Below are 114244 nucleotides of genomic sequence, written 5' to 3'. Positions count from 1 at the left end.
ACGGACTGGCTGATGGCGAGGTTGCCGGCGCTGGCGATCGCCATGATGCGTTCGCCGGGCTTTGAGAAGATGTGCAGCTTGCGGAAGGTCGAGACGTTGTCGAGGCCGGCATTGGTGCGGGTGTCGGCGATCATCACCAAACCGTCCCGAACCAGGATTCCGCAACAATAGGTCATTTCCAGTCCCCGAACGCGTTTGCGCGGAATTACTAGCGAATTTCGGGAGCCGGTCCAACCCCCGATTCCCGGGGGAAGGTCGTCATTCCGAGGCGTGGCAGCCAGCTCTGCCGCTCAATCCGCGGCATCGACGAGAAACGCCTCGTCGACCGGCACGCCGAGCGCCGTGACCAGCCGGTTGGTCTCCGCGGCCATGCCGACGATGGCGAGCAGCTCGGCATATTCGGCCTCGGTCATGCCCTTGGCCCGCGCGGCGGCGGTGTGGGAGTGAATGCAGTAGCTGCAGCCATGCGCGATCGAAACCGCGACATAAAGCATTTCCTTGACCTTGGGATCGAGCGCGCCGGGAGCCATCACCTCCTTGATGCTTTCCCAGGTCCGCCGCAGCGTCTTCGGATCATGCGCCAGCGCGCGCCAGAAATTGTTGACGAAGTCCGACTTTCGCACCTTGCGGATATCGTCGAAGACGGCGCGCGCTTCGGTGGAGAGTTCATCGTCCGAAAGCAGTTTTACGGTGGCCATGGGTACCTCGCGGGGGGGCAGCTTCGATCCCCGCGAGTGTAGCACGACCGATGCGCTCGAACGGCTGCGCCTAGCTCTGCCGTTGGGATTGCGATTGCGACGGACCGCCGCGGCCGGCCTGCTCGACCTTCACGGCCACGGCCAGCGTCTCGGCGCCGCCGCCATAGCGGGTGCCGCGCACCGGGGCCGCGCCGAGATAGTCGAGCCCGATCGCGACGCGGACATGGGCGTCGGTGGCGCAGATGCTGTTGGCGGGATCGAAGCCGACCCAGCCGAGATCGGGCACAAAGGCTTCCGCCCAGGCGTGCCCGGCGTCCTGATGCACCGTGCCGTCCGCGCGCAGGAAGTGGCCGGAGACGAAGCGCGCCGGCACGCCGCCGGAGCGGGCGCAGGCAATGAAGATGTGCGCGTAGTCCTGGCAGACCCCGCGCTTGAGCGTGAACGCCTCCGCCGCCGAGGTGCCGCTGTTGGTCGGGTCCTCGTCGAACGTCATGTGATCGGCGATCTCGGTCATCAGCGTATGCAGGAAGCCGAGCGTGTCGCTCTCGGCCTCGCTGCGCAACTGGCGCGCGACCGCCATCATCGCGGGATTGACGGAGGTGAGGTCGGTGGCACGCAAGAACATGCCGGCCGGAAAGCGCTCGTCGGTCCCGCGCAGCACGCCGCCGGTGTCGTGGGTCTCGATCAGGCCTTCGGCGGTGATCTTGATATCGCCGACGGGCCCGCAGGACAGCACATGGGTGACGTTGCCGAAGGCGTCCTCGTGGGTGTCGAGCTTGGTGTCCGTCGAGACGTCGATCTGCCATTCCGCCACATATTGGCCGTCATGGCTGCCGGGCGTCATGCGCAGGATCTGGATTACGCTGCTGGCCGCCGGCTCGTAGCGATAGGTCGTGGTGTGCAGGATTCGCAGGCGCATGGTGGTTTTGATCCATTCCGGGCGATGCGTCAGCATCGAACTCTAGTGCGTAATTGCGCACTTGAGAATCTCGAGATTCCGGGTCTGGTCCTTCGGACCATCCCGGAATGACGGCGTTCATCAGATCAAATACTGCTTCGTGATAATTTCGCCCAGCCTGGAATTGTCGGTGATGAATTCCTGAATGAATTCATGCACGCCATGCTGGAAAATGTCGTTCATATTGCTGTGTTCCAGCCGGTTACGGATGCCGCGGGCGTGGCGCTGGGCCGGGCCCTGGCGGCCATAGGCGACGCCGATCTGGTCGAGGTTGCGCACGAGATTGCCGTAGCAACTGGCGAGCGAGCGCGGCAGCGTGTCGTTGAGGATGAGCAGATCCGCGATCAGCCACGGCTTCAGCGTCTCGCGATAGACCCAGTGATAGGCCGTCAGCGCCGAGACCGAGCGCAGGATCGAGCTCCACTGGTAGAAGTCCAGGGGACCACCGACATGCTCCTCCTCGGGCAACAGCACGTGATACTTCACGTCGAGAATGCGCGCGGTGTTGTCGGCGCGCTCCAAATGCACGCCCATCCGCGAAAACCAGTAGGCGTCGTTGCGCAGCATGGTCCGGTAGGCCGAACCGTCGAAGCGCAGCGAGGTCTCCTGGACAAAGCGCAGGAATTTTGCGAGGTCCTCGCGCGTCGAGGTGCCCTTGCTCCAGACCGCCTGAAGCTCGATCCAGGCCGAGTTGATGGTGTCCCACATCTCGCTGGTCAGCGCTGTGCGCACCGAGCGCGAGTTCAGCCGCGCCGCCTCGATGCAGTTCCTGATCGAGGATGGATTGTCCACGGAGAACGAGAGGTAGTCGACGACGTTGTGCTCGTTGGCTTCCTCGTAGGTCTGATAGAAGCTGGCGGCGACGCCGGCGGTGAGCAGCGCCGAGTCCCATTCATTGGTCTTGCCGACATAGGCGGCGGGAAGCGCGGTGACGCGCAGCGTCGCATCGATGGTGCGCGCGAGATATTCGGCCCGTTCGACGTAGCGGGCGAGCCAGTAGAGGTTTTCGGCGGTACGCGACAGCATCTGACTACTCGTCCAGGATCCAGGTGTCTTTGGTGCCGCCGCCCTGGCTCGAATTCACCACCAGGGAGCCTTCCTTCAGCGCGACGCGTGTCAGGCCGCCCGGCACGATAGTGGTGCTTTTGCTGCCGGTGAGCACGAAGGGCCGCAAATCGACATGGCGCGGGGCGAGGCCGGTTGCGGTGCAAGTCGGGCAGGTCGAGAGCGCGAGCGTCGGCTGGGCGATGAAGCCTTCGGGCTCGCGCTTGAGCTTCTCGCGGAACGCTTCGATCGTGGCCTTCGTCGCGGCGGGCCCGATCAGCATGCCGTAGCCGCCGGAGCCGTGCACTTCCTTGACGACGAGCTCGCTCAGATTGTCCAGCACATAGGCGAGATCCTTCGGCTCGCGGCAGCGCCAGGTCGGCACGTTCTTCAGGATCGGCTCCTCGCCGAGATAGAATTTCACGATATCCGGCATGTAGGAGTAGATTGCCTTGTCGTCGGCAATCCCGGTGCCGACGGCGTTGGCGAGCGTGATGTTGCCGGCCGCATAGGCCGACATCAGCCCGGGCACGCCGAGCACGGAATCGGGACGGAAGGTGAGCGGATCGAGGAAGTCGTCGTCGACGCGGCGATAGATTACGTCGACCCGCTTCACGCCTTCGGTCGTCCGCATGAACACTTCGTTGTTCTTGACGATGAGATCGCGGCCCTCGACCAGCTCGATGCCGAGCTTGTCGGCGAGGAAGGAGTGCTCGTAATAGGCCGAGTTGTAGACGCCGGGGGTGAGCAGGGCGACGGTCGGCTCGCCCGAGGCGCTCAGCGGCGCGACGGAGCGGAGCGCCGAGAGCAGCTCGTCCGGATAGCGCTCGACCGGCGCCACCTTGTGGCGGGCGAACAGATCCGGAAACAACCGCATCATGATCTCGCGGTTTTCCAGCATGTAGGACACGCCGGAGGGCGTGCGCGCATTGTCCTCGAGCACGATGAAGTCGTTGGCATCGACCCGGACGATGTCGATGCCGGCGATGTGCACGTAGACGTCGTGCGGCACCTGCTGGCCGTTCATCTCGGGCCGGAAGACCGGGTTCTGGAAGATCAGATCGTCGGGCACGATCTCGGCGCGCAGGACGTCGCGGCCGTGATAGATGTCGCGCAGGAACATGTTGAGCGCGCGCACGCGCTGCTTCAGGCCCTTCTCCAGCAGTGCCCATTCCTTGCCCGACATGATCCGCGGGATCACGTCGAAGGGGATCAGGCGCTCGGTGGACTCGGCCTCGCCATAGACCGCGAAGGTGATGCCGATGCGGCGGAACAGGAGCTCGGCCTCCTGGCGGCGATATTCGAGCGCCTCGGGAGGAGTCTCCTTGAGCCAGCGCGCCAGCTCCTGATAGGCGGGGCGAAGGTCCCCGCCGGGAATATTCATTTCATCAAACGCGACTGCCATAGATGCCGACTGTTCTCCGCAAGGCGTTGCGCCAATGGACAGGTCGCCAGGCCCTGGTGAAGCCGCAACGTCCTGACCATGCGGCAAGAGTGCATGACTTTCATGTGGTAGCAAGGGCCGGGCCAGCGCGATAAGCAGGGACTGGCAGCATTTGTCGGGGATGGCCGGCGGCTTGCCTGAAAAAATGGCTGAGGACTGCTTATTTCGACAGCAAAACCGCGTGACTTCAACGCGTTACCTCGGCAAAGTCGGCGCCACAGGTGAGGGACTTAAGTTATGAGCGAGATCGTCACGGCGGGCATTCTGGTCATTGGGGACGAAATCCTGTCCGGCCGGACCAAGGACAAGAATATCGGCTTCATCGCCGAATACCTGACCAATATCGGCATCGACCTGAAGGAGGTTCGGGTCGTCTCCGATGACGAGCCCGACATCATCGCTGCCTTGGATGCACTGCGGCATCGCTACACCTACGTCTTCACCACAGGCGGCATCGGGCCGACCCATGACGACATCACCGCCGACAGCGTCGCTAAGGCGTTCGGAGTCGGCATCGACCACCATCCGGAGGTGGTCGCCCGTTTCAAGGAGCGCTGGAGCGAGCAGGACCTCAACGAGGCTCGCTTGCGGATGGCCCGCATCCCCGACGGTGCCGAGCTGATCCAGAGCGCCACCATCCTCGCGCCCGGCTTCAAGATCGGCAATGTCATCGTGATGGCCGGCGTGCCCTCGATCATGCAGGCGATGATGGACATCGTCTCGCCCAAGCTGAAATCGGGCGTGCGCATGCTCTCCGAATCGGTCCGCGCCAATGCGCGGGAGGGCGACATCGGCAGCCCCTTACGCGCGATCGCCACCGCCCATCCCGACACCATCATCGGCAGCTACCCCTTCATGGACGAGGAGCAAAAGCCGAATACGAACCTCGTGGTGCGCTCGCGCGATGCGGACAAGCTCGCGGCAGCAATGGCCGCGGTGAAGGAAATGCTGGCAGGATTGAACATCACCCGTTAGCAGAGAATTGCCGGCAGGCGAAGCAGGAGACGACAATGGCTGGTGAAGCACCGGAACTGAGTGCGCAGGAGCGGGCGGGCAAGGCCTTCCCGGTCTCGTGGGACCAGTTCCACCGCGACTGCCGGGCGCTCACCTGGCGGCTCAACGAAGTCGGCCCGTTCCACGCCGTCATCGCGATCACCCGCGGCGGCCTGGTGCCGGCCGCCATCGTGGCGCGCGAGCTTGGCGTGCGCATCATCGATACGGTCTGCGTCGCCAGCTACGACCACGACAAGCAGGGCGACCTCCAGGTCCTCAAGGGTATTTCGGAACAGGCCATGAAGCTTGGTGGTGGCACCGGCAAGGGGCTGTTGATCGTCGACGATCTCGTCGACACCGGCAAGACCGGCAAGCTGGTGCGCGAGATGTTGCCCGACGCACATTTCGCTACCGTCTATGCCAAGCCGAAGGGGCGCCCGCTCGTCGACACCTTCATCACGGAAGTTTCGCAGGACACCTGGATCTTCTTCCCCTGGGACACCGCGCTGTCCTACCACCCGCCGCTGCGCGACGGCGCGGCGTGATCAAAGGCGAATGGCGAATGGCGAATGGCAGCCCCTCCACTCGCAATTCGCCATTCGCTACTCGCCCTCTCCAAAACCGTGTCACACCGACCGGCGACATTATCGCCACCCCGCGTCGCGGCTTGTTCACCGGCAATCGCGGCATCATCCATGATCCCGCAACGAAGACGCTGCTGAACAAGCGCTGGTCGTCGCCGGCGTGGATTACGTGCTTGTGCGAATTCCGCGGCTGGCGGCGGCCGGTGATGGCGCGGCGCAGCTGGACCGAGCTATTCTTCCTCGACGAGGCCACCGCGTTTGCCGCGGGCCATCGTCCCTGCTTCTTCTGCCGCCGCGAGGATGCCAACCGCTTTCGCGCGGCGTGGGAGGTGGGGAATGGCGTGAGCAAGGTGAGCGCGAAGGCGATGGACGCCGAGCTGCACCTGGAGCGTCTGGATCATGGCCGCAAGCGCCTGCACGCGCCGCCGGTGCCGCTGGCAGAATTGCCCGACGGCGCGATGGTTCAACGGGGCGAAGACAGCTTTCTGGTGGTGCAGGGAAGGGCGCTGCTTTGGTCGCCAGCCGGCTATGCCCGCGCCGAGCACGAGCTGGAGAGCCCAATGCTGCTGACGCCCCCGTCTACACTGCGTGCACTGAGCGCCGGATATCAACCGGCGCTGCATCCGACCGCTCTGGACTAGCAGAGCGGCCTGCGGATCCCGGCCCTCACCCCAGCTTCTCGCGCGCCAGCGCGGCACCCGCGCCGAGCGCCATCAGCTTGGCTTCGGCGATCTCGCGCCGCATCGGCGCCATGCCGCAATTGGTGGTGGCGATGATGTTGCTCTTCGGCACGAATTTCGACACCGCGTCGATCACCTTCACGACATCCTCTGCGGTCTCCACGGTGTCGCTGGCAACGTCGATCACGCCGGCCTGCACGATCTTGTTCTTCAAGAGCGCGAGCAGATCGAGCGGCACTTTCGAATTGCGGCATTCGATTGCGACCTGCTGGATCGGGCTGGCGTCGATCGCCGGAAAGATCTGCTCATACTGCCGCCATTGGCTGCCCAACGTTTCCTTCCAGTCGGTGTTGGCCTTGATGCCGTAGCCGTAGCAGATGTGCACGGCGGTGGCGCAGGTGAGGCCCTGCGCAGCGCGCTCCAGCGCCTTGATGCCCCAATCGTTGACCTCGTCCATGTAGACGTTGAAGGCGGGCTCGTCGAACTGCACGAGATCGACGCCGTCGGCCTGCAATGCCTTGGCCTCCTCATTCAAAAGCTCGGCGAAGGCAAACGCCATCTTGACGCGGTCGCCATAGTAGCGATCGGCAATGGTGTCGATGATGGTCATCGGGCCGGGCAGGGTGAACTTCAGCTTCCTCTTCGTGTGCGTGCGCGCCGCGCGCGCCTCGAAGGCATGGACGCGCCCCTTGAGCCGAAGCGGGGCGACCACCTGCGGCACCATCGCCTTGTAGCGGTCCTTGCGGATGCCCATCTCGACCTTGTGCGCGAAATCGATGCCTTCGATCTTCTCCAAAAAACCGTGCACGAAATGCTGCCGGGCCTGCTCGCCCTCGGTGAGGATGTCGATTCCGGCGTCCTCCTGGATCTTCAGCCAGATCAACGTCGCGTCGCGCTTGGCGCGGAGCAACTCGTCGCCCTGCGACTTCCAGGGCGCCCAGAGCATATTGGGTTCGGCAAGCCATTCCGGCTTCGGCAAGGAGCCGGCAATCGTGGTTGGAAACAGCATGGCGGCCCTCCGGCGGGTTGTGTTGCGCCCCTTCCTGCCATGTCCTAACGTCAAGGTACAGAACAACAAAAGTCGTTATTTTAGCTGGCGGCATCGGCAGGGAAGGCCAAAGGATGCCGAGGGAAACGTCATGATCGATCTCCATTACGCGCCGACGCCGAATGGCTGGAAAATCTCGATCATGCTGGAAGAGCTCCGACTTCCCTATGTCGTGAAGCCCGTCGACATCCGCGCCGGCGAGCAGTTCAGCCCCGAGTTTCTGGCGATCTCCCCAAACAACCGCATCCCCGCGATCGTCGATCACGCACCCGCCGACGGCGGCGGGCCGTTCTCGGTGTTCGAGACCGGCGCAATTCTGATTTATCTCGCGGAGAAGACCGGCCGCTTCCTGGCCGCTGACTTGCGCGGCCGTTCCACTACAATTCAATGGGTGATGTGGCAGATGGCCGGTCTTGGGCCGATGCTCGGCCAGCACGGGCATTTTGCGCTCTATGCGGCGGAGAAGATCCCCTATGCGATCGAGCGCTATCGCGACGAGGCGGCCCGGCTCTACGGCGTGCTCGACCGGCAGCTGGAGAAGACCGGCGCCTATGTCGCCGGCGACTATTCCATTGCCGACATCGCCTGCTTCCCCTGGACCATGACCCACAAGGCGCAGGGCTTTACGCTCGACGACTATCCGAATGTCAAACGCTGGTATGCCGACGTCCGCGCCAGGCCGCAGGTGCAGGCGGGGCTTGCGATCGGAAAATTCGTGAAAGAGCCGTTCGACGAGGAATCACGCAAGATCATGTTCGGCCAGCGTGCGAAGGAAGTGTTGGGAAGGAAGTAGTGCCTGTCCCTCATGGTGAGGAGCGCCATAGGCGCGTCTCGAACCATGAAGGCCCGACTGTCACCCGTGGCCATCCTTCGAGACGGCCGCTACGCGGCCTCCTCAGGACGAGGTCCGTTACAAAGGAAACGCCATGATCGAATTCTTCTTCGACTGTTCCAGCCCCTGGACCTATCTCGCCTTCCACAACATCCAGCCGCTCGCCAGGGAACTCGGCGCCGAGATTGTCTGGAGACCGATCCTGGTCGGCGGCATCTTCAATACGGTCAATCCGAGCGTCTATGCGCAGCGCGAGACGCCGGTGCCGTTGAAGGCGCGCTACATGAAGAAGGATCTTCAGGACTGGGCGCGCTCGGCGGGCCTTGCGATCAAGATGCCGCCGACGGTGTTTCCGGTGAACAGCGTCAAGGCGATGCGCGGATGCATCTGGCTGGGTAAGGACATGGTGTCGTTCGCCACCGCAGTGTTCGAGGCCTATTGGGGCGGCGACAAGGACATCTCGCAGGACGCGGTGCTCGCGGAGATTTGCAAACGGGTCGGCATCGACGAGCCAAAATTCTTCGCCGGCATCGCCGAGCAGAGGATCAAGGATCAGCTCAAGGCGAATACGGAAGAGGTCGTCGCCCGCGGCGGCTTCGGCTCGCCGACGATCTTTGTCAACAAGACCGACATGTATTTCGGCAATGACCGCCTGCCGCTGATCCGCGAAGCGCTCAAGCGCAGCAAGGCGAGCGCGGCCTGATGGTGCGCGCCGTCGTCTGCCATGCGCTCGGCGCGCCCGAAACCTTGCGGCTGGAAGAGTTTCCGCCGCGCGCCCTGAACCCGGGCGAAGTGCGGGTCGCGATCCGTGCCGCCGGGCTGAATTTTCCTGATGTGCTGATGGCCGCCGGCCAATATCAGCTCAAGCCGGAGCTGCCGTTCACGCCCGGCATGGAAGCTGCCGGCGACGTGACCGAAGTGGGTGCGGAGGCGAAGGGCGCTGCCGTCGGCGACAAGGTCATCGTGAAGATGCGGCACGGCGCATTCACCGACGAGGCCATCGTCACGCCGTCGCAGCTCACCCCGATGCCGTCGACATTCGACTACGCCGAGGCTGCGACCTATCTTGCCGGCCATGGCACGGCCTATCACGCGCTGATCGATCGCGGCCGGGTCGAGCCGGGAGAGGTGCTGCTGGTGCATGGCGCCGGTGGCGGCACGGGATTGGCCGCCGTCGAGATCGGCAAGATGCTGGGCGCCACCGTGATCGCGACGGCGTCCAGCGACGAGAAGCTCGCCATCGCCAAGGCGCGCGGCGCCGATCATCTTATCCGCTATGACCGCGAGCCGTTTCGCGACGCCGTCAAGCGCATCACCGATGGTCGCGGCGCGGACATCGTGTTCGATCCCGTCGGCGGCCAGGTTTTCGAAGACTCGATGCGCTGTATCGCCTGGGGCGCGCGGCTCCTCGTAATCGGCTTCACCGGCGGCATCGGTTCGGCCAAGACCAACCTGCTGCTGATCAAGGGCGCCAGCGTGCTCGGCGTGCGTGCCGGCGAAGCGGTACGAAAGAATCCCGCACTTGGCGAGGTGCGCCTGAAAGCGCTCTTGCAATGGGCGGAGGAGGGCAAGCTGCGCCCTAACGTCTCACACCGCCTGCCACTGGAAGATTACGCGAAGGCCATGCGGCTCTTGATCGACCGCAAGGCGATCGGGCGTGTCGCGCTGATGATGGAGTGACGGTGCCGTAGGGTGGGCAAAGGCGCTCTTGCGCCGTGCCCACCATCTCTCTCGATTGCGAAAAGTGCGTGGGCACGCTTCCGCCGTCGCTCTTCGAGCTATGGCGGACAAGTCGCTTTGCCCACCCTACGAGAGCTACGAAGCTACTTGTATTCCCGCTCCGTCCACCACGGGAAATAGTCCGGCATGTCGCTGGACACCTTGTTCTTGAACTGCGCGGGGCGCTTCTCGAGGAACGACACCACGCCTTCCTTCACGTCGTCGGAGCGGCCGCGGGCGTAGATGCCGCGGCTGTCGACCTTGTGGGCTTCCATGGGATCGTCGGCGCCCATCATACGCCACATCATCTGCCGGATCAGCGCCACCGAGACCGGCGCGGTCTTCGCCGCGAACTCTTTTGCCAGAGCGCGGGCGGTGGGGAGGAGATCATCAGGGGGCACCACTCTGCTGACCAGGCGCCCCGCCAGCGCTTCCTGGGCCGGGAAGACGCGGCCCGAATAGCACCATTCCAGCGCCTGCGAGATGCCGACAATGCGTGGCAGGAACCAGCTCGACGCCGCCTCCGGCACGATGCCACGCTGGGAGAACACGAAGCCGAAGCGCGCGGCGTCCGAGGCAATGCGGATGTCCATCGCGAGCTGCATGGTGACGCCGATCCCGACCGCAGGACCGTTCACGGCGGCGATGACGGGCTTCAGGCACTTGAAAATGCGCAAGGTCACCTGGCCGCCGCCGTCGCGCACCTGCGGATCGCTGTAGTCGACCTTGCCGTCGGCGAAGCGCTTCACTGGCCCGCGTCGCGCATCGCGGTCGAACGTGTCGGCGCCCGACGACAGATCTGCGCCCGCGCAAAAGCCGCGGCCGGCGCCCGTCACGATGATGGCGCGGACGTTGTCGTCCTTGTCGGCGGCCTCGAACGCGTCGATCAGCTCTGCCTGCATCTGCGCGTTGAAGGCGTTGAGCTTGTCGGGCCGGTTCAGCGTGATGGTGAGGATCTGCTCGGCGACCTCGTATTTGATCGTCTCATACGCCATGGTGGTGGTTTCCTTCCTTTGTTCTTTCGCTGCGCAGATGGCACAGGGCTTGAGTTTTCTTTACCCTCCCCTGGAGGGGGAGGGTCGATCGCGCGCAGCGCGAGCGGGGTGGGGTGATCTCTCTTCTCGGGCACTGCTGGACGCGCAGAGACCGTCACCCCACCCCGTCTCACATTTCGCTGCGCTCAACGTGAGCCGACCCTCCCCCTCCAGGGAGGGTAAGCAAGAGGCTCCGCATGCTGCCTGTCCAAAGACTTCCGGGCTTGCGCTTAAAGGGCGCGCTTCCCGGAATGACGAGAACGTCTTACTTCGCCGGCGGCCTCGGCCAGGGCTTCTGCGGCCCGCGCAAACCTTCAAAAGCCTTGGCCATGCCGAGCACGCCGATATCGTCGAAGCGGCGGCCGACGATCTGCACGCCGATGGGAAAGCCCTTGGCGTCGAAGCCGCCGTTGATCGAGATGGCAGGGTTCTCCTACATATTCCATGGCACGGTATAGGCGATGTGCTCGAACGGTTTCATGGGGTCGTTGGTCGGCGAGGCCCAGTCCGCCGGATAGTTCACGTTCGGCGCGGTCGGCGAGATCACATAGTCGAGCTCGCAGAACAGCTTTGACGCCGCAGCCCGGATCGCCATGGTCTGATTGAAGCCGCGGATGACATCGAGGCCAGACAGCTTCGCGCCGGACTCGCCCCATTTGAAGATATAGGGCAGCACCTTGGCCTGTTCGGCCGGCGTCAGCTTGGCCAGATCATCCCACATCCGCGCGCGCCAGAAATTGTCGAGGCCGTCGAGCATCTCGCGCGTCAGGATGCCGTCGACCTCGGTCACGACGCTACCTGCGGATTCGAACGCTTTCGCCGCCTTCACCGCGACCTCGCGCACCGGCTTCTCCAGCGCCAGGCCGCAGCCGGGATCGAGCATCAGGCCGATGCGCAGTTTGCGCGGAGACTTCTCTGCTCCCTTCCAGTTCAGCGGCTCAGCGGGCAGGCTCATGCCGTCGCGCCGGTCGGGCTTTGCGATCACGCTCATCATCAGCGCGCAATCGTCGACCGTGCGGGTCATGGGGCCGGCGACGCGCCCGACATAGGTGGGGTCGATCGGCACGCGGCCGAAGCTCGGCTTCAGGCCGACGAGGCCGCACCAGCCCGCAGGCAGGCGAACCGAGCCGCCGATATCGGTGCCGAGATGCAGCGGACCATAGCCGGCCGCAGCAGCCGCGCCTGCGCCCGCGCTGGAGCCGCCAGGATTCTTCGAGAGGTCCCAGGGATTGCGCGCGAGTGCGTGGAAACTGGAGAGTCCGGACGACAGCATGCCGTAATCGGGCATCGTGGTCTTGGCGAAGATGACCGCGCCGGCCTCGCGCAGGCGGGCGGCGGGCGGGGCATCCTTCTCGGCCGGCACGAGCTTGACGCTGGCAGCCCCCAGCGGCACCGGTACGCCCTTGGTCGCGATGTTGTCCTTCACCGTGACCGGCACGCCGTCGAGCGCGCCGGATGGCTCACCGCCGGACCACCGCGCGGTCGAGGCCTTCGCGGCCTCGCGCGCGCCGTCGGGATCGAATGCATAGAGCGCCTTCAGATGCGGCTCCCACGCAGCGACATGCGCGAGCAAATCCTCCAGCACCTCGCTCGGCGAGAATTGCTTGGCGCGGTAGCCCGCGATCAGATCGACCCCGGACAGATCGTGCAGTGAGGTGACCGCTTCCTCAGGGCTCTTCTTATGCATTGCTAACCTACCGGCATACGGGTCTCGATGATGCGGGCGAACATGCTGGCGCCGATCGGCAGGATCTTGTCGTCGAGCACGAAGCCGGGATTGTGCACGGGCACGTTGCCATCATGGCCGACCCAGAAATAGGCGCCGGGAATCGTCTCCAGCATGTCGGCGAAATCCTCGCTGCCCATCTTGGGCTGGGCGCGGGTGATCACGTTGGCGGGGTCGACGATGGTGCGCGCGACCTCCTCGACCACCTTGGACTGCTCGACCTGGTTGACCAGCACGCCAAAGGTGTCGCGGATGTCGACGTCGATCACGCAACTATAGGCGCTTGCGATGCCGGCGCAGATGGTGCGGATGCGTTCGCTGACCAGGGTGCGAACTTCCTTCGAGAAGGTGCGGATGGTGCCGCAAAGATGCGCGTCGCCGGGAATGACGTTGTAGGCGGAGCCCGCGTGGATCTGGGTGATCGACACCACCGCGGCCTGCAGCGGCTCGACGTTGCGGCTGACGATGGTCTGGATCGCCTGCGCCAGCGTGGTCGCGATGATCACCGCGTCCTTGGAGCGCTCGGGCATCGCGCCATGCGCGCCATAGCCGGTGATCCGCAGGTCGAAGAAGTCGGCGCTGGCCATCGCCGGGCCGGGCAGGATCGCGATCTCGCCGTGGTTGAGGTCGGGCGCGTTGTGCAGGCCGTACAGCTCGTCGCAGGGGAATTTCTCGAACAGGCCGTCCTTGATCATCGCGCGGGCGCCGCCGAGGCCTTCCTCGGCCGGCTGGAAGATCAAATGCACGGTGCCGTCGAAGTTCTTGGTCTCGGCGAGATAGCGCGCGGTGCCGAGCAGCATGGTGGTGTGGCCGTCATGGCCGCAGCCGTGGAAGCGGCCGGGGATTTTCGAGCTCCATTTCAGATTGGTGTTCTCTTCCATCGGCAGCGCGTCCATGTCGGCGCGGAGGCCAATGCGCTTGCTGCCCGAACCCTTACCCTTGATCACGCCGATCACGCCGGTGCCGCCGAGACCGCGATGCACCTCGATGCCCCAGCTCTTCAGCTTGTCGGCGACGATGCCGGAGGTGCGCACTTCCTCGAATCCGATCTCGGGATGGGCGTGCAGGTCGCGGCGGATGGCGGTGAGCTCGTCGGCGTAACCGTCGATGCGGTCGATCGTGGGCATGGGCTTTGTCCAGTTAGCGTGAGGGAGGCGAGAAAACGGGGCCGTTCGGCTTGATGCGAATGCCCGGACGCAGGCGCGTCCAGGGCAGGGTGGCGGTGTCGGCCGGCATCGCGCCCGGTGCGGCGCAGATCATCAGCTTTTCCGCGATCGGCTCGAAATCGGCGCGGAAGTGCACCGAGCTCTTGTTGACCAGAATCTTCTGTTCGGTCGGCTCGATGCCGACATAGCGGTACATCGCCTGGTCGGCGAGCTGCGCCTTGTGCGAGGAGACGACGACGCGGACGTCGCCGATGCGCAAGCAAGCGGAGGGGCCCATCTCCATCTCGCGGCCGCCATAGTAAGGGCCGGGCGCGATGAAGCGGCCGTCGGAGAGCTTTTCGACCACGAAGGTCTCACGATAGGGCTCGTCGCCGGGGATGCCGGACTTGCCGCCGAGCGACAGAGTCACGGTGGCACCGACGCCGGCAACATGCGCGGCCTTGGCCGAGACCGGATCGTAGATCGCGCCGGTCGCGGCGCTCGCTCTGTTGCGCACCAGCGCACGCAGCATGCCCGTCGTATCGGAATCGCCGCCGGCGCCGGGATTGTCCTGGGTGTCGGCAATGATGATCGGCCTGCTCGCGCTCTTCGAAAGTTCCATCGCGTGGCGCACGCCGTCATCGGGCGACCAGATCTTGCCGTCGAAATCGTCCTCGTGGCTTTCGATCAGCTTGACGACCGCATCGGCGGCACGATCGGCATCGGCTTGCGTCCTGCCATAGGCGAACACGCTCGGCCCGCAATCGCGGAAATCGGCGGCGGGAAATCCGGGTGCGAAGGAAAGCGTCGGAACCGCATCGCTCTCCAGCCCGGCGAGCTGTTCGTAGATGCCTTTGGTCGGCTGGTCGTTGGTGCATTGCCAGCTGATCGGGATCAGGAACGGCAATTGCCGGAACGATTTGGCAAAGCGCTGCTTCGTGTTCAGCAGCAGCGCCAGATGCCGCGCGGAGGCGCGGCCGGTCTCGGCCATGTCGACATGCGGATAGGTGCGGTAGGCGATCAACGCGTCGGCATGTTCCATCATCTCGGGCGTGACGTTGGCATGGAGGTCGAGGCTGGTGACCAGCGGAACGTCCTTGCCGATGACGCGGCGCACGCGCGCCAGAATCTCGCCTTCGCCGTCGTCGAGATGCTCGGTCACCATGGCGCCGTGCAAATCGAGATAGACCGCATCGATCGGGCCGGCGGCTGCGATGCCGTCGACCATCACCTTCACGATGCGCTCGAAGGCATCCTTGGTGACATGCGCCGACGGGCTCGCACCGCAGGCGATCGTCGGAACAAGTTCCCAGCCATTCGCTTCGGCGCTGTCGACGAAGCCGGCAAGGCCGACATTGATGCGCCGCATCACCTTCAGCACATCCGCGCCTTCAGTCATCGCCGGCCAGCCGCCGCCATGCTGGAAGTCGGCGAAGGTCGCCTTGGTTGGGGCGAAGGTATTGGTCTCGTGCAGGAAGCCGCCGACGGCGATGCGTGTCATCAAATCAAGTCCAACATTGGAAGGTGCGCGACGTTAGCCTTGGCTCCGAGGAGAGGGCAAGGTGAGAGGCCATCGCGCCGCGCATAGGGTCAAGCTGTTTTGGGAATGCTGCGGAGGCGGTGCATGTTGTGAGCCGCTCTGCCAGCCAGACTCTCGCTGTCGTCCCTGCGAAAGCAGGGACCCATAACCCCAGGGAGGAGTTTGACGAAGGCCGGTCGTTCGGGACGAGCACCACCGGCAATCGACCGATCACGCGGTATGGGTCCCTGCTTTCGCAGGGACGACAGCGGAATTACAACGTCGCCCCCACGCCCTCTGCGACCGGCCGGAAGTTCGCAAAGTCCCAGTCGCGGCCGGGAGCGGCATCCAGCAGCGCCCTGGTGTAGGCCTCCTTCGGATGCGTCAGCACCTCGGCGGCCGGGCCTTGTTCGACGACACGGCCGCGCTGCATCACCACGACCTCGTCGCAGATCTGCGCTGCGACGCGCAAATCGTGGGTGATGAACAGGATCGCGATGCCGAGGCGCTTCTGGATCTCGTCGAAGAGTTCCAGCACCTGCGCCTGCACCGAGACGTCGAGCGCGGAGACGGCTTCGTCAGCGACCAGCACGTCCGGATCGAGCGCGAGCGCGCGGGCAATGGCGATGCGCTGGCGCTGGCCGCCGGAGAACTGATGCGGATAGCGTGAGACTGCATCGGCGGGCAGGCCGACCAGCTCGAGCAGCTCGCGGGCGCGCTTCATCGCATCCGGATGCGCGATGCCGTAATTGATCGGGCCCTCTGCAATGCTTTCGCCGACCGTGACGCGCGGGTTGAGCGAGCGGTAGGGATCCTGGAACACGATCTGGATCTTCTGCCGGTGCGGTTGCAGCAGGCGGCGCGAGATGCCAGCAATCTCTCGGCCGGCGAGGCGCACGCCGCCGGAGGTCGGATCGATCAGGCGGACGATGCAGCGCGCCACGGTCGACTTGCCCGAGCCGCTTTCGCCGACGATGCCGAGCGTGCGGCCCTTGCGCAGCGTCAGCGTCACCTTGTCGGCGGCGACGACCTCGCGGCCTTTGCCGAAGAAGGCACGCTCCTTGTAGACCTTGCTGAGGTCGTTGGCCTCGAGCACGACCGGCTCGCGGCTCTCCTCGCGCGGCGGCCGCGGCACCAGGCTCGGCACCGAGGAGAGCAGATTGCGGGTGTATTCCATGGTCGGATTGCGCAGCACGGCCTCGAGCGGGCCGGTCTCGACCAGCCGGCCCTGCCGCATCACGGCGACGCGGTCGGCGATCTCGGCGACCACGCCCATGTCGTGGGTGATGAACAGCACGGCCGTGCCGTGATCGCGCTGGAGCTCGCGGATCAGGGACAAAATCTGCTTCTGCGTGGTGACGTCGAGCGCGGTGGTCGGCTCGTCCGCGATCAAGAGCTTCGGCTCCAGCACCAGCGCCATCGCGATCATGATGCGCTGGCGCTGGCCGCCGGAGAGGCGGTGCGGGTAGGAGGCGAAGATGCGCTCGACCTGGGGCAGGTGGACCTGCTCCATCATGTCGAGGATGCGCTTCTTTCGCGCCTTGGCATCGAGATTGGTGTGGGCGCGCAGCACCTCGTCGATCTGGCGGCCGACCGGCACCACCGGATTGAGCGCGGTCATCGGCTCCTGGAAGATCATCGCCATCTGCGTGGCGCGGAGCTGGCGCAGGCGGCGGTCGGTCGCGGTGAGCAGCTCTTCGCCGACCAGCTTGATGCTGCCGGCGGTGGGAACCAGCGTGCCCTTCGGCAGCAGGCCCATCGTGGTCAGCGAGGTCACCGACTTGCCCGAGCCGCTTTCCCCGACGAGGCACAGCGTCTCGCGCTCGCGGACCTGGATCGAGATGCCGTCGATGATCTTTGGCCCGCCCGGCTTCTTGCCGACGGAGACGACGAGGTTGTTGATGTCGAGAACGGTGTTGGTCATCACTTGATCGGTCATCACTTGCCTTCCCGCTGCTTCATGCGCGGATCGAGTGCGTCGCGGGCGGCGTCGCCGATCAGATTGATGCTGAGGATGGCGATCGAGAGCAGCAGGCCCGGCCAGAAGATCAGCGATGGCTTGATCTGGAAGTACTGCCGGCCCTCGGCCATGATGTTGCCCCAGGTCGGCGTCTCCGGCGAGATGCCGGCGCCGAGGAAGGAGAGGATGGCCTCGGTGAGGATCGCGCTGGCGCAGATATAGGTGCCCTGGACGATCAGCGGCGCCACCGTGTTCGGCATCAGATGCCGCCACATGATCTTGGGCAGCGACGAGCCAACCGAGATCGCGGCTTCTACATAAGGCTCCTCGCGCGCCGACAGCACGACCGAGCGGACCAGGCGCGCCACGCGCGGAATCTCGGGGATGGTGATCGCGATCAGCACGGTCCAGAGGCTGGCGCCGGACAGTGACACCACGGCGATCGCAAGCAGGATGCTCGGCATCGCCATCAGGCCGTCCATGACCCGCATCAGCACGGCATCGACCAGCTTGAAGAAGCCGGAGACGAGGCCGATCGCAAGGCCGATGACGATCGACAGGATCGCCGAGCCGATGCCGATCAGCAGCGAGATGCGGCCGCCATAGACGACGCGCGACAACAGGTCACGACCATAGGCATCGGTGCCGAGCAGGAATTGCGCGGACGACGGCTTGAGCCGTTGCGACGGCGCGAGCTGGATCGGATCATGCGGCGCGATCAGCGGCGCCAGGATCGAGACCAGGATGATCAGCGCGAGCAGGACCGTCGCCGTGGCGATGATCGGCGTCGAGGTGAGGAAGCCGAAGCGCGGCCGCAGCGGCGACGTGATCGGAATGGAGGACTGGGGAAGGGTATCGACCGACATTCTATTCTTGTCCTTGCCTCAGTACCGGATCCGGGGATCGAGCAGGGTGTAGGCGACGTCGATGAGAAGATTGACGACGACATAGATCAGCGACGTCAGCAGGATCATCGCCTGGATCACCGGATAGTCGCGCGCTAGCACCGCATCCACGGTGAGGCGGCCGATGCCGGGGATGTTGAACACGCTCTCGGTGACGACGACGCCGGAGATCAGCAGCGCAAAGCCGGTGCCGATCACGGTGATGACGGGCACGGCGGCGTTGCGCAGCGCGTGGCGCATCATCACGGCGACCTCGTTGATGCCCTTGGCGCGCGCGGTGCGCACATAGTCCTCGCCGAGCACATCCAGCATCGCCGCGCGGGTCATGCGCGCGATCAGCGCGATGTAGATGAAGGAGAGCGCGCAGGTCGGCAGGATCATGCGCTCGAAGAACGGTCCGAAGCCGTTAAAGATGCTGCGGAAGCCCTGCACCGGCACCCACCGCAGTTCGATCGCGAAGACCTGGATCAGAATATAGCCGACCACGAACACCGGCACCGAGAAGCCGAGCACGGAAAGCCCCATCACGAAACGGTCGATCCAGGTGCCGTGCTTCCACGCGGCGATCACGCCGAGGGGAACCGCCACGATCACGGCGAGGATGATGGTGCACAGCGCGATCGAGATCGACGGCTCGACGCGCTGGCCGATCATCTTCATCACAGGCAGATTGGAGATCAGCGAGGTCCCGAGATCGCCGTGCAGCAGCTTGTTCACCCAGGTGACGAACTGCACGATCAAGGGCTCGTTGAGGCCGAGCGAGGTGCGGATGCGCTCGAGCCGTTCCGGCGTTGCATTGTCGCCGGCGAGGATCGCGGCGGGATCGCCGGGGGTGAGGCGGAGCAGGAGGAAGACGAACAGCGCGACGACGCCCATCACGGGCACGGCGGCGAAGATTCGGCGAAGGAGATATCCGAGCAAGTTGGATCCGTCAGATTAGAGTAAATCGGCGGCAGCGGTCGTAGTCTGTTCTGCCACCAGCCTAACATTTCAGCAATTCCCGTGCCATCAGGGCCACAGTTTTTGCAGTGCGGTCAGCTGTTTTGGCGACCCCTCTTCAAGGGGGCCAGCGGAGCGTGCCCGCCAGACGAAATATCTGCGGCGCGCCAGGCGCGCCCATCCAATCCGGTCACTCCAGCGTCGCAAGCAGCCCGGCCATCAGCCGGCCGCGCTCAACGAGACTCTCGACTTCGATATACTCCTCTAACGTGTGGCCATTGGCTCCGCGCACGCCCAGGCCGTCGAGCGTCGGGATTCCCATCGCACCGGTGAAGTTGCCATCGGAGCCGCCGCCGGAGCTCGCATGCGGCAGTTCGGCGCCAAGCGACTTGGCGATGCCGCGCGCCTTCTCATACAACGCCATCGTGCCGGCATCCGGCTCCCACACCGGACGCGTCACCCCGCGCGTCACCTTGAAGGAAACATCGTTGGTCGTGCCCGACAGCGCCAGCATCCGCTCGACGCCGCGATCGAGATCGGCCTGCCGCTTGGCCATGGAGAGCGCTTCGCCGGTGGCGGTCGTGGCAACGCAATTGACCCATTGCCCGCCATGCACGACGCCGACCGAGAAGGTGCAGTCCTCCGTCGTCATCGCGTCGATGGCGAGAATCTGCCGCGCCATCTCGCGGATCGCCGAGCGTCCCGCCGACAGCGTCGCGCCGGCGTGGCTCGGCCGGCCCGTCGCCTCGAGATTGAAGCGCGCGATGGCGTAACGTCCGGTGGTGACGCCGTTGTCGGCGCGGCCGGGCTCGGGCACCAGCACGTATTTGTTGCGGGCGGCTTCCGCCTCGATGATGTCGCGCGTCGAGGGCGTGCCCACTTCCTCGTCCGGCGTGAACAGCACGGTGATCGGCAGCGGCGTGGTGAACGATGCACGCGCCAGTTGCCGGATCGCTTCCAGCGAGAGGTAGTTGCCGCCCTTCATGTCATAGATGCCGGGGCCGTAGCACCGATTGCCCTCGCGCCGCCATTTCAGCTTCTCGATGGTACCGACCGGGTGGACGGTATCCATATGGCCGGCGATCAGGATGCCCGGCTCGCCCTGTTTCGGATGCGGAAAGCGCGCGCGGATCACGCCGCCGAACCCCTGGCGGCCGGCGATGCGCTCGATCGTCGCACCCATGATCGCCATATCCCGCGCTGCGATATCGAGCATGCGATTCACCGCATCAGCGTCCCAGGTCGGGCTTTCGCATTCGACCCAGCCGCGCAGACCCTGGAGCATCGCCTCGGAATCGAAAGGAAGATTGGCTGGATTCATCTCAATGTCTCTCAAGCTTCGAAAGATGGAATGCGCATTGCATTGGTGCGGGGCAGGACGAGTGGAGAGTGTTGTAGAGCCAAACCGATCCTTGTGGAGCCCGTGCCCGCGCCGCCAGGGCTTGCAGCGAAACCGGATTGACGCGCTCGGCACTGTCTGCAAGTCTCGAAAGATAAAGGCATTGCATGAGGTTAGTTCGCCCAAGGAACGAGCCCCATGCTTAACCAATAACCTGCCTTTGAACAGTTTCACGTCAGGAGAAACTTTTTATGTTCCACTTCATGCGCCGGGGGCCTCGCGCGTTTGCCTCCAAACTTGCGCTGTCTGTCGTTGCGCTTTCGACGGCGCTTGCCTCGCCAGTGCTTGCAGCCGGCAAGACCATTACGGCGGTGATGCATTCGGATCTGCGCATCATCGATCCGATCTTCACCACGGCCTACATCACGCGTGACCATGGCTACATGGTCTACGACACGCTGGTGGCTCCCGATTCGAGCTTCAAGATTCAGCCGCAGATGGCGGACTGGAAGATCTCCGACGACAAGCTCACCTACACCTTCACGCTGCGCGACGGCCTCAAATGGCATGACGGTGCGCCGGTGACGGCGGAAGATTGCGTCGCCTCGCTGAAGCGCTGGGCCGCGGTCGACGGCATGGGCCAGAAGCTCCTGGACTTCACCGCGAGCATCGAGGCGACCGACGCCAAGACCATCACGCTGAAGCTGAAGGAGCCCTACGGCCTCGTGCTCGATTCCATCGGCAAGCCGTCCTCGCGCGTCGCCTTCATGATGCCGAAGCGCCTCGCCGAGACGCCGCCGGACAAGCAGATCCCCGAGCAGATCGGCTCGGGCCCCTTCAAGTTCGTGGCGTCGGAATTCCAGCCCGGCGTCAAGGCGGTCTACGTCAAGAACACCGATTACGTGCCGCGCAAGGAGCCGGCGAGCTGGACCTCCGGCGGCAAGGTGGCGAAGGTCGACCGCGTCGAATGGATCACCATGCCGGACTCGCAGACCGCGGTGAACGCGCTGCAGTCGGGCGACATCGACTTCATGGAAAACCTGCCCTACGACATGCTGCCGGTGCTGGAGGCGAACAAGGAGATCACGATCGAGGTCTCGAACAAGTTCGGCTTTCAGACGCTCGGCCGGATGAACTTCCTCTATCCGCCGTTCGACAACGTGAAGGTGCGACGTGCAGCTCTTCTGGCGATGAACCAGAAGGACGTTCTCGACGCGCTGGTCGGCAATGCCAAGTACCAGAAGATCTGCGGCGCGTTCTTCGTTTGCGATACGCCGTTCGCGACCGAGGTCGGCGCCGAGACCCTGGTGAAGGGCAATGGCATGGCGGAGGCCAAGAAGGCGCTCGCCGAGTCGGGCTATGACGGCACCCCGGTCGTCATCATGGCGCCCGGCGACGTCACCACGCTCAAGGCCCAGCCCATCGTCGCGGCCCAGCTGCTGCGCGAAGCCGGCTTCAAGGTCGATCTGCAAGCGACCGATTGGCAGACGGTGGTGAGCCGCCGTGCCAGTCAGAAGCCGCCGAAGGAGGGTGGCTGGAACATGTTCTTCACCAACTGGGTCGCGGCCGACGTCTCCAACCCGATCGCCAATCTCTCGATCGGCGGCCAGGGCAAGAAGGGCGGCTGGTTCGGCTGGGCGGAAAGCGCCAAGATCGAGCAGCTCAAGGACGCGTTCGTCCGCGCGCCGTCGATCGACGAGCAGAAGAAGATCGCCGCCGACATCCAGAAGGAAGCCTATGAGCAGGTGATCTACATCCCGCTGGGGCAATATCTGCTCCCGAGCGGCTGGCGCAAATCGCTGACCGGCGTGCTCGACGGCCCGGCGACGCCGCTGTTCTGGAACGTCGACAAGTCGGAGTAAGGGGAGCCGAATTCACGTAGCCTTCGTCGTCTTCACCACGCGGCGCCGCTGTCATCAGCGGCGCCGTTGTCTTTTGTGGTCTTGCGTCGGCGGAAAAGCGTTGCGGCTTTTAACCTTTCCAGTTTCCGGTCATTGCTATTTGTTTCAATCTTGAAATAGATGCGTCGTCCTTACGCGTCATTTTCCCTCCTCAACCTGATTCCCGTGCCGATCGATTTTGCATTCCAGGCGATGGCCGAACGGTCCGATCGCGCGCCGGCGCGTTGGCGGCGGCCTTTCCTGCATTGGCTCGATGGCGTCGAGGCGGGCTGGGCCGTTCCGCTCCTCATCGGCTGTTTCGTCGCGATCTGGACGCTCTATCTGGCGATCGCCTATGCCGGCGGCGGCCTGCACCCTGATACGCTCGAGGCCTGGATGCTGGGGCAGCATTTCGCCTGGGGCTATCACAAGCATCCGCCCTTGACCGGCTGGATCGCCGCCAGCTGGACCTCTGTCTTCCCGCTCAGCGATTGGTCGTTGCAATTGATGGCGATGGCCAATGCCGGGCTTGCGCTGATCTTCGTCGACCGGATCGCGCGGCAATTCGTGTCCGGGCACAAGCGCATCCTGGTGCTTTTGCTGCTGATGCTGACGCCGGTCTATCAATTCCATGCCCAGCGCTTCAATGCCAATTCGGTGCTGCTGGCGGTCTGGCCGCTGGCGACCTGGTGCTTCCTGCGCGCATTCGAGACGCGCGCCCCGCTGTGGGCGGTCGCAATGGGATGCACGACGGCGCTGGCGATGGTCGGCAAATATTATTCGGTCTTTCTCGTCACGAGCTTCGCGTTTGCCGCGCTGGCGCACCCGGCGCGGCGCGCTTATTTCACCTCCGCTTCGCCCTGGATCTCGGTCGTCGTCGGGCTCGCGGCGCTGTCACCTCACGTCTATTGGCTCGCGACAACGGGCGCGTCGACCTTCACCTACGCACTGGCGCACACAGGCGGCAACGCTGCGACCTCACTCGGCGAGGCGAGAAACTTTCTCCTTGGGCTGGCGGCGGCGATGAGCATGTCGGCCGTGTTCTGGGTGCTCGTTGCAGGAACGCGCTTGAAGCAGTTTTCGGCGGACTTCGCCGCAATGAGCCCGGGCCTGCGGCTTTTGTTCTACGTCACGATGGGTACGATCGTGCTGCCGGTGGGGACGTCGCTCGCGATGGGCACCGATCTGCCGTCGCTATGGGCGTTGCAGGGGCTGTTCCTGTTCACCGTTCTCGTGGTCTGCGGGACGAGCTACCCGATCGAGCGCTTCTACACGGTCAACATCACCGTGATCGTGGCCGGCGTCGCGCTCGCGGCCGTCCTGATCGCCGCGCCGATCCATGCCGTCTATCGCAACGATCACGGGTATGAGGAGGGCCGGAATCTTTACGCCCAGGCGGCCAGTGAATTGACGCGCGAGTGGCGCGAGCAGACCGGTGTGCCGCTGAGCGCGGTGAGTGGTGATGGTTCGCTGGCCTTCGCCACCGCTTTCTACAGCCCGGACCATCCACGTCATGCGGCGCCCTTCGAGTACGACCAGACATTGGGCTTGCCGCGCAAGACGTCGCTCGACCGCGGCTGGGCCGCGCTGTGTTTCCGCGACCAGGATACTTGCACCCGGTGGATGGCGTGGGCGTCCTCGCAGACCGGACACTTCGTCAGGCGCGAGTTCACCGTGCGGGCCACCCTGAGGGGGCGGCCCGGTCTCTCGCGGGAGGTAGTCGCTCTGATCGTGCGGCCCCGGGGAATGCGGATGATACCCAAGAGCGCTGCGGATGATTTCAGCGCCAGCAGGCGCGGTTCGGAATAGGCTCTGCGCTCAACAATGACTGTCGCGGACCTGCTCAAGACCCTCGCTCGCCAAAGGCGTCGTCAACGTGGCGTGCTCTGCGCTCGGCTCCGAATGTTCCGTCTTCCGCCGTTCGACGTCGCGGCGATCTTCCCGGTGTTCCGGTTCCATTGAATGTGACCTCTCGAATTGCTGCAGGACAACATCGAGCGGATCGGGAAGTTCCTTAAGTGATGGGACGATGATGCGGCTTGAATAGCCGGCCCTTTTCCACCACCAGCACGATCGCGAGCGCAGCGAGCGTCGACAGGAAGAAGCCGATCGAGAACGGCAGCAGCGTGCCGTCGAAACTCTGTCCGATCGCCATGCCGACCACGATTCCGATCAGCGTCGTGATCGAGCCGTAGAGCGAGGAGGCGGTGCCGGCGATGTGGCCCTGCGGCTCCATCGCGAGCGCGGTGAAGTTGGCAACCATCATGCCGAACGAGAACATCATCAGAGCCGAGAGCACCATGAACAGGGTGAGCGGCAGGACGCCGAGTATTTCCGTCAGCAGCATCACGGCAGCGACGATTGTGTAGAGCGTCAGCGCGCCATGCGAGATCACGCGCATGCCGAGCCGCCCGACCAGCCTCGCATTGAGGAAGCCGGCGACGGCCGTGCCGGCTGCAATCGCGGCGAAGGCGAGTGGGAAGTAATGGCCGAGGTGATAGATGCCGGTGAAGACCTGCTGGGCGCAGAAGACAAAGGCAAAGAGCGCGCCGATGACGCTGCCGGCGGCCGTGGCATAGCCGATGGTCTGGCGATTGGTCACGGTCTGCCGAAACGCCGAGAGCACGTCGGCGGGCGCCAGGGACCGGCGCCCGGATTCAGGAAGGGTTTCCGGCAGCCGCAGCACGCACCAGGCGAGCGCGAGCAGGCCGTAGAGCATCAGCACGACGAAGATGCCGCGCCACGCCGTCACCAGCAGCACCGCCTGTCCGAACGAGGGAGCGATCACGGGCACCGCGATGAACACCATCATGGCAAGCGACATCACGCTCGCCATGCGGCGGCCGACATAGCAGTCGCGCACGATCGAGGTCGCGATCACGCGTGTTGCCGAGGTGCCGAGCCCCTGCAGCGCGCGCGCCAGCAGCAGCGTCTCGAACGAGGGCGCCGCGACCGCCAGCACGCTCGCCACCGCATAGACCGCCATGCCGCCGAGCAGCACTGGCCGGCGGCCGAAGCGGTCCGACAAGGGACCCATCACGAACTGGCCGGCGCCGAAACCGATCAGGAAGGTCGACAGCACCAGCTGCAGATGGTTGGCGACGGGAATGTTGAAGGCTGTCCCGATATTGGGCAGCGCGGGCAGCATCATGTCCATCGCAAGCGGATTCAGCGCCATGATGGACGCGATCACGATGACGAATTCTGGAAATCCCATCGGGCGGTGTCCTGCGGACACCCAATCGTCGGCATTGACGTCAGACAAGAAGCTCACCTCTGAAATTGAGCGACTTTATCCATCGCCCATGCTGCGTTGCACAACCCATGTTTCGGGATGGCTGGCAGGCGGAGGAGGGGCGGACAAGAATTGGTGAGGGGAACCCCCGCGCGAGCCGAACGTGGGTCCTGCTATGGCCCGGAAACCTGTGATTCACCATCCCTCCCTAAAGATCGGCGTCGGGCGAGGCAGGTGGGGCCCGGCGGGATGAAACGGAAACGCCTCCTGTCCACTGTGGCGGCCGATGGATGAGGCGCTGCGCTGGCGCCGAGAGAAACCAGGCCAAACAAGGTATCCGATTGTGTCTGATGTCACCGGTACGGCACGATGGTTGGAGCCTTCGGCCGACATGGCTTCGAGGCGTAACCTCTGGCTTGCCTGCCTGATCGCACTGACCGCGCTCTTGGTGTTCGGCAATCTCGCCAGCGACGTCGGGCTCGATGTGAAATATGGCTGGGACACCCGCGTCAATTGCGCGGCGGTGGATGCCTATGTCGGCGGACTCGATCCCTATTTCGTCAAGAACCTGAAGGGCACCAAGCTCTCGTACCCCTATCTGCCGGTGACGCTGGACGCCTTTCGTCCTTTTTGCGCGGACGGCATTCTGGTCGCTCACTACAAAACCATCTTTCCCGTGCTGGCCGTGCTCTGCGGCCTCATCTTGCCAGGTTTTGGCCGAACGCGCCCGAGCGCTCGCGACGTCGGGCTCAGGGTGCTCTGCGCGCTCGGCGCATTCGTCGGTTTCGAATGGGTGCAGGCGTCGGGCAATTTCGCGATCCTGAGCGGCGTGCTGACCGCGATCGCGCTGAGGCTCCTGCTTTCTCCGCCCGCATCCGGAGCGGCAGAGGACCGCAGCTTTCCGTCGCGCCTCGCCGGCGCCGCGCTGCTCGGCCTCGTGATGTCGTTCAAGCTGGTGTTCGTTCCCGTGCTGGCCGCGCTGTATTTCCTGCCGCTGCCGCGCAGCCGCAAGCTGACGCTGATCGCGATGGCTGTGTTCAGCTTCGCCTTGCCGATCCTGATATCGTGGCTGGCGTACCCCGATCTGTTCGCGAGCTGGCAGCTTGCGGTGGCCGGAAAGATTCCGGACCAGCACCTCGTCGAGCTGTTCGAGAGCAATCCGTCCCTGCTACTGCTGGCGCGGGATCTGATGGGCCATGTGGGCCTGATCGACAGCAAACCGGCGATCTTCGCAACCTATGCGTTCGCTGCGACCGCACTGGTGCTCGTGCCGTTCGTCCTGTCCGTCCTGCGCTTGATCGGGAGCCGGCCGGCGCACGAAGGAGATTCGCTTCTTGCGCGACTGGATCGCTGGCTGATGGATCACCCCCGTGCAGCAATGCGCATCACGGTGCTGGCCATGTTTGCGCTCTATCTCAGCTCGCCGCGCCTCAAGGAATATGCCTTCTTCGAGCTCGCGCTCTATGCCGCGATCCTGCTGGTCGATCTTCCGGCCAGGGCACTCGCCGCCGCGCTCACCGTCGGTCTCCTGATGCCCTCATTGATCTTCGTGACGGGGAGTTCCTCCGAGGACAATTCCATTCAGCTCTTCAGCGCGCTGATGTTCTTCTGGGTCCTGCTGCTCGACGTCCGTCATGCGGGCCGGGTGCCGGACACGGTCCAGCTATAGCCGTGGCGGTGGTAGAGCCTGACATCCCCGAATCCGCCATCCGACAGCAGCGCCTCCGCTTCGGCGCGCGTGTAGTATTTCGCGTAGGCGGGATTGAGCTGGTCGTAGATGGTCAAGCGGCGAACGCTGCGCGGAAACTTTGCCAGCACCGAACGCATGTAGGACCGCATCGGTAGCGGCATTATCCGGCACAGACCGATATAGGCCGTCAGCGCCCATTCCAGACCATGCGACAGCACCACCAGCAGCCGGTGCGGCAGCAGCACGGTGAGCTTGCGCAGCGGGATCGCGAGCGACAGATAGGTCTCGTTGCCTTCGTAGCCGTAGAGCCAGACGAGGCAGCGTCCGCCGGGGCGCAATGCATCATAGGCCGCGCGAACCACCGGCGCCGGTTCGGGGATGTGATGCAGCACCCCCATCGAAACCACATAGTCGAGCCCGAGATCGGGCGGCAAGCGGTCGCCGGGCACCTGCAAATAGTCGATGCGTTCCGCGCGGGCCGCCGTGTTGTCCTTCAGGACCAGCATGGCCTCGGAGGGTTCGACCGCGACGACACGATCCGCCCCGGCATCGAGCAGCATGTTGACGATGCGCCCCGTGCCGCTCCCGATATCGGCGATGCGCTTGCCCTTGACCTCGTCGAGGGAAAGCAGCGGACCGAACAGATCGGCAAGCAGGTCCGCCGAGCCGTAATAGCCGGGGTTTTCGCGGAACGCGGTCCATTGCTCGCCGAAATCGTTGATCGTCTGGTCCTTCAGGTCCGGCATGTGCCGCTCCCTACGCTCGGCGCGGCGAGGGGGCCGCAAGCCCCGTCAACCAGACGCCCAGGGTTAGGATCGGCCACAGCGCGAACGCATTGTCGCTCCTGGCCTCGCGATGCGCAGTCCACAGCAGCCGGATCGCCTCCGGTTTCAGGAAGGGCGCAAAAACGTCGGCCTCGCGGCCGAGTACCCGGTCGCAGATCGGCCGCAGCCCACCGCGCCGCATCAGTTGCGCGATCGGCACGTTGAAGCCGCGCTTGCGCGACCATGCGGCTTCTCCCGGCATGCCCAGGCGCTCGGCGAGTTTGCGCAACACATATTTCGGTGCGCCCCTGGGCCAGGGATTGAGCAGCGAGACATCGAGGCTGCCGGCGAGGTCCATGACCCGTCGATCGAGGATCGGCACGCGCACTTCGAGACCATGCGCCATGCTCATGGCATCGACCTTGGTGAGGACGCTTTGCAGATGGAAGCGCTGGTCGGCGATCAGCGCCCGATCCAGCACGTTGTCATGCGGCTCCGAATAATATTCGGCGTATTCCGCGAACGGATCGGCCGATGCAAGATCGGCCATGGCGCGGTCATAGATCCTCTCAGCGAGGAAGCGGGGAACGAGCCGCCGCCATTGCAGATGCGGGCTGTTGCCGGCTTCGCCCAACCCGAGTGCGAAGCGGGCGAGTTGCGCCGCTGCCGGAAGCCGCTTCTCGTTGCCGCGCACCGACGCATAGGCGAGGCGTCCGGTCAGGCCGGCAAGGCCGCGCGGAACGACGTGGCGCGCGCGCTCCGCCATCATGGTCGCGGCATAGGTTTCATATCCGGCGAAGAATTCGTCGCCGCCGTCTCCGGACAGGACCACGGTGGAATGCCGGCGGACCGCGCCAGCCAGATGATAGAAGCCGAGCGCGCCCGTGTCGGCGCATTGGCCGTCGAAATGATAGACCACCGCCCGCAGGGCCGCCTCGGCATCCTCGCCCGCTTCCCCGTCGATGACGTTGAGCGACAGGCCGGCGGCGGTGGCGATCTGCTGCGCCACGGCAGTTTCATCATGGCTTTTCTCGGTGAAGCCTGCCGTGAACAGCGGCGGCTTCAATCCGAGCCGGCCGAGCGTGAGGCTGATCAGCGAACTGTCGATGCCGCCGCTCTGCAGCACGGCGAGTGGCACATCGCTCACCATCTGGCTCTTGACCACGGTCTCGATCGTCGATTGCAGCCGGACAACGGCTTCGTCGAGGTCGCGGATCGCAGGCGCGCGCACCGGCCGCCAGAACCGTCGCTCGGTTCGCTCGCGCTCGGTGAATCCGATCATCGTGCCGGGCGGGAGCTGCTTGATGTCCTCGTACAGGGTCGTTTGCGTCCCCGGATGGCCCGCGGCGAGATAGGTGTGCAGGGCCACGGGATCGATCCGCGCGGCGACATCTCGGCCCGCGGTAAGCCCCTTGATTTCGCTTGCGAACAGGACGCGGCTGCCGTTCGCGGAATAATAGAGCGGCTTGATCCCGATGCCGTCGCGGGCCAGGATCAAGCGGCGCTCCTGCCGATCCCACAGGCCGATCGCGAAAAAGCCCTCCAGGCGTTCGAACATGGCCTCACCCCAAGCGAGATAGGCGTAGGGGAGGATCTCGGTGTCGCAGGTGCTGCGAAAGCGGACGCCGAACGATCGCTCGAGCTCGCTGCGCAACTCGTGATCGTTGTAGATCTCTCCGTTGTAGGTGACGACGATGCGCTCCGACGCATCGAGCATCGGCTGGCGTCCGGCATCGGAGAGATCGCGGATGGCGAGCCGGCGGTGGGCGAGGCCGACAGGGCCGTCCAGCCAGGTGCTTTCGCCATCCGGCCCGCGATGGACCAACGCTGCCGACATCGCCGCAACCGCGCGGCCGTCGGCGGGCCGACCGTCACGATGAAAGATGCCCGCTATGCCGCACATCGCGTTCCCTTGCCGAGGGAGGTCATGGTCGCTGATTCATGATCTGCTTCAGCAGCACCGCGAGCAGTCCCATGGCGACGACGAGAATGCTGAGCAGGATCGCGCCAACGCCCAGCACGAAGGCGCTGACGAGCTGCAGGATGATCCCGCCGATCAGTGAGACCAGCGCGAGCGCCATGCACATCATCGCCAGCAGCACGAAGATCTTCAGCGGATTGTAGTAGGTGCAGGCCTCCAGGACATATTGCAGGGTCCGAATGGAGTCGCGGAACAGGTTCACCTTGGAGCGCCCGATGCGCTCCTTGTAATCGATGTCGATGTAGTCGACGAACTTCGCGTTCATCATGTAGGCGAGCGTCAGCGACGTCGTGAAGCTGAAGAGGTCGCTGACATGCTCGAAATAGGAGATCGCGACCTGCCTGCCGAACACGCGCAGGCCGGAATTGATGTCGGGGATCTCGCGGTTGGCGGTGAATTCGACGATCGCCTTGAGGATTGCGCGTAGCGGCGATTTCAGCCTCGACTCGCGGTAGTTGGGCCCGGTCCGGGCGCCGACGACCATGTCGAAACCCTGGTTGAAGCGCGCCACCAGCGCCGGGATCGCCTCCATCGGGTAGGAGCCATCCGCATCGCTGATGACGATCGTGTCGTAGGACGCAGCGCGAATTCCATCCTTCAGCGAGCGGCCATAGCCGATGTTGTGAGGATGCCTGAGCACCTTTGCACCGGCCTGTTCGGCAAGCTCGCCGGTGCCGTCGGCTGAACCATCGTCGACGATGATGATCTCATAGGGAGTGAGCTGAGCGCCGTCGAGGGCCGCCTTGGCTCGATCAATGGTTTCAACAATGCCGTTGCGCTCGTTGAGCGCAGGAATGACGACTGAAATCATAAGCGGCGTGCAATGCAGGTGACGGATTGCCCAAAGAAGCTTCGCGAGAGCGGATCGAGCGCCCGCGACAGCGGCACGGCATATTTGTCGAACAGGGCGATCTGCCCGTTGACGGCGGCGTCGTTCAGCGACTGATGACGCTTCAGACGATTGGCAAGCCACCCGAGCCCGCCGATCGGATTGAAGTAATTCAGCCGGACCAGCTCGACCGGTTGATCGGCGAGCAGCTTGGCGAGGCGCGCCGTGGTGTAGCGGCGGCAGTGTCCGGCCAGGCGATCGAGATCGTTGTAGAGCAGCATCAGGGCGGGAACGCTGATCAGGAGATGGCCTCCGGGCTTGAGCACCTGCACCAAATTGGCAACTGCGGTGGCGTCATCCTCGATGTGCTCGAGGACGTTGATGGTGAAGACCGCATCGACGCCTTGGGGAAACAGGGAACTCAGCTGATCGCGGACCAGAATGTCGCAGACGGCGAACTTGCGATCGGGCATCGCCTTGGCGGCACGTGCGACGCTTTCGCGGTCGTGGTCCACGCCGCAATAATCGCCAAGCTCGCCGAGCACTCTGCTGTAGAGCCCATGCCCGAACCCGACCTCGAGGATCGTACCCTTCAGGTAGGGACGGAACTGGTCGATAACCCAGTTCATGTAATTCTGCGCGTCGGCGATCGCGCTCGAATACGTATCGGCCCCGACTTTCAGGCCTTCCGTCGTGGACTGGGCGGGAAAGGAGGTTTGAGCCATGGAGCCTGTGCCTTGTTCTGACCCGGGTTAGCAGCGAGCGCCGCATTTCTCAAGGACATGTGAGGCACAATCGCCTTAAAGTTGACGGCGCATGCGACAGGAACATGACGCGCTCCAACGCGCGCGCGAGGTGCTGAAATCCCGTCTGGCTCATCGATCCGTCGCATGCTTTCGGTGAAGCGGCTGCTCGGACTCGGGAGAGGACGATCTTCAGATGCTGAAGCAACAAAGCTGTTGGGCAGATCGAGACGTCACCGGAGGCGTGTTCGATGATCGCTCAGTTGAAGCGCAGGGCAGCCGCCTCCACCAATGGGGCACGCGGGAGCATCAAATCTCGTGGTGCGGGCAGCCGGGGTCGAACCGGCACAGCGCTTGCGCACCGAGGGATTTTAAGTCCCTTGCGTCTACCAATTCCGCCATGCCCGCTTGATCCAACGAGATCAAACACTTAAGTCCATCCTAGCCGTCTGGAATTGGCGCGTTGCGAGCCCGGAGGGACGGTTCTTCCTTAAGCGAGCCGGGCGCACAAGGCAAAGCCTCAATCCGGACATCTGTTGTTGCTTTAGGCATTCTCAATCCACGGGGACTATTCATCCGGCATGGCTGCTTCGTTTTCCACATCGCCGCGCGGCTTCGGCGCGCTCTTGGCGCTGCTTGCGGCCGGCGCCGCGCTGTCCGGCTGCGCCGGCATGAGTGAGACGGTCGCGCCGGCCTTTGCCGATCCCGCCAAATACGAATTGTACGACTGCAAGCAGCTGGAGGCGGAGCGTAAGTCGCTCGCCAAGCGCACTGACGATTTGCGGGGGCTGATGGAAAAGGCCGACACCGGGGCCGGTGGCGCGGTGGTGTCCGAACTCGCCTATCGCAACGACTATGTCGCCGTGCGCGGGTCGGCGCAAATGGCCGAGGACGCCTGGCGCCGCAACAAGTGCCGGGAAACACCGCCGGAGGCGACCCCGCCTGCCACGCAATTGTCCCCCGCGGCGGCTGCCAAGCCCGCTTCGAAATCCGGGAAAGCGTCACGCTGAGGCGCCGCGCCGGCGGCGCTTCGCATCAGGGCCGCCAGCCGTAGATCCAGTCGTGCCGCGCCAGCATGCGGTCCGGGCCGAGCGCGCGGATCGCAAGATCGCGTGCGGCCGCAAGCGGCCCGCCGAGATGATAGATGCGGCCCTGCTGCCGCGCGGTTCGCTGCACTCGCCGCACCCGCGCCTGACGGGCACGGCCGTATTGCGTCAGCGCAGCACTGATGCCCGCTGTGCTCTCGGCGGCTTCAAAGCTCAGAAGCCGGGCGAGCACCGCGGCATCCTCGATCGCCATCCCGGCGCCCTGGGCTGCAAAAGGCAGCATCGCATGCACGGCATCGCCGAGCAGTGCCACCGGACCCTTGCTCCAGGGGCAGCCATCGGGCACGCCGAACAGCGCCCATTTCCGCCAGCTGTCGACCGTGGCCAGCATCATGCGAGCGGAGGCCGGCCAGCGTGGCGCGGCGAAGGCCTCCATCACCTCGAGGGGATCGCCGGGCGTGCTCCAGCCCGGCCTGTTCCAGGTGCCCGGAAGCACAGCGACCACGTTTAGCTGGCGTCCGCCCGCGATCGGATAGGCGACGAGATGGGCATTCGGCCCCATCCACAGCTGCACCCGGCGCGCGGTGTAGTCCTTCGGCAGTTGCGTGGCGTCCAGCGTGCCGCGCCAGGCGATCAGCCCGGAGAAGCGCGGCTGCACCTCGGGAAACAGATGCTGGCGGACCGTCGACCAGATGCCGTCGGCGCCGATCAGCGCGCTGGCGAGATCGCTCCGGCGGATCGTGCCGCTGCGGTGGACCACCGTCAGCCCCTTGGCGTGAGGCGCGACGTCTTCGAAGGTCGCGCCCAGCTTCAGGTCGATGTCGGGATGATCGGCAACAGCGCCGGCGAGCGCCGATTGCAGGTCGGCGCGGTGCACCACCCAATAGGGGGCGCCGGCCCGCAGCGACGCTGCTTCACCGAGCGGCATCCGCAGCAGCTCGCCGCCGGCCCGCGCGCTCATGATCGAGACCGCTTCCGGAGTGACGGCGCGCAGCTTGAGGCGCTCAGCGAGGCCGAGCTCGACCAGCACGCGGCTGGCATTGGGGGAGAGTTGCAGGCCGGCGCCGACTTCCTCGAGCCGCTCGGCCTTTTCCAGCACGACGATACGGAAGCCGCGGGCCGCGAGCGCCAGCGCGGCCGTCAGTCCACCGATGCCGGCACCGGCGATGACAATCGTGCGGGAGAGCGCCACCCCGGACCGATGGAAGCGGTCAGGCCACCTTGTCCTTCAGGACGCATTCCGGCGGGCGGGCTTCGCCCGCCTTCAGGTCGGCCGCGAAACGGTACAGCGTCGAGCAGTAGGGGCAGATGATCTCGTTGTCGTTGCCGAGGTCGAGGAAGACGTGCGGATGGTCGAACGGAGGGTTGGCGCCCACGCACATGAACTCTTGCGAGCCGATCTCGATGACGGGAACACCGGCATCGTTATGGAAGTGCGGGACGACATGGTCGGACATCGTAACTCATCCTGGAGTGGCAATGGCGGCAGACACAATCAAGAACTGACGCGGCATCTTTAAGGCGCCGCGGACCATACTGGCGGGTGTGGATGATTGCTAGTCCAGCGGAACCGAAAGGTCCACAATTGCCCCATGCTCATTTGCTCATGCAAATTCGACACAATCTTAAGGCCTGAGAGAAGCCCTTCTTTCGTCGGGGACGTTGTGTCGCAATTTTGGCATACTATGTCTGTGGACGAGCAAATTTGTGCCGAAAGACGAATCATCAGGCGCAAGGGATCCCAGGGACTTCCGGGCTTTTCCACATGAAGTGGCTGCGAATCACCACAGCTTTGACCGGCATCGCGGCGTGCGGCTTCTTGCTCGCGCAGGTAGCGCCGCACGCCCGTGAGGCCGGCGCGATCCTCGCCGCCCAGGATGATCCGGCCGTGCTCTCCGAGCTCAAGCTCGATCAAGTGCTGCGGCAGAACGATCGCCTGGTCCAGGACAACATCGAGGCCGCGCTCGCCGCCGGCGATGCCGATCTCGCCGACAGTTTTGTCGCGCTCGCGCGTGACCGCAACATCGCGCTGCCCGACGACCTCCTGAGCCGCGTCAATGACACGGTCAAAGACGAAAGCTCCACCTCGCATTTCGCCAAGCGTTTCGCCACCGGCCTCGTCACCGGCAATGCAGACGATGTCGCGAGCCTCTCGGGGACGGTGGCGGGCGATCTCTTCGTGATCGGCGACATCAGGGACGTGGTGCGCGAGGGCAAGCATCTGGCCATGGGCGAGGACACCGACCGGCTCGTGCTCGGGCTAGCGGCGGCCGGACTTGCGGTGACGGCGGCGACCTACGTGTCCGTCGGAGGCGCGGCGCCGGTGCGCGCCGGACTGACGCTGGTGAAGGACGCGCGCAAAGTCGGGCGGCTCGGCGAGGGGCTCGCGGTCTGGGCCGGCCGGTCCGCGCGCGAGGTCGTCGACACGCCGGCGCTGCGGAATGCGGTGGTATCAGGTTCGGTGCTGCGGCCGCGCGAGACCGTCAGCGCGATCAAGGCCGCGTTCCGTGCCGAGAAGGCCGGTGCGCTGGTCCGGCTCGGCAAGGACGTCTCGCGCGTCGCCGAGAAGACCGGCACGCGCGGGGCGATGGACACGCTGCGCATCGCCGAAGGTCCGAAGGATGTCGCACGCGCGGCGCGGCTTGCCGAAGCGCAAGGCAGCAAGACGCGCGCGATCATGAAGCTGCTCGGCCGGGGCGCGCTGCTGCTGATCGGCGGCGCGTTCAATCTGGCGCTCTGGCTGTTCAGTGCGGCACTGACGCTGTTCGGCCTTCTCTCCTCCATCAAGGCGACCACCGAGCGCCTCACCCAGGCCTGGGGCGATCGCAAACGGGCGCGGCGGCTGCGCCGTGCCCAGATCGCAGCCGAAGCTGCTCTGGCCAACGCGGCCGTCACGGCCTGAGGCGCGCGGCGCTTCAGGCTATTGTTTGAGCATGATGTTGCCGGAAAACCGCTGCACAGTTTTCCGGATCATGCTCTAAGATCAACCATTCCCCTCCAGACCCGCGGAACTGCTGATGCCGAGCTTTCACAACGGCGCCGTTGAAATTGCCTATCTCGATGAAGGCGAGGGCGATCCGATCATCCTGGTGCACGGCTTTGCCTCGAGCAAGAACGTGAACTGGGTCTATCCGACCTGGGTCTCGGAGCTGCGCAAGAACGGCCGCCGCGTGATTGCGCTCGACAATCGCGGCCATGGCGAAAGCGCAAAGCTCTACGAGCCCGCGCAATATTCGATCCCGACCATGGCCGGCGACGTGCTTGCGCTGATGGATCATCTCGCCATCCCGCAGGCCGACATCATGGGCTATTCGATGGGCGGTCGGATGGCGGCATGGCTGTCCCTCAACGAGCCGCAGCGCCTGCGCTCGGCGATCCTCGGCGGCATCGGAATCGGCGGCCTGATCGAGGGCACCGGCCCCGGCGAGAACGTGGCGAAAGCGCTGGAGGCGCCCTCGCTGGATGACGTCACCGATCCCGTCGGCCGCACCTTCCGTGCGTTTGCCGACCAGACTCGCTCCGATCACCGTGCGCTCGCCGCCTGCCTGCGCGGCACGCGCGACCTCATGACCCGCGACGAGGCCGCGCGCATCGACTTGCCGGTGCTGATCGCGGTCGGCTCGACCGACGACGTCGCAGGAAGTGCCAGCGCGCTCGGTGCGATCATCCCCGGCTCAGAAGTGCTCGACATTCCCAACCGCGACCACATGCGCGCGGTCGGCGACAAGGTCTACAAGACCGGCGTGCTCGATTTTCTGTCACGCCGCGGCTGAGGCAATGTTGGCTGAGCGGATGACGTTGTTGCCCAGCTATCCTATGCGCGGAGATCTGGAGTCCGCCAAGGGCGCTGACGAGACGTCAGCTCGAAGCGGGTAGGAACGTCAGCGAAGGGCACTAACGGACATTTATCTCGAGCGTTAGTCCAACGAACTGTACGCGAGTGCTGCGCAAGATGGCCGCAAGGCCTGAAGATCATCAAGAGAGCCGAGAGATCTCCTCGCACGAACGCGAGCGACATTGCGCCGCTATTTACATTTGTTAATAATTGGTTTAAATTTTTATTTTCGTCGAGATTTAATACTCGACAGGAATTGAGATTGCGAGCCCACACGCACTTGAACAGAGTTGGCCCTGATTGATTGAGAGGGCTTCAGAGTAACGTTCATTGTTTGGGGAGGCGGCCATGTTTGTGCACGCTGCTTGCTTCAGGAAATATCCAATCAGCAGGGTGTGATCGCCGCTCGGGGCGGCGCACGCTTCCGACCGTGTTGTGGCTCTGATCTCTCGACTGAGAGCGACGAGACGGTTTTGTTGCGTCTGTGATGTAATCCCGGGTGGCGGGAAATTCTTCGATGAAAGAGAAAGAAGGAGCCTGTGATCGGCTTGCCGCCGATGATGCCGGCGTTGTCGAAACTCGCGATACGCCGAAGAGCTGACGCAGGAATTTCTGATGTGCAAGCCTACCATTATTCTCTTGTAGGAGGTTTCTCATGGCACTTTCAGTCACTCTTACCGGCACAACCGTTATTCTCGACGAAACCGCTGATCTGCAGAACGACGACACCAACACGACGCTTCCGAGCGCGTTTTCAAGCCGGCTGACGGCGCTGGGCGCTCCGGCCACGGAGATCAACCACGCGGTCAGCAGCGGCGACGTTATCACCATCAGCGGCGTCACGGGCGCGATCGGCAACCTCGCCTTCACCGATTCGACTGGCGGCGCGCTCGACGGTGACACGAGCGGTCTCTTCACCAATGACGGCGAGGAGGTCTTCCTTTGGGCGGACCCCACGAACGACAACATCGTGGTCGGCAAGACGGCTGCGGGTGTCATCGCCTTCGCGGTCTATCTCGAGCAGACCGCGACCGGTGCCAAGATCTGGAGCGTTCAATACGAGGCGCTGCAGCATCTGGATGGCACCAACCCCGATGACTCCCTCGACCTCGGCAGCCATCTCAAGGTCGCGGTCAGCGAGCAGATCAATTTCGGCTTCGCCGGAGCGCCGTCCGGCAGCAATCTCTTCATGACCTTCGGTGATCCGAACTCCACCCAGATCGTGGTGATTGGCAAGAACCCGCTCAATCAATCCGAGGGCGGGAACATCACGACCAAGGACGTGCTCAATATCAGCCAGGCCGGCAGCACCACCTCGTTCGGCGTCAACGGCAACCAGATCAACGCTGGTGAGGGGGCGTACATCACCTATGTCACGGGCACGAACACGAACTTCCTGGTGCCGAACCTCGATCAGAACGAGGCCGACGTCGAAGCCAACATCGCCTTCCAGAACGTCTTCAACGCGACCGGCGGCTCCTTCACCGTCAACCAGACCAATCCGGGCATCGGCCCCGTCACCGTCAAGATTACGGCCTTCAGCACCGCTGCGGAGCCGGGGGTGAATTTCGTCGACGGGCTCAGCAACGACACGCAGATCGCGATCACATCGGCCTCCTTCATCAACGTCATCAAAAAATCAGGCAATACGCAATATACTCCGGCCGCTACCGTAAACGCCGACGGCACCTTGACGGTCACCGGCCTGAGCAGCGGCGACACGGTGCAGTGGACAACGAGCGCAACCCATAACCGCGTCCTGATCGAAAACATCAGCAACGCGGATACCAATCCAGACAACGACAACAACACCTTCGATATCGGCGGCTTCAGCCTTGTCAGCTCCAACGCCGCGAGCGCCGTGGTCGGCACGGCCATCCACTTCGAGGATGACGGCCCGACGGCGGGGATCGTGCAGGGCGCGCCGACCGTGGCGCATGACGAGACCGCGGGCAATCAGGGCGATGCCGATGACACCATCGCGGCGGGCGTGGTGGCGCTGTTTGCGGGCGTAGCCAACGTCAGCAGCGACCTCAGCCCGACCGGTTACGCGCAGGATGCGACCGCTGTCGTGAGCGCGACCGGAAGCTCGTATGGCACCGACTCGTTCGGCGGGACGACGGCCTTCTCGCTGGCGGTATCCGCCGCAGGGGTGGATTCCGGCCTCGACACCACCAACGGCACCAGCATCTTCCTGTTCAAGGAAGGCAACCTGGTGGTCGGTCGCATCGGCGGTGAGACCGGCGCCGCGGCCTTCGCGGTGGCAATCAACAGCTCGACTGGCGTCGTGAGCGTGGCGCAATATGCCTCGCTGAAGCATCCGACCGGCGGCGCCAGCTACGATGAGGCGATCAACATCACCGACAGTGCTCTGCTGGCGGTGGTGACGGTGACCGACGGCGACGGCGACACGAAGACGAGTTCGACCGGCATCGGCGATGCCGTGCAGTTCCAGGACGACGGACCGACAGCGGGAATCGCGCAGGGCACGGCGACGGTAGCGCATGACGAGACTGCGGGGGTCGACGCGGATGCCGACGACACAACTGCGGCAGGTGTTGTCGCCTTGTTCGCTGGCGTCACCAATAAAAGCACCGATCTCAGCCCCGGCTACGCACAGGATGCCACCCCCGTCGTGAGCGCGACCGGCAGCTCTGCGGGTGCCGATAACGAGGGCGCGACGACGGCGTTCTCGCTGGCGGTGTCCGCCGCAGGCGTGGATTCCGGCCTCGACACGACCGGCGGCGCCAGCATCTTCCTGTTCAAGGAAGGCAGCCTGGTGGTCGGCCGCATCGGCAGTTCCTCCGGAGCTGCGGCCTTCGCGGTGGCGATCGACGGCACGAGCGGTGTCGTCAGCGTGGCGCAATACGCCTCGCTGAAGCATCCGACCGGCGGCGCCAGCTACGATGAGGCGATCAACATCACCGAGAGTGCGTTGCTGGCGGTGGTGACGGTCACCGACGGTGACGGCGACACGGCGACGAGCTCGACCGGCATCGGCGATGCCGTGCAGTTCCAGGACGACGGGCCGACCATCGGGCCCATCGCCGATGGGCAGGTGGACTTTGCTGCCGGCGCCAGCGTAACCAAGACGCTCAACGCAGCGGGCGGAGTGGACGACCCGGCGACGTACAGTATCACCAGCTCGCCGGCGAGCCTGACGATCCTGGATGGCACGGTCTCGCAGACAACGCTGCTCCGGGCCCTCACGGACAGCAATACTGTCGCCACCTACTACAAGGACGTAGATGGCAGCACCACACACACCGCGGGCGACATCGATTTCTTCAAGCTGACCGTGTCGGGCGGCAACTACACTTTCGATGTCCTGCAGAATCCTCCGCCCGCGGAGATCAGCTTCAGCTTTGCCGGAGCGCCCTCCGGCAGCAATCTCTTCATGACCTTCGGCGATCCTGCCTCGACCCAGATCGTGGTGATTGGGGAGAATCCGCTGAACCAGTCCCAGGGCGGAAACATCACGACCAAGGACGTGCTCAACATCAGCCAGGCCGGCAGCACCACGTCGTTCGGTGTCAACGGCAACCAGCTCAATGACAGCGCCAATTATCCCACTGAAGGCGCGTACATCACCTACGTGACTGGCGCGAACACGAACTTCCTCGTGCCGAATCTGGACCAGAACGAGGCCGATGTCGAAGCCAACATCGACTTCCAGGCCCTGTTCAATGCGACGTCGGCGTCCTTTACCGTCAACCAGACGAACCCGGGCGTCGGACCCGTCACCGTCAAGATCACGGCCTTCAGCACCGCCTACGAGCCGGGGGCGGGGTTCGTCGACGGGCTCACCAACGACACGCACGTCAACATCACGTCGTTCTCGATCACCGACTTCGTCGTCAAAACAGGCAACTTGCAGTTTACACCGCAAGCGACGATCGACGGCGACGGCAATCTGATCATCACCGGGCTGAGCACCGGCGACAAGGTGCAGTGGACGACGAGCGGAACGACCCACGACCGCGTGCTGATCGAAAACATCAGCGCCCATGATGGCATCGATGGCAACGACAACAACACGTTCGACATCGGCGGGTTCAGCCTGATCCAGTCGCAGCCGGCGCCCGACGAGAAGCTCGACTTCACCGTGCAGATCGCCGATGCCGACGGGGATACGGCTTCCAGCAGTTTCTCGGTCGGGATTGACGGAAACCACAACGGCGTCATCACGATCTGAATCGCAAGCCGCCGGCTGCACGCCGCTTTGGCGCGCAGCCGGCACCTGTTCGGTCGCACGGGGCTGGAGTAGATTCGATGCCGGATAGTGTCACCGCCTGGTGCGGCCATCTCTCCCGGTCTGCTGCCGCCTGGTGTGGCCAGGTCGTCGGTTATCCAGAGGAGCTGGCGAGCTTCACCATCCACGTCGGCCTGTTCGCCGTGGCGGCCTTCATTTTCATCAGGCTGGTCTGGAAGTGGCGGCGCGCGGCGGCAGCTGCGCGACCAGACGAGCCAGCTCGCGCGCATCAAATGTCCTCGCCGCTTCACGCCTGTCGCGGCGTGTTGGTCGGGCTCGGCCTGATCACCGCCATGTTGAACGTGCTGTACCTGACCGGTTCGTTCTTCATGCTCGAAGTCTACGACCGCGTGGTGCCGAGCCGCAGCGTGCCGACGCTGATCGGCCTCGCCGCGCTGGTCGGCGCGCTCTATTCGTTCCAGGCATTCCTCGACATTCTGCGCGGGCGCATCCTCGTCCGCATCGGCGAGTGGCTCGACCGCGCATTCTCGGCGCGCGCCTACGACGTCGTCGCGCGCTGGCCGCTGCGGTCGCGCGCCAGCGGCGACGGGTTGCAGCCGGTGCGCGATCTCGACCAGGTGCGCAGCTATCTCTCCGGGCTCGGCCCGACCGCGCTGTTCGACCTGCCCTGGATCCCGTTTTACCTCGCGATCTGCTTCATGTTTCATCCGCTGCTCGGGCTCACGGCATCGATCGGCTCGGTGATGCTCGTGTCCCTGACCCTTCTCACCGACCGCTTGACGCGTGCGCGCACGAAGGAAGTTACCGGCCAGATCGCGCAACGCAACGCTCTCGCCGAGGCGAGCCGGCGGAATGCCGAGGTATTGCAGGCCATGGGCATGCGCGGGCGGCTCGCCGCGCGCTGGGCGGACGTCAATGACAGCTACATGTTCACCCAGCGGCGCGCCGCCGACATCGCCGGCGGCTTCGGCTCCGCCTCCAAGGTGCTGCGCATGGTGCTGCAATCGGCGGTGCTGGCCGTCGGCGGCTATCTCGTTATCATCCAGGAGGCGACCGCGGGAATCATCATTGCCGGTGCCATTCTCACCTCGCGCGCGCTCGCGCCGGTCGAGCTCGCCATCGCCCACTGGAAGAGCCTGATCGCGGCCCGGCAGAGCTGGAAACGTCTGCAGCAGCAATGGGCGCAACTCCCGGCCGAGGAGGAGAAGACGCCGTTGCCGCCGCCGTGCAAGACCCTCGCCGTCGAGGCTGTCTCCGTGGCGCCGCCGGGCGAGCAGACCGCCGTCGTGCTGGAAGCCTCCTTCGCGTTGAACCCGGGGCAGGGGGTTGGCATCGTCGGCCCGAGCGCATCGGGCAAGTCGTCGCTGGTGCGTGCCATCGTCGGTGTGTGGGGGGCGGCGCGCGGCAAGGTGCGGCTGGACGGCGCCGCGCTCGACCAATGGAGCTCCGAGGCGCTCGGCCGCCACATCGGCTATCTGCCGCAGGACGTCGAGCTGTTCGCCGGCACGGTGGCGCAGAATATCAACCGCTTCGAACCCGTTCCCGATGCCGAGGCGATGATCGCCGCCGCGAACGCCGCCGGTGTGCACCAGATGGTGCTGCGCTTGCCGAAAGGCTACGACACGCCGATCGGCGAAGGCGGCGCGGCGCTCTCTGCCGGGCAGCGGCAGCGCATTGCGCTCGCCCGTGCGCTTTACCGCGAACCCTTCCTGGTGGTGCTCGACGAGCCCAACTCCAATCTCGACTCCGACGGCGACCAGGCCCTGACGCAGGCCATTCACGGCGTGCGTGCGCGGGGCGGCATTGTCATCGTCGTCGCGCATCGCACCAGTGCGCTCGCTGGCGTGGACCAATTGATCGTGATGGCCGAGGGGCGCGTGCAGGCGTTCGGGCCCAAGGACGCGCTGCTGGCCAAGATGATGCAGCCGCGGCCGGCAGTGCCGTTTAAGGTCGTAACCGAAGGAGCGAGCCTTTGAACCGCGAGCCGGTGAACCAGGTTCCGCACGCGATTCGCCAGCACCTGCGCGCCGGCCTCGTGGGCGTCATCATTCTTGCCGGGGGCGCCGGCGGCTGGGCCGCGACCACGGAACTGGCTGGCGCCGTCGTCGGCTCCGGCACGCTGGTGGTCGACAGCTACACCAAGAAGGTGCAGCATCCGACTGGCGGCGTGGTCGGTGAACTCAACGTTCGCGAGGGTGCGCGGGTGACGGCGGGCGACGTGATCGTGCGCCTCGACGAGACGGTGACGCGGGCCAATCTCCTGATCGTCGTCAAGAGTCTCGACGAACAGGCGGCGCGCCGGGCGCGGCTCGAGGCTGAGCGCGACGGTCAGGACCGGCTCGAATTTCCCGCCGACCTCATTGATCGTGCCGCCGATCCCGACGTCGATCGACTGATCGTGGGCGAGCGCAAGCTGTTCGAGTTGCGCCGCGCCGCCCGCACCGGCAAGAAGGCGCAGCTCAGCGAGCGCATCGGCCAGCTCCGGGAGCAGATCCGCGGGCTCGACGAGCAGATCCAGGCGAAAGACCGCGAAACCACCTTCATCGACCAGGAGCTTCTGGGCGTGCGCGACCTGTGGCGAAAGAATCTGGTACAGATCACGCGCCTGACAACGCTCGAGCGCGACGCGGTGCGCCTGCATGGCGAACGTGGCGCTCTGGTCGCGGCCATCGCCGAAGTCAGAGGCCGGATCACCGAGACCACGCTGCAAATCATGCAGATCGATCAGGATCTGCGCACCGAAGTCGGAAAGGATCTCGCCGAGATCCGCGCCAAGACCTCGGAGCTGGTCGAGAAACGCGTTGCCGCCGAGGACCAGCTCAAACGCATCGATATTCGCGCGCCGCAGGACGGCACCGTGCATCAGTTGGCGCTGCACACCATCGGCGGCGTCATCAGCCCCGGCGAGCAGATCATGCTTATCGTCCCCACGCACGACGCGCTCGTCGTGGAGGTGCGGATTCCCCCGCATGAGATCGATCGTCTGTCGGTCGGCCAGCCGGTGCTGTTGCGCTTTACGGCCTTCAACCAGCGCACCACACCCCAACTCAACGGCGAAGTGAGCCAGGTGTCCGCTGACGTGGCGGTCGACCAAAAGAGCACGACGAGCTTCTATGTAGCCCGCATCGCAGTTCCCGAGGCGGAGATCGCCCGTCTGGGCGACCTGAAGCTGATCGCCGGAATGCCGGTCGAAGCCTTCATTCAGACCGACCAGCGCACGGTGATGTCGTACCTCGTCAAGCCGCTCTCCGATCAGTTGATGCGCGCCTGGCGCGAGCGCTAAGCTGCGACCTCCCCTAAAGTGAAGGCAATCTCTTGTTAAGGGCGGCTATCACCGGATTCAGTTGCGGGGGTTCTTTGCCCACGCGGATAGGCTGTTGAACGCCAAGTCAGTTCTGGCTGTTCCTTTTCGACGAAGCGATCGCTGCTCGACGAAACCAAGTGCGATGGCCGAAGATGCGGTCATCGTCTGCGGCTGCGGTTGCACGAAGACCATTACAGGGCCCGTAGGTCATTGCGCGTATTGGGTCTATCGGATGATCCAATATGCAAGCTGGTGCCTCTCCGAGGCTCACGGTCCTTCCGCGCGATCGCGAAATACCCCATCTATGGTTCCGGGACCCGCGATCCTCGCTCTCGCGCGGCCTGGGCGGTCAGGATTGCGCTCGGATGAGCACCGCTATAAGCGCGGCAGCCAAGATCGCTAGCCATATCGACGAGACGATCATGGAGGCGAAGTGCCAATCTACGTCACGGCGCCTGGGCTGCATTGTGTCTCCTTCTGCAGGCCGCGCGTCGGCTCAGCGGCCTCTATCGCCCTTCTCGTTGGGGCTGCCATCGCGGCCGCCGTTGCGCCGGCCATTGTTGCCATGGTGCTGATGGTCATGGTGGACCGCCCCCCGCGCCAGACTGTGCAATCGCGTTGGACGTGAGGGACGTTGATAGCAAAAGGGTGATGGTCGGCGGCGTCACGGCGGCGAACTTTCCGCAGGTCTTCAAGAATTCCCGTCGGCCGTCGTCCTGGTCTGGCATGGTCATTTCTCTCAAGAGGTATTAAATAATATTAAATAAATTAAATCAATTAAATTTTGTTCCTGTGAGCAGGCGGGAATTCCGGCGCCGGCGGCGGCGGGTTGATGACCTTTCAGCATCCCGGAGGTCGCTAAGGGCGGTTATGGACCTCAGGTCGAGACGGGCAGGGACGTCAGCAAAGGCCAAACTGCGGACATCGATGCCGTACCCTCGAAAACCAGCGCGGCGAAGCTCGCCGTGCAAGTAGCGATCTAACGAGGCTCTGACGACGTGGCCGGCCTAGGCTCCTCGAAAAACGCCTTCAGTTCTGCTGCCATCACGGCCGGATCCACCACGTGGCCCTGACCGGTGAGCACCTTTCGCCGGGCCCGGGGGTTCGCGTCCGCGAGCGCGTCGGCCGCACCTTCGAACGGGGGGATGCCGCCGCCCGTGGCAACCAGCACCGGCTGGTGAAGGCGCGCGAAACGTTCCAACGGGGCTTGGCGGGTCCCCAGCACGGCAGCGTCGTAGGCCAACGTATGCGCTATTCGCTCGAGACTCGGCCAGACCGGATGCGCGCGAGCGCCGGCGATCTCTTCAGCCGAACTTCCGGCGAGCTCCATGAACAGTGCTACGGCATCGCCGCGCCGCCCCGCCGACAGTCGTCTGTCGAGCTCGGCCACATAGGCCCGCTGCTGTTGCGGCGTCTCCGGCGCGAGGTCGTAGGGCACTTCATAGACTGCGACCGCATCGATGGACCGCAATGTGGCAGCCGTCTCGAGGGCCAGGGCGCCGCCGGTCGACACGCCGTAGAGCGCGGCACGGCCGCCCCCCGCGGCGTCGATGAGCGCGGCGATGTCCTCGATCTCGCGGGCAACTGAATATTCGCGCCCGTCACCACTCTCGCCGCGACCGCGCCGCGCATAATTTACGACGCGAAACCAACGGCTGAGTTCTGTTGCAAGTCGCGCGTTCTCGCTGCCGTCATCGAGCGAGCCGGTGGTAAGGATGACCGCCGGACCGCTGCCGTCGACGGAGTAGGCAATCTGGGTGCCGTCTGCGGACGCGACATAGGGCATGCTAGCTCTCCTTGGACGGGGTTTTGCGGACACGTTTCTCGGGCAAGTCGAAGAGCAGCCGAAAATAAAAGCGAGGTGATCCAGGCTGTCGAGCGCGGCGGGCATGCCGTCCATCGCCTTGGTTACGCAAGCGGACTAGATAAGCCCGGGCCATCTAGGAGTGGCGATGATCCGGCCTGGACGGATCAGTTTCGCCAAACCGCCGCGCCAGCGCCGTCAGCACCACGAAGGTGGCGACCCACACCATCCGCGCGCCGTAGCGGTCGTGCGGGCCTGAAATCACGGCGCAGATGAAAGCGTTGCCGAGCAGCGCCAGCGTCACGGTCGCCGCCAGCAGCGTCAAATCGTCCAGCCGGCGGTTCGCGAGCGCATGGCCGAGCAGCGCGACCAGCGCCAGCATCGAGGCCAGCGCCACCGGCACGTGCAGCCGGTTGATTGCGGTGAAGTCGAGCTGCCAATTCTGCTGCCGCGCGGCGCGCATCGGCCCGGCCTGCGCGGGGACGTAGCGTTCGATGATGCCGCGGGTGTGCGGGATCCAGCCATTGGTGCCTTCGCCGGTCGCGACATGCAGCAATTGCTGGCCCATCGCCCGCAGCGCCGCGCCGGCCTGCCAGGTCGGATAATCCTTCAGCGACTGCACGACGATGTAACCCATCTCCTCGTTCATGCCTTCAAAGCGGCCGAGCGCGTTGAACATGCTCTTGCCCCACAGGAACTCATCTGCCGTCGCCGGCAGTTCGTTGCGATAGGGACACAGCTTGTAGCGCTCGCGGGGGCAATGGTCGTTGAGGTAGCGCGCGACGATGCCGTCCTGCATCATGCGGCCGAAGGCGACGCCGTAGCCGCCGGGCGTCCAGGCCAGCTTGCCGGACAGCGCATAATTCGCCGAGACCAGCATCACCCCGCCCGCAACGATGGTGAGGCTGGCCTGCGCCAATCCGGCCAGCGGAAGGCGCTCCTTGAGAAACGGCCGTACCATCCAGCCCGCGACGCAAAGACCGAGCAACACGCCGAGCGTGGCGCTGTGGGTGGCGGCGGCAAAGGCGGTGAAGACGAACAGCGAGATTTTCTCGAGCGCCGAGGTTCGGCCTGCGCCGACGACCAGGAGAAACAGCGACAGCACCGAGAGTCCTGCAAAGATGTCGGTGAGCAGCATGCTCGCAAGCCAGGGCAGCGCGGTCGACAGGATCAGGCCAAGGCTGATCGCGACGAAGCGGACAGTCTGCATCATCGAGAGCACGCGCAGGGTGAGCTGCAACAGCCACAGCGTTGCCAGCGACTGGACCGCGAGGTTGATCCAGAAGCCAAAACTCTCGCCAAAGTGCAGATAGAGGCCGAACACCGTGGAGCGGCTGGGGACGAGATAGCCCTCGTACCAGCGCGCCAGATAGCCGCCGGTATCCCATTGCAACAGCGGGTAGCCGTTCCAGAACGCCGGCACGATCATCAGGAGGGGCAGGGCGACCGCCGCCAGACGCAGCCAAAGCGTATCCGCGGCGCGTGCGCGCAATTGATCGGTGGTGATGCTCAAATCTGTTCCCCGTCCTCGCCCCGAACCATGCTCGCAATAAGGGTCGGGAGAGAATTCACCAATAGTTTGACGCCGCCCGACTTGAATTTGGCAAAACTCTGACCACTTTGAGCCGACCTTGCTGCTTGGGGCTTCGAAAGAAATTGTTGTGTTTCAATGTCTTGGCATGCTTTGGCAGGGCAAGGCGCTGTTCACTCTCAGGCAAGCCGGTCAGGACTTCGTCGCCTACACTATGCTATAAAGCCGGCAAAACGAGCCCACTCGAAAGAGCAAATCCCAAAGAGCAAATCCATGGCAGTGCATCAGGTCAATCCGGGAGGAAAGCTCGCATCGCTCGATCCGATCTGGGACCGGATCCGGGGCGAAGCGGAGGACATCGTCCGTCGCGAGCCCGAGCTTGCGACTTTCATCTATTCGACGGTGCTGCATCACAGCCGCCTGGAAGATTCGGTGATCCACCGTGTCGCCGACCGGCTCGATCACTCCGCGCTGTCCGGCGACCTCGTGCGCCAGACCTATGGCGAGGCGCTGCGCGACGATCCCGATCTCGGCAACGCCTTCCGCGCCGATCTCGTGGCCGTCTACGATCGCGATCCCGCGACCTCGCGCTTCATCGATCCCTTGCTCTACTTCAAGGGCTTTCACGCCATCCAGACCCATCGGCTGGCGCACTGGCTCTGGCTGAAGGGCCGCAAGGATTTTGCGTATTACCTGCAGAGCCGCGCCTCCGCGGTGTTCCAGACCGACATCAATCCCGCCGCGCGCATCGGCCGCGGCATCTTCCTCGACCACGCCACCGGCTTCGTCTGCGGTGAGACGGCGGTGATCGAGGACGACGTCTCGATCCTGCACGGCGTCACGCTCGGTGGCACCGGCAAGGAGAACGAGGACCGTCATCCGAAGATCCGCCATGGCGTGTTGATCGGCGCTGGCGCGAAGATCCTCGGCAACATCGAGATCGGCCATTGCGCGCGCATCGCCGCCGGCTCGGTCGTGGTCAAGCCCGTGCCGCACAACGTCACCGTCGCGGGCGTGCCTGCCAAGGTCGTCGGCGAGGCCGGGTGCGCCGAACCGTCGCGCACGATGGATCAGATGATCAACGCGATGGGGCTTTGAGACTTGGGGCTTAAGACTTGGGGCTTTAAGACTGGGCTTTGAAGTTGAAAAAGGCCCGATTTTCGGCCCTTTCGGTCCCCAAATTCTTTGGCAATTCATGCTGGCGGTTCGTCGCGTCTCGTCCTAAAACCCGCCGACCATTTTCGATCGGAGACTTGCCGTGGACGTCAAAGAAGTCAGAAAGTTAGATGCGTATTTGAAGCGCGTATTCGGCAATCCCAAGATCCGCGTCGTGCCGCGGCCGAAGAAGGACGATTCCGCCGAAGTCTATATCGGCGAGGAATTCATCGGCGTTCTCTTCGTCGACGACGAGGACGACGATCGCTCGTTCCAGTTCCAGATGGCGATCCTCGAGGACGATCTCGTCGATCAGGAATAGATGCGAGCGTGGTCCGGAAAAGTGCGCAGCGGTTTTCCGAAAAGATCATGCTTAAACAACAACCTAAAGCGCGATGACGATTCATCCTGATCGCATCGCGCTTTAGTGCGGTCCGGTAGCGCGATCGGTTCCGGGGTTACGCGCCCACCGCTGCGAGCATGTCGGGGATTGTGACGAATTTTTCCCGCGGCTTGCCGAGCAGGGCTCCCCTGGATCTCTCGGCAGTATCGATCACCATCCAGTCCGGATAGCTCACGACGCGGGTGACGCGGCCGACGACGCGTGCCAGCAGCGCATCCGGCGTGTCCGGGCGCGCTCGCCGATGCGCAAGATCCGCCAGCACGGCCTCTGCCGTGGCGATGCCGCAGCCGCGATTGGTGCCGATCGTGCCGTTCGGACCGCGCTTGCTCCATCCGCAGGCATAGAGGCCCTCGATCACGCAATGACCGTTCGTGACACGTCCATTGGCATTGGCATGAACGCCGCGATGTGTGTCGTAGGGCACGCCGGTGACGGGCGCCGTCCTGCGGCCGACGCTGCCGAACACGAGGCCGCCGGCGATGTCCTCGACGGCGCCGGACCGGTGCGTCACCGAGAGGGTCTCCACCCGGTCTCGTCCGTGGATCGCGAAGGGCGAGAAGCCAAATCGAAAGACACAGCGGCGCGGCCTGGTCGCGGCCTGCTGCGAAAATTCGCGCAGCAGCGACAGCTTCTCGACCAGCTCCGGATCTGCGGGATGCTGCGGTTCGAAGTCCTCCGGCGTGACGTCGCGGTCGTCGACGAGCGTGTCGCATGACCTCAATTCGAGGAAATCGCGCAATTCCTTGGCGCTGAATTTGGCCTGCACCGGTCCGCCGCGGCCGACGATGGAGATCTCGCGAATCCGGCTCGCCGCCAGCACCTCGAGCGCGTGGCGCGCGATGTCGGTCTGTCGCAGCTCGTCGGCGGTCTTGGCGAGAATGCGTGCGACGTCGAGTGCGACATTGCCGTGACCGATGATGATTGCCGCCTCATGGTCGAGATTGAAGCTGAGATCGGCGAAATCGGGGTGTCCGTTGTACCACGCGACGAAATCGCCGGCACTGTGGCTCCCGGGAAGAGCCTCGCCCGGAATGCCCAGCGGCCGGCTCAGTTCGGCGCCCGTTGCCAATACGACGGCGTCATAGGCCTCACGCAGCTCGTCGACCGTGACATCGTCTCCGACCGTGACACCGCCGATGAAGCGAAAGCCGGGCATGGCGGCGATGCGGTCGAACGCTGCCGTCACCTGCTTGAGCTTCGGGTGATCGGGCGCCACGCCGAACCGCACCAGCCCGTACGGCACCGGGAGCCGTTCGAACATGTCAACCGTCACGGATGTACCGGAACGCAAGAGGGCCTCGGCCGTGTAGAAGCCGCTCGGTCCGCTGCCGACGACGGCGACGCGCGTCCCGCCCGTCATCGGCCGAGCGCCAAGCGGCGTTCGTCGGCGCCCGGCAGAGGCACCAGGCGCGCGCTGATGACGGGAGTTTCGGCGGCGCGCTTGCGGTTGACGTCGATCCAGAATTTCTTGTCGGCTGCGAGGCGATAGTCGGGCTCGATCGCACCGACCGGGCAGGCCGGCGCGCAGCCGCCGCAGTCGATGCAGTTTTCCGGATCGATATAGGTCATGGACTCATCGAGGTGAAAACACTCGACGGGACACACCGTGACGCATTCGGTGTATCGGCACCCCCGGCAATTGTCGGTGACCACATAAGTCATCGTCACGCCCCGCTGACTTGGACGAGGATGTCGGAGAATGTCGGGGCCCGGCCGAGGTCGGCGAACGCCGGCGGCGTCAGCACGTGGACCGTCGCGCCCTTGCGATTGGACCGCTGCCAGTACCCGGACGGCGCCACCACGACTCCAGGCATGATGTCGGACGAAACGGTCGCAAAGGCTTCGAATGAGCCCCGATCGTTGAACACGCGAATGGGCGCGCCGGCGACGATCCCGCGCTGTGCGGCATCATCGGGATTGAGAAGCACCGCCTGTTCTTCGCCGGCCTGGGCGGTTTGCGCGGGAAGATTGCCGTAATTCGAGTTCAGGAAGGCGTGGCTCTTCGGCGAGATCAGGCTCAGCGGGTAGCGCGTCGCGAGCACCGGCGCCGTGCGCGGGTTCTCGTTCGGCGGGATGTAGTGGGGCAGGGGATCGACCGGCGTGGCATCCTGGTCGCCGTTGTAGCCCTGGCGGAACAGCGGTACCACGAAGTTGCCGCCGCCCGCGATCGTCGATTTGAACTCGCACTTGCCGGAGGCGGTCGGGAAATTGCCCTCGCGATGCGGCGCCCAGTCGGCGGGCGCCGGCATGTTGAGGCGCGCATAGCCCTTGGTCTTGACGCCGTCGAGCGTGATGCCTTCGAGAACCGGGCTGCTCCAGTCGAGCGAAGCTTCGATGATTTCGTCGTCGGTCCGGAAGAAAGTGGGGTCGGTGATGCCCATTGCGCGCGCCAGGCGGCGGAACAGCTCGGTGTTGGAGACGGCTTCGCCGAGCGGCGCGATCGCCTGGTTGTTGTAGGAGAGGTAAAGGTGCCCCCAGGAGAACATGATGTCCTTCTGCTCGAGCTGCGTGGTTGCGGGCAAAACGATGTCGGCATATCTGGCGGTGTCGGTCAGGAAGTGCTCGCTGACGACGGTGAAGAGATCCTCGCGTTCGAGCCCTTTTTCGAGCTTGGCCTGTTCGCTCACCATCGCCATCGGGTTGGCGTTGTAGACGAACAGCGCCTTGACCGGTGGGTCGAAGCCGAGCTCGCCGGTCAGCGCAGCTCCAAGCCGCCAGGAATTGAGCACGCGCATTGTCTCGGGCTGCAGATCGGGCCGCATCAGCACGTCCCATCTGACCGGGAAGGCCCAGATTGGCAGCTGGAGCAGGCCGCCACCGACATGCTTCCAGGCGCCGATCAGCCCCGGAAGGCAGGCGATCGCACGCACGGTCTGGCCGCCGCCGGCATGCCGCTCGACCGCGACGCCGATGCGTACGACGGCGGGCGGTGTGGTCGCAAATTCTCTGGCCAGCTTGAGGATGTCGTCGACGGAAATGCCAGTTTCCTGCGAGGCAAATTCAGGGGTGTAGATCGCGGCCCGCTCGGCCAGCTCCTCATAGCCAACGGTGTATTTGTTGACGTAGTCGCGATCGACAAGGTTCTCTTTGATGATGACGTGGATCATCGCCAGCGCGAGCGCGGCGTCAGTGCCGGGCCGGATCGGAATGTGCCAGTCGGCGAGGCGCGCGGTACGGGTGCGGACGGGATCGATCACGACGAGCTTGGCGCCGGCCTTCTTTGCCTGCTCGATGAACGGCCAGTGATGCGAGTTCGTGCTCAGCGTGTTGCAGGCCCACAGGATGATGTATTTCGAGTGCACGAAGCTTTCGGGGTCGACGCCGGGCGTGTGCCCGATCGTCATCATGTACGCTGTGCACGAGGCGGAGTCGCAGAACGTGCGCTCCAGCACTGTCGCACCCAGCTTGTTGAAGAGGGGATCTCCGACATTCAACCCGTTGATGATGCCCTGCGTGCCCAGATAGCTGTAGGGCAGGATCGCCTGCGCGCCGTGCTCGGCGATCACGGAGGTCCAGCGCGATGCGATGGTGTCGATGGCTTCGTCCCAGGAGATCCGCTGAAATTGCCGGGAGCCCTTCGGGCCGACCCGCTTCAGCGGATGGAGGATGCGCTTGTCGCTGTAGACGCGCTCCTCGTAATTGTTGACCTTCACGCAGAGGCGTCCGCGCGTGAAGGGGTGATCGGGATTACCGCGGACGGCGATGGCCTTGCCGTCCTCGACCGTGGTCAGGATGGAGCAGGTGTCCGGGCAGTCGTGGGGGCACGCGCCTATTACCGTGGTCCGGGCCATGGGGTTTCTCCGCTTCCCGATTCAAGACATCAAAGGATGCGGCGGCCGGACCCGCCTTGGCTTTTCAAAACGTGCGGTGTTGTTGTCCCGGACTGCTCTCGTCCGGTGGACGCCCTGGCGGTTCTCTGGCATGCTAATTGCTGGAACCGGCAATACCTCTCTACCCGTACATCGCGTGATCTGGCGGAGATTTCCGATGGGTATGCTTGGCAACTCTGTCGATAAATATGTTACCGGCAGAATGCTCCAGACGTCCAACGACCGGCGGTGGGGGCATCTCCTGGCGGAGCGATGGAGTCATGAGCCGGGCGATCTCCCTCCGCAATTGCCGCGCGACACCGAGATCGCGATATTGCTGCGCGGCAGTTCGGTCGTCGACCGCGAAGGCGCTGGCATGCGGCAGCGCACCTTCGGCCGGAGAGGCACCGTCTGGCTCTGCCCGGCCGGCATCCGCGAAGACTTCATCCGCGTCGAGAACCAGATGCAGGAATGCCTGCATCTCTTTCTTCCGGGCAAGCCGTTCGACGACACCATGCTCAGGGATCTCGACATCGATCCCTCGGGCATGTCCATCCGTTACGAGACGATCGATCGGGACATGTTCATCGAGCATGTCGCGGACCGCATTCTCGCGGAGCTCGCGCAGGAGACCTCCACAGGCCGCCTTTTGATCGAAAGCCTGGGGCGGGCCTTGTCCGCCCATCTGGTGCACAGCTACGCCGCCAGTTCAGTCCGGCTGAAGCAATCCTATGCCGTGCAGAAACCGCTCGATGCGAGGCGCCTGTCGCGCGTCACGGAATTCATCGACGCATCCGTAGAGCGCGAGTTCACCGTGAATGATCTCGCATCGGTGGCCTGCATGAGCCCGGCGCATTTCTCCCGCAGCTTCAAGGCGGCGACCGGAACTGCACCGCACGAATATGTCAGCCGTCAGCGCCTCGATCTCGCCAAGCGGCTCCTATCGACCAGCGATCGCCCGCTGGTCGATATCGCCTTTGCCGCGGGATTTTCCTCGCAGGCCAATTTCAACCGCGCCTTCCGCAAGGCGGTCGGCACGACGCCGAGCCTTTATCGGGCGCGGAAGGGGCAGGATTGAGCCTGCCCGCATCAAGTGTGGATGATGTGGCCTTGAGATCCCCATGGGTTTTGCCCGATGGGTCAAGCTCTAATTCGGAAATAACGAATATCCAAAAATACGAAGTGCGGCCGTGACTTGGCTACTGTGCATGGGGTTGTTTTTCGAGATTTTGTTCGGTGAGCCCCGGCCTGCAAGCCGATCTCGCAGCCGCGCTCAGCCCCGCGGCCCGCGCAGCTGCGCCGTCAGCCTGTCCATCGCCTCCGCCGCATCGCGCCATTGCGACAGCCAGCTGCGCGGGAAGCGGAAGGTGAGGTCGGCGCCGCCGACGCGGCGCTCGGACAGGCACATGCCGGGCGTTGACGCATCGCGGGTGCAGCGCGCGGTCAGCGCGGGGCTTGCAGCCGAATAGAAATCTTCGCTGCCGTATGGCGTGTCAGCACGGAACATCCGCATCGTCAGGCCGTCCGCGGGCGTCGCTGCGGCCTGGTCGAGATAGCGCGGATAGATCGTGGCTGTCCGCTGCTCGGGCGAGAGCGCATCGTGATGGGCCGTGATCGACAGGAAGATGCGGTCGATCGATTGCACCGCCGCCTCCACCGTGTCGGCGGTGACGTGTTTCGGCGCGCCAGGCGGCTCGAGCGAGGGATAGAGGAAGTCGAGATCGATGCGCTCCTGCGGCCCGGAGTGCCGCTGGATCTTCATGCGGATCGCCGTCACCGGCAGGTTGAACAGCGTGCCGCCGACGCTCACCGGCAGCTTGTCCGGGGCGTTCGCGCCGCGGGTGCCCCAGGTCGGCCACAACAGATAGGCGACGAGCGCGACCGCGCAGACCGCAGCAATGCCGCCGAGCACGATCGGGACGGCATGCGCCCAGGTGCGCGTGCGGGGGGACCTATGGGGAGCTGCCGAAAACACCGTCATGAGCTTCTACGAGGTCGAGCCGGAAGTCGGCCGGTGGCCGACGAATCAGCGGCGAATATGCCACGCGGCGGCGATTTCGCGCAGCGTTCCCGGCTGCGGGGGGCGGGGACGGCCCTGCGTGGACAGGACGGCGGCGTTAACCTTCCCTTAAGGATAATGTAGCGTTAACCGGCTCCATTTGTCACAGGAATGCTCGGCGTTGCGTAAGGGCGGACCGTTCCGATGACACCTGAAGCTTTCAACACCTTCTTCTCGATCTGCATTGGTTTCGCGCTCGCGGGCGCGCTCGTGAACGGATACCAGGCGCTGGCGCAGCGGCCCGCCGGGTTCGGCCTGTTGCAGGACGGCGTGGCGCCGAAGACCTTCGCTGCGGTGCCGTTCCTGGTGTTCGCCGCGCCCTTCATCATCATGCGCAACACGCTGCGCGGCATGCGGGTGGAAAGCCGCCGCGCCGAGTTCGTGATGATGGCGACCCTCATCGCCGGCTTCTGGAGCATGATGAGCGGCACCTTCTTCCTGATGACGCTGCGCGCGGCCGGCGTTCTGGGCTGACGCCCGCGCATTGAGCTCTGCCGGCGCGGGCCTTTGCGTCGCGGCTGCCGTTTGGCTATGCCAGTGGTCAACGCGACAGGAGACCCCCAATGGCGATCTACGAGCTCGACGGGCAGGCGCCCGACCTTCCCGCCGACGGCAATTATTTCATCGCCGAGACCGCCACCGTAATCGGCCGCGTGCGCCTGAAGCCGGGTGCAAGCGTCTGGTTTGGCGCGGTGTTGCGCGGCGACAATGAGTGGATCGAGATCGGCGAGGGCGCCAATGTGCAGGACGGCTCGACCTGCCACACCGATCTCGGCTTTCCGCTTCACATCGGTCGGAACTGTACGGTCGGCCACAATGTCATCCTGCACGGCTGCACCATCGAGGAGGGCGCGCTGATCGGCATGGGCTCGATCGTGATGAACGGGGCGAAGATCGGCCGCAACAGCATCGTCGGCGCCGGTTCCGTCATCACCGAGGGCAAGGAATTTGCCGAACGTTCCCTGATCATCGGCTCACCGGCGCGCGTGATCCGCACGCTCGACGACGCCCAGGTGCAGAAGATGGGGAGTGCGGCGAGGTTTTACGTGGCCAACGGTCCGCGCTTCAAGAAGGGCCTGAAGCGGATCGGTTGAGATCGCGCAGCCGGACGGCCCGGCGGCACGGTTCCGTACCGTGAAAATACAGGCCGGTACTTTAATCCTCCGCTAGCGCGATCACGCTTATCGTCGAGCGTGTTCAACCAGGAGGAGCGTCGCCATGAATGCGACGGCGCTGGGATCCGGCTTCGGTGCCGGAACCAATCTATTGAAAAAGTTCGTAAGACTAGCGCGTGGCGCCGACACGCTGACCGTCGCCGAGAAGGTCTACAGCATCGCCGCCTTCCTTGCGATCGTCACCACCTTCCTCCTGGTGATGTCGGTCCAGTCCGTACGCCTGCAGACGACGTATCGCCACATGCATGTCACCGCCGCCGAGGCGGCGATCGGAGTCGGGCGCATCAATGCGCTGATCTATGCCATCGTGATGGAATCACGCGGCATCTACATGTCGGCCGATCGTCGTGCGATGAAGCCGTTCGCGGACGGGCTGGTCCGGCGCAACCGCGAGCTCGCCGAGGCCGTGAAGAGCATGGAGAAGAACGTCGGCGACGACGACGCCGAGCTGTTCGCGAGCTTCCGCCAGCGCATCTTGCAATTCATCGACTTCCGTCAGGAGCTGGTGCGGCGCGGGATCGAGATCAGCCCGGCCGCGGGACGCGAATGGGGCGACAATGACGCCAACCGCACCGTGCGCAGCAAGCTCAACAGCGATATCGAGGCGCTCGAGCGCATCTACCAGCAGCGCGCCCGCGAGGCGGACGAACTCGCCAATGAGAACCGCTATGCGGCTGCCTATCTTTTCGCACTCGGACTCGCCGCCTTGATGCTGGCGGCGCTCAACGTCGTCGTCATGCGCAGTTCGATCGTCGGCGCCCTGGCCGATATCACGCAGGCGACCGACCGGATCGCGCAAGGCGACGTCAAGAGCGAGGTGCCGCATCTCGGCCGTCACGACGAGATCGGACGTCTTGCGCGCGCCGTGCAGAACTTCCGCGACGCCGTCGCGCGCATCTTCGAGCTCGAGGAGCTCGAGCTCGGCACCGCCCAGGCGCGCGACGCCGCGCGGACCGAGCGCGACCAATTCAACGACAAGTACCAGGCCAAGAAGTGGCAGCTCTCGGCGGCGATCAACAGCATGCCGCAGGGCCTGATCATGCTCGACGGCAAGGCGGTCGTGGTCGCGATGAACTCGAACTACCGGCAGATCTACAATCTGCCCGAGACGATCCAGGCCGGATCGACCCTCGAGGATATCCTCCAGCACCGGGTCAAGAGCGGGCTGTTCAGCGGCGACGTCGCGAAATATGTCGCAGCTGTTCTCGACCGGATCGCCAGGCGCGAACCGGCGGCCTACGAGATCGCCCTGAACGACGGCCGCATCATCAAGATCTACGAGCGTCCGATGGATGGCGGCGGCTGGGTGTCGGTGCAGGAGGACGTCACCGAACAGCGCCAGCGCGAGCGCATTCTCGAGCGGATGGAGCGCTTCCTCGCCACCATCATCGAGAACGTGGCCGAGGGCATCATCGCCAAGGATGCGCGCAATCTGCGCTACGTCTTCGTCAACAAGGCGGCCGAGAAGATGATCGGCATGTCGCGCGGCGAGATCATCGGCAAGACCGCGCGGGAATTGTTCTCCCCGGAGGCGGCCGAACTGATCGAGCGGCGCGACAAGCAGCTGCTCGCGCAGAAGCAGCAGCTCGAGCCGATCATCGATACCATCGACAATCCCGCGCGCGGGCGCCGCGTCATCTCCGCACGGCGGGTTCAGATCGGTGGCGCCAGCGAAGAGTCCCACATGTTCGTGACCATGGTCGAGGACCGGACGGAGAATAGGGTGGCGGCCGCCTAGCGATTATGCGCGCCCTCACGGCAGCACCGCGTCAGCGCCCTTCGGATTCGCGCGCTTCGATTGCGCCTGCGACCTTCTCGTGGCCGGCGGCCCACAGCGCATGCTCGTCGCTGCCGTCGAGGTAAGGATTGGCTTCGGCCGGGATGTTGTCGCGCGCGGCGCGTTCGCCTTCTGCAAAAGGATCGCGATCGGTCATCGTGATGAGCCTCCTCGCTTTCAAGCTGATGTGACGGCATTTGTTCCGGAACCGGCCTTCGCCGCGGCGGTTGACCGGTAAAGGAGAATTCTCATGGCCGCATCGTCTGCAACCGTCTCAATCAAGACCATGATGGTGATCTTCGCCCTTGTGGCGATGCCAGCCGTCGCATTCGCGCAGGCGGGCGGCGGTTCTGCCGGATCGACCGGAGGCGCTGCGGGATCGACTGGAGGCTCCGTCGGATCGAGCGGAGGCGTCGCCAACTCGCCGGCTCCACCGCCCGGCACCAACAGCCTGGGTACGGCTCAGTCATCCGGCCCGGGCTCCGGAGTTACGACCGGCAGCGGCACAGGCGGCAGCGCCGATGCCACCGTCAATGCCGAGAATCGGATGCTCGACAAGAAGCTCAAGAGCATCTGCCGCGGCTGCTAATCCTCGCGCGGAAGTGAGACAGCGTGGCTGTCCCGAATGCCCGAGGGACGTTAGCTTGATCCTGCTTTGAAGCGTGGAGCGTGTCCACGCGGAGGATCGAGTGATGTTACGCAGGATGATGATGGCGGCGCTGGCCGTCGCGGCGGTCGGGCTGTCGGCGCCGCAGGTGGCCCACGCAGGCGGATTCGGACATGGCGGCGGGGGACATGGCGGCTGGGGGCACGGCGGTGGCTGGGGCCATGGCGGCCATTGGCACGGCGGCGGCTTCTGGCCCGGAGTTGCGATCGGGGCGGGGATCGCCGGTGCTGGCTACTACGGCGGCTATTACGGCTACGGCTACCCTTATTACGGCGGTCCCACCTATTATAGTACCGGCTACGGCGACTATAACGATGGCTATGGCGGCTGCTACGTCGCGCGCAAGCGCGTCATGACGCCGGCGGGCTGGCGTATCCGCCGCGTGGACGTCTGCGAATAGCGTCCCACAAAAAAACAAGGCCGTTGACGCAGTATACCGTCAACGACCTTGCCAGCCCCGGACATTGAAATCGGCTCACGCCATCCGGTAGGGGCGAGCATCGCGCGGAATCATACGGCTGAATGTGATCCAGTTCACAAGTGGCGAAAATAAAGTTCCACCGCGGGGCGGACGCTCAGCCGCGCGAGCGCTTTCGCGCGCTGGCGTGGGCACGGTGCCGCGCCGGTTTCCTGCGGGTAACCGAGGGCGTTTCAACTTCGGTCGCCCGTGCGCTGGCAAACGACTGCCGCAAGCCGTCGATGGACTCGTTCAGCGATGCGACCTGCTCGGACAGGCGCTTGGTGTCGGCCTGCTGCGCCGCCATCAGGCGCTTCATCGTCTGGAGCTGGTCCTGCACGACCTGCAGCTGGTCGATCGATTCCTGCTGCGTCGCCTCCAGCCCCTTGGTCTTCTCGACCAGCTGTTCGGAGGCCTGGGCCGTGCGGGCCTGGAGCTGCCGCGATGCCACCACCCGGTCGGCTTCAGGTGCGGCGCCGGTATAGGCCCGCCAGATCGCGATCGAGGTCACCCCCGCAATCAGGAGCAGGAGCGCAGCGGCGGTCAGCGCGATGGGCTGGGCGCCAAGGCGAAGCAGGGGGTTCGACGGTGTGTCCTGGGCGAGATCGATCATCGCTGACAAAACCCAAATTGAAACTTGGTGAGTGGCGAAGACCGGCAACCAGAGGTCGCCGGGGCGTCCCGAAAGTGTTACGTTTCCGCAAGGAATGGGACCAAAAAGAGGCTAAGGGCCAAAAAACCAGGAATTAGCGGGCCTTGCGGCCTCCAAGGCTCCGCCCTGGCGCGGGAATCAAGGTTGAAACGGCGCAAACGGCCCGGAATAGGTCTTGGCGCGCGGTGCCGCATAGGGGCCGAGCCGGGAGGTCTTCAGGCCCAGCCGCACCAGTGATTCCGCCAGCGTCACCGCCGCGGCGACGCCGTCGATCACGGGCAGGCCGTGCGTGGCGGCAAGCTCAGCGGCGAGATCGGCCATGCCGGCACAGCCGAGCACGATGGCTTCCGCCCGGTCGTCGCGGATCGCGGCCGTGATCTCGGTGGAGATCTTTGCGAGCGCGTCCGTGTTGCGCTCCTCGAGCGCCAGCACCGGGACCTCGGCGGCGCGCACGCGGGCGCAGCGCTCAGCGAGGCCGTATTTCCGCAAATTATGTTCGATCGGCACGATGGAGACACCGAGCGTCGTCACCACGGCAAAGCGCGCGGCGATCAGGCTCGCCATGTGGAAGCCGGCCTCTCCAATGCCGATCACCGGCGCCTTCGCGACGGCGCGCGCGGCATCCAAGCCGGTGTCGTCGAAGCAGGCGATGATGTGGGCCTCCGCACCATCGCTGTCGGCCTCGCGGATGCAGCCGAGCATGCCGGGCACGGCGAAGGCTTCGTCGTAAAATCCCTCGATCGAGATCGGGCCCATCGTCGGCTGCCGCGCGTCGATCACCGTGCCGGGCAGGGCGACGCTGCGCGCTGCAGCGGCGATCTTCGCCGTCATGGACGCTGTGGTGTTGGGATTGACGACGTGCAGCCGCATCGGATCAGACGAGCCCTTTGCCGGCGTCCGAACCCTTCGCCGCCTGCCGCTTGTTGAGCATGTGGATGGTGCCGAGCGCAAGCGTGATCACCGTGAACGAGACGGCCGAAATCACGGTGCCGAGCGCGTAGATGTCGGGATTCGTCACCGTGGTGGTCAGGCCCTGCAGATCGAGCGGCAGCGTATTCACCGCCCCGATCGCCTGGCTGGAGCGGGCGAGCTCGTCCCAGGACAGCGTGAAGCCGAACAGGCCGATGCCAATCACGGAAGGCAGGATGATCGGCAGCACGACATGGCGAAACGTCTGCCACGGCGTCGCCCCCAGATCGCGCGCGGCTTCCTCGAGGCGGGGATCGAAGCGGTTGAAGATCGCGAACATGATGAGCAGGCCGAACGGCAGCGTCCAGGTCAGGTGTGCGCCGAGACCCGATGTGAGGAGGCCCATCGAGGTCTCGAAATTCTCGTTCCAATGCGCCTTGATCAGATCGTCGATGATACGAAACTCAAGTGAGATGCCGAGCGAGGTGATGATCGAGGGCACGATCAGGCTGGCGATCGCCGAGTAGAACAGGATGCTTTGCGCCCTGAACTTCCTGCGAAAGGCCATGCCGGCGGCGACCGACAGCACGACGGTGACGATCATCACGATCACGCCGAGCAGCAGCGAGCGGCGGAAGGCCGCGCCGAGGTCGACGATGCCGGTGCCCTGGAACAGTTTTGCGATCCAGAAGGTCGACACGCCATTCATCGGGAAGGTGAGGCCGCCCTGCGGCCCCTGGAACGACAGCACGTAGATCGCGATCATCGGGCCGTAGAGGAACAGCACATAGGCCGCGAAGAAGATCGCGAGCACGTAGAAAGAGCGCGGGCGTCCTTCCGTCATGCTCTAGAGCTCCTTCTTGATGTCGACGATGCGCGACATCATGGTGATGATCAGGAAGGTGATCGCGAGCAGGATCACGGCGTTGGCCGCGGCGGCGGGGAATTGCAGCGCGTTGACCCGCGTCTCGATGATCTTGCCGGCAGCTGCGATCTGCTGGCCGCCCATCACGCCGATGGTGATGAAGTCGCCCATCACGATGGTGATGACGAAGATCGAGCCGATCACGATGCCGGGCTTTGCCAGCGGTATGATGACGTTGACCAGCGTCTGGAAGCCGGTCGCTCCGGCGTCATAGGCGGCCTCGATCAGCGACTTGTCGATGCGGATCATCGAGTTGAAGATCGGCACCACCATGAAGAAGGTGAAGAGGTGCACCAGCGCCAGCACCACCGAGAATTCGGAGAACAGCAGCCATTCCAGCGGATGGTTGATCAGGCCCGTTTTGACCAGGCCGGAATTGACGAGGCCGTTGCGCCCGAGCAGCGGGATCCAGGCGATCATGCGGATCACGTTGGAGGTCCAGAACGGGATCGTGCAGAGCAGCGACAATCCCATCTGCCAGGTCTTGGACTTGACATGGAAGGCGAGGAAATAGGCGACCCAGAAGCCGATGAACAGCGTGATCGCCCAGACCAGGAAGCACAGCTTCAGCGTCTTCAGATAGGTCTTGCCGATCGTGCAGAGGTCGGGGAGCTGCGCGATGCAGCCTTCGAACGTGTCGGTGTAACCGCGGCCCGAGAAGGCCGGCAGCAACTGGTATTCGTTGTAGTCCCAGAACGAGACGATGACGACGAAGACGAGCGGAATGAGGAAGAAGGCCAGAAACACCAACATCATCGGCCCGGCCTGAAGCCAGGAGATGAAGGAGGGCGACAGGCGCGTCGGCTTTGCCGCGCGCGCTGTGCCCGACCCCGGGATCAAGCCCGGGGACGCCTGTTGCAGGACCTCTTCCGACATGTGCATTACGCCGCGATGAACTCATTCCACTTGCGGACCATGTAGTCGTTCTCGTCCATCACCGCGTTCCAGCAGGCGACGCCGCCCATGCGGTCCTCATAGGAGCCGCCGTCACGCACGGCGCCGGCCTTTTCGAGCAGCGAGCCGTCGGGCGCCTTGATGTCCTTCTCGGCCGGCTTGCCTTCCATCCAATAGGCCCACTCGTAGGGCTCCATATGCGCCTTCGCGGTGGAGAGCACGGCGGAGTAGTAGCCCTGGCGGTTGAGATAGGCGCCGGCATAGCCGGACAGGAACCAGTTCACGAACTCATAGGCCCATTCGAGCTTCGCGCCTGACACGCCCTTGGAGACGCAGAAGCCCGAAGCCCAGGAGCGATAGCCTTCCTTCAGCGGCTGGAAGGTGCAGGCAATGCCCATCGAGCGGACCTTGGTGACTGCCGGCGACCACATCGACTGAATCACGGTTTCCCCTGATGCCATCAGGTTGACGCTCTCGTTGAAGTCTTTCCAGAACGCGCGGAACTGGCCGGCCTTCTTGGCCTCGGTCATCACCTTCATGGTGAGATCGATCTCTTCCTTGGTCATGTTGCCCTTGTCGGCATATTTGTACTTGCCGGTGGCTTCCACGACCATCGCGGCGTCCATGATGCCGATCGAGGGGATGTTGAGGATCGAGGCCTTGCCCTTGAACTCGGGGTTGAGCAGCTCGGACCAGGAGCTGATCGGACGCTTGATCAGGTCGGGGCGGATGCCCAGCGTGTCGGCGTTGTAGACCGTCGGGATCAGCGTGACGAATTCAGTCGCCGAGGTCGCGAACTTCTTGGAGTCCTTGCCTTCGAGATACAGCACCTTCCAGGGCGCGGTGCCCTGGCCGCCGATCTTCTTGCCGCCGGGCGTTTCGCCCTTGGTGAAGACGGGCGTGATGTTGTCGAACTGTTTGATCTTCCTGGCGTCGAGCGCGAGGATGTTGCCCGACGGCACGATCTTCTTCAGCGAGAAATATTCGGTGTCCAGCACGTCGAAGGAGTTCGGCTGGGTCATCACGCGCTTGGTGACGTCGTCGGTGGTCGCGGTGATGTATTCGATCTTGATGCCGGTGTCCTTCAGGCACTGCTTGGAGATGTCGTCGCCCTCGTTCACGGCGGTGCCGAGATAGCGCAGCACCTTCGTCTCGGCCGACTTCACATAGGGAAAGCCGGTGATGGCGCCGGAGCCGGCGGCAAGGCCGGCCAGACTGGCGGTGCCCTTGAGCAGCGTGCGGCGGCTGACGCCCTTGGTCCTCGTGGTCTCGCTCATGTCAGTCACTCCTCTGTTGCGCATTCCAGTGATCGATCGGCGCTATTGCAGGCGTTGCGCCTTGGCGGGATCCCAGGTGGCCAGCACGCGATCGCCCGGACGGAACGGGTGGACGTCGAAGGTGGCTTCGGGAACGTGGGAGAACAGGGCGGTGCCGTCGTCGAGCGTGAGCGAGACGGCGATGTAGGAGCCCTGGTACTCGGTCTGGGTCAGCCGCGCCGGCGCGCCGAAGGCGCCGTCGGTGAACGGCGCGATGCCGAGCTGATCGGCGCGCACGGCGATCAGCTTGCCGGCGTCGCTGAGCACGTTGTGGCCGCCGATGAAGCGCGCCACGAATTCGGTGCGGGGATGGTGGAAGATGTCGCGGGCCGTGCCCTGCTGCTCGATCCGGCCGTGGTTCATCACCACGATATGGTCGGCGAGCGCCATCGCCTCTTCCTGGCCGTGGGTGACCTGGATGAAGCTGATGCCGAGCTCGCGCTGCAGCCGCTTCAATTCACCGCGCATCTTCACCCGCAGGAACGGATCGAGCGCCGAGAGCGGCTCGTCGAGCAGGAGGATCTGCGGCTCGGTGATCAGCGCGCGGGCGAGCGCAACGCGCTGCTGCTGGCCGCCGGAGAGCTGTGCCGGGAGACGGCCCGCATATTGGCTCATCGCCACCAGCTCGAGCAGTTCGCCGGCGCGCTTGTGGCGCGTCGGCTTGTCGACGCCGCGCATCTTCAGCGCAAAGGCGACATTGTCGATCACGCTGAGATGCGGAAACAGTGCGTAGGATTGGAACATCATCGCGGTGCCGCGCTCGGCCGGCGGCAGGTCGGTGACGTTCTGGCTGCCTAGGATGACGTCGCCCGCGCTGACCGCCTCGTGGCCCGCGATCATCCGCAGGGTCGAGGTCTTGCCGCAGCCGGACGGGCCGAGCAGGCAGCAATAGGTGCCGGCCGGGATCTTCAAATTGACGGTGTCGACCGCCAGCGTCGTGTCGTAGCGCTTGGTGACGGCGACCAGTTCGAGAGCGGCGGGAGTGGCCATGGCGTGTCCGAGGAGGGGCGGTGCTTCCGGGCTCTCTCCGCAAGGTCCGTGCCAACCGCCGCTTGGCCGGCCGAATTCCGAAACTGTGCAGCGGAGTCAGATCGTTAGATCGAATCCTGGGCATCCGGGCTGCCCGCCGCTTGCACAGTCATTTGCACACAAAATGGGCGAAGATTGTATAAAGTTTCGCCTGTGATTGGATACAGGTCGTCGACTAACATTCGAAGCGAACGTCGTCGATCGCCCTCAAGCCCAACTCTCACACCAATGGCCGCCAAGTCCCGCCCCAAATCCGACGCGCCAGATGCGAGCGATCGCGTCAGCCGCATCCGGGAGGGCGTGACCGCCGCGATCCTCGAGCATCGCCTGCTGCCGGGCACGAAGCTCGGCGAGGACGAGATCGGTGAGATCTACGGCGCGAGCCGCACGCTGGTCCGCACCGCGCTGCAGCAACTTGCGCATGAGGGCATCGTCAACATCGAGAAGAACCGCGGCGCGTTCGTCGCGCGTCCCACGCCCGCCGATGCCCGCGAGGTGTTCGAGGCGCGGCGCCTGATCGAGCCCACCATCGTCGATCACGCCATCGACGCGATGTCGCCGGCCTGGCTCGATCGTCTCCAGCAACATCTCACCGAGGAGCGCGAGGCCGAGTTGCGCGGCGACGCGCGCGCCTCGGTTCGGCTTTCCGGTGAGTTTCACAAGCTCGTCGCCGAGATGAGCGGTCACAGCATCTATCTCGGCTTCCTCAAGGAGCTGATCGCGCGCTCCTCTCTCATCATCCTGCTGTACCGCCGCCACGACACGCCGGCCTGCGGCACCGATCATCACGCCGGCATCGTCGCCGCCATCCGCAAGCGCGACAAGCAGGCGGCGCGCGCGCAGATGCTCTCGCATTTGACCGAGATCGAGGACGAGCTGTTCCTCAAGGACCCCGCCGCCGACGAGCTGCGGCTCGCGGATGTGCTGGGCGTCTGATCCGCACCGATCTTAGGCGCCAGGAATAGCGCCAGGAATCCGCGCCGGAGCCACGAACCCGCGTCAGTGGTTGAGTGCGCGCTCTGCGGCGAGCTGTCCGTCCGGAGTGATCTCGTAGTCGCCGCCTCGCTTTGTCATCCATCCTGACCTGACCATCTCCCGTGCCAGCTGCACCGAGCAGATCGGATGGTTACCTCCTGGGTAATACAGCCTGTCATTTCGGACGAGCAAGTGTCCGTACAGTTGGGCATGACGTAATGCCCTGCGCATCCCGGGTGATGGATCTTTCATGCCGGTTCAAGCGCGAGCGCGACGAAGGTTCCTAATCAACGCCGTGACTTTCGATGGCTTTGCGCTGCGGAGGGCGGGTAGGAACTCGCGTTATGCCGCATCGTTTGTTGTTTTCGAAGGAGCAGCATCATGAACGTACGGGACGAGTACACGCGATCGCTCTGGATGGATGTTTCGGTCGCGGATGCCCCCGCGCTGTCGCGCACCGTGGGCGTAGACGTCGTTGTCATCGGCTCCGGAATAGCCGGGCTGTCGGTGGCTTATGAACTGGCCTGCCATGGACGTTCGGTCGCGGTGCTCGACCGCGGCGGCATTGGCAGCGGGATGACGGCGCGCACCACGGCGCATCTGGCGACGGCGCTCGATGATGGCTACGGCAAGTTGGTCAGGGTCCGCGGCCCAGATTGTGCGCGGCACTATTACCAGAGCGTCGAAGCCGCAATCGACCGCGCCGAGGCCATTCAGCGCGACGAGCACATCGATTGCGATTTTCGGCGTGTCGACGGTTACTGGGTGCAGGCGCCCGAAACGCCAGCATCCGAGCTGGATGAGGAATTGGATTGCTGTCGCAAGCTCGGGATCCCCGTCGAAGATTGCGCCGAGCCGACCGTGTTCCATTCTGGAGGTGTGGTGCGTTCGTTGCGTTTTTCCCGCCAGGCGCGCCTGCACCCGACCAGATATCTTGCTGGCCTAGCCGGCGCCCTTCAGCGCCGCGGGGCGCAGCTCTATGGCGACACCTGCGTTGAAAGCATCCGGCAAGAGCGTGGCGACATGATCGTGACGACCGCCTCGGGCTACGAGGTCCACGCCGCCGACGTGGTCGTCGCGACGAACTCGCCGGTCAATGTGCAGGTGGCGATCCATACCAAGCAGGCGCCTTACCGCACTTATGCTCTCGCCGCCAAAATCCCGGCCGGCGCGCTGGAGGATGCGCTGTATTGGGACACGCTCGATCCCTATCACTATGTCAGGCTTCAACCGCTCTCCGCGGACGAGGATCTCGTCATCATCGGCGGCGAAGATCACAAGTCCGGTGAAGCGGACGACGGCGCACAGCGCCTTGCCGCGCTCGAACGCTGGGCGCGCGAGCGATTGCCGGCGCTACGCGAGGTCACTCATCGATGGTCAGGTCAGGTGCTGGAGCCGAGCGATTTCGTCGGCTTCATTGGCCGCAGCCCCGGCGAGGAGCACCTTTTCATCGTCAGCGGTGACTCCGGACAGGGCATCACCAACGGGCTGGTGGCGGGCATGCTGATTGCGGATCTCGTCATGACCGGCGCGAGCCCGTGGGAGGATGTCTACGCCCCGGCCCGCAAGATTCAGAAGAACATCGGCGAATTCATCAGCGAGAACATCACGCCGCTGAAGAATTTCGCGGAGTATCTGACGGCGAGCGAGATCGCGGGCGTCGAACATTTGCGCCCCGGGGAGGGGCGCCTTGTCCGCAGCGGCCTGAAGAAGATCGCGGCGTGCCGGGACCGAAACGGACATTTGCATCTGCATTCGGCAAGCTGCACCCATCTCGGCTGCGTCGTGCACTGGAATGCGCTCGAGCAATGTTGGGATTGCCCGTGTCACGGTTCGCAATTCGCCCCTGATGGCACCGCACTCAACGGCCCTGCCGTGTCTCCGCTCGGCGATATCGAGAAGCCGGCCAATCTTGAAGCCGCAGAGTGAGGCGAGCAACCTCGCCGACGTGCCGGGCGCGTGAGCGAGGCGCGTTCGCCAGCTGATCTCGCACGCGGCGATATCTCATTGATTCAAATTGGAGCCGACCGCGGCGACCTCCCGCCAATGCAGATGGCAGGACTGCATATTTGCCGCCGTGGTGGCCAGTTGACGGCGGCCGGACGTCGGCGTCAAATGGCACGCAGAAGTTGCGTGCCTGCCATCACCCCTCGCGTAGCCCTGCACCTCAGCGGAGGCCGGCCATGACGGGTTTGAGGATGCCGGCCAGAGTGTCCGGAATCGCCACGCTGCCTGCGGCCGTTGCAATGATCCTCGGCAGCGCGCCCTCGGCGCCGGCCCAGCAGGACTCCGCCGTCCTGTTTCGCAACGTCCGGATATTCGACGGCAAGAGCGCTGCGCTGTCAGCCGCGTCCAACGTCCTCGTCAGAAATCGCACGATCCAGAAGATCTCGACCGCGGACATCGCGGCCGCCGGTCAGGTGATCGACGGCGGCGGCCGCGTGCTGATGCCGGGACTGATCGACGCGCATTGGCACGCGATGCTGGTGCGCCCGACGCCGATGGCCGCGCTTGCGGGCGATATCGGCTACAACAACCTGCTCGCCGCCAGCGAGGCGACGGCCACGCTGATGCGCGGCTTCACCACCGTGCGCGACATGGGCGGGCCGAGCTTCGGCCTCAAGCAGGCCATCGACGAGGACCTCGTCGCAGGTCCCCGCATCTATCCCTCCGGCGCCATAATCACCGTCACCAGCGGTCACGGCGACTTCCGCCAGCTCTCCGATCTGCCGCGAACGATCGGCGGCATGCTGAGCCGCATGGAGCGGATCGGCGGCAGCATGGTGGCCGACAGTCCGGACGAGGTGCGTGTGCGCGCGCGCGAGCAGCTCATGCAAGGGGCCTCGCAGGTCAAGCTCACCGCAGGCGGCGGCGTTGCATCGCCCTTCAGTCCGCTCGACGTCTCCACCTTCACCGAGCCCGAGCTGCGCGCGGCGGTCGAAGCCGCCGACAATTGGGGCACCTATGTTGCGACGCACGCCTATACGTCGGTCGCGGTCCAGCGCTCGGTCGCGGCTGGCGTCAGATGCATCGAGCACGGTCATCTCATGGACGAGGCGAGCGCCAAGCTGATCGCGGAGAAGGGGATCTGGTTGAGCACGCAACCGTTCCTGGATATCTCCGCTGCAGCCGCGCTCGGACCCGCCGAGCAGGACAAGATGAGGCAGGTGGTCGCTGGAACCGACCGCGTCTATGCGCTCGCGAAGAAGTACGGCATCAAGACCGCGTTCGGCACCGACGTCCTGTTCTCGCAGGCGCTGGCGGATCGACAGGGCGCCATGCTGGCCGCGCTGACGCGCTGGTACACATCGGCCGAAGCGTTGGCCATGGCGACGTCGGCCAATGCCGAATTGCTGAGCTTGTCCGGTTCGCGAAATCCCTATCCGGGCAAGCTCGGTGTGGTCGAGGAGGGCGCGTTCGCCGATCTCCTGCTGGTCGACGGCAATCCGCTCGACAACATCAAGCTCGTCGAAGATCCCGCGAGGAATTTTGTGGTGATCATGAAGGGCGGCAAGGTCTACAAGAACATCCTCGCACGCTGACGAGTGCGCGCGTGGATCACATCCTGCGCGCCTGCCAGGGCATGAGGTGGCGGGATTGGATCGTTGCTAGGGGAGATCCTCCGCAACCGGCCTTCTGCGCCGCGAACCGGCCGCGATCTCCGGAACCGCGGCGGGCCGTCCAGGGCTTGTCATAATTCCGGGCCTGTCGTCGGAGGCATGGCTTCTCAGCGTCTCCAGAACCAGGAAGAATTTCTCGGCTAGCATGAGTCAAACTCGCTGATGCGTTCGTTTCGGTTTCGAGAACAGCGAATTTCGCTCGTCAAATCGGTCACTTGCTGCGCTCGGGGCCAATTTAGTTCGTCATGGCACGCCGAATTGTGACAAGCCTTGCCGGATTTCTGCGTCTGGCACGTCGTGTCGATGATCAGGCAGCGCGACTAACGTGACTATTCCTCGCCGGCCTGACGGGCTATATGCTGTCGCTCTGTCATTAAACTGTCATGTCATCGTAAATGCTGAAATCAGACCCAACACCGGCTCGCAAAACCTCGAGTGCGCCGGACGGAAATCCTGTCCTGAAGGACAACAAGAGGACGCAAGTCGTCGCCGGCTTTCTCAGGCAGATTGAACCGGCCGAGCCCGGCGCGGAACCTGCGATCGTCGAGGGCGCTGTGAGTGATCAGACGCCATCGCAAGATGCCCCGCCTGCTCCGGAACCAACTCGGTCGAGCCTTTTCGCGCACCCCGGCGAGATCGAGCTCAAGCTGGTCGTCGATGCCGATCGCATGGCGCATTTCAACGCCGCGCCGGTCATCGCGGCGAATGCGCGCAACAAGGGCTCCCGAAAACACCTCAAATCCGTCTACTATGATACGCCTGATCGGATGCTTCGGCGCAACGGCCTGAGCCTGCGCGTTCGCCAGAGCGGCGCGCGCTTCGTGCAGACCGTGAAGACCGACACAGCGGATGATCCGCTGCGCCGTGGCGAGTGGGAGGCGAGCGTAGCCTCGCTTGCGCCCGATCTCGCTCTGGCGATGTCGTTCATTCCGGAGAAGCTTCGCAGCCATCTCGGAGCACAGCCGCTCGAAGCTATCTTCACCGCCGACGTCCATCGTCACGCGCGGATGATCGACCTGCCGTCCGGCACGGTCGAGATCGCGTTCGACCAGGGCGTGCTCACGGCGAGCGATCGATCGCTGCCGGTGAGCGAGATCGAGCTGGAGCTCAAGTGCGGCAGTGCGAGCACGATCTACGAGGTCGCGTTGCGGCTTGCAGAACACGGCGCGGTGAAGCCGTCCATCCGCAGCAAGTCGGCGCGTGGCTTCGATCTTGCCGCGGGCGCGCCGCCCTCGGCACGACGCCCGCGAAAACTTCGCCTCGATCCTTCGGTGACGCTCGACGAAGCCTTCGCGACGATCCTGCGCTCGTGCTTCCTCCATCTGCTTCAGTCGCTGCCGGCGGCCGAGGACGGGCGCAATCCGGAGGGCGTGCATCAGCTGCGTGTCTCGCTGCGCCGGATTCGATCGGCGCTCGACCTGATGCGCTCGGTCGGCGCGCTCAGCAATCTCGACGCACTGCGCTCGGAGGCGCGCTGGCTGGCGCAGGACCTGTCCGCCGCACGCGACTGGGACGTGTTCCAGCGCGAGACCTTGCCGACGATCGCGAAGGCTTGCCCTTCAATCGCCGGCTTCGATGCGCTCGGCCGGGCTGCGGCCGAACGCCAGTCCGACGCCTATCGCAAGGCGCATCACGCGCTCGACGATCGCCGCTGCGCCATGTTCCTGATCGGCCTCGGCAACTGGATCGAGACGCGTGGCTGGCGCAACGACGTCGCCGCCGAAGATCTCGGCCGGCTCGCCGACCCCGCCGTCAACTTCGCGCAGCGCATTCTGTCGGAGCAGTACGCCAAGGTGCTCAAGCGCGGCCGCCGCTTCAAGTCGCTCACGATGGAGGAGCTGCACCGGGTGCGGCTCGCGACCAAACGGCTGCGTTATCTCGGCGAGTTCCTGCTGCCGCTGTTTGCCGATCGCAAGTCCGCGAGGAAGTTTGCCCGCAGGCTCGCCGGTTTGCAGGAGGAGCTCGGCGCCTTCAACGACATGGCGGTCACGGCTTCGCTGCTCGACGGGCTCGGTGCCGAGCCCGACAGCGCCATCGCCGCCGCCGCGATCGCCGGCTGGCAGGCGCGTGCATCGATCGGCGTCAAGCCCGCCTTGCAAGGCACCTGGCGCGATTTCACCGCCGCGCGCGTGCCTTGGTCCTCACAGGGCTGATCGCAGAACCCCAAAAAGTTGCGGCCAGCCATTGGGGGATGGCTGGCCGCGCGCGAACCGGTCTGGGACGGGGAGGGGTGGGGATGTGACCGGGTCGCGTAACTCCTTGTCTCGTTCTTAATCTCTGGCGCTGGCGGTGGAGACCGCCGGCTTGGTATCGCCCAGCGAGACCCAGACGTTGGGATCGCTCTGCGACTGGCGCTTGACGAAGCGGTAGCCGGTTTCCGTCCAGGCAACGACGTTCTCGTTCTGATTGTCGAGAACGAACTCGCCCTTGTCGGTCTTCACCGTCAGCACCGCGTGTCCTTCGCCCTTCTTGTCGCGCACGACGGTGATCAGCAGGGCCTGGCGCGGCCATCCGGCATCGATCAGCATCTTGCGCTTCAACAACACGTAGTCTTCGCAGTCGCCGTAACCGTCGGTCGGCAGCGACCATTTCTCGATCACGCCCCAGTGCTCCTGGTCGGTCAAAGGCTTGACGGTCTCGTTGACCCAGCGATTGACCTTGACGAGGTCACGCCATGCGGCCTGCGACATCACGATGTCGCGCGGCTGTGCCGGCGTGCCCTGGCACTGAGCGGTATTGTCCGCGCAGAACTCGACCCAGCCGATCGGCGCACGCGTGGTGTCACCGAGGCTCGCGTAGAGCAGACGGCCTTCGCCGGCCTGCGCTACCGCGCTGATCCCGAAGAGCATGGCAGCCAGCGCCAGCCCTTTCCCCTGTCCCTTGAAGTCCAACATTGCGGCCCCCGTTTCTTGTTGGGACCACATTTCGCACGGAGCTTTTGAGTTGCCGCTAAGTCAGTCAAGTCAAGTCGAGACGAATACAAGTAAAAGGCGCGGCGAATTCGATCTATACTTGAATCGAATTCTCATAAAATTTGAAACAACTGCAATTGATTCAAATTCTATCGATTAACGCGGAAACGCTGGCGGAACCGCCATTTCAACGTGCAAACGGGCCGCGCGTTAACCGGCGCGAGGCCCATGATCACGCGCGAAAAAGGCGGCGTCCGCATTGCGGAGGCCGCCTTCGGGGCTGGAAATACAGGGGTTTTGGCGTCCTTGCGCTTTACCGCGCGGTAACGCTCTCTTCGAGTGTCTCGATCGGCTGCGCGTGGACGAACTCCAGCGCGAACCCGTCTTCGAGGTTTCGGACCACGCGGCCCTGGACCCGGCCGAGCATGACCGTCGATTTCAGCGGCGGCCGGTTCTCCGCGGCAATGGCCGCACCGGACAGCGAGAGGTCGATGATGCGGCAGGTCATCTTGGTGCCGTCCTCGAGCGTCAGCACCGCGATCGGGTTGCGCGGCACGATACGGTCGTGGCGGCGGTCCTCCGGCAGATTGAGGATGTCGCGGTTGGCGAGCCAGGTCAGCTGCGCGGCGAGCTTGTCGCGCTTTCGGGGCGTCGCCCCGATCGTCATGGCGAAGCCGTTGTCGATGATGCGGGTGATCTTGCCCTCGACACGGCCGATATGGTCGAGATAGGCGACGACGCGGTCGCCGACATTGCCGATGCCGGGGGCGAGCAGCGCGAGGCCGCCCGGCGACATGTTGATCACCTGGCAGGGGAATTCGCGGCGGTCCGGCAGCATGTAGCGGCCGAGCAGGTGCACCTTCACCCGCTGGAAACGCCGACGCTCTTCGGCGGCAGGAAGAAATTTTTTGTTCGCCAACGCCATTTTCAACACCCGACCCCCCGCCCGGGCGGAGTCCGGGACGACCCTAAGGTGCATAGGGTTAATGCCGCGTTAGGATTGGGTGCGGCGGAAACGGACAGACACGATGCGTTCGAAAAGCCACACCGGGAGGGTGCTCAAGCCGGCCTCGTCGCCCGCCGCTGCAGCAGGAGCAGCAGCGCCAGCAGCACCGCGGCGGACAGCCCGAGCGACCAGTGAATGCCGATCGCCGCGCCAAACAGCCCGACCGTGATGCCGCTGAACGCCCGCATCCCGAGCCCCGCCATATTATAAAGACCGACGACGCGGCCGCGAATGTCGTGCGGGGCATTCACCTGCACCAGGGCCTGCGCCATGGTGTTGAACGACAGCTCGAAGAAGCCGGCGCAGAACAGCAGCACGATCGCAACCGGATAGATCCGCACCGTGGCGAAACCGAGCAGCGCCGCGCTCCAGAGCATCGCCAGCAGGATCGCGGTGCGCGGCGTGCCTTTCAATCGTCCCCAGGACTCCAGCGCGATAGCGGCGAGCACCGCGCCGGCCGCATCCGCCGCGAGCAGCACGCTGTAGGAGACGCCGGGATCGCCATGGCCGAGATCGCCGGCAAAGCCCGGCATCTGGGCGTGATAGGCGTTGCCGATCATGAAGGAGGTGAGGCCGGCGAGCCAGGTCATCGCCGTCAGGGTCGGCTGGGTGCCGATGGCGCGGATGGTCAACACGATGTCGGCAAGGCCGCGCACGGCAAAGCGCCGCACCGCCACGCTGCTGTCGCGCACCGGCGCCCAGAACAGCCAGAGCAGCATCGGCAGATAGAACAGCGTGTTGAAGATGATGCCGTGCGAGGTGCCCAGCGTCAGCATGATGATTCCGCCCACGGCAGGCCCGACCAGGATGCCGAGATAGCGCGCCATCGCGTTCAGCCGCACCGCGCTCGGCAGGTCGGCGGGGCCGACGAGGTCGTAGAGCAAGAGCTGGTTCGGCGTCTGCCAGAGCACGCCGGCGCAGCCATGGATCACCAGCAGCAGCATCGCGTGCCACATCTGGATCGTATCGGTGATGAAGAAGAAGCCCCATCCGCTCGATGCCACGATGAACAGCAGCATGCCGCACTGGATGATGCGGCGCGGATCGAACCGGTCGGCAAGCCCGCCGACCGCGACCGAGAACAGCAGGAACGGCAGCCAGTGCGACAGCACCGCAAAACCCGCCAGCGCCGGCGAATGGAATTTCTGGAACACCACCCAATAGCTGATCACATGCTCGATATTGTCAGCCATCATCGCCAGCACGTAAGAGCCGAACTGGAGCCGGTACGGCACCGACTTCATCGCCGCGAACGAGCCGGACGCAGCCACGGGATTTTGGGGAAGGGGGTTCAAGGGGGCACCTGGGAAGGACGCTTGCGGCCTTACACGGTCGAGGGTGAGGGCTCAAGACAATTGGATGTGTGGGCATCTGCCATGCACTGCCACCACGAACTCCATCGTCATCCTGAGGTGCTCACCTTGCGATGCGTCCGCATCGCAAGATGAGCCTCGAAGGATGGACCGCAACCCGTAGCCCATCCTTCGAGGCTCCCCGTGCGACGCTACGCGCCGCACGTTTCGCACCTCCAGCGACAACCGCTTCGCGGTTGCGCGGGGATGACGGTAGAGTGTGTGGCAGCTGCCGTAGCCCGTATGAGCGCAGCGATATCCGGGGCCGCTGATTCCGCATGTCGCTTCGCTCATGCGGGCTACGAATTCCTGCATCTTGGCACGCGCGTACATCTCACATAGCTTTGCCTCAGCCCGCACCCATCAATCATAACAGACGGGCATCGAGGAAACAGCCATGCAATCCATTCGCGTCTGCACCCATGCAGGGCCGGGCTCAGAGCCAGTCATCCGCACCGTGCCGTGGCCGAAGGTCGGCCGCAAGGCTGCGCTGATCAAGGTGGGCGCCTGCGGGGTCTGCGGCACCGATCTGCATATCCTCAAGGGACATTGGCCGAAGCCGCTGCCCTGGCCGTTCACGCTCGGCCACGAGCTTGGCGGAATCATCGTCGAGTGCGGCGAGGAGTTTACCGAGGACTTCATGAGCAAGCCGCTCAAGGTCGGCTCGAAAGTGATGATCCCGCCGCTGATGCCCTGCGGCCATTGCTATTACTGCATCCATTATCCGCAAACCGCCAACAAATGCCTGACGCCGGTCTATTACGGCCGCTATCTCGGCTTCGACAAGGCGCCGCACATGTGGGGCGGCTGGGCCGAATATGTCTATGTCGATCTCGAGATGCTGCCGGGCACCAAGATCTACAAACTGCCCGACGACATGTCGTTGCGTCTCGGCGCGCTGTCCGAGCCGCTGACCTCCTGCATCCGCGCCTTCAACCGCGCCAGCCGCGCCGGTGGTTTTTCCTGGGGCGACACCGTGGTGATCCAGGGATCGGGGCCGATCGGCATTCTCGCGGTCGCGGCCGCAAAGGAGATGGGGGCGGGGCGCGTCATCTGCGTCGGCGCGCCGGAGGAGCCGCGGCTCAAGCTGGCCCGCGAGTTCGGCGCGGAGGCGACCGTGAACATCGAGGAGATCAGATCGCCGCAGGAGCGCATCGCGCGTGTGCGCGAGATCGTCGGCGGCTTCGGCGCCGATCTGGTGATGGACTGCTCGGGGCACCCCACCGCCGGCCCCGAAGGCATCGAGATGCTGCGTGACGGCGGCACCTATGTCGAGATGGGCCAGTTCACCGATGCCGGCTCGATCGAGACCTCCTGGCACCGCATCTGCACCAAGGATCTCAACGTGCTGGGCTCCTGGGGCTTCACCGGCAACGATCTGCCGCTCGGCGTCGACATGCTCTATCGCACGGCGGGCAAATATCCCTGGCTGAAGATGCAGACGATCTATCCATTCACGGAGGAAGGCCTCGCGCAGGCGGTGAAGGACGCGATGGCGATGAAGACGGTGAAGTCGACCATCGTGCCGTGGCCGGAACTGGTGGACTAAACGATGCCATCGGTCCCGCACGATCTCGCGGCCTTCCTGGTCGAGGCCAAGCGGCGCACCTATGCCGGCCTCGACGACGACGCGACGGTGGCCGCGCCGCTGCTCGCAGGCTCCAGGCAGCTCGAGCATCGCGCGCCGCCTTATGCCTATCGCGATATCTATTTCGGCATGGGATTTTTCGTCGGGCAGGAGACGGTGTCGAAGGACGACCGCGTCATCTGGTCGATGAGCTACGGTGGTGGCGCCGGTGCGGAGATCAGGGATCGGGAGACTTTCCTCGCGATCTACAAATTCCTGCGTCACGCGCTGCTGGCTGTGAGCGTCGAGCAGCCATACCGCGGACCGCGCCGATTCGAACAAGCGGGGATGCTCTACCGCAACGAGGTCGAAGGCGCGCTCGATCGTTTCCACGGCGTCGAGACGATTGCGCGGCAAGATGGCATGCAGCTCTACGAGCTGCGCTATGGTGGCGGGCTGCTGCGATAGCCCTGCGAGCCTGTAGCCCGGATGGAGCGAAGCCCAATCCCGGGACACCGGCCCCGCATTCCGCTTTGCTTCATGCGGGCTACGAGCCGCAATTTGGAATAAGGGCCACGATGACAAACCAACAGACACCCGAACCAACCCGGCGCTCTCCCTTCAACGCCATCCGCGCGATCGACTACACCGTTATCTTCGTGCGCGACATGGCGGCGATGCGCCGCTTCTATGAGGATGTCCTTGCCTTTCCTCTGCTGCGCGAGCTGTCGCCGAACTGGATCGAGTACGGCTTGGGCGGCAACACGCTGGCGCTGGCGCGGCCGAGCCGAACCGCCGCCGATGCGCCGACGCCGCCGGGCAGTGCCTCGCTGCAACTGGCGTTCAAGGTCTCCGCGGCCGAGGTCGATGCATGCGCCAACGCACTCGTTCGGCAGGGCATTGCGCTGGTGTCGCCGCCGACCAACCAGTCGTTCGGGCATCGTACGTTGTTCTTCCGCGATCCCGACGGCAATCTCTTGGAGATCTATGCCGAGATCTAGGCTGTGTACTCATTAAGCAGCTGTGCTCCGCTCCGGGGTCTCGGCGTCAAAATGCGCGGTCGCAACCACAACCGGCCGCGGCGGTTCGGCTTTTTGCGCCACGGTATCCTTCCCGGCCAGCGCAGCGGCCATCAAGGCCAGCGAGGGGCGTCTCCCCCTGCTAATCGCTATCAGCTTGCGCGGGATTGCGCGCCGTGACGATCCACGTCGCGCCGTCGATCATCACCGACCGCTCGCCGGGGCAGTCCGCGAAGGCGGCACGAACCGCGGCCGATGCGCGGGCGCGGATGTCGTCGGGCTGATCAACAAGCGCGCGCGACAGCGGGCCGACCTCGAACGTCATCTTCACCGCGTCGTCGATCGCCGCGTCCCGCGTCGCGCCCTCGCCAAACGGGACGGAAGCATCGAAGGGCGCGATAGCGATATCGTTGAAGCCGGCCCCCGTCAGGATGCGCGCCACCCGCCCCCGGTCGCCGAACGAGAACGGGCCGGACGTTTCGGGATCGGGTGGCGCGGTCGCCGGGACGATGCCCTTAATCGCGCCCATCGGCAGGTGCATCCAATCGTTCTCGGCCGCGCCACGCCAGCAGACGAAAGCGACCCGCCCGCCCGGCTTGAGCGCGCGGCGCATATGGGCGAACGCGCCTGTTGGATCGTCGAAGAACATCACCCCGAAACGCGAGAACAGGATGTCGAACGCCCCCTCGGGCAGCTCGGCGCTACTGGCGTCGGCGACGCGGAACAGGGTTGGCGTATCCTGTGGCGCGAGCGCGCGCGCTCGGGCGATCAGCGGTTCGGATATGTCCACGCCCAGCACTTGGCCCCCGCGCCGACGCGGGCGGCCAGAGCCAGACTCGACGCGCCCGCGCCGCAGCCGACGTCCAGCACGCGCTCGCCCGTCGCGGGCGCGGCGGCTTCGATCGCGGCCTGGCCGAACACCTCCAGCCTAGCGTCGAGCCGGGCCTGGTGGACGACCCAGCGCTCCCCGCTTTGGCTCTTCCAGTTGGTGATCTGATCGGCATTGTGCTGTGCCATGACATATCCTTGTTCTGGTTCGTTCTTAACGAAGCTATCCGATGCCAAAGTCCATCGTCTCCAGCGAGCCCGCCTCCACTAGTGATAAGGCGCCGTGCGCTGATGGCGGCATCACACGAGTGATCCGCGTTAGCTCACGATTGGGCCAGCCGCAGCTTCATCCAAACCAGCACGAGCTTGGATAGCGAGGCTTCGTTCTGCAGCCTGCGAGTCGAAATATTCCTCAATCGAATAAACCTTGCCCCATCGCAACTTGAAGACGTGGACGCCCCTGTTCACATACGAGCTTTGGCCGTCAAGTAGCCTCGCGTTGGCCCGCCACTTGACGAACACTGTGGTATTCCATGGCCAACCCGTCACCTCGACCTGCTCAATATCTATATGAAGCTTCGGGAAAACACGGCCCATGCGCTCGAACCACTGCTTCACCGATTGCTTTCCATGTCGCTCACCCCCAACGCATGATTTCCGGCAACCCAGTGATACGCGTTTGGTGTTAGGCCCTTTGCAGCATCATCCCAACGCTGGTTGTTGACATGATCGAAGCTCCTGCGGATCTCTTTTTTGACAATTAGACTGTAGACCATTGATGCCACCTGTTGTTGGATAGCCGACGGCTCTGCAAGACGGATGGATACTTTCCAGATACTGAAAGCTGCTCCGGGTAACGACGGCGATCCGTTGGGAAAGCTGGCCGACGGGCGGCCCCGCAGGCGGCAGCGGCGGAATAGTCAGAGCCAGCGGCGAACCTCGGCCTTGTAGTGGCGGTAGTCGTCGCCGAACTTCGCTTCGAGATAGCGCTCCTCGCGGGCGATCACCTGCGTCTGGATCGCGATCAGCACCAACGGGAGCAAGGCGAAGGCGATCGGCCCGTCGAAGCCGATCGCAAGACCGGCATAGATAAGCGCCATTCCGAGATACATGGGATTGCGGGTCCACCGATAAGGGCCGGTCGTTGCGATCAGGGTCGTTGGCTGCGACGGCGGAACGTTGGTGCCCAACCGCCGGAACAGCCCCGCCGCCGCAAGCATCATCGCCGCGCCGGCAACGAACAGCAGCACGCCGGTCGCGACCAGCAACCGCCCGTCGATGCCGAATGAGCGCTGGGTGACGAACCGCTCCGCCGCCAGCCCCAACAGCAGCGCTCCCAGATAGACGAAGGGCGGAGGGAAGCGCACACCCGCGCTGTCCGGTTCGACCGCCATGCTCATCTCCAATCTGCGCTCTCAAACCACCATCGACTGCTGGGCGAAGATACCCGCCATCGCGCCCTGCGATGATGCCTGGGTGACCGAGGGCAAGAAGGGCGTGGTGAGGTCGCCGGCGGCGTAGATGCCAGGCGTGCTGGTTTGACGGCGTTCGTCGACCTTGAGGACGATGCCGGCGGGCGTAGCCACGGTGGCAAGGCCGAGTGCTTCATGCAGGCTTGCGGACGGCTTGTTGCGCGGATTGGCGAACAGGATGTCGACCGCGACATTGCGGCCGGTATCGAGATTGACGGTGGCGATATGGCCCTGGTGATGGGCGATCTCGACGATCCGGCCATCGACGAGAGGTATGTTGCGGCGCGCCAGATCGGCCTGGATATCGGGCGGAATGTCGTGACCATCGGCGAAGAGCGTCAACTTGTCAGTCCAATCGTGGAACAGCCTGACCTGATTGTGCGACTGCGGGCTGGACCAGACGAGGCCCCAATGCTGGCCGGCGACTTCAAAGCCATCGCAATAGGGGCATGGCACGATGGACGTGCCCCAGCTTTCGGCGTAGCCCGGAACATCAGGCATCTGGTCGGCGACGCCATAGCTCAGGATCAGACGACGCGCCGCAAGGCTTTCACCATCGCCAGTAAGGACAGAGAAATTGTCGATGGCGCCGGAGACGCTGTCGGCCCGGGCACTGACAAGCTTGATCGCGGGATAACGCGCCAACTGCCGCTGCGCCTCCGCCAGGATGTCCAGCGGCGGCTTGTGATCGTGGCCGAGCAGTCCATGCGAGTGGCCGGCGAAGCGGTTGCGTGGCAGACCGGTATCGAGAACGGTGACCTTGCGGCGGGCGCGGCCGAGCTGCAAGGCGCCGGCGAGACCGGCAAAGCTGCCGCCGATGATGATGACGTCATCCATGGTGATGGGCTCCGTGTTGTGGATGGAGGGAGACGAGTTGGGCTTGGCGGTGGCCTGAGCGCGGGCGAGGCCGATGGCGGAAAGCGCAGCCAACTTCAGCAGGGCTCGTCGTTGCATCGAAGGAGTCACCTTACCCCCTGGCTTGCACATTTCAGATACTTCATGGTATCGTAATTCAAGAATTAGGATACTGTCAAGTACTGGAATTGCCGTGACCGAAAACAGCCAGGGCCGGCGCGGCCGGCCCGCCAACGAGGCGCTTGGCCAAACCATCATCGACGCCGCGCGCGAGCTCTTTGTGGAGTTGGGTTTTCAAGCGACGACATTGGACAAGGTCGCCCAGCGAGCGAAGATATCCAAGCTCAGCATCTACAGGCACTTCGAGAACAAGGAGGCGCTGTTCGGCGCGGCCATGGCGGCCGGCTGCCATCAGTTGTTTGCACCACAGACCCTTCTTGAAGGCGTCGACGGTTCGGTCGAAGACCAGCTCGTGGCGGTGGGATCATCACTGCTTCGCACGCTGTTGAGATCAGACGTCCGCAGCCTCGAAGCCATGGTCATCGCCGACAAGACGAGTCAAAACGCGTTAAGCAAGCTCCATTTCGAATCCGGCCCCGCCCATGTCATCGCCGAAATCGAGGCCCTGTTGCGTCAGTTGCACGCGAAGGCGGTTCTGAACGTGCCCGATCCTCTCCGGTCCGCCCGCTTGTTCGCCGCGCTTTTCAAAGGATCCGATCTCCTGATGATTGCACGCTTCGATCAGGCGAAAGCAGAGGACCACAACGAAATCGAATCTTATTGCCGGTCGGCCGTCGCCATGTTCATCGCCGCGCATCGTGACAACGACCAAGTGGGCGGAGATTTGCCTGCCTTAAGGTCAAAAAACAAAATTTGAATCGTGCGTGACTAGCAAAATTCATGCGGTGGTCGGTAGCAATGGTCTGCCGGTACGGCTGGCGCTGAGCCCCGGTGAGGCGCACGACGTTCGACTAGCCGGAAAACTGCTGTCTCGTCTGAAATCCGGGGCAATGTTACTCGCCGACTGGATCAGAGAACTTGCGATGAAGAAGGGCGCGTGGGCCAACATCCCGCCAAAGAGCAATCGCAGCGATCCGATCTGCTTCAGCCCGTATCTTGCTTTCGTTCAGCTCGCCTCGATCAGGCTATGGCTTCGCGTTAATGAGTCCACGTCCTAGTCCAGTCACGGTGTCCGTCGCCTGAAAAGTTCCACCGGAAATCGCCGAGTTATTCGCGCCGAGGTGAAACTTAGGTCCAGGTTGCGGCTTTCAGTTGCCAGGAGAGCGATCGTGAAGCGAATCCTGAAACCCGTCACTTACGTGCTGGCTGCCATTTACTTCGTGTTGGATGCGGTCTTCATGGCCGTGGCGCGGCCAATAGCGCGCTGGATCGGACGGCATTTCGAATTCAGGCGATTGCGCGCCTGGATCAGGGGGCTACCGCCTTATCCGTCGCTCGCATTGTTCTCGGTGCCCGTCATCATTCTGGAGCCGGTCAAGCCCGTGGCGGCCTATCTCGCCGCGACCGGTCAGTTTGTCAGCAGCGTTGTGACCTTCATTGTCGGCGAGTTGCTCAAGCTGGTGTTGGTCGAGCGCCTGTTTCATCTCACGCGCGACAAGCTGATGCGAATTCCAGCGTTTGCCTGGGCTTACGGAAAATACGCCGCGGCAAAGGCGTGGCTGCAGGCGACCGAGGCCTGGCGGGCCATCCGAGCGCTGGCCCGCGCAATCAAGGACAATGCTGCACGCGCAAGAGCCAGGCTGGCCGGCCGCTTCAGCCGGCTGGCGGCCTCCAGGGATTAGGCCGCGCGCGCTGCCCTCTACGCAAGCTTGCGCGCCGCGGCGGTCGCCTTGTCGCCGGTGTTCGGGGTGCCGGTCGGCTCGATCAGCATCAGGTGGACCTCCTCGCGCGCCACCGGACGATGTTCGACGCCTTTGGGCACGACATAGAGCTCGCCCGGACCGAGCGTCACCGTGCGATCCCGCAATTCGATGTCCAGATTGCCCTTCAGGACCAGAAAGAAGTCGTCGGTGTCGTCATGCTTGTGCCAGGTGAACTCGCCCTTCACCTTCACCACCATCACGTCGCAATCGTTGAACGTCGTGATCGTGCGCGGGGACCAGAGGTCCTCAAAGGTCGCGAGCTTGTCGGCGAGCGATATGCTGTCAGGCATGTTTCCCCCATTGTTCTCGTGTGAGAAACGATTTGGTATCGGATGGCCGGTGCGGCAAGACCGTATCCATTGACCGATCGAGGTGGCGGTAAAAATCCTCCGCAACCTCTAAGCGCGGTTCTCTGCGCGAAGCCATGCATCATAGGCATGGTGATTTTCGGGCACTTGGCGTAAAGAGCGCCCAGATCAAATCAGCGTGCGGCCGGGCCGTTTGCCGCGCATGCAGCTCAGGCCCCTCGGCTCACCGTTTGCGCGCCTGAATTAACCAAGGTTCTCCATCCCGTGTCTTTTCCGGCCCTGACCCCGCCGCTCGCCCGCGCTTTGGCCGAGCGGAACTACGATTCGCCAACCCCCGTTCAGCTCGCCGTGCTCGCGGACGAAGCCGCCGGCCGCGACCTGCTGGTTTCGGCCCAGACTGGCTCCGGCAAGACCCTCGCTTATGGCCTCGCCATGGCCAAGGATCTGCTTGGCGATGCCGAGCGGTTCGAGCGGGCGGCGGCTCCGCTCGCCTTGATCGTGGCGCCGACCCGCGAGCTCGCGATGCAGGTTCAGCGCGAACTCGCCTGGATCTACCAGCATGCGGAGACGCGCGTCGTCTCCTGCGTCGGCGGCATGGATCCGCGCCGCGAGCAGCGCGAGCTCGCCGCGGGCGCTCACATCGTCGTCGGCACGCCCGGCCGGTTGTGCGATCATTTGCGCCGCGGCCGTCTCGACATCTCGGAATTGAAAGCGGTCGTCCTCGACGAGGCCGACGAGATGCTCAATCTCGGCTTTCGCGAGGACATGGAGTTCATCCTCGAGACCACGCCGGAGACGCGCCGCACCCTGCTGTTCTCGGCGACCTTTCCGCGCGGCATCGTCGCGCTCGCCAAGCAATATCAGCAGCAGGCGTTCCGGATCGAAGTCGCCGGCGACGAAGGCGGTCATGCCGATATCGAGTACCGCGCCATCCGGATCGCGCCCGCCGATGCCGAGCATGCGGTCGTCAACGTGCTGCGCTTCTACGAGGCGCCGAGCGCGCTGGTGTTTTGCAGCACGCGCGATCACGTCAGGCATTTGCAGGCGGCGCTCCTGGAGCGCGGCTTCTCCGTCGTCGCCCTGTCGGGAGAATTGACGCAGAACGAGCGGACCCTGGCGCTGCAGTCGCTGCGCGACGGACGGGCCCGCGTCTGCGTCGCCACCGACGTTGCCGCCCGCGGCATTGACCTGCCGAGCCTCGACCTCGTCATTCACGCCGACCTGCCCAACGACGCCGAGGTGATGCAGCACCGCTCGGGCCGAACCGGGCGCGCCGGACGCAAGGGGACAAGCGTCCTGCTGGTGCCGCCCGCCCGCCGGCGTCGCGCGGAGCTGCTGCTCAATCTCGCAGGTGTCGACGCCGACTGGGGCACGGCGCCGCAGGCGGACGAAATCCGCAAGCTCGACCACGAGCGCATGAAGGACGTGTTGTTCACCGAGGAGACGACCGCGGACGATCTGGTGCTGGCCCAGGCGCTGCTGGCCGAGCGGTCGGCCGAGGATATCGCAGCCGCCCTGGCGCGGCTCTATCGCGCGCGGCTGCCGTCGCCCGAAGACATCCTCGATCCCGGCGAGCGCAGTGGCCGGCCGCGCGACGATCGCGGTCGCGATAGATTCCAGGATAGGGGCGACGGCGGCGACGATCGCGCCGGAAGACCTCGATCGAAATCGGGAAAAGTATCGTCGAAGCACGGCATGTCGGAGACGAGCGTCTGGTTCCGCGCCGCGATCGGACGACGCAAGAATGCGGAGGCGCGCTGGCTGCTGCCGATGATCTGCCGCCGCGGCGGCATCGACAAGCGCGACATCGGCGCCATCAAGATCATGGACACCACGACCGAGTTCGAGATCTCCGAGCGGGTCGCGGAATCCTTCGCGGCCAAGGTCAAGCGTCCGGACAAGGAGGACAGCATCCGCATCGAACGGCTGGGGGAGGGCTCGCAGCAGCAGGCGCCTGCGGAGGAGCGGTCACACACGCGCGAGAGCCGCGACAGCGATCATCGTGAACGTCGCGACGATCGTCCGCGCGACAAGAGTGAATTCAAGCCACGCGGCAAGCCTCAAGGCGAGCGCGGGCCGAAATTCGGCGATGCTCCGTCTTTCGGCAAGAAGAAGCACAAGAACAAGCCGGGTCACGCAGAGCCGTCGGTCACGGCGTGGCCCGCGAAGGGCGCGCCTGGAAAGAAGCCGAAGAAGAAAAAGCATCGCGGCTGAACCGGCGCCGTTCAGCGCAGACGACAATGATGCCGCCGGGTTGCACCGGCGGCATCATCTGAAAAGTCAGGTGTGAGTTCAGCGGCCGCCGCCACCACCACCACCGCCTCCGCCGCCACCACCACCTCCGCCGCCGCCGGCATCGCGCATCGACGAGCTGTAGCGCGGATCAGTCTGCTTCATGTAGGTCGGCGAGGTATCGTTGGCGAGGCGCGCGACGGGGCGGCGTGCGCGGCCCGGGGTCGTCGACTCCGCAACGATGCCACAGCTTTCGAAGAAGCCGAACTGGCAACCATCGATTCGGTGTGGCGCCGCGTTGGCGCTGGCCGCGGCGAACGCGCTCGCTGCAACACATGTCATCAAAGCAATCTTCGACAAAGTGAGTTTCATGGATCTTCTCCAGCCTCGGTTCGGCGAGACCGGAACGGCTCGCACATCCCTTCGACGGAGCGCCACCTGACCCGGTTCGAGGGCGCGGCTTCACGCCCGCGTGAGCCGGCTGGCCGGTGAGGGACATTACGCCGCGGTAAGGTCGCGCAGCATATACGTCGCGCCTTCGCCATAGGATGCCAGCTTTGCGCGCAGTGCCGCGTCCGCCGTGACGGGCCGAAAGCCGAGACGTTGCCACAGCGGCCGCGTGGCATAGACCGAGACCAGCGCGAGCGTGGCGATGCCTGCCGCGCGCGCCAGCTGCTCGATCTCGGCGACGTAGGGGCGCACGACGCCGCCGCGAAAATCGGGCAGCACCGCGACGTCATGGATGTAGAGGCAATCCGCATCGTCAGGCAGTCGTGCGAGCAAGCCGTCGAGCGGCGGGATCCGGTGCTGCTTCCAGGGATGCGAAAGTCCGTAGCCGGCGGTCTCGTCGCCCGTGATCAGCACGCGGCATCCGTCGGGATAGAGCCGCATCTTCTCCGCGAGCACCTCGGGGCTCTCAGGAAGAGCAGGATGAATCCGCGCCGCGATCGCGCTGATCGCGGGCAGGTCGGATGCGTGCGCGGGACGCCAATGCGGCTTGCTCATGTCTTTCCGTCGTTCCGTCTCGGTTGATCCAGTTTATTCCGCCGCGTCGGCGCGCGCAGTGAAAAAAATCTTTGCCGCCATCTCAGGAATACGACGCCGCGTGCGGCGTCCTACCCATGCAAGCCAATTGCATGACAGGAGATATCATGACGTCCTCGATCCGCCTCGCGCTCTCGCTGGCACTCTCGCTCGCGATCGTTCCCGCCGCCTTCGCCGCACCCCCGACCAAGACCGGCAAGACCGACAAGGGCAACGTGCTCACCGATGGCAAGGGCATGACGCTCTACACCTTCGACAAGGACGCGGACGGCAAGTCCGCCTGCAACGGTCCATGCGCGACGAACTGGCCGGTGCTGAAGGCCGAGGCCAGCGATGCAGCGGGCGACGGCTACACCATCATCACGCGCGACGACGGCTCGAAACAGTGGGCCTACAAGGGCAAGCCGCTCTACACCTTCGCCAAGGACCAGAAGCCCGGCGACGTCACCGGCGACGGCTTCTTGAACGGCGCCTGGCATCTGGCGATGCCGTAACCGCGCATCGTGCGTCGGCTGTTGCTAGCGACAGCCGGCGCACTGACGTGCGGTCATCTCGGATATTCGAGCTGCATCGCGACGAAGTCGGCCGTGCGTGACCCGTAGCGCGCATCGATGGCATGCAGCGTCCGGTCCAGCGCTCGCGCCGGCGGCAAGTCGACGGTATCAGGCGGCATCTGCTCTGCCGGCCAGCCGGCCGCGACGTTGTCCGGCAGGATGCGAAGACCGCCACGGCTCGTCTGCGGCTCTGCCGTGGCCGCGAAGGTGAGGGCGCGCGAGCGATAGGTGCGCGACCACGCATCCGCGACAAGCGCAAGCGACACCTCGTCGATGTCTGGCGTCAGCGCGAGTCCGAGTTGCTCGCGGTTCCAGAATGCGAGCGTGTTGGCGATCGCCGTCAGCGCGAACGGGCGTGTGAACTGGAACGCCGCGCTGCGATGGCGCGCATTCCACTCCGCAAGACCGATGTCGCGGGCGACCGCCTCGGCCCTGGCGCGGCCGGCGATGGCCTCGACCAGGGTCAGGGCCATCGGCATGGACGCGGTGATGCCGGTCGTCGTCGCAACGCCGCGATCGACCACCAGCCTGCGGTCCGCGACGTAGCGGATCGCGGAATGCTTCTGCAGATCGCGCACCGAATACCAGTGCGTGGTGGCCTGCCGGCCGTCGAGGAGTCCCGTGTTGGCAACGACCTTGGCGCCGACGCAGACGCCGATGATGATCGCGCCCTTGCCGGCCTGGCTTTTGATCCATTGCAACGCCACGGCATCGTCTTCGCGGCTCATCGCGGGCACGATCACGTAATCGGCGCCGTCGGGATGCGCCGCGTCGAACTCGGCGATGGTCGCATGCGGCTGCACTTTCAGCGCGGGATCGAGCGTGACGGGTCCGGGCTGCGTCGCCAATGTGAGGACGTCGGCGACATCGGCGCGCGCGAGGATGCCGTACGGCATCAGATAGTCGGTCGTCTCGCTCATGTCGTTGATGCCGACGATGGCAATCAGCGGGCGTTTGCGCTTCGGCGGCTTCAGCGCCGCAAGCGTCGCTTCGGTCTCGTCCTTGGATATCGCAGGGGCGGCTCCCTGAGCCGGCGCGCCTGGCAGCAGGAACAGCCAGCTTCCGCCGATCGCCGCCAGCAGCGCCACGCAGCCGAGGCCGCTCAACGCCAGAACGCGCCATGTCATGATGATGTCACCCGAACCTCGTTGCTTCACGCGAGACGGAAGCTAACCCTTGGCGACGACATCAGGAATGACGCAGATCCGGCAAAAACGGCCATCCGCATGCGCGTGATTTGTCGGGCGGCGGAGACTATCTCAGCCCTTCATACACCATCAGCCCGCGTGCGATCTGCAGTTTGCGGATCGCGCGCGGCAGCAGCTTCTCCGGCTGGTGCAGATAGCGCCAGGAGGTGAGGGTGAAGGCTGAGAGCGCGCCGCATTCGTCGTCGAACGGCGCGAGCACGCCGGTTACGCTCACGGGCGTGTGCGGGCGGGCGTTGAAGGGCAGCAACAACAGCTCGAGATAGGCCTTGCTGCCATCCTCGCGCGCGGCCGTGACGCCGGCGATCGCACCTAACGCCTCGTCGGCGACGATGGTGGTGATCTCCTCGATCTCGCTGCGGCTCGCGGCCGTGAACAGCGCTGCAAAGCTCTGGTCCTTGAGATCGCATCCCGCGAGAGCACAGACGCGTGTGCCGGCGACGCGGAAGGGAAAGCCGAGATTGGGCTCGCAGGAGAGGACAAAAATGTCGCCGAGCAGGCCGCGGACCGCGGCCGGATCGATGTCGGCCCTGTCGGGAGCCCGTGCGGCGCCGCGCTTCTTGTCCCAATACGCGAAGAACGCGCGGCTCGACGGATGTTTCATGTCTGAACGCTTATCCCGGGGTGCAACCTCGAAGGGACAAAGCTGTCCCGCTTCAGTGCACCCGCGATCCCTTGTGATGTTGTGCAGGAGGGGATTTGCAGCGTCCATGCCGGGAGGGCGTTTTCGCCCTCGTTAAGGCGGTCTTTGCGTTGTTAACGTTAAATTAACTATGGCCTTTGCCCCTCGCGCGGCGCTGCTATGGTGATCGCAGTCGCAAGCCTCGCCGCTTTCATCCAGGTTCTCGGCGGGGCCTGTACACAGGGCGTCAAACAGTTTGGTCACGGGCCGCGGGGAGGGGTGGGGATACACCTTCATTCCTCCGGCACCGGAAGGCCGACACGGACACGCAGGGCTTCCCAGGGCCCTGCCTTTTCCTTTTGTGCACTTGCGCAAGGCCGGCAAAGGCGACTATCTCCAAACGGATCGTTCCGATCGCGCCTGAAAGCGAAGCTGCCTTGGATTCCCCGCACGATTCTCCGCCGCAGGATTCTCAGCCCGGCCTGCCGGCCGCCCATGAGGAGGCTCCGCGCGAGCCGGTCCTGACGCTGCCTTTGGCGCTGACCGCCTATATCGTCCTGCTGGCGGTGATCCATCTGCGGGTGCTGCTGCCGCCGGAGCTCGAGAACTGGACCATCGACGTCTTCGGCTTCATCCCCAAGCGCTACGATTCCTCGCTGCTGAACTTGCAGATCCCGGGCGGCGCCGGCGCCAAGGTCTGGACCTTCGTCACCTATTCGCTGCTGCACGCCAATCTGACCCACCTCGGCTTCAACGTGCTCTGGCTGTTGCCGTTCGGCAGCGCGCTGGCGCGGCGCTTCGGCGCGGTCAGGTTCTTCCTGTTTCTGGCGGTGACGGCGGCGGCCGGCGCGCTCGCCCATCTCGTCACCCATGAGCATGCGGTGGCGCCGATGATCGGCGCCTCGGCCTCGGTGTCGGGCGCGATGGCAGCCGCGATCCGCTTCGCGTTCGTCCGCGGCAGCTTCCTGTCGTTCAACCGGTCGGACGCCGATACCGCAGCAAAGGTTCCGGCGCTGCCGCTGTCGCGCGCGCTGCGCGACGGACGGGTGGTCGGCTTCCTCGCCGTGTGGTTCGGCGTCAACATCATCTTCGGCGTCGGTGCGATCGGCATCGATTCCGAAACCACGAGCGTGGCCTGGCAGGCGCATATCGGCGGCTTCTTCGCCGGCCTGCTGCTGTTTGCGCTGTTCGATCCCGTGCCGCGCGTGCGAAACGATGCTGCGGATGCGTCATCACAGGACGTTTCAGACCGTATTTGAAGCGGCGCTTGCGGTGCGGCCCGAATTCATCCATCATTTGCCGGAAGAATGTTCCGAAGCTGCAAGCCGCTAGCGGCGATGCTTCGCAAAGCGCCTGAGCCTGCAACCGGCGCTGAAACTGTTAGTTGAAGACTCGAAGAACAAGTCCGGGCCGCCAAAGGCGGAACGGGTCCGATTCAGGGAGGCAACAATGACGGTACGTTCCATTCTCAACACCAAGGGCCACCAGATCGTGAGCGTCGAGCCCGACGCGAAGCTGGCTGCTGCGGTCAAGTTGCTCGGTGAGAAGAAGATCGGCGCGGTGCTGGTGATGAACCAGAGCCGGCTCGAGGGCATCCTGTCGGAGCGCGACATCGTGCGCGTGATCGGCGAGCGCGGCGCCGGCGCGCTGGAGGAGCCGGTCGCTCAGGTCATGACCCGCAAGGTCGTGACCTGCAAGGAGACCGACACGGTCGCCGAGCTCATGGAGATGATGACGTCGGGCAAGTTCCGCCATCTGCCGGTGACCGACAACGGCAAGGTGGTCGGCCTGATCTCGATCGGCGACATCGTCAAGCGCCGGGTCCAGGAATACGAGTCCGAGCAGGAAGCCCTGCGCGACTACATCAAGACGGCCTAATCAGGTCTGCTCGCCGGCTTTCGGCGCGGTGCCTTCCGGCGCCGGCGCCAGCACATGGATTGCCTCCTGGATCGACTCCAGCGCGCGCTCCGCGGCGCGGGTGCCATGAGCGATCAGGTCCTCGGAGCGGTGGAAGTCGAACCAGCCGAACTGGCCGACCCGCGGCGTGATCAACAGATCCGGCGGATCGCCGGCAAGGCGGGCGCGGGTGATGCGATCCTGCATGATGTTGAAGGCATCCACCATCACCGAGGAGATGCCGGGCCGGCCATTACCTCCAAAGAACTCGCGCTTCATCGTCCTCTCGGGCGAGAACAGGCGCGGGAAGCGCCGCTTGGCCGTCGGCTCCTCCGCCTCCGGAGCGACCGGGGCGGGCAGTGCGCCGTGCGAATAGATCGTCGTGGAATGGGTGAAGATGTCGCTGGAAAGATTTGCGGCGATGACGATTTCGGCGCCGAGCGCGCGGGCGGCCGAGACCGGCACCGGGTTCACCAGCGCGCCGTCGACCAGCCAGCGGTCGCCGATCAGGACGGGCGAGAAGATGCCGGGCAGGGCGTAGGACGCACGCATCGCATCGACGACGCGGCCGCGCGTCAGCCAGATCTCGTGGCCGGTGCGGACCTCGGTCGCGACGCTTGCGAACTTGATGGGCAGGTCCTCGATCAGGGTCTGTCCGACCGCATTCACGAGGCGGGTCGCCAGCTTCTCGCCGCCGAGCAGGCCGGAGCCGTTGAGGCGGATGTCGAGATAGCCGAGGATGTTGCGCATCCCTTGCAGGCTGCGCCCCCACTCTTCGAACGTCTCGAGCCGGCCGGCCGCATGCAGGCCACCGACCACGGCGCCGATGGAGGTGCCGACCACGACGTCGGGCACGATGCCGTTGGCAATCAGGGTCCTGAGGATTCCGATATGGGCAAAGCCGCGCGCCGCGCCGCCACCGAGGGCGAGGCCGATGACCGGCCGGCGGGTGGGGCCAAGGCCAATCTTCTCACCGTTCGAGCCGTTCGCGCCACGCCCCTTCAAGATGTCTAGCACCGAAACTCTCCTACGCCGGGGCCTGCACCGTCAGACTAGGCACCGCCTTTGCGCTTCGCCATATCAGGCGCGAAGCATGGTTTATGCCGCTTTGGAAAGGGCACGGGGCAGGAGTATGGCGAGGGACGGTTGCCTCTGGTGTAATCACGCAGGCGTCAACCAGGTTCCACCGATCTGCACGGGCCCGTATTTCCAGGGGTATCAGAGGCTTGAATTTGCCGCGTTTTCGGTGAAAAGCAGGGGGCATGACACGCGGGGGTGACGGCATCATCGGATGGCGGCGCAGCGGCAGGCTGCTGCCGGCGCTGATCCTTGGCGCGTGCCTCGTTACCTCAGGCCAAAACGCTGCGCAGGCGCAGCTTTTCTCCGATCGTCCGCCGCCGGTCCCACCGGCTTCGGTGCCCGAGCCCGGCGGCGCCGTCAGCCTGGCGCCGCCCTCCGGGCCGGGCGCCGGCCCGCCGAGCCTGCCGCCGACCCTGATGCAGCCGGCAACCCCGAGCATGCCGCCGCCCGCGGTCACGACCGTGCCGCCGGCCGCCCCGCTCAATGCGGCCGTGCCCGGACAGGGCGTGCTGTCGCTGACCGCGAAATACGGCAAGGATTCTCCGGCGATCACCAGCGGCCTGGTGTGGCGCGTGTTTGCCGACCGTCCCGACGAGAACGGCACCTTCAAGCTGATCCGCGAGGACCGCAGCGCCACGCCCAACATCGTGCTGCCGCCGGGCAATTACGTCGTGCACGTCGCCTTCGGCCTCGTCAGCGCGGTGCGCACCGTCAGCCTGAAGGCCGAGACCGACCGCGAGTCCTTCGTGCTGCCGGCCGGGGGCCTGCGGATCGAAGGCCGGGTCGGCACCAGCCGCATTCCCCAGAACCAGATCTCGTTCGCGATCTACAAGGGCAGCCAGTTCGAATCCGGCGAGCGCGCATCGCTGGTGCCGAACGTCGCCGCCGGCGACGTCGTGCTGCTGCCGGAGGGCACCTACTACATCATCTCCAACTATGGCGATGCCAATTCGGTGGTGCGCTCCGACATCCGCGTCCAGGCCAGCAAGCTCACCGACGTCACCATCACCCACCGTGCTGCCGTGATCACCCTCAAGCTGGTCAGCGACAGGGGCGGCGAGGCGCTCGCCAACACCGCCTGGTCGGTGCTGACCCCGGGCGGCGACGTCATCAAGGAATCGATCGGCGCCTTCCCGCGCGTCGTGCTCTCCGAAGGCGAATACCGCGCCATCGCCAAGAACGAGGGCAAGGTCTACGAGCGCGGATTCAACGTCGTCAACGGCGTCGACGGCGAGGTCGAAGTCGTCGCGCGCTAAGACCATCGCGCGCTAAGGTCCTGGCGGCGGTGCCGCCTGCAACCTGACACCGACCTGACGTTCGCACGGAAATTCTCATCGAGCGCACCAGCGTGCATCTCCTGTTACCGTCGCATCCGTCGTGGGGACTGGTGAGCAAATGCTCATCCCCATCAACCCCTGTGTTCTGCTTTGAATACTGCAAGCGCCGCCGGATTGCCTCCTGGGGCCAAGGCGAACACCGCTGGCGAAAGCTTATTCCCGCACCCCCGCCGTCTTCATCCCAGCGGTGCAAGAGACGAATTTCCGATCATCAATTTTATTCTCTTTCCACTCGGCTGGGTTATATGTCGGGCATCCGTTTAATGGGGGAGGCCGGAGCAGGGGCTTGGATGCCTTTGCGAGACCGGCAAGGAGCAGGGGACCAAGCTCGTCGGCATGTTCGAAGTGATCCTCACCAGGCGCAAGCGGTTTGGCTGGCGATGGCAGGTGTGCGACCAGTCCGGCAAGATCTTTGCCGATGGTTTCGAGCGCACCCGGCCGTCCGCCAAATATCATGGCGAGCGCGCGTTGTTCTTCCTGTTGTCGCAGGCCTACTTGCGCAACCGCTCCGCCGCGTCCAGCGAGGACTAGCGGCGCGCACAGCTCCGTAGCCCGGATGGAGCGCAGCGTAATCCGGGGCCTTCGTGCTCTTAGCGAGAATCCCGGATTGCGCTGCCCTCATCCGGGCCACAAGCTCCACCTCAGACATCGACGACCAACTTGCCCTTGGCGGCGTGATCCCTGATCAGCGCATAGGCCTCGTCGACGCTCTCCAGCGTAAAACGCCTGGCGTCGAGCAGCGGCACGAGCTTGCCGGTCTCGGCGAGGCGCGTGGCTTGCGCCATGATCTCTCCATGATGCGCGCGGCCTTCGCCCGACAGCAACGGCAGCAGCGTGAACACACCTGAATAGGTGGCCGCCCGGAATGACAGCGGCGCAAGCGCATGCGTGCCCCAGCCGAGCGCGCTCACCACATGGCCGAAGCGGCGCACTGCTTCGAAGGAAGCGTCGAGCACCTTGCCGCCTACGGTGTCGTAGACGATGTCGAAGCCGCGGCCGCCGGTATGCTGCGTCACGTAGGTTTCGACCGAGCTGCCGCGGTCGATGAAGACGGCGCCGAAACCTTCGATGGTGGCGCGCTGCGACGGCGAGCCGGTTGCGAACACATCCGCTCCGACGGCGCGCGCGATCTGGATCGCGACATGACCGACGCCGCCCGCACCGCCATGAATCAATACCTTCTGGCCCGCCTTCAACGCCGCCCGGTCGATCAGGCCTTCCCAGGCCGTGATGACGATCAGCGGCAGGGCGGCAGCTTCCCGCATGCTGAGATTGACAGGCTTCGGCGCGAGGAGATCGGCATCGACCGCGGCGAATTCGGCCAGTGATCCCTGTACGCCGCCGACTCCACCGGTCATGCCGTAGACCTCGTCGCCCGGCTTGAACCGCGTCACCTCGCGCCCGGCCAGTTCGACCACGCCGGCGAGATCGATCCCTGGAATCGCCGGCAGCGGATGGCGCGCATGCGCCGCGGCGCCCGCCTGGATCTTGGTGTCGAGCGGATTGACCCCGCTCGCCCGCACCCGCACCAGCACGTCGTGCGGGCCGATCTCGGGCGTGGAGATGGTTGAGACGCGCAAGGGAGCGTTGTGGGTCTCCAGGACGCCGGCGCGCATCGTCGATTGTCTCGTCATGATCGTCTTGCTCCGTGATCGGCTCAATATGCCCATGAAATTTTGCATGAGAAGGAACAAGGCTGTACGCTCGTCATACATTTTTGTATGGCGGGAATCCTGATGGACTGGAGCGATTTGCGCATCTTCCTGGCAATTGCGCGCGAAGGCACGCTCGGCGCTGCCGCACGAAAAATCGGCCAGACCCAGCCGACGATGGGCCGGCGGCTTCGCGCGCTCGAGACATCGTTGGGCCAGACCCTGTTCCAACGCACGGCGGATGGCCTGGTGCTGACCGACGAGGGCGCCGCCGTGCTCCGCCATGCCGAGCGGATCGAGGACGAGGCGCTCGCACTGGAGCGTCATGTATCCGGCGCGGAGACGCAGCTCGACGGCCTGTTGCGCCTGTCGTCGTCGGACTGGTTCGGGACGGTGATGCTGTCGCCGGTGATCGCCGCGTTCGGCAAGCGTCACCCCAAGGTGACGGTGGAGCTCCTGACCGATGCGCGGCTCTACAGCCTGCCGCGGCGTGAAGCCGATCTCGTCTTCCGCATCAAGCCGTTCAGCGAGCCCGAGGTGATCTCCAGAAAGCTGCTGCACATTCCCTACGCGCTCTACGGCAAGAAGGGCAGCAAGCCGCCGCGCGCCGGCGACGGCAGCGCTGTCCGCGTCGTGACGATGAATGCCGAGTTCGCCGACATGCCGGACGCCGTCTGGCTGAAGCGCACGCTGCCGAATGCAGCAATCGCCTCGCGCAGCAACAACAGGCAGGTGCAGGCCGAGCTTTGCGCCAGCGGTGACGGCTTTGCCGTGCTGCCGCGTCCGCTCGGCGACCGCGACCGCCGTCTGGTCGCGCTCGACGTCGGAACGGCGCCGCCCGGCCGCGACACCTATGTCGGTTATCACCGCGATCTCAGGCGCCTCGCCCGTCTGCGCGCGCTGCTCGATATCGTGATCGAGAGGCTGGCGGGGTGAGGCTTCGTAGCCCGGATGGAGCGAGAGCGTAATCCGGGGCGCTCGTGCCTCGTAGCAAGACTCCCCGGATTACGCTGCGCTCCATCCGGGCTACAAGATCTTGCGCTGCACGGCGGGCAAAACACGCGAGCCCTGGGTCAACGCAGGGCGACAAAAATATTCCACTTTACCGAAATTCGGAAATCACGTATGTGTCGCCTCAACCCGGCCCAAGGAAGAGGGGCGTATCGCGATCGTCACGAACGCGGGCCGGGCGGCGGTGGACGCAGGTGACATCGGCGCGAACAGCTTCGCAGGGCGGGTAACCGTGAGCGAAGACCTCGCGCACACGACCGGTGTGATCGGCGTACGGCAAAATCGTGTGGTCCTGACGCCCGGGGTCTGTGCGTCAAGTGTTGCGGTGATGGGTGTCGTCCAACCGGACGCATCCGTCAGCCAGCCGCAAGGCGACGGGGGCAATAGTGCAACGCTCCCCGGGGAGAGCACGACATAAGCCGTAAGCCCACTGCGCAGGGAAGGCCGGATGTCCTGGCTACACCTGTATGCCGCTGTGCAACTTCTTGTCACGCAGGTTTCGCACAGTGGACCGCGGGTGCCAGCGGGCGCCCGGCCTTCCCTGCGCCCTCTTTCAATTATGAGGGTGAAGAGATCAAGCAAAGCTCGGGCGAGATGCGCCGCGAGGATGTGAAGGTGTGTCTCCACGTCGAGAGCGAATACGGAATGCTGCCGCAAGCTCTATCCATCACCGTCACCCTGAGGTGCGCGCGCTGCGGCGCGACAGCGACGCAGAGCAAGCCTCGAAGGGCGACGGCCCGGCTGCATCAGCTCGGCCGTTCATCCTTCGAGGCTCGGCATGCGATGCGTTCGCATCGCACGCCTCGCACCTCAGGATGACGGATTAAATATGGCCACTGCGGAAGGATTCTGGATTGCTTCGGCCTTCGCCAAGGCTTCGGCGGACAAGTCGCTGCGCTCGCAGTGACGATGTTGACGCAGTGGTGCGCCAAGCTCCGCTCTCGTGCCCCGGACGCTGCGCAGCGCCTCTTCGGCGGTGCGCTGCAGAGCCGGGGCCCATGTATCAGCACGTGCTGCGGCTTCCTGGGTCCCGGCTCTGCGCAGCAGCGTAAGAACGCTGCGGCGCGTTCCGGGGATACGAGAGCTTCGCATCACCGTCATAGTCTCTAACGCCCACTAACCAACACCTGACTTAAAACTGTCATAATCGCCGAATGGAACCCGCGCCTGCGGCCTTTTTACATGTCGTTAAGCGCAGCTGCATTGGATGCGCCGGGAAAGTGCGTTGGGGACTGCCATGAATGCCGCGAAGAAAGTGTCGGGAAAACCGGCCGCCGAAATGTTCGACGACATCCCGGTGCTTCAGCGCAAATGGCGTGCCGCGCTGAAGCCGGGCGATCGGCTGCCGCGCTATGAGGACGTGATGCTCGGCAGTCTCGGACGGCTCGCCGATCACATCGCGCTATTGAGGAACGACGGCACGCTCGAACTGTCACGCAGCGGACGCTACGTGCAAAAATGGCTCGGCGAGGAGCGTTGGGATATCCCCGTCGCCGAATTGTCGCCGGATTGCGCCACCGCGCTGTCGGAAGCGGCGACGAGCGCGCTTGCCAATGGACGACCCTATCAGGCCAGCGCGCATTGCGTGCGCGACGGCATGGTCCGGACCTACGATGTGCTGGCGCTGCCGACGGCCTCGCGCTGGGGCGCCACGCTGGTCGGCGCCTACATCAACGAGCGCGGCACCCAGTACAATCTGCTGGACGCGATCTTCGCCTCGACCGACGACGCGGTGATCTCGCTGGCGACGCTGCGCGATGCCGGCGGCAAGCCGTCCGATCTCCAGGTCGTGCACCACAACAACAGCGCAAGTGCGCTGCTGAATGTAGCGACCGGAAACCTGTTGTGGCGGCGGATCGGCGAGGGCAACACGCTGCTGGCCTCGCCCGAGATCATGGACTTTTTGCTCAAGGCCGTCGCGGGCGGCCGCGGCGAGCAGCTCGAGATCGAAAGCGACGGACGTCATCTCCGGCTCAGCGCAACGGCCTTCGCCGACGTGGTCTCGTTGACGATCTCCGATGTCACGGCGTTGAAGCGGCGCGACGCCTCGTTCCGCCTGCTGTTCGACAGCAACCCGATGCCGATGTGGGTGTTCGACGCGCAGACCAAGGAATTCCTTGGCGTCAACGACGCCGCGGTCCAGCATTACGGCTACAGCCGCGCCACCTTCCTGCGCATGAAGCTGCACGAGATCTGGCCGGAGGACGAGTGGGACAGCCACGCCGAGGCGCTGGAGCGCGTGGGGGAGGCCTACCACTCCTCGCGCAACTGGCGGCATTTGCGCGCCGACGGCAGCGAGATCGAGGTGCTCACCTTCGGCCGCCGCGTCGCCTTCGACGATCGCGACGGCTATCTGGTCGCGGTGGTCGACATCACCGAACGGCGCAAGGCGGAGGCGCGCATCGCGCACATGGCCCACCATGACGGCCTCACCGACCTGCCGAACCGCGAATATTTCCAGGAGCGGCTGAAGCAGGCGCTGGAGCAGGCGGCGGGAAGACGGGTCGGCGTGCTCTACATCGATCTCGACCTGTTCAAGAACATCAACGATTCCTTCGGTCATCCCGTCGGCGACCGCCTGCTCAAGGACGTCGCCGAGCGCCTGACCCTTGCCGTCCGCGGCGGCAATCTGGCGGCGCGGCTCGGCGGCGACGAATTCGCGGTGATCCTTGCCGCCGACGTCTCGCCGAACGAGGCCAGCGCCTGCGCTGGCCTGCTGATCGACATGCTGAAGGCGCCCTATGACCTCGACGGCCAGAAGATGGTGATCGGTGCCAGCATCGGCATCGCGCTGTCGCCCGGCGACGGCGCGACGCCGGAAGAGCTGATGCGCAATGCCGACATGGCGTTGTACCGGGCGAAGTCCGACGGCGGCGGCGTGCATCATTTCTTCGAGCGCGAGATGGACCTGCAGGCGCAGAAGCGCCGCGACATGGAGCTCGATCTGCGGCGTGCGTTCGCCAATGGCGAGTTCGAGCTGCACTATCAGCCGCTGGTGTCGATCGCCTCCGATCGCATCTCCGGCTTCGAGTCGCTGCTGCGCTGGCGTCATCCGGACAAGGGCATGATCTCGCCGGCGGAGTTCATCCCGGTCGCCGAGGACATCGGCCTCATCACCCAGTTAGGGGAGTGGGTGCTGCGCGAAGCCTGCGCCGAGGCCGTCAAATGGCCTGCCGACGTCAAGGTCGCGGTCAATCTGTCGCCGGCGCAATTCCGCAGCCGCAACCTGGTGCAAATCGTGATCTCGGCGCTGGCGCAGTCCGGCCTGTCGCCGCGGCGGCTCGAGCTCGAAATCACCGAGTCGATCTTCCTGGCCGAGACCGACGCCAATCTCGCCATCCTGCACCAGCTCCGCGAGCTCGGCGTCAGCATCTCCATGGATGATTTCGGCACCGGCTATTCCAGCCTGAGCTATCTCAGGAGCTTCCCGTTCGACAAGATCAAGATCGACCGCTCGTTCGTCAAGGATCTGGCGCAGCGGCCCGATTGCAGCGCGATCGTGCGCGCGATCTCCGGGCTCGGCCGCAGCCTCAACATCACCACGACCGCCGAAGGCGTCGAGACCGAGGATCAGCTCGACTGGCTGCGCGCCGAGGGCTGCAACGAGGTGCAGGGCTTTCTGTTCAGTGCGGCGCGGCCTGCGGCCGAGATCGCAAAGCTGCTCGCCGATTTCGGTCAGCGCGCCTCACGGGCGGCGTAGTCTCTCGGGGTAGCAGTCGTAGACCAGCGCCTTGAAGGCGGGCGTGACGCGGCTGCGCTCGTTCTGGGTCTGCTGCATCATGAGGTAGACCATGTCGAGCTTGGGATCGACGCCGAAATAGGTGCCGCTCCCAGAGTCCCATTTCAGCTCGCCGAGCGAGCCCGGCGGCGGCGGTTTGGCGTTGCCGGGATCGGTCCGCACCGCAAGGCCGTAGCCATAGCCGAAGCCGTCACCCGGGAAATAGAAATAATCGCGTCCGACGCCGGAGCCGGGTCCGATGTGATCGGTCGTCATGGCCTTGAACGCGGCAGGGCTGAGATAGCGCTTGCCCTCGAATTCGCCGCCGTTGAGCAGCATCTGCGAGAAGCGCTGATAGTCGGTGATGGTCGAGAGCAGGCCGCCGCCGCCGGATTGCCATTCGGGATGATCGAGGCGGTCGCGCTCGGCGGCGAGCAGGATGAAATCGTTCGGCAGCGGCCGCGCCATCCGCGCGAGCTCGTCCTCGGTCGCCAGCGTGAATTTGGTGCTGCTCATGCCGAGCGGGTCGAAGATGCGCTGTTTCAGGAACTGATACAGCGTCTGGCCCGAGATGATCTCGATGACGCTGCCGAGCACGTCGGTGGAATGGCCGTAGCGCCACAGCGTTCCCGGCTGCCGCGCCAGCGGCAGCTTGGCGATGCGGTCGGCGAATTCCCTGTTGTTGAATTGGCCTTCGAAGATGTTGGCGGCCTTGTAGGCCTGCTCGACCCATTTGCCGCCGATATAATCGTAGCTGATGCCCGAAGTGTGCCGCAGCAAGTCCTCGATGTTGACGGGGCGGACCGGCGGCACGAGATCGAGCTCCAGCTTGCCGTCGGGCAGGGTGACCTCGAGACCGACCTTGGTGTCGGCAAACAGGGGAACGTATTTCGACACGGGGTCGGTGAGCGCCAGCTTGCCTTCGTCGATCAGCATCATCGCGCCAAGGCAGGTGATCGGCTTGGTCATCGAGTGGATCGCGAAGATCGTATCCGGCGTCATCGCAAGACTGGTCCTGACGTCGCGCAGGCCAAACGTCTTCAGATAGACCGGCTTGCCGTGCTGCTGCACCAGGATCACGGCCCCCGGCAGCCGGCCGCTTCCCACCTCGTCGTTGAAATACGCCGTGATGCGGTCGAGCCCGTCGGGCGACGGGGCGGGGATGTCGGCGGCCCGGCTTCGCGCCATCGTGCCGGCCAGCAGCGCGGCCCCGACCAGAAAATCACGACGCTTCATCCCGGCTTCCTCCCTGGCCGGGATCAAAGCCGCAAGACGCCAGAGGCGTCAACAAGCCTTCGATTAAAAACGCGTCACGATTTCCGAAAGGAACGGCCGCGGACGGTCTTCGCTCGGCTTGGTCGGCGTGCCCACGTGGATGAAGCCGGCGAGCTTTTCGTCCGGCTTGAGGCCGAGGCCATCGAGCACCTCGCGATCGAACGAGAACCAGCCGGTCAGCCAGCAGGCGCCGTAGCCGAGCGCGGTCGCGGCCGTGACGATGTTCATGGCGCTGGCGCCGGCCGACAATTCCTGCTCGAACGCCGGCACCTTCGGGTGCGGCCTGGTGAAGCTGACGATGCCGATCACCAGCGGCGCGTCGGTGAGGCGTTTGCGCTCAATCTCGACGTCGGCGGCGGGCGCGCCGGGATTTTTCCGGGCAAACACCTTCGCGATCACCTCGCCGGCGCGCTGGCGGGCGTCGCCCTCGAAGATGATGAAGCGCCAGGGCGCCAGCTTGCCATGGTCGGGCACACGGGCGCCGATGGTGAGGATGGTCTCGAGCTCGGCCGCGGAGGGGCCAGGCCCGGTCATCTCGCGCGGCTTGACCGAGCGGCGGGTCTTCAGGAGTTCGATGGCGTCGGGCACTGGGAGATCCTCTTCAACTGGTCGTCGGGCGTGCCATGCGGAGATAAGCATGCACGCCCGCAACCGGAAGCGAGTTTAGATCGATTTCAGGGATTAGACCGCGCCCCGCACCCGCTTGACGTCGGGCGGGGTTGCCTCGTCGACCAGGGCGGCGATCGCCTCCTCGGTCGTCATCACCTTCTGGCCGTCGCTGCCGAGGCGGCGGACCGAGACCGAATGCGTCTCGGCCTCCTTCTTGCCGACCACGAGCAGGGCGGGGATCTTGGCCAGCGAGTGCTCGCGGACCTTGTAGTTGATCTTTTCGTTGCGCAGGTCGATCTCGACCCGAAGCCCGGCGCGGCGTGCCTGCTCCATCACCACCTTGGCGTACTCGTCGCCTTCCGAGGTGATGGTGGTGACCACCGCCTGCACCGGCGACAGCCAGAGCGGGAAGTTGCCGGCATAGTGCTCGATCAGGATGCCGATATAGCGCTCCATCGAGCCGCAGATCGCCCGGTGCACCATGACAGGCGGCTTCTTGCCGCCGTCATGGTCGATGTAGAAAGCGCCGAACCGCTCCGGCAGGTTGAAGTCGACCTGCGTGGTGCCGCACTGCCAGTCGCGGCCGATGGCATCGCGGAGGACATATTCGAACTTCGGCCCGTAGAAGGCGCCTTCGCCCGGGTTGATCTCGGTCTTGATGTGATTGTTCTGCGACTGGATCTCGCGCAGCACGGTGGCCATCACGCGTTCGGCGTGATCCCACATCTCGTCGGTGCCGACGCGCTTGTCCGGCCGCGTCGACAGCTTCACCGTGAGATCGCCGGTGAAGCCGAAATCGGCATAGGTGGACAGGATGAGCTCGTTGATCTTCAGGCACTCTTCGGCGAGCTGGTCCTCAGTGCAGAAGATGTGCGCGTCGTCCTGGGTGAAACCGCGCACGCGCATCAGGCCGTGCATGGCGCCGGAGGGCTCATAGCGATGCACCACGCCGAACTCGGCGAGGCGCAAGGGCAGGTCGCGGTAGCTCTTCAGGCCGTGCTTGAAGATCTGCACGTGACCCGGGCAGTTCATCGGCTTGAGCGCAAACCAGCGCTTGTCCTCTGCCTCGTCGCCGGCCGACTGCGCCGCGAACATGTTCTCGCGGTACCAGCCCCAATGGCCCGAGGTCTCCCACAGCACCTTGTCGAGGATCTGCGGCGCGTTGACCTCGCTGTAGTCGCCGGTCAGGCGCCGACGCATATAGGCGATCAGCTGCTGGAAGATGGTCCAGCCCTTCGGGTGCCAGAACACGACGCCCGGACCTTCCTCCTGGAAATGGAAGAGGTCGAGCTCGCGCCCGAGCTTGCGATGGTCGCGCTTCTCGGCTTCCTCGATCTGCTTGAGATAAGCGTCGAGGTCCTCCTGCTTGGCGAAGGCCGTGCCGTAGATGCGGGTCAGCATCGGGTTGTTGCTGTCGCCGCGCCAGTAGGCGCCGGCCACCTTCATCAGCTTGAAGGCGTTGCCGACCTTGCCGGTCGAGGTCATGTGCGGGCCGCGGCACAGATCGAACCAGTCGCCCTGATAGTAGATCTTGATCGGCTCGGTGCCGGGAATGGCGTCGACCAGCTCGACCTTGAAGGCCTCGCCCTTGTCGCGGAACACCTGCTTGGTCTTCTCGCGGTCCCAGACTTCCTTGGTGAAGGGTTTGTCGCGCGCGATGATCTCGCGCATCTTCTTCTCGATCGCGGCAAAGTCTTCCGGCGTGAACGGCTCGTTGCGGAAGAAGTCGTAGTAGAAGCCGTTCTCGATCACGGGACCGATGGTGACCTGCGTGCCCGGCCACAGCGTCTGCACGGCCTCAGCCAGCACGTGGGCGCAATCGTGGCGGATCAATTCGAGCGCGCGCGGATCGTCGCGGCTGATCAGCTCGAGCTTGGCGTCGGCCTCGATGGGATCGTTGAGGTCGGCGACGACGCCGTCGAGCGCCATCGCGACCGTGCGCTTGGCCAGCGACGGCGAGATGCCCTTGGCGATATCGAGGCCGGTGATGCTTTGGTCGTATTGACGCTGGGCGCCGTCCGGAAAGGTGAGGGTAACTTTGGCGGCGGGGGTCACGGGCTTCAGATTGCTGAGGGAATATTGGAAGCCGGATTCGGACTTCGGCTGGTCCTTGGACTGGTCAGTCATTGCTTTTCTCCTGAGGCTCACTCCTGCGAACGAGCGCAGGTAAGCGGGAACGAGCGATATATCAGGCGATTCGGCCTGCGCAATCCGGCAATTCCAAGAAAATCGGCGCATAAAACGGGCGTGCGCACGAACTATTTCGCACCGGCCCTTTAACTGGCCCGGCGGCTGCTCTACATGCACTTGCATGGAAAATGCACGCGCCCCGCGTTTCGCGCCAACCGCCTTGATGCTCGGCAATCTCGTCACCGGCTGCTCGGTGCTGGCGCCGGCGGGCATGCTGCCGGAGTTGGCGACGGGGCTCGACGTCAGCATTCACGCGGCCGGGCTCCTCATCACCTTCGGCGCGATCACGCTGTGCATCGGCTCGCCGCTGACGGCCTGGCTGACAAGCCGCATCGAACGGCGGACGCTGCTCACGACGACGCTGGCGGTGCTCGCCTTCGGCAATCTCGGCTCGGCCTTTGCACCCGATTACACCAGCCTCCTCGCCATCCGTCTCGTGATGCTCGCGGTCGGTGCGCTCTACACGCCGCAGGCCGCCGGCACGGCGGCGTTGATCGTGCCGGTGGAGCGGCGGGGCAGTACCATCGCCTATATCTTCCTCGGCTGGTCGCTGGCTGCCGCCGTTGGCCTTCCGCTGATCACCTTCATCGCCAGCCGCTATGGCTGGCGCGCAGCCTATGGCGAGATCGGCGCGCTCGGCTGCATCAGTTTCCTCTTGTTGCTGCTGCATCTGCCGGCAGGCCTGAAAGGCGCGCCGGTGGACCTGAAGACCTGGCGCGAGGTCGGCCGCAACAGCACAATTCTGCTGCTGCTGGCGATCACCATGCTGCAAATGTCGGGGCAGTTCGTGGTGTTCACCTTCATGGGCCCGTTGCTCAAGAAGCTCACCGGTGCCGGTCCCGATGCGGTCGGCATGGTGTTCGCGCTTTACGGCGTCTGCGGCTTCCTCGGCGTCGTCATCGCCACCCGCATCGTCGACACCTCGGGCCCCTATCGGACCTCGCTGCTGTTCACCTGCCTGCTGCTTGCGGGCATCACGGGCTGGGCGCTCGGCGCCGGCACGCTAGCCTTCATGACGGTCGGGGTCGCGATCTGGGGCCTCGGCTTTGCCTCGACCAATTCGATGCAGCAGGTGCGGCTGGTCGCGGCCGCGCCACGGCTGGCGTCGGCGACTGTCGCGCTCAATACGTCCGTCCTCTATATCGGCCAGGCGGTTGGCTCCGCCGTCGGCGGGCTGCTGTTCGCCCGCGAACTCCTGCATGCGCTCGGCTTCGTCGCGGTCGGTTTCGTCGTGCTGGCGCTGATCCTGGTGGTCCTGACCCGGCGCCGGCCTGCGGCCGCAACGGCCTGAATCCCGCGGCTTCGTGTACGCAATGTGCTTGGCAAACCGCGCGCGGGAGCGCTAGAACGCCGGTCATGGGGACCAAAGAGAGTTGACTGAAATGAGGATGATTCTGGCGGTTGCCGCGGTGCTCTATTCAGCCTCCGCGTTTGCGCAAGCCGACAAGCCACCGATGGTGGGGGACAAGCCCTTGGTGCAGGTCAAGCCCAAGGGGACGAAGGAGGCAGCGGCCAAGCCGGCCGCAGCGGCGAAGGGCAAGCCGCAATCGATCGCGGCCCGGCTCCAGGCCTGCCTCGAGCTCGACGACGGCACCAAGGACCGCCTCAATTGCTACGACGCGGTGATCGCGCCGGCGCCGAAGCCGAAGCCGGCGAAGGCCAAGGGCTACGCCGATTGCCGCTTCTTCAAGGAAGAGGACGAGCGGCTGGCCTGCTTCAACGGCTTTGCCGAGAGCATTCCGAAGCTGCCCAAGAGCTAGTACTGACAAGAGCTGATCGTAGACGAGCTGAAGCTCAGTCGCTGATCCGGCTCAGCACGGCCCGGAAGGCAACGCCCGGCGCCTGCAGCGCGTTGCCCTCGAATTCGGCGTTGTCGCCGTCCTCCCGGCCGGCGAGCGCCAGCGTGATCCGGTCGGTGCCGAACAGAGCCTTGAAGGAGGGGTCGTCGTTGTAGCGCTGGGTCGAGATCTTGACCTTGATGCTGTCGCCTTCGCCCGTATAGGTGCCGATGAAGGCGAAAGCGGAATTGCCCCCTCGCATCTTGCCATCCATCACATAGACGACGCCGCAGCCCGTTCCATGAACGGTATGGAAGTCGACCTTGTACAATCCCTGACGCACTGCCTGTCCCCACCGAATTCCAATCGCAAACTGGCCGGCAAACTATGAGCCTTGCTGGCGGAAGCAATCCGGTGGCACCCGGGGATGTCGGCCATCAACATTACATTTTGATCAGAGCCTGAGGGAATTGCAGGCAATGCAGCCGGACACCGGCTGGACCAACATCCAAACCTATCGGCTCGATGCGCCGGAACTGGTGGCGGCCACGCGGGTCAGCGCCAGCGCCGGCGTCGCCGACATCTTCACCAGCACATCCTTGAGTGGATCCCGCGTCCAGGCGCGGGTGACGTAGTCGCGATGGGTGATGCCCTCGCCGGTCTCGACGAACACCACGCTGCCGGGACGCAAGGGGCCGTCCATGTCCTCTGCGACGCTGATGCCCTTCTGCCGGAGCATGCTCATCAGCTCGCGATCGCGCCGCGCGGTGTGGCGGGTGTAGGCGCTGACGAAGAAGCCGGAACGGTGGTTCTCGATCCAGGACGCGAACTTGTCCATCTCGCCATAGACGGCGTCGAGCAGCACGACGCCGCGGACGCGGTCGCTGATGCCGCCGACCTCGAGGCTCCAGGCCGTCGGCAGGAAGCCGCCGCTGTAGCCGACGATCACGATCGGCATGTTGGCGAAGGCGCGGGCGCTGTTGGGATCGCCGGTGACGCGGGCGAGGTGGTCGGCCGATTCCGCCATGAAGCGCTTGAAGCCGCCAGGTTGCCAGAACTTGCCGGCGCTGGAATCGGCGGCATCGACGGCCATCTGCGGGGCGAGCAGCACGGCATTGGCGCCGGAATCGGTGATCTGCTTCGGCACCAGCTGGCGATCCCGCACGTCGCGTTCGAGCGTTGCGCCATTGCCGTGGAAGAACACCACGATCACGCCGGGCTTGCGGACGTCGAAATGCTCGGGCACGTGCATCAGCACGCGGCTGTCATTGTAGGTCTCGTCCTGCCAGAACACGCGACCGGAATAGCTGCGATGGCCGCGGCGGTCGCCCTTGGCGACGTTGAGGAACGGCGCGTCGGAGGCGGGGTTGTTGCCGAAATAGGGGAAGGCCGACGACTTCATGCTGACGAGCGTCGTCAGGTCGTCGCGGGGCGAACGCTTGTAGGGGACCTGCGGCTCGAGCGAAGCAACCTTGTAGGGGGCCTGCTCCGGGGGCGATTGCTGCACGGCCCGTTTCGGCGAGAAGTCCGACATCTGCCGCTGCAGAAAACTCTCGCTCGCCGAGGGGAAGCGCTCCCCGAATTGCGGGGCGGGGAAGCGATCCTCGAACGTGTCGCCGCTCGCGACTTGCTGATTTGTCTTCGCAACGACCTGAACATTGGCCTGCGAATTCGCCGCGAGGGCCGCCGGATTGGGCGCCTTGCCGCATTGAACCAGTGTCAGCGAAAGCGGCACCAAGGCTGAGATCAGGCCGACCCGGAGCGCATGACCGCGCGCACCGGACGACGTCCGGTCGGCACGCATGTCAGCTCTCAATTTCGGAACGGCCCCGACCATCCACCCATGACCCCAAAGTCACGTCCATCGGCGTATTAAGAGACAATTGAGCCGACCGGCGTTTAGGTGACGTTAAGCGTCCGGAGAACTTCCCCACATCCGGAACGCTCAAAAGGACCATGCAATCGTGTCCTGATTGTGGGGGAGGGGGACGGGCTTTCCCGGGGGCTGGCGCAGCTTTAGCGCTTGGGAGCAGAATAAGCGGTGTTCAATTACCTGCTTCCGTCGCCTCATTTAGCCCTTGTTAACCCTGCTTGAATTGACTGGGCCAACCTGCACGATGCGCCCATGAGGCACGACGCCTGAGGTTAAGGACCCCGATGACGGCATCAAATGCGGGAACCGCGCCCTGGACTGGCCGGCTGACCGGAAGCGGGCCCGGGGTCTCAGTTCTGGTCGCAACCGCCATCGTCGTGGCCGACATGATCGGGGTCGGCGTCTTCACCAGCCTCGGCTTCCAGGTCAAGGACATCCCGTCCGGCTTCTCGATCCTGCTGCTGTGGACCGTCGGCGGCATCGTCGCGCTGTGCGGGGTGTTCGCCTACAGCGAACTCGGGGCGATGTTTCCGCGCTCGAGCGGCGAGTACAATTTCCTCGGTCGCGCCTATCATCCCGCCTTCGGCTTTCTCGCCGGCTGGGTGTCGGCGACGGTCGGCTTCGCAGCGCCGGTCGCGCTCGCCGCGATGGCGTTCGGCGAATATGCCAAATCGGTCGTGCCCGATCTGCCGCCGATCCCGCTCGCCATCGCCGTGGTGTGGCTGGTCTCGCTCGTGCAACTGACCGGCGTCAGGCACTCCTCGACCTTCCAGCTGATCGCGACGATCATCAAGGTCGCGCTGATCGTCGCCTTCCTGGTCGCCGGCTTCGTCATCGCTGCCCCGCAACCGATCACCTTCGCGCCGCAGCCGGGCGATCTCGCCCACATCGTCAGCGCGCCGTTTGCGATCGGGCTGGTCTTCGTGATGTATTCGTTCTCGGGCTGGAACGCCGCGACCTACATCATCGGCGAGATGAACATGCCGCAGCGGAATCTGCCGCGCGCGCTGCTGGCGGGCACGCTGATCGTGCTCGTGCTGTACGTCGCGCTGAATGCAGTGTTTCTCCATTCGACGCCCGTCGGTGCGCTTGCCGGTCAGCTCGATGTCGCCAGCGTTGCCGGTAGCGCCATCTTCGGCAGCCTCGGCGGTCGGATCGTCGGCGCGATGATCTGCGTTGGCCTGATCTCCTCGATCAGCGCGATGATGTGGATCGGCCCGCGCGTGATGATGACGATGGGGGAGGACATTCCCGCCTTACGCGTGTTCTCGAAGCGATCGGCGAGCGGCGCACCGGCCTATGCGATCCTGTTTCAGCTCGCCGTCGCCAATCTGCTGCTGTTCACGCGCAGCTTCGAGGCGGTGCTCGACTTCATCCAGTTCGCACTGTTGTTCTGCTCGTTCTTCACGGTCGCCGGCGTCATCAAGCTGCGCATCACCGATCCCGATTTGCCGAGGCCCTATCGCGCCTGGGGATACCCGTTCACGCCCCTGGTTTTCCTGCTCGTGACCGCGTTCATGATGTACTACCTGTTGACCGAGCGGCCGCTGCAGTCGCTCGCGGGGATGCTCGTCATGCTCTCGGGCCTAGTGATTTATGCTGTTTTCCGCAGGCGGCCGGTCGCCGCTGGCAATTCACACGATCGCGCATAGACATGTTTCGTCCCCTCAGAATTGCGGCCACAGCTCTTGCCCTGCTGGCCGCGGCCGTCTCGTCCGCCCGCGCCGCCGACGCCACCTTCGATGACACCGCGCGCTTCCTCGCGGGCATGCAGCCCTCGGCGGACTCGCCACTGGTGGCGCTCACGAAGGACCCAGGCTGGCAGCGCCACGCAAAATTCTTCGACGGCGCCTTCGCCCAGCTCGAACAGCGCCAGCTCTCCAAGATCCGCGATTGGGCCGACGTCAATCTCGCCGCGCCCCGGCCGACCATGTTCTACATGTTCAGCGGCCCCGATTTCCTCTACGCCAACGCCTTCTATTCCAAGGCCAGCAACTACGTGCTCGGCGCGCTGGAACCGGTCGGCGCCGTGCCCGATTTGACCCGGCTGCCGCGCGGCGCGGTCGGCGCGGCGCTCTACAATGTCGAGCGCTCGCTCGGCTCGATCCTGAGCTTTTCCTTCTTCATCACCAAGCAGATGAAGGTCGACCTGCACGCCAACCAGGTCAACGGCACCTTGCCGATCCTTTATGTTTTCCTGGCGCGCTCCGGCAAGACCATCCGCAACGTCGAGATGATCGCGCTCGACGACAAGGGGGGCTTGCGTGTCGGCGACGACAATCCGGGCCGTAACGCGACGCGCGGCGTTCGCATCACCTTCGCCGGCAGCGACGGGGAAACGCGCACGCTGTATTATTTCTCGACCGATCTTTCCAATTCCGGCGCGCGCAACACCGGATTCTTGAAATTCTGCGAGACGCTCGGACCCGGCAACAGCCTGCTCAAGAGCGCGTCCTATCTCATGCACTCCGGAAACTTCACCGTCGTTCGCGACTGGTTGCTTGCCAACAGCGCCACCATCATCCAGGACGATTCCGGGATTCCGCTTGCGAACTACGGCGCGCGGCAATGGCGTTTCTTCCCGTTCGGCCGCTATCTCGGGCCGATCGACGAATTCCCCGGCCGCTACCAGGAGCGCTATTCCGAGTTGTTTACCCGGGCCCAGCCGATCGATTTCGGCGTCGGCTACCGCTGGCGGATGCACGAATCCAATTTGCTGCTGGCGGTGAGGGTGCCGGGCATCGAAACGGCACCGGGCGGGGAGGCCACCTCGTCGGCCGATCCGACGCCGAAACCGCCGCGTCCAAAACGGCTGCGGCCGCCCGAGCCGATCCCGCCGCCGCCCGGGCGCTTTTACTGGTTCCGATAATCACCAGTGCACGCTCTGGCTCGGCACGATGAACGCAGTCGTGCTCGGCGCGGTGGCTAAACTCGTCGCCAGATACCAGCCGGAGCCAAGCACGAGCGCCAGCAAGGCGACGATCGCGAGCAGGTCCAAGGTTCTGGGGTCGTGGTGCCGCCTGGAGCCGGGGGTGGGCCCAGGCCTGAAGTGAGAAAGCCCGAAGTGAAAAGGCCTAAAGTGAAGATGAGGGCTGATTTTCCAGCGCATTGTTGTTTCCTCCCGGGGGAGCATCAAAACAACGCGGGAAGAACCCTTACGGTTCCCCTCAGGCCACCGATGCTCAGAGCATCGCAGCACTCTCAGGATGCATTGACGCCGCGCCAACGGCCGTAGCGCCAGGGCAGATACCAGTGTGCGCCTGGCGGTGCGGTGAGCGGTACATTGTCGATGCCCGACGTGCCGAACGGATTGCAGCGGAGCAGGCGCGCGAGCGTCATCCAGCCGCCGGCCCAGAGACCGAAGCGTTCGATCGCCTCGTCGCCATAGACGGAGCAGGTCGGCAGATGCCGGCAATTGTAACCAACCAGGGGCGACAGCGTGTGCCGGTAGAGCCAGATCAGCGCACGGCCGAATCTGCGCGGGAGCCGGAGCACACCTTCGACCGGATTGGAACAATGCTCGCAGGCTGAATGCTTCATGGGCGCTTTGCTGCGATGTTGATCGAGGTGTTGCACAGTTCCGGCGCAGGGAACTGTAAGCTGTTGTTTGCGCGCCATATTTTGCGTGCTTTTTGGGAGCAGTGCAGCAAGTACCTGTGGACGATCTGTATTCCCACGGATACCATTTTTGTGACGTCCATGTGTAGAAACATACGCCTGTATGATGGACTCAGAGGGCGCTACCAAGGATTGTTGGGGACCTTAGGGGCTTGGGGAAGGAACCAGATTGAGACTTCTGAACTCCCTTAATCTTCGCGGCTGGTTGCTGGTGGGAACCGCCGTCTGTGGAGTCGTGCTGGCTGGCGCCGTCGCGACACTCGGGTCATCGGCTCGCGCGGGTGTTGCTCTCGAAGAGCGCAAGCTGCCGATGAAGTTCAACTGGATTGCCTGCGAGCCGAACTGCCGCGGCTGGGTCAGCGCGGTCGGCATCATCACCGCTGACACACCGAAGGATTTCGAGGAGTTTTCCCGCGGACGCCAGCTCGGCGGCGCCACCGTGGTGCTCGATTCCAGCGGCGGTTCCGTCAACGACGCGATCACCCTCGGCCGACGTTTCCGCAATCTCGGACTCCTGACCACGGTCGGCGTAAGTCTCCGCGGCGGGCAGTCTGGCCGCCCGGCGGTTGCGCCAGAGGCCTATTGCGAATCCATGTGCGTGTTCCTGCTGCTGGCCGGCAAGAAGCGCTACGTGCCGGAAGCTGCCCATGTCCGCGTCCATCAGATCTGGATGGGCGACCGCGCCGACGATGCGAAGGCGGCGAGCTACAGCGCTCAGGACCTGATGATCGTCGAACGCGACATCGGCCGGCTCGCCAAATACACCTTCGACATGGGCGGAGCCGGCGATCTGCTGTCGCTCGCGCTCAGTGTGCCGCCCTGGGAAGACCTGCATGAGCTGGACGCCGGCGAACTCAAGCTCACCAATCTCGTGACGACCGATCTCGTCGCCGACGTGCTGCCGCATGTGGACATCTCCGCGCCGGCAATGGCCGAGCTTGCGCCGAAGACGCAGGCGAGGTTCGGCGCGGAACCGGAGCAGTCGCAAGCTGCCAAGTCGACCAAGACGGCGGAAGCCCTGGTGCCGACCGGTGGCGTGGCCGCGCCGGCTCCGGCGACGCAGAAGTAAGCTCTGAAATCTTGATCATGATTCCGGGTTCGTCGCTTGGCGACGCCCCGGAATGACCTGGGGAAGTTCAGCCCTGCGCCGCAGCCGGCTGCTTGGCCTTGGCTTCGATCTGGCCAATGGCGTCGACCACCGCATCGAAGGTCAGGAGCGTCGAGGCGTGCCGCGCCTTGTAGTCGCGGACCGGCTCGAGGAACTTGATCTCCTCCCATTTGCCTTCAGGAGGCGCACCGTTCTCCTTCAGCATCTTGCGAACAGTTTCGCGTAACTCACGGAGTTCGCTCGCAGTCGAGCCGACGATGCGACTTGCCATGATGGATGAGGAGGCTTGTCCGAGCGCGCAGGCCTTCACGTCATGGGCGAAGTCGGTGACCCTGTCGCCCTCCATCTTGAGATCGACCTTCACGGTCGAGCCGCACAGCTTGGAGTGGGCGGTGGCGGAGGCATCGGGGTCGGGCAGCCGTCCGAGGCGCGGAATATTCCCGGCCAATTCGATGATCCGCTTGTTGTAGATGTCGTTCAGCATGTGATGGGGTCCAGCACTTCCGCATCGGATCGGCCTTGGCGGGCGCCGTCCACGGTCCTATATAGGGTCGGAACTGGCGGAAAAACAGTCCAGCGGCGGTGGCGACAGGCCATGCGGCCGACGGGAGAGGTGAGGACCTTTTCGCCGGGTTCAACTGTTCTCTTCAGGCGTCCGGCGGCATGCCGCCCCGTCTGCCGGTGACACTCCGGCCGAAAGGCCGTCGAACGGAGTAGACATGGACGCGACCATCAAATCCATCCGCCCCAACAAGCCCTCCGACCGGCAGCCCGAGAGCCGCCCGGCCGAGCTTGACCCTGCCGAATTCCTCGCGGCCGCCGTCCGCGCCGATCAGCCGCGCCCGGCGCGTGCCGAGGCCGAACAGGCGGTGAAGACGTTGCTCGCCTATATCGGCGAGAACACCGAGCGAGAGGGCCTGCTCGACACGCCGCGCCGCGTGGTCGAGGCTTTCGACGAGCTCTATCAGGGCTATCACCAATGCCCGGCCGAAGTGCTCGACCGCACCTTTGGCGAGACCGCGGGCTATGACGATTTCGTCCTGGTGCGCGACATCGAGTTCACCTCGCAATGCGAGCACCACATGATGCCGTTCTACGGCAGGGCGCACATCGCCTATACGCCGGTGGAACGTGTTGTCGGCCTGTCCAAGCTCGCCCGCCTCACCGACATCTTCGCCCGCAGGCTCCAGACCCAGGAGCATCTGACGGCGCAGATCGCGGCTGCAATCGACGAGGTCCTCAAGCCGCGCGGCGTTGCGGTGCTGATCGAGGCCGAACATACCTGCATGTCGGTGCGCGGCGTCGCCAAGCATGGCGCCTCCACCTTCACCAGCCGCTTCACCGGCATGTTCCGCGACAATCCGGCGGAGCAGGCCCGTTTCCTGTCCCTGGTGCGAGGCCTGCAGCGCTGACCTCGCAAAGCTCTGTTGTTTGAGCATGATCTTTTCGGAAAACCGCTTCACACTTTTCCGGATCATGCTCTAGCGAGGTCGCTGTGTCCGCCCACTCCCATGAGATCGAGGAAGGCCTGTCCTTCCTGCCCAAGTTCGACGCGAGCGGCCTCGTGACCTGCGTCGCGACCGACGTCGCCTCCGGTGACGTGCTCATGGTCGCGCACATGAACGAGGAGGCGCTGCGCAAGACGATCGCGACCGGCGAGGCCTGGTACTTCAGCCGCTCGCGCAATGCCTTGTGGCGAAAAGGTGAGACCTCGGGGCAGACCCAGCGCGTGATCGAGATGCGCACCGATTGCGACCAGGACGCAGTCTGGATCCGTGTCGAGCAGATCGGCGCGGCCTGCCACACCGGGCGAAGGTCGTGCTTTTATCGCAAGGTCGAGGGTGAATCGGGCGGCGCCAGGCTCGTCTTCGCCGATGCGGAGCGGCTGTTCGATCCGGACGCGGTCTACAAGAAATGACTTCCGTCATTCCGGGGCGGCTCAAAGAGCCGAACCCGGAAATCTCGAGATTCTCAGGTGCGCAACTGCGCGCCATAGTTCGCGCTGCGCGCGCCCCGGAATGACTCGGAGAGGGGGCGCCCCCCGAATTAACCCCGCATTAACCATACCTGTCCCACGGTGAGACGACGGGCGCCGAATTGCCGGCGCTGCTCAACGCCGCGCGGGGCGGGCACCTCATCATGTCGGTCGACAATTCCAGTGCCACGCAGACGGCGGTTCTCGATCCGTCGCGGGCGCGCGTCGCCGGTGCGATCAAGCAGGCCTCGAATGTTTCAGGCGTCAGCTTCCAGTACATGCTGACCACCGCCAAGATGGAATCGGATTTCGATCCGACGGCGGGTGCAACGACGTCATCCGCGCACGGGCTCTACCAGTTCATCGACCAGACCTGGCTCGGCACGGTGAAGGAGGCCGGCCCCCAGCTCGGCTATGGCAATTATGCCAACGCGATCTCCAGGACGACGTCGGGCGGCTACGCCGTCGACGATCCCGCGATGAAGCGGTCGATCATGAAGCTGCGCGACGATCCCGAGGCCGCCTCCAGCATGGCGGCGGCGCTGACGCAGTCGAACAGTTTCAAGTTGACGGGCCTGCTCGGGCGCAGGCCGAGCGACAGCGAACTCTACATGGCGCATTTCATGGGCGTCGGTGGCGCCGCAAAGCTGATCGCCAATGCCGAGGACAATCCGCAAGCGGTCGGCGCGCGGCTGTTTCCCAATGCGGCATCTGCCAACCGCTCGATCTTCTACGCCAGGGACGGCCGCGCCCGCAGCGTCTCCGAAGTCTATTCGGTGCTGGACGCACGCTACGCCAGCGCGGCCAATTCGAGGACGACCCGCAGCGCGATGGCGATGTATGGCGGCACGCCGTCGACCACGGAGGTTGCGAGCGCGAGCGGCGTGCAGCCCACCGCGCCTGTTATCGACAACGCCGCCTATCTCCAGACCTTCCCGAACACACGCGCGGTGACGCCCGTCAGTGCGACATCGCCGACGACGGTCGCGGACAATGCCCCGACCACGCCGGTGTTTCGTTC

Annotated in this window: 102 protein-coding genes, 1 tRNA gene and 4 pseudogenes (2 of these 107 only partly in view); 49 read left to right on the top strand and 58 right to left on the bottom strand. The window is 64.7% G+C overall.

Annotated features, from left to right (window positions below; all coding sequences use genetic code 11):
• The 5 genes from GGD65_RS06885 to GGD65_RS06865 all read right to left on the bottom strand — a co-directional run.
• Positions 1–176 carry the 5' end (the start) of a proteasome-type protease gene (locus GGD65_RS06885; protein WP_092259186.1) on the bottom strand. Its footprint begins 583 nt before the window's first position, so the window shows 176 of its 759 coding nt (coding positions 1–176); its start codon is at positions 174–176; its stop codon lies beyond the left edge, outside the window.
• Between the two features lie 114 nt (positions 177–290).
• The gene (locus GGD65_RS06880; RefSeq protein ID WP_018322067.1) at positions 291–698 is read right to left on the bottom strand and encodes a carboxymuconolactone decarboxylase family protein; all 408 of its coding nucleotides are present in this window, start codon (positions 696–698) and stop codon (positions 291–293) included.
• Between the two features lie 70 nt (positions 699–768).
• Positions 769–1617, bottom strand: coding sequence for a transglutaminase family protein (locus GGD65_RS06875; protein ID WP_183234973.1), 849 nt, complete (start codon positions 1615–1617; stop codon positions 769–771).
• A 120-nt stretch (positions 1618–1737) separates the two neighbouring features.
• A complete protein-coding gene (locus GGD65_RS06870) occupies positions 1738–2682 on the bottom strand; it encodes an alpha-E domain-containing protein (RefSeq protein ID WP_018322069.1) in 945 nt (314 codons plus the stop codon).
• 4 nt (positions 2683–2686) lie between these two features.
• Complete coding sequence (locus tag GGD65_RS06865) at positions 2687–4105, bottom strand: circularly permuted type 2 ATP-grasp protein (protein WP_183234723.1); 1419 nt, start codon at positions 4103–4105, stop codon at positions 2687–2689.
• 276 nt (positions 4106–4381) lie between these two features.
• Here GGD65_RS06865 and GGD65_RS06860 point away from each other — a divergent pair, with 276 nt between their 5' ends.
• Genes GGD65_RS06860 through GGD65_RS06850 form a run of 3 tightly spaced genes read left to right on the top strand, consistent with a single transcriptional unit; the run spans position 4382 to position 6362 of the window.
• Positions 4382–5119, top strand: a complete 738-nt coding sequence (locus GGD65_RS06860) for a molybdopterin-binding protein (protein WP_018322071.1) — start codon at positions 4382–4384, stop codon at positions 5117–5119.
• A gap of 35 nt (positions 5120–5154) precedes the next feature.
• On the top strand, positions 5155–5682 hold the full coding sequence (gene gpt, locus GGD65_RS06855; RefSeq protein WP_018322072.1) for a xanthine phosphoribosyltransferase: 528 nt from the start codon (positions 5155–5157) through the stop codon (positions 5680–5682).
• Positions 5683–5699: 17 nt separating this feature from the next.
• A complete protein-coding gene (locus GGD65_RS06850) occupies positions 5700–6362 on the top strand; it encodes a hypothetical protein (protein WP_183234972.1) in 663 nt (220 codons plus the stop codon).
• A gap of 25 nt (positions 6363–6387) precedes the next feature.
• Here the strand turns inward: GGD65_RS06850 and GGD65_RS06845 are convergent, their stop codons facing one another.
• Entirely contained in the window at positions 6388–7410 is a 1023-nt protein-coding gene (locus GGD65_RS06845; protein WP_092259190.1) for a methionine synthase, read from the bottom strand.
• Positions 7411–7540: 130 nt separating this feature from the next.
• Between GGD65_RS06845 and GGD65_RS06840 the strand changes: the two genes are divergently transcribed.
• From GGD65_RS06840 to GGD65_RS06830, 3 genes are all read left to right on the top strand, one after another.
• A complete protein-coding gene (locus GGD65_RS06840; RefSeq protein ID WP_018322075.1) occupies positions 7541–8242 on the top strand; it encodes a glutathione binding-like protein in 702 nt (233 codons plus the stop codon).
• A gap of 133 nt (positions 8243–8375) precedes the next feature.
• Positions 8376–8984, top strand: coding sequence for a 2-hydroxychromene-2-carboxylate isomerase (locus GGD65_RS06835; protein ID WP_183234722.1), 609 nt, complete (start codon positions 8376–8378; stop codon positions 8982–8984).
• Entirely contained in the window at positions 8984–9961 is a 978-nt protein-coding gene (locus GGD65_RS06830; RefSeq protein ID WP_183234721.1) for an NADPH:quinone oxidoreductase family protein, read from the top strand. Before GGD65_RS06835 ends, GGD65_RS06830 begins: the two co-directional genes overlap by 1 nt.
• A 143-nt stretch (positions 9962–10104) precedes the next feature.
• Here the strand turns inward: GGD65_RS06830 and GGD65_RS06825 are convergent, their stop codons facing one another.
• The 8 genes and pseudogenes from GGD65_RS06825 to GGD65_RS06790 form a co-directional block, all read right to left on the bottom strand.
• Positions 10105–10995 (bottom strand): crotonase/enoyl-CoA hydratase family protein, encoded by an 891-nt coding sequence (locus tag GGD65_RS06825; protein WP_183234720.1) that lies wholly within the window; start codon positions 10993–10995, stop codon positions 10105–10107.
• 304 nt (positions 10996–11299) lie between these two features.
• A pseudogene (locus GGD65_RS06820) lies at positions 11300–12721 on the bottom strand (amidase).
• A 2-nt stretch (positions 12722–12723) separates the two neighbouring features.
• Positions 12724–13887 (bottom strand): M20 aminoacylase family protein, encoded by a 1164-nt coding sequence (locus GGD65_RS06815; protein WP_183234719.1) that lies wholly within the window; start codon positions 13885–13887, stop codon positions 12724–12726.
• Positions 13888–13900: 13 nt separating this feature from the next.
• Positions 13901–15406: a M81 family metallopeptidase gene (locus tag GGD65_RS06810; RefSeq protein WP_183234718.1), complete on the bottom strand. Its 1506-nt coding sequence runs from the start codon at positions 15404–15406 to the stop codon at positions 13901–13903.
• A 292-nt stretch (positions 15407–15698) separates the two neighbouring features.
• Complete coding sequence (locus GGD65_RS06805) at positions 15699–17348, bottom strand: ABC transporter ATP-binding protein (protein ID WP_183234970.1); 1650 nt, start codon at positions 17346–17348, stop codon at positions 15699–15701.
• A gap of 14 nt (positions 17349–17362) precedes the next feature.
• Positions 17363–18250 carry an ABC transporter permease gene (locus GGD65_RS06800; protein ID WP_018322083.1) on the bottom strand — a complete coding sequence of 296 codons (888 nt, stop codon included), beginning with the start codon at positions 18248–18250 and terminating at the stop codon, positions 17363–17365.
• Between the two features lie 18 nt (positions 18251–18268).
• The gene (locus GGD65_RS06795; RefSeq protein WP_179734267.1) at positions 18269–19210 is read right to left on the bottom strand and encodes an ABC transporter permease; all 942 of its coding nucleotides are present in this window, start codon (positions 19208–19210) and stop codon (positions 18269–18271) included.
• Positions 19211–19418: 208 nt separating this feature from the next.
• Positions 19419–20549, bottom strand: a complete 1131-nt coding sequence (locus GGD65_RS06790) for a M20/M25/M40 family metallo-hydrolase (protein ID WP_179734269.1) — start codon at positions 20547–20549, stop codon at positions 19419–19421.
• Positions 20550–20818: 269 nt separating this feature from the next.
• Here GGD65_RS06790 and GGD65_RS06785 point away from each other — a divergent pair, with 269 nt between their 5' ends.
• Both GGD65_RS06785 and GGD65_RS06780 read left to right on the top strand, forming a co-directional pair.
• A complete protein-coding gene (locus GGD65_RS06785) occupies positions 20819–22429 on the top strand; it encodes an ABC transporter substrate-binding protein (protein ID WP_018322086.1) in 1611 nt (536 codons plus the stop codon).
• A gap of 159 nt (positions 22430–22588) precedes the next feature.
• Positions 22589–24256: a glycosyltransferase family 39 protein gene (locus tag GGD65_RS06780; RefSeq protein ID WP_183234717.1), complete on the top strand. Its 1668-nt coding sequence runs from the start codon at positions 22589–22591 to the stop codon at positions 24254–24256.
• A 205-nt stretch (positions 24257–24461) separates the two neighbouring features.
• Here the strand turns inward: GGD65_RS06780 and GGD65_RS06775 are convergent, their stop codons facing one another.
• Positions 24462–25712, bottom strand: coding sequence for a multidrug effflux MFS transporter (locus tag GGD65_RS06775; RefSeq protein WP_092259200.1), 1251 nt, complete (start codon positions 25710–25712; stop codon positions 24462–24464).
• A gap of 361 nt (positions 25713–26073) precedes the next feature.
• On the opposite strand from GGD65_RS06775, the gene GGD65_RS06770 reads away from it, so the two are divergent.
• Positions 26074–27351: a hypothetical protein gene (locus tag GGD65_RS06770; RefSeq protein ID WP_246783201.1), complete on the top strand. Its 1278-nt coding sequence runs from the start codon at positions 26074–26076 to the stop codon at positions 27349–27351.
• On the opposite strand, the gene GGD65_RS06765 is transcribed toward GGD65_RS06770, so the two are convergent.
• The 5 genes from GGD65_RS06765 to GGD65_RS06745 all read right to left on the bottom strand — a co-directional run bounded on the left by GGD65_RS06765 (position 27315) and on the right by GGD65_RS06745 (position 32097).
• Positions 27315–28118 carry a class I SAM-dependent methyltransferase gene (locus GGD65_RS06765; RefSeq protein WP_183234715.1) on the bottom strand — a complete coding sequence of 268 codons (804 nt, stop codon included), beginning with the start codon at positions 28116–28118 and terminating at the stop codon, positions 27315–27317. The genes GGD65_RS06770 and GGD65_RS06765 overlap by 37 nt on opposite strands.
• Before the next feature lie 10 nt (positions 28119–28128).
• On the bottom strand, positions 28129–30039 hold the full coding sequence (asnB, locus tag GGD65_RS06760; RefSeq protein WP_183234714.1) for an asparagine synthase (glutamine-hydrolyzing): 1911 nt from the start codon (positions 30037–30039) through the stop codon (positions 28129–28131).
• Between the two features lie 22 nt (positions 30040–30061).
• Positions 30062–30928 carry a glycosyltransferase family 2 protein gene (locus GGD65_RS06755; RefSeq protein ID WP_179734279.1) on the bottom strand — a complete coding sequence of 289 codons (867 nt, stop codon included), beginning with the start codon at positions 30926–30928 and terminating at the stop codon, positions 30062–30064.
• Complete coding sequence (locus tag GGD65_RS06750) at positions 30925–31671, bottom strand: bifunctional 2-polyprenyl-6-hydroxyphenol methylase/3-demethylubiquinol 3-O-methyltransferase UbiG (protein ID WP_183234713.1); 747 nt, start codon at positions 31669–31671, stop codon at positions 30925–30927. Before GGD65_RS06750 ends, GGD65_RS06755 begins: the two co-directional genes overlap by 4 nt.
• Before the next feature lie 337 nt (positions 31672–32008).
• Positions 32009–32097: transfer RNA gene (locus GGD65_RS06745), tRNA-Leu, on the bottom strand.
• Between the two features lie 173 nt (positions 32098–32270).
• Here GGD65_RS06745 and GGD65_RS06740 point away from each other — a divergent pair.
• Positions 32271–32699, top strand: a complete 429-nt coding sequence (locus tag GGD65_RS06740; protein ID WP_183234712.1) for a twin-arginine translocation pathway signal — start codon at positions 32271–32273, stop codon at positions 32697–32699.
• 25 nt (positions 32700–32724) lie between these two features.
• Here the strand turns inward: GGD65_RS06740 and GGD65_RS06735 are convergent, their stop codons facing one another.
• A complete protein-coding gene (locus tag GGD65_RS06735; protein WP_183234711.1) occupies positions 32725–33927 on the bottom strand; it encodes an FAD-dependent monooxygenase in 1203 nt (400 codons plus the stop codon).
• Between the two features lie 19 nt (positions 33928–33946).
• Positions 33947–34192, bottom strand: a complete 246-nt coding sequence (locus GGD65_RS06730) for a zinc-finger domain-containing protein (protein WP_007602543.1) — start codon at positions 34190–34192, stop codon at positions 33947–33949.
• Positions 34193–34500: 308 nt separating this feature from the next.
• Here GGD65_RS06730 and GGD65_RS06725 point away from each other — a divergent pair, with 308 nt between their 5' ends.
• From GGD65_RS06725 to GGD65_RS06705, 5 genes are all read left to right on the top strand, one after another.
• The gene (locus GGD65_RS06725) at positions 34501–35637 is read left to right on the top strand and encodes a hypothetical protein (protein WP_183234710.1); all 1137 of its coding nucleotides are present in this window, start codon (positions 34501–34503) and stop codon (positions 35635–35637) included.
• Positions 35638–35752: 115 nt separating this feature from the next.
• The gene (locus GGD65_RS06720; RefSeq protein WP_092259203.1) at positions 35753–36508 is read left to right on the top strand and encodes an alpha/beta fold hydrolase; all 756 of its coding nucleotides are present in this window, start codon (positions 35753–35755) and stop codon (positions 36506–36508) included.
• Positions 36509–37225: 717 nt separating this feature from the next.
• On the top strand, positions 37226–40765 hold the full coding sequence (locus GGD65_RS06715) for a DUF5801 repeats-in-toxin domain-containing protein (protein ID WP_183234709.1): 3540 nt from the start codon (positions 37226–37228) through the stop codon (positions 40763–40765).
• Positions 40766–41055: 290 nt separating this feature from the next.
• Positions 41056–42759 (top strand): type I secretion system permease/ATPase, encoded by a 1704-nt coding sequence (locus tag GGD65_RS06710; protein WP_183234969.1) that lies wholly within the window; start codon positions 41056–41058, stop codon positions 42757–42759.
• The gene (locus GGD65_RS06705; RefSeq protein ID WP_092259205.1) at positions 42756–44066 is read left to right on the top strand and encodes an HlyD family type I secretion periplasmic adaptor subunit; all 1311 of its coding nucleotides are present in this window, start codon (positions 42756–42758) and stop codon (positions 44064–44066) included. Before GGD65_RS06710 ends, GGD65_RS06705 begins: the two co-directional genes overlap by 4 nt.
• Before the next feature lie 517 nt (positions 44067–44583).
• Here the strand turns inward: GGD65_RS06705 and GGD65_RS41085 are convergent.
• The 3 genes and pseudogenes from GGD65_RS41085 to GGD65_RS06695 all read right to left on the bottom strand — a co-directional run bounded on the left by GGD65_RS41085 (position 44584) and on the right by GGD65_RS06695 (position 47404).
• Positions 44584–44821: pseudogene (locus tag GGD65_RS41085) on the bottom strand (hypothetical protein).
• A 245-nt stretch (positions 44822–45066) separates the two neighbouring features.
• Positions 45067–45873, bottom strand: a complete 807-nt coding sequence (locus GGD65_RS06700; RefSeq protein ID WP_183234708.1) for an alpha/beta fold hydrolase — start codon at positions 45871–45873, stop codon at positions 45067–45069.
• 154 nt (positions 45874–46027) lie between these two features.
• Positions 46028–47404, bottom strand: coding sequence for a hypothetical protein (locus GGD65_RS06695; protein WP_183234707.1), 1377 nt, complete (start codon positions 47402–47404; stop codon positions 46028–46030).
• 291 nt (positions 47405–47695) lie between these two features.
• Between GGD65_RS06695 and cysE the strand changes: the two genes are divergently transcribed.
• Positions 47696–48520, top strand: coding sequence for a serine O-acetyltransferase (gene cysE, locus GGD65_RS06690; protein WP_018322099.1), 825 nt, complete (start codon positions 47696–47698; stop codon positions 48518–48520).
• 160 nt (positions 48521–48680) lie between these two features.
• Complete coding sequence (locus tag GGD65_RS06685; RefSeq protein ID WP_007602550.1) at positions 48681–48899, top strand: DUF3126 family protein; 219 nt, start codon at positions 48681–48683, stop codon at positions 48897–48899.
• Positions 48900–49035: 136 nt separating this feature from the next.
• Here GGD65_RS06685 and GGD65_RS06680 read toward each other — a convergent pair whose 3' ends face one another.
• From GGD65_RS06680 to GGD65_RS06670, 3 genes are read right to left on the bottom strand one after another with little or no spacing between them, the layout of a single operon-like run.
• Positions 49036–50340 (bottom strand): FAD-dependent oxidoreductase, encoded by a 1305-nt coding sequence (locus GGD65_RS06680; protein WP_183234706.1) that lies wholly within the window; start codon positions 50338–50340, stop codon positions 49036–49038.
• A complete protein-coding gene (locus tag GGD65_RS06675) occupies positions 50337–50642 on the bottom strand; it encodes a ferredoxin family protein (RefSeq protein WP_026202677.1) in 306 nt (101 codons plus the stop codon). The genes GGD65_RS06680 and GGD65_RS06675 overlap by 4 nt, the downstream gene beginning before the upstream one ends.
• A gap of 2 nt (positions 50643–50644) precedes the next feature.
• Positions 50645–52771, bottom strand: a complete 2127-nt coding sequence (locus tag GGD65_RS06670) for a molybdopterin-dependent oxidoreductase (RefSeq protein WP_183234705.1) — start codon at positions 52769–52771, stop codon at positions 50645–50647.
• Here GGD65_RS06670 and GGD65_RS06665 point away from each other — a divergent pair.
• Entirely contained in the window at positions 52713–53867 is a 1155-nt protein-coding gene (locus tag GGD65_RS06665) for an AraC family transcriptional regulator (RefSeq protein WP_246783200.1), read from the top strand. The two genes, GGD65_RS06670 and GGD65_RS06665, sit on opposite strands and share 59 nt — an antisense overlap.
• Before the next feature lie 195 nt (positions 53868–54062).
• On the opposite strand, the gene GGD65_RS06660 is transcribed toward GGD65_RS06665, so the two are convergent.
• The gene (locus tag GGD65_RS06660) at positions 54063–54770 is read right to left on the bottom strand and encodes a hypothetical protein (protein WP_026202679.1); all 708 of its coding nucleotides are present in this window, start codon (positions 54768–54770) and stop codon (positions 54063–54065) included.
• Positions 54771–54992: 222 nt separating this feature from the next.
• On the opposite strand from GGD65_RS06660, the gene GGD65_RS06655 reads away from it, so the two are divergent.
• The 3 genes from GGD65_RS06655 to GGD65_RS06645 all read left to right on the top strand — a co-directional run bounded on the left by GGD65_RS06655 (position 54993) and on the right by GGD65_RS06645 (position 57761).
• Positions 54993–55322, top strand: a complete 330-nt coding sequence (locus GGD65_RS06655) for a DUF6949 family protein (protein ID WP_018322105.1) — start codon at positions 54993–54995, stop codon at positions 55320–55322.
• Between the two features lie 89 nt (positions 55323–55411).
• Positions 55412–55942 carry a gamma carbonic anhydrase family protein gene (locus GGD65_RS06650; protein WP_104463504.1) on the top strand — a complete coding sequence of 177 codons (531 nt, stop codon included), beginning with the start codon at positions 55412–55414 and terminating at the stop codon, positions 55940–55942.
• Between the two features lie 124 nt (positions 55943–56066).
• On the top strand, positions 56067–57761 hold the full coding sequence (locus GGD65_RS06645; RefSeq protein WP_026202680.1) for a PAS-domain containing protein: 1695 nt from the start codon (positions 56067–56069) through the stop codon (positions 57759–57761).
• Between the two features lie 31 nt (positions 57762–57792).
• Here the strand turns inward: GGD65_RS06645 and GGD65_RS06640 are convergent, their stop codons facing one another.
• Positions 57793–57957: a hypothetical protein gene (locus tag GGD65_RS06640; RefSeq protein WP_018322107.1), complete on the bottom strand. Its 165-nt coding sequence runs from the start codon at positions 57955–57957 to the stop codon at positions 57793–57795.
• A 93-nt stretch (positions 57958–58050) separates the two neighbouring features.
• Here GGD65_RS06640 and GGD65_RS06635 point away from each other — a divergent pair, with 93 nt between their 5' ends.
• The gene (locus GGD65_RS06635; protein ID WP_018322108.1) at positions 58051–58389 is read left to right on the top strand and encodes a hypothetical protein; all 339 of its coding nucleotides are present in this window, start codon (positions 58051–58053) and stop codon (positions 58387–58389) included.
• 103 nt (positions 58390–58492) lie between these two features.
• The gene (locus GGD65_RS06630; RefSeq protein ID WP_183234704.1) at positions 58493–58867 is read left to right on the top strand and encodes a hypothetical protein; all 375 of its coding nucleotides are present in this window, start codon (positions 58493–58495) and stop codon (positions 58865–58867) included.
• A gap of 175 nt (positions 58868–59042) precedes the next feature.
• Here GGD65_RS06630 and GGD65_RS06625 read toward each other — a convergent pair whose 3' ends face one another.
• The 6 genes from GGD65_RS06625 to GGD65_RS06600 all read right to left on the bottom strand — a co-directional run bounded on the left by GGD65_RS06625 (position 59043) and on the right by GGD65_RS06600 (position 64610).
• On the bottom strand, positions 59043–59537 hold the full coding sequence (locus GGD65_RS06625; RefSeq protein WP_018322110.1) for a hypothetical protein: 495 nt from the start codon (positions 59535–59537) through the stop codon (positions 59043–59045).
• Between the two features lie 177 nt (positions 59538–59714).
• On the bottom strand, positions 59715–60446 hold the full coding sequence (locus GGD65_RS06620) for an aspartate/glutamate racemase family protein (RefSeq protein WP_183234703.1): 732 nt from the start codon (positions 60444–60446) through the stop codon (positions 59715–59717).
• Between the two features lie 4 nt (positions 60447–60450).
• A complete protein-coding gene (locus GGD65_RS06615; protein WP_183234702.1) occupies positions 60451–61329 on the bottom strand; it encodes an ABC transporter permease in 879 nt (292 codons plus the stop codon).
• Positions 61330–61332: 3 nt separating this feature from the next.
• Entirely contained in the window at positions 61333–62292 is a 960-nt protein-coding gene (locus GGD65_RS06610; protein WP_183234701.1) for an ABC transporter permease, read from the bottom strand.
• On the bottom strand, positions 62292–63581 hold the full coding sequence (locus tag GGD65_RS06605; protein ID WP_026202682.1) for a PotD/PotF family extracellular solute-binding protein: 1290 nt from the start codon (positions 63579–63581) through the stop codon (positions 62292–62294). The genes GGD65_RS06610 and GGD65_RS06605 overlap by 1 nt, the downstream gene beginning before the upstream one ends.
• A gap of 42 nt (positions 63582–63623) precedes the next feature.
• Positions 63624–64610, bottom strand: coding sequence for an ABC transporter ATP-binding protein (locus GGD65_RS06600; RefSeq protein WP_183234700.1), 987 nt, complete (start codon positions 64608–64610; stop codon positions 63624–63626).
• Positions 64611–64877: 267 nt separating this feature from the next.
• Between GGD65_RS06600 and GGD65_RS06595 the strand changes: the two genes are divergently transcribed.
• The 4 genes from GGD65_RS06595 (at position 64878) to GGD65_RS06580 (ending at position 71397) form a co-directional block, all read left to right on the top strand.
• A complete protein-coding gene (locus tag GGD65_RS06595; protein ID WP_091966294.1) occupies positions 64878–65585 on the top strand; it encodes a GntR family transcriptional regulator in 708 nt (235 codons plus the stop codon).
• Positions 65586–66005: 420 nt separating this feature from the next.
• Positions 66006–67553: an FAD-dependent oxidoreductase gene (locus tag GGD65_RS06590; protein ID WP_183234699.1), complete on the top strand. Its 1548-nt coding sequence runs from the start codon at positions 66006–66008 to the stop codon at positions 67551–67553.
• 254 nt (positions 67554–67807) lie between these two features.
• A complete protein-coding gene (locus tag GGD65_RS06585) occupies positions 67808–69166 on the top strand; it encodes an amidohydrolase family protein (RefSeq protein WP_409362732.1) in 1359 nt (452 codons plus the stop codon).
• Between the two features lie 473 nt (positions 69167–69639).
• The gene (locus GGD65_RS06580; protein ID WP_183234698.1) at positions 69640–71397 is read left to right on the top strand and encodes a CYTH and CHAD domain-containing protein; all 1758 of its coding nucleotides are present in this window, start codon (positions 69640–69642) and stop codon (positions 71395–71397) included.
• Positions 71398–71514: 117 nt separating this feature from the next.
• Here the strand turns inward: GGD65_RS06580 and GGD65_RS06575 are convergent, their stop codons facing one another.
• The 3 genes from GGD65_RS06575 to GGD65_RS06565 all read right to left on the bottom strand — a co-directional run bounded on the left by GGD65_RS06575 (position 71515) and on the right by GGD65_RS06565 (position 74406).
• On the bottom strand, positions 71515–72138 hold the full coding sequence (locus tag GGD65_RS06575) for a transglutaminase-like cysteine peptidase (protein ID WP_183234697.1): 624 nt from the start codon (positions 72136–72138) through the stop codon (positions 71515–71517).
• A 331-nt stretch (positions 72139–72469) separates the two neighbouring features.
• Positions 72470–73081, bottom strand: coding sequence for a PilZ domain-containing protein (locus GGD65_RS06570; protein ID WP_026202686.1), 612 nt, complete (start codon positions 73079–73081; stop codon positions 72470–72472).
• 134 nt (positions 73082–73215) lie between these two features.
• Positions 73216–74406 (bottom strand): MFS transporter, encoded by a 1191-nt coding sequence (locus tag GGD65_RS06565; protein ID WP_183234963.1) that lies wholly within the window; start codon positions 74404–74406, stop codon positions 73216–73218.
• A gap of 505 nt (positions 74407–74911) precedes the next feature.
• On the opposite strand from GGD65_RS06565, the gene GGD65_RS06560 reads away from it, so the two are divergent.
• From GGD65_RS06560 to GGD65_RS06550, 3 genes are all read left to right on the top strand, one after another.
• The gene (locus GGD65_RS06560) at positions 74912–76063 is read left to right on the top strand and encodes a zinc-binding dehydrogenase (protein ID WP_183234696.1); all 1152 of its coding nucleotides are present in this window, start codon (positions 74912–74914) and stop codon (positions 76061–76063) included.
• 3 nt (positions 76064–76066) lie between these two features.
• On the top strand, positions 76067–76549 hold the full coding sequence (locus GGD65_RS06555; protein ID WP_183234695.1) for a DUF5680 domain-containing protein: 483 nt from the start codon (positions 76067–76069) through the stop codon (positions 76547–76549).
• A 110-nt stretch (positions 76550–76659) separates the two neighbouring features.
• Complete coding sequence (locus GGD65_RS06550) at positions 76660–77082, top strand: VOC family protein (RefSeq protein WP_183234694.1); 423 nt, start codon at positions 76660–76662, stop codon at positions 77080–77082.
• Positions 77083–77242: 160 nt separating this feature from the next.
• Here the strand turns inward: GGD65_RS06550 and GGD65_RS06545 are convergent.
• The 4 genes and pseudogenes from GGD65_RS06545 to GGD65_RS06530 all read right to left on the bottom strand — a co-directional run bounded on the left by GGD65_RS06545 (position 77243) and on the right by GGD65_RS06530 (position 80237).
• Positions 77243–78117, bottom strand: a pseudogene (locus GGD65_RS06545) (class I SAM-dependent methyltransferase).
• A 129-nt stretch (positions 78118–78246) separates the two neighbouring features.
• On the bottom strand, positions 78247–78546 hold the full coding sequence (locus GGD65_RS40090) for a nuclear transport factor 2 family protein (RefSeq protein ID WP_312017686.1): 300 nt from the start codon (positions 78544–78546) through the stop codon (positions 78247–78249).
• Positions 78547–78848: 302 nt separating this feature from the next.
• Positions 78849–79322: an isoprenylcysteine carboxylmethyltransferase family protein gene (locus tag GGD65_RS06535; RefSeq protein WP_026202687.1), complete on the bottom strand. Its 474-nt coding sequence runs from the start codon at positions 79320–79322 to the stop codon at positions 78849–78851.
• Positions 79323–79343: 21 nt separating this feature from the next.
• Positions 79344–80237 carry an NAD(P)/FAD-dependent oxidoreductase gene (locus GGD65_RS06530; protein ID WP_183234962.1) on the bottom strand — a complete coding sequence of 298 codons (894 nt, stop codon included), beginning with the start codon at positions 80235–80237 and terminating at the stop codon, positions 79344–79346.
• A gap of 211 nt (positions 80238–80448) precedes the next feature.
• On the opposite strand from GGD65_RS06530, the gene GGD65_RS06525 reads away from it, so the two are divergent.
• The 3 genes and pseudogenes from GGD65_RS06525 to GGD65_RS06515 all read left to right on the top strand — a co-directional run bounded on the left by GGD65_RS06525 (position 80449) and on the right by GGD65_RS06515 (position 82057).
• Positions 80449–81132: a TetR/AcrR family transcriptional regulator gene (locus GGD65_RS06525; RefSeq protein ID WP_183234693.1), complete on the top strand. Its 684-nt coding sequence runs from the start codon at positions 80449–80451 to the stop codon at positions 81130–81132.
• A 7-nt stretch (positions 81133–81139) separates the two neighbouring features.
• Positions 81140–81433 (top strand): annotated as a pseudogene (locus GGD65_RS06520) (IS5/IS1182 family transposase); the annotation flags it as partial.
• A gap of 111 nt (positions 81434–81544) precedes the next feature.
• A complete protein-coding gene (locus GGD65_RS06515; protein ID WP_183234692.1) occupies positions 81545–82057 on the top strand; it encodes a hypothetical protein in 513 nt (170 codons plus the stop codon).
• A 17-nt stretch (positions 82058–82074) separates the two neighbouring features.
• Here GGD65_RS06515 and GGD65_RS06510 read toward each other — a convergent pair whose 3' ends face one another.
• Complete coding sequence (locus GGD65_RS06510; RefSeq protein WP_179734326.1) at positions 82075–82428, bottom strand: cupin domain-containing protein; 354 nt, start codon at positions 82426–82428, stop codon at positions 82075–82077.
• Positions 82429–82710: 282 nt separating this feature from the next.
• Between GGD65_RS06510 and GGD65_RS06505 the strand changes: the two genes are divergently transcribed.
• Positions 82711–84660, top strand: a complete 1950-nt coding sequence (locus GGD65_RS06505; protein WP_183234691.1) for a DEAD/DEAH box helicase — start codon at positions 82711–82713, stop codon at positions 84658–84660.
• A gap of 78 nt (positions 84661–84738) precedes the next feature.
• Here GGD65_RS06505 and GGD65_RS06500 read toward each other — a convergent pair whose 3' ends face one another.
• Together GGD65_RS06500 and GGD65_RS06495 are read right to left on the bottom strand one after the other, a co-directional pair.
• Positions 84739–85050: a hypothetical protein gene (locus GGD65_RS06500; protein ID WP_183234690.1), complete on the bottom strand. Its 312-nt coding sequence runs from the start codon at positions 85048–85050 to the stop codon at positions 84739–84741.
• A gap of 126 nt (positions 85051–85176) precedes the next feature.
• Positions 85177–85683: a GNAT family N-acetyltransferase gene (locus tag GGD65_RS06495; protein WP_183234689.1), complete on the bottom strand. Its 507-nt coding sequence runs from the start codon at positions 85681–85683 to the stop codon at positions 85177–85179.
• Between the two features lie 146 nt (positions 85684–85829).
• Between GGD65_RS06495 and GGD65_RS06490 the strand changes: the two genes are divergently transcribed.
• A complete protein-coding gene (locus GGD65_RS06490; protein WP_177237232.1) occupies positions 85830–86216 on the top strand; it encodes a hypothetical protein in 387 nt (128 codons plus the stop codon).
• A gap of 53 nt (positions 86217–86269) precedes the next feature.
• Here GGD65_RS06490 and GGD65_RS06485 read toward each other — a convergent pair whose 3' ends face one another.
• Both GGD65_RS06485 and GGD65_RS06480 read right to left on the bottom strand, forming a co-directional pair.
• Positions 86270–87403 (bottom strand): DJ-1/PfpI family protein, encoded by a 1134-nt coding sequence (locus tag GGD65_RS06485; protein ID WP_183234688.1) that lies wholly within the window; start codon positions 87401–87403, stop codon positions 86270–86272.
• A 127-nt stretch (positions 87404–87530) separates the two neighbouring features.
• Positions 87531–88085: a PAS domain-containing protein gene (locus tag GGD65_RS06480; protein WP_092259275.1), complete on the bottom strand. Its 555-nt coding sequence runs from the start codon at positions 88083–88085 to the stop codon at positions 87531–87533.
• A 455-nt stretch (positions 88086–88540) separates the two neighbouring features.
• Between GGD65_RS06480 and GGD65_RS06475 the strand changes: the two genes are divergently transcribed.
• Positions 88541–89362, top strand: a complete 822-nt coding sequence (locus GGD65_RS06475) for a rhomboid family intramembrane serine protease (RefSeq protein ID WP_179734334.1) — start codon at positions 88541–88543, stop codon at positions 89360–89362.
• 190 nt (positions 89363–89552) lie between these two features.
• On the top strand, positions 89553–89981 hold the full coding sequence (locus GGD65_RS06470; RefSeq protein ID WP_179734336.1) for a CBS domain-containing protein: 429 nt from the start codon (positions 89553–89555) through the stop codon (positions 89979–89981).
• On the opposite strand, the gene GGD65_RS06465 is transcribed toward GGD65_RS06470, so the two are convergent.
• Entirely contained in the window at positions 89982–91016 is a 1035-nt protein-coding gene (locus GGD65_RS06465; protein WP_018322143.1) for a patatin-like phospholipase family protein, read from the bottom strand.
• A 245-nt stretch (positions 91017–91261) separates the two neighbouring features.
• Between GGD65_RS06465 and GGD65_RS06460 the strand changes: the two genes are divergently transcribed.
• Together GGD65_RS06460 and GGD65_RS06455 are read left to right on the top strand one after the other, a co-directional pair.
• On the top strand, positions 91262–92335 hold the full coding sequence (locus GGD65_RS06460; RefSeq protein ID WP_018322144.1) for a hypothetical protein: 1074 nt from the start codon (positions 91262–91264) through the stop codon (positions 92333–92335).
• Between the two features lie 417 nt (positions 92336–92752).
• Entirely contained in the window at positions 92753–92947 is a 195-nt protein-coding gene (locus tag GGD65_RS06455) for a hypothetical protein (RefSeq protein WP_018322145.1), read from the top strand.
• Between the two features lie 110 nt (positions 92948–93057).
• Here the strand turns inward: GGD65_RS06455 and GGD65_RS06450 are convergent, their stop codons facing one another.
• Positions 93058–94050 (bottom strand): zinc-dependent alcohol dehydrogenase family protein, encoded by a 993-nt coding sequence (locus GGD65_RS06450; RefSeq protein ID WP_183234687.1) that lies wholly within the window; start codon positions 94048–94050, stop codon positions 93058–93060.
• A 102-nt stretch (positions 94051–94152) separates the two neighbouring features.
• Here GGD65_RS06450 and GGD65_RS06445 point away from each other — a divergent pair, with 102 nt between their 5' ends.
• Positions 94153–95004, top strand: a complete 852-nt coding sequence (locus tag GGD65_RS06445; RefSeq protein WP_183234686.1) for a LysR family transcriptional regulator — start codon at positions 94153–94155, stop codon at positions 95002–95004.
• A gap of 1312 nt (positions 95005–96316) precedes the next feature.
• On the top strand, positions 96317–98779 hold the full coding sequence (locus GGD65_RS06440; RefSeq protein WP_183234685.1) for a bifunctional diguanylate cyclase/phosphodiesterase: 2463 nt from the start codon (positions 96317–96319) through the stop codon (positions 98777–98779).
• Here GGD65_RS06440 and GGD65_RS06435 read toward each other — a convergent pair.
• From GGD65_RS06435 to thrS, 3 genes are all read right to left on the bottom strand, one after another.
• Positions 98765–100033 (bottom strand): serine hydrolase, encoded by a 1269-nt coding sequence (locus tag GGD65_RS06435; protein ID WP_183234684.1) that lies wholly within the window; start codon positions 100031–100033, stop codon positions 98765–98767. The genes GGD65_RS06440 and GGD65_RS06435 overlap by 15 nt on opposite strands.
• Before the next feature lie 63 nt (positions 100034–100096).
• Positions 100097–100660, bottom strand: a complete 564-nt coding sequence (locus GGD65_RS06430) for a nitroreductase (RefSeq protein WP_018322150.1) — start codon at positions 100658–100660, stop codon at positions 100097–100099.
• Between the two features lie 93 nt (positions 100661–100753).
• Positions 100754–102808, bottom strand: coding sequence for a threonine--tRNA ligase (gene thrS / locus GGD65_RS06425; RefSeq protein ID WP_018322151.1), 2055 nt, complete (start codon positions 102806–102808; stop codon positions 100754–100756).
• Between the two features lie 184 nt (positions 102809–102992).
• Between thrS and GGD65_RS06420 the strand changes: the two genes are divergently transcribed.
• Together GGD65_RS06420 and GGD65_RS06415 are read left to right on the top strand one after the other, a co-directional pair.
• Positions 102993–104162, top strand: a complete 1170-nt coding sequence (locus tag GGD65_RS06420; RefSeq protein WP_183234683.1) for an MFS transporter — start codon at positions 102993–102995, stop codon at positions 104160–104162.
• A 91-nt stretch (positions 104163–104253) separates the two neighbouring features.
• Complete coding sequence (locus tag GGD65_RS06415; protein ID WP_018322153.1) at positions 104254–104631, top strand: hypothetical protein; 378 nt, start codon at positions 104254–104256, stop codon at positions 104629–104631.
• 34 nt (positions 104632–104665) lie between these two features.
• Here the strand turns inward: GGD65_RS06415 and GGD65_RS06410 are convergent, their stop codons facing one another.
• Both GGD65_RS06410 and GGD65_RS06405 read right to left on the bottom strand, forming a co-directional pair.
• Positions 104666–104992, bottom strand: coding sequence for a GrlR family regulatory protein (locus GGD65_RS06410; RefSeq protein ID WP_038950525.1), 327 nt, complete (start codon positions 104990–104992; stop codon positions 104666–104668).
• Positions 104993–105163: 171 nt separating this feature from the next.
• Complete coding sequence (locus tag GGD65_RS06405) at positions 105164–106453, bottom strand: alpha/beta hydrolase (protein WP_246783199.1); 1290 nt, start codon at positions 106451–106453, stop codon at positions 105164–105166.
• A 353-nt stretch (positions 106454–106806) separates the two neighbouring features.
• Between GGD65_RS06405 and GGD65_RS06400 the strand changes: the two genes are divergently transcribed.
• Positions 106807–108174 carry an APC family permease gene (locus tag GGD65_RS06400; RefSeq protein WP_183234682.1) on the top strand — a complete coding sequence of 456 codons (1368 nt, stop codon included), beginning with the start codon at positions 106807–106809 and terminating at the stop codon, positions 108172–108174.
• Positions 108175–108176: 2 nt separating this feature from the next.
• Positions 108177–109391, top strand: coding sequence for a hypothetical protein (locus tag GGD65_RS06395; RefSeq protein WP_183234681.1), 1215 nt, complete (start codon positions 108177–108179; stop codon positions 109389–109391).
• Here the strand turns inward: GGD65_RS06395 and GGD65_RS41080 are convergent, their stop codons facing one another.
• Both GGD65_RS41080 and yidD read right to left on the bottom strand, forming a co-directional pair.
• Complete coding sequence (locus tag GGD65_RS41080; protein ID WP_026202694.1) at positions 109392–109631, bottom strand: hypothetical protein; 240 nt, start codon at positions 109629–109631, stop codon at positions 109392–109394.
• 92 nt (positions 109632–109723) lie between these two features.
• Positions 109724–110062: a membrane protein insertion efficiency factor YidD gene (gene yidD, locus GGD65_RS06385; RefSeq protein ID WP_026202695.1), complete on the bottom strand. Its 339-nt coding sequence runs from the start codon at positions 110060–110062 to the stop codon at positions 109724–109726.
• A 247-nt stretch (positions 110063–110309) separates the two neighbouring features.
• Between yidD and GGD65_RS06380 the strand changes: the two genes are divergently transcribed.
• Positions 110310–111209: a hypothetical protein gene (locus GGD65_RS06380; RefSeq protein ID WP_179734357.1), complete on the top strand. Its 900-nt coding sequence runs from the start codon at positions 110310–110312 to the stop codon at positions 111207–111209.
• A gap of 67 nt (positions 111210–111276) precedes the next feature.
• Here GGD65_RS06380 and GGD65_RS06375 read toward each other — a convergent pair whose 3' ends face one another.
• The gene (locus GGD65_RS06375; RefSeq protein WP_018322160.1) at positions 111277–111732 is read right to left on the bottom strand and encodes an iron-sulfur cluster assembly scaffold protein; all 456 of its coding nucleotides are present in this window, start codon (positions 111730–111732) and stop codon (positions 111277–111279) included.
• Positions 111733–111967: 235 nt separating this feature from the next.
• On the opposite strand from GGD65_RS06375, the gene folE reads away from it, so the two are divergent.
• From folE to GGD65_RS06360, 3 genes are all read left to right on the top strand, one after another.
• On the top strand, positions 111968–112660 hold the full coding sequence (gene folE, locus GGD65_RS06370) for a GTP cyclohydrolase I FolE (RefSeq protein ID WP_018322161.1): 693 nt from the start codon (positions 111968–111970) through the stop codon (positions 112658–112660).
• 83 nt (positions 112661–112743) lie between these two features.
• The gene (gene hisI, locus GGD65_RS06365; protein WP_183234680.1) at positions 112744–113166 is read left to right on the top strand and encodes a phosphoribosyl-AMP cyclohydrolase; all 423 of its coding nucleotides are present in this window, start codon (positions 112744–112746) and stop codon (positions 113164–113166) included.
• 179 nt (positions 113167–113345) lie between these two features.
• A protein-coding gene (locus GGD65_RS06360) for a lytic transglycosylase domain-containing protein (RefSeq protein WP_183234679.1) crosses the window boundary here: on the top strand, positions 113346–114244 show its 5' portion. The gene runs 181 nt beyond the window's last position; only the first 899 of its 1080 coding nucleotides appear in the window; it begins with the start codon at positions 113346–113348; the stop codon falls past the right edge of the window.

This window comes from Bradyrhizobium sp. CIR18 (assembly GCF_014198295.1).
GTDB lineage: Bacteria > Pseudomonadota > Alphaproteobacteria > Rhizobiales > Xanthobacteraceae > Bradyrhizobium.
This window is presented reverse-complemented; position numbering and strand designations above follow the sequence as displayed.

Coding starts and splice junctions, on each gene's coding strand:
- GGD65_RS06730 (WP_007602543.1), bottom strand. CDS start 34,192: ATGTCCGACCATGTCGTCCCGCACTTCCATAACGATGCCGGTGTTCCC.
- GGD65_RS06535 (WP_026202687.1), bottom strand. CDS start 79,322: ATGGCGGTCGAACCGGACAGCGCGGGTGTGCGCTTCCCTCCGCCCTTC.
- GGD65_RS06455 (WP_018322145.1), top strand. CDS start 92,753: ATGTTCGAAGTGATCCTCACCAGGCGCAAGCGGTTTGGCTGGCGATGG.
- GGD65_RS06575 (WP_183234697.1), bottom strand. CDS start 72,138: ATGTTGGACTTCAAGGGACAGGGGAAAGGGCTGGCGCTGGCTGCCATG.
- GGD65_RS06635 (WP_018322108.1), top strand. CDS start 58,051: ATGGCCGCATCGTCTGCAACCGTCTCAATCAAGACCATGATGGTGATC.
- GGD65_RS06805 (WP_183234970.1), bottom strand. CDS start 17,348: ATGACCAACACCGTTCTCGACATCAACAACCTCGTCGTCTCCGTCGGC.
- GGD65_RS06605 (WP_026202682.1), bottom strand. CDS start 63,581: ATGAGCGAGACCACGAGGACCAAGGGCGTCAGCCGCCGCACGCTGCTC.
- asnB (WP_183234714.1), bottom strand. CDS start 30,039: ATGTGCGGCATAGCGGGCATCTTTCATCGTGACGGTCGGCCCGCCGAC.
- GGD65_RS06835 (WP_183234722.1), top strand. CDS start 8,376: ATGATCGAATTCTTCTTCGACTGTTCCAGCCCCTGGACCTATCTCGCC.
- GGD65_RS06440 (WP_183234685.1), top strand. CDS start 96,317: ATGAATGCCGCGAAGAAAGTGTCGGGAAAACCGGCCGCCGAAATGTTC.
- GGD65_RS06600 (WP_183234700.1), bottom strand. CDS start 64,610: ATGGCCACTCCCGCCGCTCTCGAACTGGTCGCCGTCACCAAGCGCTAC.
- GGD65_RS06625 (WP_018322110.1), bottom strand. CDS start 59,537: ATGATCGATCTCGCCCAGGACACACCGTCGAACCCCCTGCTTCGCCTT.
- GGD65_RS06470 (WP_179734336.1), top strand. CDS start 89,553: ATGACGGTACGTTCCATTCTCAACACCAAGGGCCACCAGATCGTGAGC.
- thrS (WP_018322151.1), bottom strand. CDS start 102,808: ATGACTGACCAGTCCAAGGACCAGCCGAAGTCCGAATCCGGCTTCCAA.
- GGD65_RS06715 (WP_183234709.1), top strand. CDS start 37,226: ATGGCACTTTCAGTCACTCTTACCGGCACAACCGTTATTCTCGACGAA.
- GGD65_RS06755 (WP_179734279.1), bottom strand. CDS start 30,928: ATGATTTCAGTCGTCATTCCTGCGCTCAACGAGCGCAACGGCATTGTT.
- GGD65_RS06510 (WP_179734326.1), bottom strand. CDS start 82,428: ATGCCTGACAGCATATCGCTCGCCGACAAGCTCGCGACCTTTGAGGAC.
- GGD65_RS06810 (WP_183234718.1), bottom strand. CDS start 15,406: ATGACACGCATCGCCGTCGGCGGCTTCCTGCACGAGACCAATACCTTC.
- GGD65_RS06620 (WP_183234703.1), bottom strand. CDS start 60,446: ATGCGGCTGCACGTCGTCAATCCCAACACCACAGCGTCCATGACGGCG.
- folE (WP_018322161.1), top strand. CDS start 111,968: ATGGACGCGACCATCAAATCCATCCGCCCCAACAAGCCCTCCGACCGG.
- GGD65_RS06785 (WP_018322086.1), top strand. CDS start 20,819: ATGTTCCACTTCATGCGCCGGGGGCCTCGCGCGTTTGCCTCCAAACTT.
- GGD65_RS06595 (WP_091966294.1), top strand. CDS start 64,878: ATGGCCGCCAAGTCCCGCCCCAAATCCGACGCGCCAGATGCGAGCGAT.
- GGD65_RS06500 (WP_183234690.1), bottom strand. CDS start 85,050: ATGAAACTCACTTTGTCGAAGATTGCTTTGATGACATGTGTTGCAGCG.
- GGD65_RS06860 (WP_018322071.1), top strand. CDS start 4,382: ATGAGCGAGATCGTCACGGCGGGCATTCTGGTCATTGGGGACGAAATC.
- GGD65_RS41080 (WP_026202694.1), bottom strand. CDS start 109,631: ATGCGCTGGAAAATCAGCCCTCATCTTCACTTTAGGCCTTTTCACTTC.
- GGD65_RS06765 (WP_183234715.1), bottom strand. CDS start 28,118: ATGCCGGACCTGAAGGACCAGACGATCAACGATTTCGGCGAGCAATGG.
- GGD65_RS06720 (WP_092259203.1), top strand. CDS start 35,753: ATGCCGAGCTTTCACAACGGCGCCGTTGAAATTGCCTATCTCGATGAA.
- GGD65_RS06485 (WP_183234688.1), bottom strand. CDS start 87,403: ATGACATGGCGCGTTCTGGCGTTGAGCGGCCTCGGCTGCGTGGCGCTG.
- GGD65_RS06740 (WP_183234712.1), top strand. CDS start 32,271: ATGGCTGCTTCGTTTTCCACATCGCCGCGCGGCTTCGGCGCGCTCTTG.
- GGD65_RS06865 (WP_183234723.1), bottom strand. CDS start 4,105: ATGGCAGTCGCGTTTGATGAAATGAATATTCCCGGCGGGGACCTTCGC.
- GGD65_RS06825 (WP_183234720.1), bottom strand. CDS start 10,995: ATGGCGTATGAGACGATCAAATACGAGGTCGCCGAGCAGATCCTCACC.
- gpt (WP_018322072.1), top strand. CDS start 5,155: ATGGCTGGTGAAGCACCGGAACTGAGTGCGCAGGAGCGGGCGGGCAAG.
- GGD65_RS06565 (WP_183234963.1), bottom strand. CDS start 74,406: ATGAAGTCGGTGCCGTACCGGCTCCAGTTCGGCTCTTACGTGCTGGCG.
- GGD65_RS06560 (WP_183234696.1), top strand. CDS start 74,912: ATGCAATCCATTCGCGTCTGCACCCATGCAGGGCCGGGCTCAGAGCCA.
- GGD65_RS06580 (WP_183234698.1), top strand. CDS start 69,640: ATGCTGAAATCAGACCCAACACCGGCTCGCAAAACCTCGAGTGCGCCG.
- GGD65_RS06840 (WP_018322075.1), top strand. CDS start 7,541: ATGATCGATCTCCATTACGCGCCGACGCCGAATGGCTGGAAAATCTCG.
- GGD65_RS06585 (WP_409362732.1), top strand. CDS start 67,808: ATGACGGGTTTGAGGATGCCGGCCAGAGTGTCCGGAATCGCCACGCTG.
- GGD65_RS06405 (WP_246783199.1), bottom strand. CDS start 106,453: ATGCGTGCCGACCGGACGTCGTCCGGTGCGCGCGGTCATGCGCTCCGG.
- GGD65_RS06445 (WP_183234686.1), top strand. CDS start 94,153: ATGGACTGGAGCGATTTGCGCATCTTCCTGGCAATTGCGCGCGAAGGC.
- GGD65_RS06700 (WP_183234708.1), bottom strand. CDS start 45,873: ATGCCCTATGTCGCGTCCGCAGACGGCACCCAGATTGCCTACTCCGTC.
- GGD65_RS06550 (WP_183234694.1), top strand. CDS start 76,660: ATGACAAACCAACAGACACCCGAACCAACCCGGCGCTCTCCCTTCAAC.
- GGD65_RS06670 (WP_183234705.1), bottom strand. CDS start 52,771: ATGGCCCGGACCACGGTAATAGGCGCGTGCCCCCACGACTGCCCGGAC.
- GGD65_RS06555 (WP_183234695.1), top strand. CDS start 76,067: ATGCCATCGGTCCCGCACGATCTCGCGGCCTTCCTGGTCGAGGCCAAG.
- GGD65_RS06395 (WP_183234681.1), top strand. CDS start 108,177: ATGTTTCGTCCCCTCAGAATTGCGGCCACAGCTCTTGCCCTGCTGGCC.
- GGD65_RS06480 (WP_092259275.1), bottom strand. CDS start 88,085: ATGAAACATCCGTCGAGCCGCGCGTTCTTCGCGTATTGGGACAAGAAG.
- GGD65_RS06875 (WP_183234973.1), bottom strand. CDS start 1,617: ATGCGCCTGCGAATCCTGCACACCACGACCTATCGCTACGAGCCGGCG.
- GGD65_RS06750 (WP_183234713.1), bottom strand. CDS start 31,671: ATGGCTCAAACCTCCTTTCCCGCCCAGTCCACGACGGAAGGCCTGAAA.
- GGD65_RS06710 (WP_183234969.1), top strand. CDS start 41,056: ATGTCCTCGCCGCTTCACGCCTGTCGCGGCGTGTTGGTCGGGCTCGGC.
- GGD65_RS06725 (WP_183234710.1), top strand. CDS start 34,501: ATGAAGTGGCTGCGAATCACCACAGCTTTGACCGGCATCGCGGCGTGC.
- GGD65_RS06610 (WP_183234701.1), bottom strand. CDS start 62,292: ATGCACATGTCGGAAGAGGTCCTGCAACAGGCGTCCCCGGGCTTGATC.
- GGD65_RS06870 (WP_018322069.1), bottom strand. CDS start 2,682: ATGCTGTCGCGTACCGCCGAAAACCTCTACTGGCTCGCCCGCTACGTC.
- GGD65_RS06640 (WP_018322107.1), bottom strand. CDS start 57,957: ATGACCGATCGCGATCCTTTTGCAGAAGGCGAACGCGCCGCGCGCGAC.
- GGD65_RS06830 (WP_183234721.1), top strand. CDS start 8,984: ATGGTGCGCGCCGTCGTCTGCCATGCGCTCGGCGCGCCCGAAACCTTG.
- yidD (WP_026202695.1), bottom strand. CDS start 110,062: ATGAAGCATTCAGCCTGCGAGCATTGTTCCAATCCGGTCGAAGGTGTG.
- GGD65_RS06450 (WP_183234687.1), bottom strand. CDS start 94,050: ATGACGAGACAATCGACGATGCGCGCCGGCGTCCTGGAGACCCACAAC.
- GGD65_RS06815 (WP_183234719.1), bottom strand. CDS start 13,887: ATGCCCACGATCGACCGCATCGACGGTTACGCCGACGAGCTCACCGCC.
- GGD65_RS06435 (WP_183234684.1), bottom strand. CDS start 100,033: ATGAAGCGTCGTGATTTTCTGGTCGGGGCCGCGCTGCTGGCCGGCACG.
- GGD65_RS06675 (WP_026202677.1), bottom strand. CDS start 50,642: ATGACTTATGTGGTCACCGACAATTGCCGGGGGTGCCGATACACCGAA.
- GGD65_RS06880 (WP_018322067.1), bottom strand. CDS start 698: ATGGCCACCGTAAAACTGCTTTCGGACGATGAACTCTCCACCGAAGCG.
- GGD65_RS06790 (WP_179734269.1), bottom strand. CDS start 20,549: ATGAATCCAGCCAATCTTCCTTTCGATTCCGAGGCGATGCTCCAGGGT.
- GGD65_RS06495 (WP_183234689.1), bottom strand. CDS start 85,683: ATGAGCAAGCCGCATTGGCGTCCCGCGCACGCATCCGACCTGCCCGCG.
- GGD65_RS06665 (WP_246783200.1), top strand. CDS start 52,713: ATGGAGCAGGTGTCCGGGCAGTCGTGGGGGCACGCGCCTATTACCGTG.
- GGD65_RS06680 (WP_183234706.1), bottom strand. CDS start 50,340: ATGACGGGCGGGACGCGCGTCGCCGTCGTCGGCAGCGGACCGAGCGGC.
- GGD65_RS06660 (WP_026202679.1), bottom strand. CDS start 54,770: ATGACGGTGTTTTCGGCAGCTCCCCATAGGTCCCCCCGCACGCGCACC.
- GGD65_RS06590 (WP_183234699.1), top strand. CDS start 66,006: ATGAACGTACGGGACGAGTACACGCGATCGCTCTGGATGGATGTTTCG.
- GGD65_RS06375 (WP_018322160.1), bottom strand. CDS start 111,732: ATGCTGAACGACATCTACAACAAGCGGATCATCGAATTGGCCGGGAAT.
- GGD65_RS06460 (WP_018322144.1), top strand. CDS start 91,262: ATGACACGCGGGGGTGACGGCATCATCGGATGGCGGCGCAGCGGCAGG.
- GGD65_RS06800 (WP_018322083.1), bottom strand. CDS start 18,250: ATGTCGGTCGATACCCTTCCCCAGTCCTCCATTCCGATCACGTCGCCG.
- GGD65_RS06850 (WP_183234972.1), top strand. CDS start 5,700: ATGGCGAATGGCAGCCCCTCCACTCGCAATTCGCCATTCGCTACTCGC.
- GGD65_RS06490 (WP_177237232.1), top strand. CDS start 85,830: ATGACGTCCTCGATCCGCCTCGCGCTCTCGCTGGCACTCTCGCTCGCG.
- GGD65_RS06420 (WP_183234683.1), top strand. CDS start 102,993: ATGGAAAATGCACGCGCCCCGCGTTTCGCGCCAACCGCCTTGATGCTC.
- GGD65_RS06400 (WP_183234682.1), top strand. CDS start 106,807: ATGACGGCATCAAATGCGGGAACCGCGCCCTGGACTGGCCGGCTGACC.
- GGD65_RS06655 (WP_018322105.1), top strand. CDS start 54,993: ATGACACCTGAAGCTTTCAACACCTTCTTCTCGATCTGCATTGGTTTC.
- GGD65_RS06770 (WP_246783201.1), top strand. CDS start 26,074: ATGGCTTCGAGGCGTAACCTCTGGCTTGCCTGCCTGATCGCACTGACC.
- GGD65_RS06845 (WP_092259190.1), bottom strand. CDS start 7,410: ATGCTGTTTCCAACCACGATTGCCGGCTCCTTGCCGAAGCCGGAATGG.
- GGD65_RS06530 (WP_183234962.1), bottom strand. CDS start 80,237: ATGGATGACGTCATCATCATCGGCGGCAGCTTTGCCGGTCTCGCCGGC.
- GGD65_RS06630 (WP_183234704.1), top strand. CDS start 58,493: ATGTTACGCAGGATGATGATGGCGGCGCTGGCCGTCGCGGCGGTCGGG.
- GGD65_RS06780 (WP_183234717.1), top strand. CDS start 22,589: ATGCGTCGTCCTTACGCGTCATTTTCCCTCCTCAACCTGATTCCCGTG.
- cysE (WP_018322099.1), top strand. CDS start 47,696: ATGGCAGTGCATCAGGTCAATCCGGGAGGAAAGCTCGCATCGCTCGAT.
- GGD65_RS06570 (WP_026202686.1), bottom strand. CDS start 73,081: ATGGCGTTGGCGAACAAAAAATTTCTTCCTGCCGCCGAAGAGCGTCGG.
- GGD65_RS06645 (WP_026202680.1), top strand. CDS start 56,067: ATGAATGCGACGGCGCTGGGATCCGGCTTCGGTGCCGGAACCAATCTA.
- GGD65_RS06650 (WP_104463504.1), top strand. CDS start 55,412: ATGGCGATCTACGAGCTCGACGGGCAGGCGCCCGACCTTCCCGCCGAC.
- GGD65_RS06415 (WP_018322153.1), top strand. CDS start 104,254: ATGAGGATGATTCTGGCGGTTGCCGCGGTGCTCTATTCAGCCTCCGCG.
- GGD65_RS06615 (WP_183234702.1), bottom strand. CDS start 61,329: ATGACGGAAGGACGCCCGCGCTCTTTCTACGTGCTCGCGATCTTCTTC.